Source organism: Halomonas ventosae (assembly GCF_004363555.1).
GTDB lineage: Bacteria > Pseudomonadota > Gammaproteobacteria > Pseudomonadales > Halomonadaceae > Halomonas > Halomonas ventosae.
This window is the reverse complement of sequence record NZ_SNZJ01000018.1, coordinates 1-95,453: the sequence shown is the minus strand read 5'-3', so window position 1 is coordinate 95,453 and position 95,453 is coordinate 1. Positions and strand designations below refer to the sequence as shown.

Here is a 95,453-nt window from a genome sequence, read left to right as displayed (position 1 = left end):
TGCATGTCCTCGCGGGAGACGCTCTCGTCATCGGCGAAGCGCAGCTGGTTCTCCAGCAGGATCTTCAGGGTCTTGGGCAGGCGGTCGATGTTGCCAAGCGCCTCGGCGGCCTTCGCCAGGCTGTGGTAGTGATAGGTCGTGCCGCCGGCGTCCAGCGTCTGCAGGGTATCCGGTAGTGACGAGGTGTTCATGGTGTCTCCTTTCGTTGCGCGGGCCGGCGACGCTAATGGTCGCCGGCCCGCGGTGAACGTGCATGACAGGACTGATTCAGCCAAACAGCCAGGGATCAATCAGGCCGCTCGGGTAGGTCAGGGTCAGGAACTCGGCCATGCCAACCAGAAAGACCGTGACCCCAAGCGCCATAACAGCTGCCACCCAAGGCTTGAGCCGGGCAATGGCCAGCAGGAAAACGAGGCAGAACAGCGTGGCCGCAGTAATGAAGCCCAGTAGCAACATGGCACCGATCAGGGCAAAGAAGCCCATCAGCCAGAGACCTTGCAGACCGATAGCCTGATGCTCCCAACGAGGCCGGCGAATCACACAGCGGATAATCTCCGCTAGACAGGAAAGGGCCAAGATCACGATGGCCAGCCGCGGCATGATGCCACCGATCAAGGTCAGGTCGGCGACATCCACCCAGGCGATGACCGCGGTACCCAGCAGTGCGGCGAAGAGCACCACATCAATGACGCCCAAGGTGGGAGGCTCGGCTTTTTGGGTGGCCGCCGCGCCCACGGAGATCGCTTCCCGGCGCTTGCGCCACGCGGCAGTGATCATGGGAATGAACATGGCGCCGAGGATCAGAGCACCGATGATCAATACGCCGGGGCGCATGAAGGCGTCCGTGCCCTGGAACTGCACCGCCTGATAGAAGTACCCCTCCGCTCCCGGAGCCAGCACGAAACCGATCAGGAAGGCGGGACGCGACCAGTTCGCCTGCTTGAACAAGACCCCCAAGATGCCGACTGCCCCTAGGGCGAGCAGGTCACCCGTGGAACGCGTGGCCTGAAAGGCGGCGAACATGATCAGCACCGTGATCAAGGGGGCCAGCGTGGCGAAGGGGACCCGGGTCAGACTGGCCACGGGGCGAGCCAGCACCAGGCATAGCGCGGCCCCCAAGATGTTGGCCAGGGCCAGCGACCAGATGATGGTATAGGTCAGGTCGAGGTGAGTCTCAATCATGCCGACGCCAGGCTGCAATCCGAGCAACAACAGTCCACCCAGGAAGACCGCGGCCGTACCCGAGCCGGGCACGCCGAACAACAGGGTCGGGACCATGGCACCGCAGGCGCAGGCATTATTGGCGGATTCGGGGGCGATCACCCCGCGGATATCCCCCTTACCAAACTGGGACTTGTCCTTGGCACTTTGCACCGCATGGCCATAGGTGAGCCAATCGACCACCGAGCCGGCCAGGCCCGGGATGGTGCCGATCAGGCTGCCGATAGCAGCACAGCGCGCAACGAGACCACGTTGCTCACGAACATCGCGGATGCCTTGCCGCCAGCCCTCGCCAAGCTTGCAAGGCTCTTCGGCGATGGCACCTCGCTTGACCAGCAGATCGACAATCTCCGGGAGTGCGAAGATACCGAGCCCCACCACCACCAGCGGCAGACCATCGTAGAGATAACCGAGCCCGAAGTTCATTCGGAATTCGCCGGTGGCCGGCGCCATGCCGATGGCACCTACCAACAGGCCCAGGCCACAGGCGGCCAGTCCTTTGAAGAGGTCGCGCCCGGAGAGCACAGCCACCATCGACAGGCCGAGCAGGGTCAGCATGAATAGCTCGGAAGAAGAGAACGACAGCACCAGGGGGCGCGCGATCAGGATGAAGCCGGTCAGCACAATGGCACCGATGAGGCCCCCGATCATCGAGGACAGGAAAGCGCTGGACAGTGCGCGTGCCGCCTGGCCGCGCTTGGCCAGCGAGAAGCCATCGATGACGGTCGCCTGGGAAGCGCTGGAACCGGGAATACCCAACAGCACCGAGGCAAAGGTATCGCCGGTGGGAATCACGGCAACCAGGCCCATCAGCATGCCAAGGGCGACGGTCGGTTCCATGCCATAGAGGAAGGGCAGCAGCAGCGACATCCCTGCGATGCCCCCGAGGCCGGGTATGATGCCGACCACGAGGCCAACCAGCACGCCTAGGACCATGAAGAGCAGATGGGAGAAGGTAAAAAGCTGTCCCAGACTGGAGAGAAAAATATCGAGCATGGCGTCTGGCTCTTATGTTGTGTGATCAGGGGGAGCTGGGGCTGCCGGCCCCCAAAGGGCCGGCACATCCCTCTGCGCGTTAGATCTTGGCGCCGTGCTCCGACTCCAGCCAATCGGCCAGCCAGTCGCGGGTGGCGTCATCGATGGACATGGCATCATCAAGGTGACGCTGTGCAGCATCGCCGATAACCGGCGTGTATGGCCCCAGTTGGGCGGCTGCCGCCTCCTTGAAGGCTTCGGTGCCCACGAAGTCCCGGGCTGTCTGACGATAGGTATCGATCAGGGCTTGCGGAGTGTCCTTGGGGACCATAATCAGCTTTTGAAGGGAATAGCCGGAGGCAAAGAACTTGCGGAACGCCTCGTAGGCGTTACCTGACGGTGCCTCGCCATGCCGAGCCTGATAGACCTCATTGAAGGTAGGCAGCTCAGGGAAAGCAGGGTCACGGACAATCTTTCCTTCGTCGTTCAGCGCGCCAAGCGAGAAGAGCGGCACTGCCTTGCCAGCATCCACCAGCGGCTCAACGTTGCTCAGGTAAGCGGAAGTGGTCTGGAAGTCGATATCGGCTTCGCCACGCTCAAATGCCAGGCGACCCTCACCCCGACTCCGCATGCCGAAGACGGCCTGCACGTCGGCGCCCAGCATGTCCAAGGCGATCAAGACCGGTAACTCAAGGCCAGTGGGGTTCTGCGCTGCCAGTTTGACCGGCTGTTGCAGCAGGGCGTCCAGCGCTTTATCGGCCGTTTCACCGAGGCTGGGTTGGGCATAAACCACTCCCCCCGTTGGTGTGGCTAGAATGGGGGTCCAGTCGCTGTAGTCATATCGAACGCGAGGATCGTTAAGCATGGCCGGATACTGTGTTGAGGCCGAGGTACCTAACCAGTCACTACCATCCGACTTGGCACGCACGGCGAACAGGTTAGCACCGTTGATGGAGCCGCCACCGGGTACGTTATCGATCATAATGGTCGGCTCCCCCGGTAGAGACTCGCTGAGCCAGGGGGAGAAGAAACGTGCCCAGACATCCGTACCACCGCCGACACCAAATGGAATGGTCCATTTGATGTTACCGGGCACCTCGACGTCCTGAGCCTGGACAGAGCTAGTCAGGCCAAGTCCGGTGATCGCGATCCCGAGCAGCGCGGCGTTCTTAAGCCGACCGAGAGAGAGGTATGAAACTGCAGTCTTTTGAATCATTATGACGTTACTCCTGATGTGTTGTCATTGTCATGGTTAGTGATATGGATCCCAGCGGATATGAGGGTTCAGCTGGCCTTTGATGTCAGCATATCCTGACTGGGGGCAGAAGGAAGTGAGTAGAAGATGGTCCCACTCATGATCTTCCTGGCAGTACGGATGAGGGAAACGCGGGCAATGTCGACAGGATTTCCGTTGCGGTGCTCGACATCCAGCTCGATGAGTCCAGAGGGATGCTCCAGCCTTACCTGTGACAGCTGACCATTGGCCGCCAGTTTTCCCACCTCAACCGCGATTCGGTTTGCCACGGTGCCAGGCACACTGACGGCCGTGGCCACTGCGATGGCGCCCGTAACGGCGATGGCCTTATGACAGCGGTGAGGCACGAAGTAACGGGTGCACAGCGTGTTGGTGTCGTTGGACGGTGCCGATACCAACACGGGCTTGGGCAAGACACTCTGGCTAACATCCCCCAGCCCCATTCGACGTCCGGCCTGGCGACGAATCAGCTCCAGCCGCTCGAGCATGGCGGGATGAGCGTCCAACTCCGAGGGAGACTCCCGGCCGCTGAGACCCAGATCGGCCGCATTGACCATCATGACGGGAGTGGCAGCATCGAGGCAGGTGACCTCGATGCCATCGATCGTGTCGGTGGCTTGCCCTGTCGGCAGCAGCGCGCCCGTCTTGGTACCGATGATATCCAGGAAGCTGAGCTGAATGCCGGCAGCACGCCCTGGTACGCCGCTGATGGTCGTATCGCCCTCGTAGGATACCTGGCCCCCTGGCGTCGGCACGCGACATTCGATCAGGCGCTGGGTATTGAGATTGTGAACGCGGACGACGGTAGTCTCTTCCTGAGGCTCCACTAGGCCCGTCTCGATGGCATACGGCCCCACAGCGGACAGCATGTTGCCGCAGTTCGGATTGAAGTCGACGCGCCGGTTGAGCACATCGACCTGCGCAAACAGATAGTCGACATCCGCCTCGGGATGGGAGGAGCGCTCCACGATGGCTACCTTGCTGGTCAGCGGATCCCCCCCTCCAATGCCATCGATCTGGAGAGCGTGGCCCGATCCCATGAGATTAAGCAGGATCTCGGCTTTCGCAGCCTGGCTGTCGGGAAGGTCCCTCATGCGCAGGAAGGGGCCTCGGGAGGTGCCACCGCGCATGATCATGCAGGGAATGCTGTTCATCATCGTCATGCCATATCGCGTCTGAAAGTTGTGATATGAGCATGTCAGGAGGTATTTGATGCTTCAAATGCAAATGAATAGGTATATAAATGTGAATTTCGCATTAATGTGCTAAAGTAATCAATCGCCACTACTCCATGCAAGAGTGAGGATATGCAACATCGGCTAGAATTTCTTGATCTGCAAGCCTTTATTCAGGTTGCAGAACTGGGCTCCTTCCACGAGGCCGCGCAACGTCTTCACCTCTCTCAGCCGGCACTTTCACGACGCATTCAGAAGCTCGAGGAACTCCTGGAGGTAGAGCTGCTGGAACGAACCACCCGGCGGACGCGGCTGACCCCCATCGGCACGGACTTCCTTCCCCGAGCGAGACGCATGATCGAGGAGTACGAATCGTCGATTCTGGGCATCCGCGAGCTGGCCACGCATCAGAAGGGGACGGTTACCATCGCTTGCATCCCCACCGCGGCCTTTTATTTCCTGCCTAGTGTGATCCGTGGCTTCAGCGAGGCATGGCCGGGGATCCGCATCAGGATCCTCGATGTCAGTGCCAAGGAAGGTCTGGAAAAGGTGATCAGCGGCGAGGCCGACTTCGGTATCAACATGTTCAGCGCCCAGAGTCCGGAAGTCTCCTTCACACCACTATTACGAGATCCCTTTGTCCTGGCACTACGTTCCGACCACCCTCTTGCGGATAAAGGTCGCATCGAGTGGTCGGATCTCGAACAGGTCAGGTTGATAACCGTGAGCCGAGACAGTGGCAACCGGATGCTGCTGGACAATACCCTCTCGGCTGAGGGCATCCGGTTGAATAGTTTCTACGAAGTCCAGCACTTGTCCACCTCCCTTGGCCTTGTCGAATCTGGTCTCGGAGTGGCGATCCTACCCAAAATGACAATGCCCGGCCCCGACCATGACACCCTATGTTCACGTGAGCTGCCTGAACCACGTATTCAGCGCACCATCGGCCTGGTAAGAAGTAATTCGCACAGTATTTCTAGCACCGCCCAGCTGTTTATTGATATGCTCCTCGAACATTGGGGGAGTTCCATATGTCCTTGAAAGATTCTGGGTATAAAAGTGATGGTTAATATCCGACATATAGAATATGTCGGCTAAAGAAGTTTGCCATATCTTAACTCACCTATGTTCGCTCATGGCCGAATGAGGAATGTTAGTCCATGCTTATTAAGGGCGCTAGACAGCTGTCGACCCTAAACGGCTCGTCGGGCACAGCCAGCCTATTTATTGGCATTATATTTTTTGAGCAGATTTAGAGATTATGTCTTACCGTGTTATCTTAGCAAAAATTCTTGATGAAAGGTTCGTACAGGACTTCCTTGATGGCAATCTTTTTATGAACACGGATGCGTATTTTTCTCAACTGGATACGACTGATGAGTTAAGGGCTGATGCGCACGAGGGGCTCGATGAAGCGTGGCAGGTTAAAGATATCTCTATCATGGATGATTCAGGGGAGTATGTCCCAATCGGTGGTGTTCAAAATCCAGTAGGCTATCGTTACGGTCAAAAGGCAAATATAAATATTCTTTGCTTGTACATGTTTCGAAACGACAGCTCTTTTGGATTTGATGAGAGAAATATTGGGTTTGGTAATACAGCCATTCTTATTAATGACGCTAAAGAATTCGTAAATCGCCTAAAGGCAGCCTCTAGCTCAGCTGGACGGAGTGTGCTGCAAGGTCCGGTCGAGTATGTTGAGAAAAATACATATCATGGTACCATGGGGCCTTTCCGTAAGTTCTCTGAATATTCTTACCAAAGCGAATTCCGTTTCGTATTGTTTGGTGGGACGGCAGAACCAATAAAATTTCCCATTGGCGACCTGCGAGATATCTGCAATGTCGTTCCATCAAGTGAGCTGCCAAAGCTGGGGATTACTCAATAAAGTCGTGATAAATTGTAAAAATATAACCAGTTGGTGAAGCCGACCGGTACTACGCTGCGCTCCGTTCCAACGGCTTACCCTGTACGTTATATGAGGGCGGTGTGAAGGACTGCTTTTGGCCGATAGCTGCTGTGCGTCATATGATCGTTTTGTTTACGTTCGCCGATCGCCCCTTCACCGCAAGACCAAACTGGGGAGCGACAAAGCCAGGGGGTATCCGTATGGCGTCAGTGAATTAAGGCGGAGAATACGGCCTGGTAACACCGGTTTATCGGGCTTTTAGGGGGGGTAGATTTAGGCCCCACGAGAGGGCAATATGCCTACGTGCAAACCCCAGCCGCCGTTCCTCCCTGTGCGCGGTTGGGTAGTAGCCCGCCTCCAGCCAAGAGGCGCATCCTTGTAAGACCCTGCCTCCCCCCTGGTCTCGAGCTCCGAGACCAGGGGGGATCTCTTTGTGCAGGTAGCAACCATCACGCTTCGATGGCGGGCAGCCGGTCAGGGAGCTTCATGAGCGCATCCCACGGCATCGGCTTGGCAAAGAGATAGCCTTGCAGCAGGTCGCATTGCCTTTGCACCAGATCCTCTTGCTGCGCGCGCTCCTCGATACCCTCCGCTACCACCACCAGGTCCATGTGATGCGCCATGGTGATGATGCCCTGGACGATGGCGGCATTGCTTCGGCTGGTGAGGACGTCACGGATGAAGGCACGATCCAGCTTGATCTTGTGGATCGGCAGGTCGCGCAGGTAGCTGAGGCTGGAGAAGCCGGTGCCGAAGTCGTCGATGGCGACCGTGATGCTCATCCCGCGAAGAGTGTCGATCATCTCGATTGCCTGCTCGGCGCCGCCCAGCAGGATGCTTTCGGTCATCTCCAGCTCGAGGAGCTCGGGGGGGAGCCCTGTCTCGTCCAGGATGGCCTGCACTTCCTCGAGGAAGCCGTCACGACGGAACTGCAGCGACGAGATATTGACGGCGACCGGGAACACTCGCTCTCCCTTGGCCCGTATGTTGGCGAGATGCTGGCAGGCCTGCTGCAGCACCCAGCGGCCGAGGGGAATGATCTGCCCGGTCTGTTCGGCGATGGGGATGAAGACGCCAGGCGACACCATGCCTTGCGTGGGGTGGTGCCAGCGGACGAGCGCCTCGAGGCTGCGGATGTGGCCGCTGACGCCATCGACGATGGGTTGGTAGTAGAGCTCAAACTGGTTGTCACGCAGAGCGGTCTGGAGGTCATGTCGCAGCAGCACGTGTTCACTGGTGTGCTGCTTACCTTGGCCCTGGTACCACTGCCAGGTGTTACGTCCTTGCCGTTTCGCCAGTTCCACGGCCAGGCCGGCATTCTGCAGCAGCTCGAGGGGGTGCTGAACCGCGTCATCGCTGCAGGTGATCCCGATGCTGGTACTGATGTGGAGGGCCTGCCCGTCGACCTCGAACGAATGCTCGAAGGCGGCGAGGACACGCTCGGCCGCGGCGGCCGCCTCGTCACGGTTTGTCAGGTCCGGCATCAGGAAGGCGAACTCGTCACCGGTAAGGCGCGCCAAGGTATCGAAGGGGCCCAGCAGCTGACGTAGGCGCATGACAATGGTGGCCAGCAACTGGTTGCCGACCCGGTACCCCAGGCCATCATTGATGGTCTTGAAGCCGTCCAGGTCGAGGTGCATCACCGTCAGGAGGCGCCGATTCTGTTGGCTCCACCGGTAGTCCTGCTCGAGGCGGTCATCCAGGGCGGTGCGATTGGGCAGGCCGGTGAGCAGGTCATGGGTGGCCTGGTAGGCGATCTTGGCCTCCTGGCGGCGCTCTCGGGTGATGTCCTCCTGAATGCCAATGAAGTGGGTGCAGCGGCCCGTCTCATCCATGACAGGACTGATCGCCAGGCGATTCCAGAAAGGCGTGCCGTCCTTGCGATAGTTGAGCAGCGTGACTTGAGCGCTAGTTTTCGTCTGTATGGCCTGGCGTATCGTTGCAATGGCCGCGGGGTCGGTCTTTTCCCCCTGCAGGAAGCGACAGTTCCGACCGAGCACCTCGTCCAAGTCGTATCCTGTCAGCCGGGAGCACGCCTCGTTGGCATAGACCAGCGGCATGTCGCTCCGGGAGGCATCCGCCATCAGCACGCCATTGGGGCTGGCTTCGATGCCTCGCTGGAGCAGGCGAAGTGCGGACTCCTGGCGTTTGCGCGCGGTGATATCTCGGCAGATGCCATAGACACCGACGATCTCGTCCTCGACGGTGACCGGGAAGTTGGTGATCTCGATATGGTAGCTGTGCCCGTCGGCATGAGTCCCCACGGTTTCGTAATGGCGCGACGCGCCATGCCTGGCGGCATCGAAGGCTGCCTGGGTCAAATCACGATAGTTGGGGTCGATGAACTCATTGAAGTGGCGGCCCAGCAGCTCCTTTTCCGCGTATCCGGTGATCTTTTCCAGAGCAGCGTTGCCCCGTTGGAAGCGACCCTCCAGGTCAAATTCATAGACCCCGTCAGGGTGGTTGACGAACAGAGAGCGGTGCCACTCGGCCAGGGTGCGATGGTGGCGACTATCGCGGTCCCTGATGACCGCCAGGGCGATCAGGGCAGCGGCTTGGTGCAGTCGTCGCCGGCTCATCTCGCTGGGTGCGGTGGGCTCGCGGTAATAGGTGCCGAAGGTCCCCAACAGCTCGCCTTGGCTGGTGAGCACCGGGCTCGACCAGCAGGCGCGCAGCCCCTCGGCACGCGCCGCGCTGCGAAACGCCTCCCAGCGACGGTCCGTCTGGATGTCTTCCGTGATGACCTGCCGGCGCCGATAGGCCGCCTCACCGAAGGAGGCCACGCCTTCCCCAATGGGGACATCCTGGAGCCGTTCGTAATAGGCCCGCGAGAAGCGTTGGCTGGGGGACAGACTGAGGGTGCAGCGTGCTGAATCGAAGCGCATGAAAGCCACGATGGCACCTGGCAGCTGAATGCCAATCCAGTGAGCGATAGCGTCCAGCGTTGTCTCGAGAGGGGCCTGTTGGGCGATCAATTCATGAATGTCCTGCTGCGCCTCCAGCAGGGTGAGGTCGTCGGTCACGCACATGCCTCCATTGGTCTCCTCCTTGTAGTTGTTAGGAGGCTGATAAGTCCAGCGAATACTGAACAATCCAAGCAGGCTAGGCAAGAGAGCTATCGGCAGTCAAGGAAAAGCCCCCAACCTCCTGACGAACAATGAAATCATCAATAAAAGCGCGGCCTTGTTATCACGCCCTAGCGTGGCCGTGCTGCTTGAAGCCCATATAAATAAAATGATCGTATTTTCCAAATCTAACGTCAGTTGGGTATTATCGCCTTTCTCAGCTCCTGGGGCCTCTCCAGGCGCTCTTGCGGCATCATCGCCTGCTGTGCTCATTTCGGCAGGATATGGACTGCACGACGGACGTTCCAGAGGGCGCATATACGATACCCCCGTGGAAATGATTGAGAAGTGCACTCGGCAGGAAGAGGTCGCCGCTACCCGCATGGCACGATAGCCCCTTTCCAGATTCAGCCAAAGCCCCGATGCTTCGCCACCCTGGTCAATCCCTGAATCCACTCTCTGGAGATCGCGCATGCCCAGTACCCATTACAGTGATGCGGAAATCGCCGCTGCACTCGAAGCCTGTGCCCGTGAACCAGTGCATATCCCTGGTGCTATCCAGCCGATGGGCTGTCTAGTAAGGCTGGACTCTGACATGAGCCGGATTCGCCAGGTGAGCGCCAATATCGAGAATATCCTGGGTATCAGCGTGGCGGATGCACTGGCCGGCGAGGCCAGGATGGTACTGGGCGATGAGTTGATGGATCTCCTGGCCTCAGAACGGGTGAAGCAGGATAAATCGGCGACCGTTCTCACCGCCCAGCGCGAGGTGCAGGGCGAACGACGCCGCTATCATGTGGTGGCCTATCCCAGTGGCGACGACGCTTTCGTCGTGGAGCTGGAAGACCAGATGTACCCGGAGGGACATCGCCTGCTGGACAAGGTAAACGACTGGCTGGCCGAAGTGAGGCAAATCGACGACGCCGATACGCTCCTCGATGCCCTGACACAGTGGGCACAGGAGCTCACCGGCCTCGAGCGGGTGATGGTCTATCGTTTCGATGAGCAGTGGAACGGCCAGGTGATCGCCGAAACCCGTCTGGCCGCGGCGGAGAGCTTCCTCGATCACTACTTCCCGGCCAGTGACATTCCCGCCCAGGTACGCCGACTCTATGACATGAACAGGGTGCGCAGCATTCCCGATGCTTCGGCTCCGGCGATTCCTCTGGTGCCGCCCGATGTCCCTGGCGAGGCAGCGCCACTGGATATGTCACAAGGTGTGCTGCGCGCCGTCGCACCGATTCACCAGGAGTACCTCACCAACATGGGAGTCGGCGCTTCGCTGTCGATAGCCATGCACGAGGGGGAGAAGCTCTGGGGCCTGCTGGCCTGTCATGGCCTGGAACCCAGGCCACTGGAGGCCGACCTGCGTGATGCGCTGTGTGTCCTGGTACAGATCGCCATGTCACAGCTGAGGGTATTGCGCACTCAAGCTGACACCCGCCTGCTTCACGATATCCACGACAGCAACGAGATTCTCTCCGATGAGATGGGACGCCCTCTCGGGCCGGAGGGCATGATCCAGCGTCACGGCGCACAATGGCTCGAACTACTAGATGCCGCAGGTATTGCCCTCGTCACCGGGGAAGAGAGCAGTGGCCTGGGAACCCTGCCCGCCGAGAAGAACCTGGTCGCCATGGCCGGCTGGCTGAGCCGCCACCAGCAGCACGATACTCCCTGGCACACCCAGGCATTGGCAACGACCCCCCTGGCGCCCTGGCAGGAAGGCGATCTCTGCGGCTTGCTCGCCGTAGCGCTGCCGACCGAGTCGAACCATTGGCTGATGCTGTTTCGCCGCGAACAGCGACACAGCAGGCGTTGGGCTGGCAAGCCCGAGGATACCCCCATGATGCGGGATGGGAAGCTGGTTCTGACGCCACGCAGGTCCTTTGCCCAGTGGCAGGATGAAGTCAGGGGGGTTAGTCGGGCCTGGCGCGCCATCGAGTGCCGTGCCTTCGGGGACCTCGCCAAGACCCTGGCCGTCTTGACGTCCAGCCACGAGATCGCCCAGCTCAACGAAAAGCTTCATCATGCCAACCGCAAGCTCAAGAGCCTGGCCTACAGTGACGGCCTGACCGGCACCTGGAACCGCTACCGCATGGAGCAGGCGATCGACGCTGAGCTCAATGCCGCCGAACGTCACAACCGTCCCTTCGCCGTGCTGCTGTTCGACATCGATCACTTCAAGTGCTTCAACGATACCCACGGGCATGAGGCCGGCGATGAGGTGTTGGTGGCGCTATGCAGTGTCCTGCAGGGCATCCTGCGCCCCACCGACAACCTGGGCCGCTGGGGCGGCGAGGAGTTCATCGTGCTGGTCAGTGACTGCGACGCGGTCGGCGGCATGCATCTCGCCGAACGGCTCAGGCAGAGCACCGCGGCACTAGACCTGGGCAACCTGGGCAGCGTGACCATCAGCATTGGCGTGGCCGCCTGGCGCCCCGGTGAAAGCCTGAAAACCTTGATCGCCCGAGCCGACCAGGCGATGTACCGAGCCAAGGAAAGTGGCCGTAACCGGGTGATAGCCGAAGCGTCGAGTATCACATCGCCTCCCCCTTGATTCGCATCATGACAACCCCCGTCCAGCATCCATGCATGCAAAAGGCCACTCATCAACGGATCGGTGCCCCTTGGTATGACCACTCGTTCAGTGCATCGGCATGGCCGTCGCTTGGATCATGCAAGAACAGGATAATGGCCCTTCTTTTGCTGTCGTTTTGCAGCCCTTGTGCCATTTCCTCCATGGCTGGAATCTTTATGTAAAGAAACCAAGGGTTGTTTACGAAAGGCGCACTTACCGTGCTGAACTGGTGAATCCAGCTAAATCGCCCGCTCTTGGCCGGCAAAAGCTGCCCTGCCCACCCAATATCTGGTAGGCAGGGTTGCGTACTTTAATCTTCTGTTCTTACCAGCCAGCTCTCTACAGTGTCGGCACCGAATTCTTCTTTCCACGCTTTCAGCGTCTTCTGGTTACCGCCACGAGTCTCGACAACCTCACCCGTGTTCGGGTTCTTGTAGATCTTCAGCTTGCGCTTGGCCCGGCCTGTGCTTTTTGTGCTGCTTGAGGTCTTGTTGGCAGTAGGCGTCGGGTTGAGCAGACTGATGACGTCGGCTGCCGACTTGTCGAACTCCCGCATCAGAGTTTCGAGGTGGTTCTTGAAGTCCAGCTCGGCCTTGAGTCGTTCGTCATCTTTCAGCCTGTCCAGCTCCTCCTGAAGCTGCTTGAGCTGCTGTTCTTTTTCCACGTACGTATTGAGTAGGGACATTGTGGCTCCTGACGTTTCTATGAATGACGCGTGCAATATGGGGCAGTCATCAGAAATATTCAATTGATTATCTCACCTAACAATCCATAAATATAATTAATTTCTTTTTTGAACACATGGCGAGCGTGCCATTCTGTGCTGACAATGGGTGCCATGTGTTCATAGCCTTGGTAATACTGACCCCGTGGCCAGAGTTTGAAATGTAGGGGGAGGAGGCATGACATTACTGCTATTCGTAGCCGGTCTGCTGCTACTGATCCTCGGTGCAGAGGGACTGGTCAGGGGCGCCACGCGGCTGGCCACCCGCGTCGGCATGTCGCCGCTGATCATCGGCCTGACGGTGGTGGCCTTCGGCACCAGCTCGCCGGAGCTGGCGGTGAGCCTCAAGGCGGCCCTTGATGACCAGGCAGGCATCGCCATCGGCAACGTGGTGGGCAGCAACATCTTCAACGTGCTGTTCATCCTGGGCGTGTCGGCGCTGATCGTCCCGTTGGTGGTGGCGCAGCAGCTGATCCGCTTCGACATCCCGTTGATGGTGGGGCTGTCCCTGGCCGTGCTGCTGTTGGCGATGGATGGCGGGGTCAGTCGCCTCGACGGTGGGCTGCTGGTCGCCGGTCTGGGCGGCTACCTGGTGTTCCTGTTCCGCCAGAACGCCAAGGCGCCCTCGGCGGAGTCGGCGCCGGAGGGTGAGTCGGCCCCTGCCTCCCTGGGCATCAACCTGCTCTACGTGGGGGTCGGCCTGGCCATGCTGGTGCTGGGCTCGCGCTGGCTGGTGGAGGGGGCGGTGAGCTTCGCCCAGGCGCTGGGGGTCAGCGAGCAGGTAATCGGCCTGACCATCATCGCCGCCGGCACCTCGCTGCCCGAGGTGGTGACCTCGATCATCGCCGCGCTGCGCGGCGAGCGGGATATTGCCGTGGGCAACGTGGTGGGCAGCAACGTCTTCAATATCCTCGGCGTGCTGGGGCTCACGGGCTTGCTAGCCCCCTCGGGCATCGCCGTCTCCGACGCCATGCTGGGGTTCGATATCCCGGTGATGATCGTCGTTGCCCTGGCCTGCCTGCCGATCTGCTTCACCGGCGGGGTGATCAACCGCTGGGAAGGTGGCGTGCTGCTGGCCTACTATCTGGCCTACACCCTCTACCTGATCCTGGCGGCTACCCAGCACGACGCTCTGCAGGCTTTCAGCGCCAGCCTGATCTATTTCGCCCTGCCCCTGACGGCGCTGACACTGGTCGTGCTGGCGATGCAGGATCATCGTAGAAGAAGGCGGCCATGATCTGTGACCAATGCTGTGACCGTTCAGGGCCAACGGTCAATCAGCAAAGCCGCATATGGATGGGCTCCAGTGAAAGGTGGTCACAGCGTGGTCACAGGATGGTCACAGACACAAAAAAGGACCTACGGCATCACCGTAAGTCCTTGAATTCGTGGCGCGCCCGGCAGGATTCGAACCTGCGACCCTCGGCTTCGGAGGCCGATACTCTATCCAACTGAGCTACGGGCGCACATGCCTGGCGGTGGGTGCCAAGCGGTCGACATCGTACCCGCCAGCCCCGCCGCTGTCCAGCGGCCATCCCGTGCTCCCCCGGCCATGGGTTGAGCCGCGACATTTTCCAGGCGTAGGTGATGCCGGTATACTGGCGAGCACTTATGCGCGCCATGGTGTCCACCGGCTGACGTGATGCCGAGCGTGATTCCGATGACAGGACCGTCGAGAGGTGGTGAGAGTGAAATCCAGCAAGCTGATCATGGGGTGTCTGGCCACCCTGGGCCTGACCGCAGGTATCGCCGTTGCACAGGACGACGCGGAGCGCGAGGCCATCGCCGAACGCCTGAAGCCGGTCGGGGAACTCTGCCTGCAGGGCGAGGACTGCGGTACCGCCATGGCAGCCAGCAGCGGAGGCGGTGATACCTCGAGTGATGGCGGCAGCGTGGACGGCGAGGGCATCTACAACAATGTCTGCATGGCCTGCCACGAGACCGGCGCCGCCGGCGCCCCGGTGCGCGGCGACGAGGCCGGCTGGTCCGAGCGCACCGGCAAGGGCTTCGAGACCCTGCTGAGTCATGCCGTCAACGGATTCAACGCCATGCCGGCCCGCGGCGGCAACCCCAACCTCTCCGATGCCGAGGTCGAGGCGGCAGTGGCCTACCTGGTCGAGCCGGTGATGGACGTGCCGGAGCTGGGTGGTGACACCGGTGCCAGCGGCGACGAGGAAGCGGCAGCCTCCGGTGAAGAGCAAGCCGCCGCCGATGCGGAAGATTCCTCCTCCAGCGAAGCGCAAGCTGCTACCGACGGGGAAGATGCCGCCTCCGGCGAGGAGCAAGCCGCCGCCGACGGTGAAGGCGCCGCCTCCGGTGACGAGCCCGCCCATGCCGGCATCGACGGCGAGGCCATCTACAACAGCGTGTGCATGGCCTGCCACGAGACCGGCGCCGCCGGCGCCCCGGTACGCGGCAACGCCGAGCAGTGGAGCGCGCGCCTGGAGCAGGGCATCGAGACCCTCTATGACCACTCCATCAACGGCTTCAACGCCATGCCGGCCAAGGGCGGCAACCCGAGCCTCTCCGATGACGAGGTGAAGGCCGCCACCGACTATCTGGTCGAGCCGGTGCAGTAAGCTCCCGGTCACGGGAAAGCGTGCGGGGCGCCCTTGAGGCGCCCCGCTTGCGTTGGGTCACTCAATGTATGGATCAGAGCTACCGCGGAGCACTACCTCAGCCCAGCAGTGAGCGAATCCCCGCCAGGGCGTCCTGCCCGCGTGCCTGCTTCTTCTGCGGGTCCTCGCGGTCGGCGCGGCCCTCCCACTCCAGGTCGCCTTCCGGCAACTCGTCGAGGAAGCGGCTGGGCGTGCAGTCCATCAGCTCGCCGTAGGCCTTGCGCTGGCGGGCCAGCGTCAGGGTCAGGGTACGGCGCGCCCGAGTGATGCCCACGTAGGCCAGGCGACGCTCCTCCTCCACGGTGCCCGCCTCGATGGCGTTGCGGTGGGGCAGCAGCTCCTCCTCCAGGCCCATCAGGTAGACATGGGGGAACTCCAGGCCCTTGGAGGCGTGCATGGTCAGCAGCTGGACCCGGTCGGAGTCGTCCTCCTCGGCCTGCTGCTCGAGGATGTCGCGCAGCACCAGCCGCGAGATGGCCGCCTCCACGTCATCGGTCTCGGTCTCCGTGCTCGCCGTGTCCTCGGGGTCACGGTTCATGGACTTCTCGAGCTGGTCGACCAGCACCCAGACGTTGGCCATGCGCCGCTCGGCGATGGTCGGGGCGCTGGCGTTCTGGTAGAGCCAGGCCTCGTAGTCCATCTCGTGCAGCATGCCGCGGATGGCATCGATGGCATCGCCCTGGTCCATGCGCCGCCGGACGCCGTCGATGAAGTGGGTAAACCTCCCCAACCTCTCGACCGCCTTGACCGGCAGCTGCTGCTCCAGGCCCAGCTCGTGGCAGGCGGCGAACAGCGAGATGCTGCGCTCGTTGGCATAGTTGGCCAGCTTCTCCAGGGTGCTGGGGCCGATCTCGCGCCGCGGCACGTTGACGATACGCAGGAAGGCGTTGTCGTCGGCCGGGTTGATCAGCAGCCGCAGGTAGGCCATGGCGTCCTTGATCTCGTTGCGCGAGAAGAAGGAGGTGCCACCGGAGAGCTTGTAGGGGATCTGGTAGTGCTGCAGCTTGAGTTCCAGCAGCCGGGCCTGGAAGTTGCCGCGGTAGAGCACCGCGAAGTCGCGCCACTCGGCGGACTCCTTGATGCGCCGGGTGAGGATCTCGCTGGCCACGCGCTCGGCCTCGGCCTCCTCGTGGCGGTTGACCACCACGCGGATCGCTGCGCCCTCGCCCATCTCCGACCACAGGGTCTTGTCGTAGACGTGGGGGTTGTTGGCAATCAACGTATTGGCGGCGCGCAGGATGGTGCCGGTGGAGCGGTAGTTCTGCTCCAGCTTGATCACCTTGAGACGCGGGAAGTCCTCGCCCAGGGTGACCAGGTTCTCGGGGCGCGCCCCGCGCCAGGCATAGATCGACTGGTCGTCATCGCCCACCACGGTGAAGGTCGAGCGTTCGCCCATCAGCAGCCGCACCAGCAGGTACTGGCTGATGTTGGTGTCCTGGTACTCGTCCACCAGCATGTAGTGGATCTTGCGCCGCCAGCGGGCCAGTGCCTCGGGATCGTCACGCAGCAGCACCACCGGCAGCAGGATCAGGTCGTCGAAGTCCACGGCATTGTAGGCCTTGAGGTGGCGCACATAGGCCTCATAGACCCGCGCAGCGTACTGCTCGTCGTCGTCCGCGGCATGCGAGAGGGCCTGGCCGGGCAGCACCAGGTCATTCTTCCACTGGGAGATCTGGTGCTGCACGGCGTTGATCTGGTCGGCGTCGACCTGGGCATCCTTGTTCATCAGGTCGCGCAGCAGCGCCTTGGCATCCTCCGGGTCGAAGAGCGAGAAGCCGGGCCGGTAGCCCAGCGCCTTGAGCTCGCCGCGGATGATGTTGAGCCCCAGGGTATGGAAGGTGGAGACGGTCAGCCCGTGCCCCTCCTTGCCCTTGAGCATGCTCCCCACGCGCTCCTTCATTTCCCGGGCGGCCTTGTTGGTAAAGGTCACCGCGGCGATGCGCCGGGCGCTCATGCCGCACTCCTGCACCAGGTAGGCGATCTTGGTGGTGATCACGCTGGTCTTGCCGGAGCCCGCCCCGGCCAGCACCAGGCAGGGGCCGTCGATGTAGCGCACGGCCTCCTGCTGGCGGGGATTGAGGCCGGCGAGCCGGCTGGCGATGGTCGGTGACATCAGCGATTCCTTGCAGGCTCGGGGTCGTCGCGCTCCGGCAAGCCGGCCCCCGGAAGGCTGGACCCCACGAATTCCAGCTGGCGCCAGGCCTCGAAGACCACCACGGCACAGGCGTTGGAGAGGTTCAGGCTGCGGCTCTCTGCCAGCATGGGAATGCGCAGGCGCCGGGCCTCGGGCAGGGCATCCAGCAGCGCCTGGGGCAGGCCGCGAGTCTCGGGGCCGAACACCAGGGCATCCCCATCGCGATAGGCCGGTTCATGGTAGCCGGTGCGCCCGCGGGTCGAGACGGCGAAGACCCGATCCGGGGCCACCGCTGCCAGGAAGGTTGCCCAGTCGGCATGGGTCCTGACCCGCGCCCACTCGTGGTAGTCGAGCCCCGCACGGCGCAACCGCTTGTCGTCCAGCACAAAGCCCAGCGGCTCGATCAGGTGCAGCCGAAACCCGGTGTTCGCACAGAGGCGGATCAGGTTGCCGGTGTTGGGGGGAATCTCGGGCTGGTAGAGCACCACGTCGAGCATCAACGACTCCTGATATGAAGGGCGCGCAACGCACTCGGGCCCCGTGCGGGGCCCGAGGGACGATCGCCAAGCGCCTACCGCTCGCCACGCGACGCTCAGTCGCCTCCCACGCCATAGCGAGCGCGATAGGCGCGGATCGCCTCGGCATGGGGCTGCATCGCCTCGCCGGCGTGCGCTTCGAGGTACTCGAGCACCAGGTCCAGGGTAACGATGCTGACCACCGGCATGCCGTAGGCGGCCTCGACCTCCTGGATGGCACTGGTCTCGCCCCGGCCGCGTTCCTGGCGGTCCAGGGCGATCAGCACGCCGGCCGCCCGGGCGCCGGCGCCCTCGATCAGGCCCATCACCTCGCGGATGGCGGTGCCGGCGGTGATCACGTCGTCGATGATCAGCACCCGTCCCTCGAGCGCGGCCCCGACGATGTTGCCGCCCTCGCCGTGATCCTTGGCCTCCTTGCGGTTGAAGGCATAGGGCAGGTCGCGGTCATGGTGGTCGGCCAGCGCCACGGCGGTAGTGGCCGCCAGCGGGATGCCCTTGTAGGCCGGGCCGAACAGCACGTCGATATCGAGGCCGCTGGCCTGGATGGCCCGCGCATAGAAGCGCCCCAGCCGCGCCAGGGCGCCACCGGTCCGGAACAGGCCGGCATTGAAGAAGTAGGGGCTGACCCGACCGGACTTCAGGGTGAACTCGCCGAAGCTCAACACGCCCTGCTCAATGGCGAACTCGATGAACTCCCGCTGGTAGTCTTGCATGCGCTGCGCGCCGGGCTGGTCCGCCACGGGGCCTCCTCTCTCCACGCTCAAGGGCCTATATCACGTCTATCGACCGGGGCCATTTACCCAAACGTCGAAACGTCGGGTATCATACACGCGCGACGCAAAAGGGACCATGTATGAAAATCGCCACCATCAATGTCAACGGCATCCGCGAGGCCGTCGGTCGAGGCTTTCTCGACTGGCTGGCCGGCCAGGACGCCGATGTCGTCTGCGTGCAGAACCTCAAGGCCAAGAGCTTCGAGCTGGACGACAGCATCCTCTATCCGGAAGGCTACGAGGGTTACTTCCTCGATGCCGAACAGGACGGCTTCTCGGGGGTTGGCCTCTACTGCCGCAAGATCCCCAAGGCGATCATGTACGGCCTGGGTTTTCCCCAGTGCGACCATGAGGCGCGCTTCCTGCAGGCCGACTACGACCGCTTCAGCATCGCCAGCTTCCTGATGCCCGACGGCAGCGACGTTGCCGCCAAGCAGGCCTTCATGGCCCAGTATCAGGAGTACCTGTCGAAGATGGCCCGCAAGCGGCGCGAGTACATCATCTGCGGCACCTGGCACATCGCCCACAAGACCATCGACCTGGAGAACTGGGCCGACAACCAGACCACACCCGGCTTCAAGCCCGAGGAGCGCGCCTGGATGGACCAGGTGTTCGGCCCCACCGGCTTCATCGACTGCTTCCGCGAGATCAACCGCGACGCCGGGGAGTACACCTGGTGGCCCAAGCTCGACCAGGAGGTGCCGCGCTCCCGCCAGGAGGGCTGGCGCATCGACTACCAGGTGGTGGGCCCCGAGTTCCGTCGCCACGTGGTGGACGCCTGGATCGATTACGATGCCACCTTCTCGGAGTTCGCCCCGCTGATCGTCGAGTATGACCTGACACTCTGAGTCCGCTCCCTTCGTCGCCGTTCCGGCCTCCGGAACGCATCGCGCCGGCCCTCGGGCCGGCGCGATGCGTTTGCACTGGGCGAGGGCTCGACGGCGCCTCGCCAACAGGGCGGCTCAGCCGCGGATGCCCAGGGCCGCGCGCTGGTGCTCGAACAGCTCGTTGCCGGCCTTCTCGGCCAGGTCGAGCATGGCGTCGAGCTGGGCACGGCTGAAGGTGCCCGCCTCGGCGGTGCCCTGCACCTCGATCAGTCCGCCCCCCTCGGCCATCACCACGTTCATGTCGGTATCGGCACCGGAGTCTTCGGGGTAGTCCAGGTCGACCACCGGCAGCCCCTTGAACAGCCCCACCGACACCGAACTCACCAGCTGGTGGAAGGGGTCGCCCTTGATGAGCTTCTCGCGCTGGAGGTGGCGGATGGCATCGATCAGCGCCACGCAGCCGCCGGTGATGGAGGCGGTGCGGGTGCCGCCATCGGCCTGGATGACGTCGCAGTCCACGGTGATGGTGAACTCGCCGAGCTTCTTGAGGTTCACCGCCGCGCGCAGCGAGCGACCGATCAGCCGCTGGATCTCCAGGGTACGCCCGCCCTGCTTGCCGCGGGTCGCCTCGCGACTGCCGCGGGTATGGGTGGCCCGGGGCAGCATGCCGTACTCGGCGGTCACCCAGCCCTGCTTCTTGCCGCGCAGCCAGCGCGGCACGCCGACCTCGACGCTGGCGTTGCACAGCACCTTGGTGTCGCCGAACTCCACCAGCACCGACCCTTCGGCGTGGCGGGTATAGTCGCGGGTGAGACGGATCTCGCGGGACTGGTCGGGGGCGCGTCCGCTGGGACGCCGGATCTCCGAAGACATGGCACCTCTCTTGAACCTGGATGATGACGGGAAGTCGTTCTGTGGGATGGCGGCCATTCTACACGCTCTGGTCTACACGGTCTGGGCGGAGAATCGGTTACACTGCCCGCCCCAGAGAGATCACGGCGCACCGGGAGGCACCATGGCCCACAGCATGACCGCCTTTTCACGCCAGGATCGCGACACCGCGGCCGGCACCCTGCAGCTCGAGCTGCGCTCGGTGAACCAGCGCTATCTGGAGCCCCACTTCCGCCTGCCGGAGGCGCTGCGCGAACTGGAGCCGATGTTCCGCGAGGCGCTGCGCGCGCGCCTGGCCCGGGGCAAGGTCGAATGCACCCTGCGCTTCGAGCCGGCCGGCGACGAGGCCGCCCCGACCGTCGACCGACGGCGCCTGGCGGCGCTGGCCACGGCCCTGGAGGAGGTGCGCGAAAGCGTTCCCGGGACCGCCATGCCCGATGCGCTGAGCCTGCTCGGCCACCCCGGCGTGCTGGACAGCCGCGGCCCCGACATGGAGGCCGTCAAGCAGGAGGCGCTGGCGCTCTTTCAGGCCGCCCTGAACGACCTGGTCGCCGGCCGCGCCCGGGAGGGCGAGAAGCTCGCCGCGCTGATCCGCGAGCGGATCACCGCGGTGAATGCCCAGGTGGCCGAGGTGCGCCGGCTGATGCCGCAGATCCTCGAACGCCAGCGGGCCCAGCTGCTGGAGCGCCTGGAGGTAATGCGCGCCGAGCTGGACCCCCAGCGCCTGGAAGCCGAGCTGGTGCTGCTCGCCCAGAAGGCCGACGTCGACGAGGAGCTCGACCGCCTGGCCACCCATGTCGCCGAGGTGGAGCGCCAGCTCGGCCAGCCGGGCCCGGTGGGGCGCCGCCTGGACTTCCTGATGCAGGAGCTCAACCGCGAGGCCAACACCCTGTCGTCCAAGTCGGTGGTGGCGGCCACCACCCGCTGTGCCGTGGAGCTCAAGGTACTCATCGAGCAGATGCGCGAGCAGATCCAGAACATCGAGTAGGGCCCGGGTACTGGCCGGTCGCCATTCTGTGCGATACTCCGCCCTTTCCGCAGCCGCTCACCATCCGTTGTAACGTCGGGGACCCCTGCTCATGGCCCAAGGTACGCTCTTCATCGTTTCCGCTCCCTCCGGCGCCGGCAAGACCAGCCTGGTCCGCGAGCTGATCGAAAGCCTCGACGGCATCCAGGTCTCGGTCTCCCACACCACCCGCGAGCGGCGCGAGGGCGAGGTGGACGGCGTCAACTACCACTTCGTGGACGTGCCAGCCTTCGAGGCAATGATCGAGCACGGCGACTTCTTCGAGTACGCCCGGGTCTTCGACAACTACTACGGCACCTCGCGCCGCACCGTGGAGGCGATGCTCGCCGCCGGCCAGGACGTGATCCTGGAGATCGACTGGCAGGGCGCCCGCCAGGTTCGCCAGCAGCTGCCCGATGCCGTCTCGGTGTTCATCCTGCCTCCATCCCGGGAGGAGCTGGAGCGCCGGCTGGCCAGCCGCGGCACCGACGAGCACGCGGTGATCGCCCGACGCATGCGCGATGCGGTGGAGGAGATGACCCATCACGACGAGTACGACTACCTGGTGATCAACGACGACTTCACTACCGCCCTGCGCGAGCTGCAGTCGCTGGTCATCGCCCGTCGCCTGACCCGCGAGAAGGTGAGCGAGCACCACGCCCCGTTGCTCGCCGCGCTATTGTCTTAAATTCAGCAGCAGCGCTTGTCCTGAATTCAGCAGCAGCGCTTGTCGTGACGCCGGCCTCAGCGCCTGTCCCGCCCCCGCCGCGGCGCTTGTCAGGGCAGCCGGGCGTCGAGTAATCTATTCGGTCTACCCATCGGTGGAATTCCCGGGGCGTCTCCACGTCGACCGGGGTTTTGCCCGTCAGCACTATTCAGGAAGGCATCCATGGCACGTGTCACCGTCGAAGATTGTCTGGAAAACGTCGAAAACCGCTTCAAGCTGGTGATGATCTCCACTCACCGTGCCCGCCAGCTGGCCCGCGGCTCGCGCGACGCCCTCTTGCCCTGGGAGAACGACAAGCCCACCGTCATGGCACTGCGCGAGATCGCCGACGGGCTGGTCGACGCCAGCGTGCTCGACGAGCCCGTCGAGGCCGCGCCGGTGCGCGTACGCCCCGAGTTCGAGCCGGGCACCCACGTCGAGGAGTGATCCTGCCCCTCCCGGCGCAGGAGCGCTTTCCCTCAGGGCCATCACGCAGCAGTCAGGGCGCGCCGCATGTTCACCATCGATGACCTGGCCGACCGACTCGGCGGCTACCTCCCCCAGGACGAGATCCGGCAGGTCAGGCGCGCCTTCTACTATGCCGAGCAGGCCCACGACGGCCAGCGGCGGCGCTCCGGCGAACCCTACGTCACGCACCCCCTGGCGGTGGCCAACATCCTGGCCAACATGCACATGGACCATCAGAGCCTGATGGCCGCCATGCTGCACGACGTCATCGAGGATACCGGGGTCTCCAAGAAGGCCCTGGGCGAACAGTTCGGCAAGCCCGTCGCCGAGCTGGTCGACGGCGTGTCCAAGCTGACCCAGATCACCTTCGAGGACAAGGCGGTCGCCCAGGCCGAGAACTTCCAGAAGATGGTGCTGGCGATGTCGCGCGACATCCGGGTGATCATCGTCAAGCTCGCCGACCGCCTGCACAACATGCGCACCCTGGGCGCCCTGCGCCCCGAGAAGAAGCGTCGCATCGCCCGCGAGACCCTGGAGATCTACGCCCGCATCGCCAGCCGCCTGGGCATCAACACCATCCGCGTCGAGCTCGAGGACCTCTCCTTCCAGGCCCTCTACCCGATGCGCGCCGAGCGCATCAAGCGCGCCGTCTCCAGCGCCCGGGGCCATCGCCGCTCGACGATCCGCCAGCTCCAGACCAGCCTGCAGCAGAGCCTCGACGACGAGGGCCTGCCGGGCACGGTGATCGGTCGCCAGAAGCACCTGCTGTCGATCTACCGCAAGATGCGCGACCAGCGGAAGTCCTTCGCCGAGATCATGGACGTCTTCGGCTTTCGCATCATCACCGAGGACGTCGACAGCTGCTATCGCATCCTCGGGGTGGTGCACAACCTCTACAAGCCGGTGCCGGGGCGCTTCAAGGACTACATCGCCATCCCCAAGGCCAACGGCTACCAGAGCCTGCACACCACCCTGTTCGGCCGCGGCGGCATGCCCATCGAGGTGCAGATCCGCACCCGCGAGATGGAGGCCCTGGCCAACAACGGCATCGCCGCCCACTGGCTCTACAAGGCCGGCCAGACCGAGCACCCCATCGCGCAGGGCAGCCATGCCCGGGCCAGGGCCTGGGTCAAGGGCCTGCTCGAGATGCAGCGACACGCCGGGGATTCGCTGGAGTTCATCGAGCACGTCAAGAACGACCTCTTCCCCGATGACATCTACGTGTTCACGCCCAAGGGCGACATCATGGAGCTGCCCCAGGGCGCCACGGTGATCGACTTCGCCTACAGCGTGCATACCGACATCGGCAACGGCTGCATCGCCTGTCGCATCGACCGCCACCTGGCCCCGCTCTCCACCCGCCTGGAGAGCGGCCAGACCCTGGAGATCATCACCGCCCCCGGGGCGCGCCCCAACCTGGCCTGGCTCAACTTCGTGATCACCGCCAAGGCGCGCTCGGCGATCCGCCACGCGTTGAAGCACCAGCAGCACACCGAGGCGGTACAACTCGGCCGACGCCTGCTGAACAAGGCCCTGGCGCCGTTCGAGACCAGCCTGGAGGAGCTGCCCGCGGGCCTGGTCGACAGCCTGCTCAAGGAGCATTCGCTGAAGGGCCAGGATAGCCTGCTGCAATCCATCGGGCTGGGCACCCGGGTCGCCCATGTGGTGGCCCGCCGGCTGGTCGAACTGCAGCAGGGCGAGACGGGCGAGCCCACGGCGCAACTGCCGCATGCCCAGGGCCCGGTCGTGATCAGCGGCGCGGAGGGCATGGTGATCAAGTTCGCCCGCTGCTGCCGTCCGCTGCCCGGCGACCCGGTGATCGGCCACCTCTCCGCGGGCAAGGGCATCGTGGTCCACCGCGCCGAGTGCCGCAACCTGGCCGAGCTCAGGAACGACCCGGACAAGCTGTTCGCCCTGGAGTGGTCCGACGACATCGACGAGGACTTCCCGGCCGCCCTGCGCCTGGAGGTGGAGAGCCGCCGCGGCCTGGTGGCGGAGCTCGCCGCCCTGGTCACCGACGCCGGCGCCAACATCGAGCGCATCGGCATCGAGGAGCGCGACGCACGGCTGTCGATCGTCAACCTCATCCTCTCGGTGCGCAACCGCGTGCACCTGGCGCGCATCATCAAGCGCCTGCGCAACCTCGCCCACGTAGGCCGCATCACCCGCCTCGGCAACTGAACCCATTCCGTCCCGCCGGCCGCATGGGGCGGCGGGCGGGCGGCTTTTCCCGTTTCACGACGCTGGACTGAAAGGAGCACCACCATGAGCAACAAGGCCGTGATCAACACCGACCAGGCCCCCGCCGCCATTGGCCCCTACTCCCAGGCCATCAAGGCCGGCAACACCGTCTACCTTTCCGGGCAGATCCCGCTGGACCCGGCCACCATGGCGCTGGTCTCCGACGACTTCGAGGCCCAGGCGCGCCAGGTCTTCACCAACCTGAAGGCCGTCTGCGAGGAGGCCGCCGGCACCCTGCAGGACGTGGTCAAGCTCAACCTCTACCTGGTCGACCTGGAGCACTTCGCCGTGGTCAACCAGGTGATGGAGGAGTTCTTCGAGAAGCCCTATCCGGCCCGCGCCGCCATCGGCGTCAAGGCGCTGCCCAAGGGCGCGCAGTTCGAGGCAGAGGGGATCATGGTCATCGGCGACTAGAAGAAAAGGTGGATTCGTTACTGCGCTCGAGATCCTAGCCGCCGGCGGTACTCGCTCTCCTCATGTAGCAGGCTACACTCCGGGAGCTGCGCTCCGGCGGCGGCCAGCCTCTCTTCGCTCGTGACGCGACTCCACCCTTTTCTTGCTTTTCAGGACGATCTTCTTGCGACTATTTCTGGCGTTGGAGCCGCCCGACGAGCTGCGCCAGCGGCTCGGTGAGCTGGCCGATACTGCCCGGGCCCGCTGCGGCGGGCGCCGCATGCCCGACGATAGCCTGCACCTGACGCTGGCCTTCCTCGGCGAGGTGGCCGAGGAGAGGGCAGCGGCACTCGCAGCCTGGGTCGGCGAGCGGCCGATCCCGACCGGGGAGTGGCGGCTCGATGCCTGGGGGACCTTCCGTCGCCCCGGCATCGTCTGGGTCGGCGGCCAGACGCCGGACCCTGAGCTGGTGCTCCTCCATGGCTCGCTGTGGGACGAGCTGGCAGCGTTCGGCTTCGACCATAGGCCGGGGCACTTCGTGCCCCACGTCACCCTGCTGCGCCGCGCCCGCCGGCTGGAGACCCAGTGCCTGCCAGCGATCGACCTGGCCTGGCCCTGGCGGCGACTCTCGCTGGTGCGCTCCTTCACCGAGGACGACGGGGCCCGCTACCAGACCCTGGCCCGTTCGCCGGTGGCCTGAGCGGGCCGCCCTTCCCTCACGCCTTCTCGGGCAGGAAGCCGCCCGCCTTCAGCACCTGGGCATAGCCCTCGCGAAAGCTGGGGTAGCGGAAGCGATAGCCGCTCTCGAGCAGCCGGGTATTGTCGCAGCGCTTGCTGGCTCGGCGGCGCAGCGGTGACTGGATGGTCTCGGTGGCCTCGACCTTCAACTGCTTCGCGAGCCAGGCCATCACCTCGTGCAGGGGCGACGGCTCGCAGTCGCTGGCGAGGTAGAGCGCCTCGAGGGGACCGCCCGCCAGGTGCCGGCCGATCAGATGAGCCAGCACCCCGGCGCAGTCGTCGCGGTGGATGCGATTGGAGTACATGACGGGGCTCGCCGGGGAGATGCGCCCCTCGCCGACCTGGCGGATCAGGCGGTCACGGCCCGGGCCGTAGATACCCGAGAAGCGCACCACGGTGCCCGGGAGCTCATGCTCGATCAGTGCCTGCTCGGCCTCGCGCATCAGCAGGCCCGAGAAGCCCGAGGGGTCGGCGGGGCTGGTCTCGTCGACCACCTCGCCATCGCGCTGGGCGTAGACGCTGGTCGAGGAGACGAAGAACACCCGCCCGGGCGCCGTGTCGCGGCTGGCGAACTCGGCCAGCACCGCGGTCAGGCCATCGAGGTAAGCGGCTCGATAGGCCGCCTCCTCGAAGCGGTCGGCGCTGACCACGTAGACCAGCGTCTCGGCGTCCGGCAGCCCGGCCAGGGTGGTCGGGTCGTTCAGGTCGACCGCCACGGCCTCCAGCCCGCTGCCTTCCAGCGCGCGCGGGTTGCGGCGCGCCCCGATCACCCGGTGCCCCGCCTCGCGGAGTTCGCGCCCCAGTGCCATGCCGATGTCGCCGCAGCCCAGAATCAGTGTCGTCGTCTTCACCTTTCCCTCGCCCCCTGATAAAAAGTCCCTATTGGCATTATTGTGTCCCTGTGCATCGGGCGAGATCACTGGGACCGTCACCCGCTTCGGAAGAGGATGCCTGCCGGCACCACAATGACTCTAACAGAACTCCGCTACATCGTGACACTGGCCCAGGAGCGCCATTTCGGACGCGCGGCGGAGCGCTGCTTCGTCTCCCAGCCGACGCTCTCGGTGGCCGTCAAGAAGCTCGAGGAGGAACTGGGCGTGGCGCTGTTTGAACGCTCGAAATCCACCGTGCAGGTCACCCCGCTGGGCGAGAAGATCGTCGAGCAGGCCCAGCGCGTGCTGGAACAGAGCAGCGTCATCAAGGAACTGGCCACGGCCGGCCGCGACCAGCTGGCGAGCCCCCTGCGCATCGGCGCCATCTACACGATCGGCCCCTACCTCTTCCCTCACCTGATCCCGGAGCTCTCCCGGCGTGCGCCGCAGATGCCGCTCTACATCGAGGAGGGCTTCACCGGCAACCTGCGCCGCAAGCTGCGCAGCGGCGAACTGGATGCCATCATCATCGCGCTGCCCTTCACCGAGACCGACGTGGTCACCAAGCCGCTCTACGAGGAGGCCTTCGAGGTGCTGCTGCCCGCCGACCATCGCTGGGCCTCCCGGGAGAGCATCGACAAGGAAGACCTGCTGGAGGAGCGCCTGCTGCTGCTCGGCGAGGGCCACTGCTTCCGGGACCAGATCCTCGAGGCCTGCCCGGCGATCAGCCACCAGCTCGCAAGCCCCTCCAACACCCTCACTGCCGAGGGCGGCTCGCTGGAGACCATCCGCCACATGGTGGCCTCCAGGCTCGGCATCACCGTGCTGCCCCACTCGGCCATCGGCACCGGCCACTACGAGAGCGGCATGCTGATCAGTCGCCCCTTCACCGCCCCGGCACCCTCGCGGACCGTGGCCATCGCCTGGCGCGCCAGCTTCCCGCGGCCCCGGGCCATCGATGCCGTGACCGAGGCCATCGCGCACTGCCGCCAGGCAGAGCTCGAGCCGGCATGAGCGCCGACGCGACGACCCTGGACGCGCCCGTCACGGAGCTCAAGGGCGTCGGCGAGGCGCTCTCCCTCAAGCTGGCTCGGCTGGGGATCGAACGCGTCAGCGACCTGCTGTTCCACCTGCCGCTGCGCTACCAGGACCGCACCCGCATCACCCCCATCGCCACCCTGCGCGCGGGCCACGAGGCCGTGGTGGAGGGCGAGGTGGTGGCCGGCGAGGTGGTGCGCGGCCGGCGGCGCAGCCTGCTGGTGCGCCTGCGCGACGGCTCCGGGATCCTCAGCCTGCGCTTCTTCCACTTCTCCCCGGCACAGCAGCAGCAGTTCCAGCCCGGGGCACGGGTGCGCGCCTTTGGCGAGGCCCGTGCCGGCGCCACCGGCCTGGAGCTCTACCACCCGGAGTACCGCCTGCTGACCGGCGGCGAGGCCCCGGTGGAGGACCACCTGACGCCCATCTACCCCGCCACCGAGGGCCTCCATCAGACCCGCCTGCGGGCACTGATCGACCAGGCCCTGGCGCGCCTGGATGCCGCCCCGGACGCCCTCCCCGACGGCATTCCCGCCCCCCTGCGCGGGCGCTTCGACCTGCCCGAGCTTCACCACTGCCTGGACACTCTGCATCGTCCGCCACCGGAGGCCGACGCGGAGCAGCTGGCGGCCGGCCGCCACCCGGCGCGGCGCCGCCTGGCCCTGGAGGAACTGCTCGCCCACCGGCTCAGCCTGCAGGAGGTGCGCCAGCGCATCCAGGAGGACGGGGCCCCGGCGCTACCCGGCGGACGCAGCCTGCAGGCCCGCTTCCTGACCCAGCTGCCCTTCGCGCTGACCGGCGCCCAGCGCCGGGTGCTCGACGAGATCGCCGCCGACCTGGCGCGCCAGGTGCCCATGCTGCGCCTGGTGCAAGGCGACGTGGGCTCGGGCAAGACGGTGGTCGCCGCCATGGCGGCCCTCTCGGCCATCGCCGCCGACTGCCAGGCGGCGATGATGGCCCCCACCGAGATACTGGCCGAGCAGCACTACCGCACCTTCAGCGCCTGGTTCGAGCCGCTCGGCATCGAGGTCGCCTGGCTCTCCGGCAAGCTCAAGGGCAAGGCGCGCCTCGACACCAAGGCGGCCATCCAGGACGGCCGGGCACGCATGGTGGTGGGGACCCACGCGCTCTTCCAGGGCGACGTGCACTTCCAGCGCCTGGGGCTCGCCATCATCGACGAGCAGCACCGTTTCGGTGTCCACCAGCGCCTGGCGCTGCGCGAGAAGGGCGAGGCCGGCGGCCTCACGCCCCATCAGCTGGTGATGACCGCGACCCCGATCCCGCGCACCCTGGCGATGAGCGCCTATGCCGACCTGGACGTCTCGGTGATCGACGAGCTGCCCCCGGGCAGGACCCCGGTGAAGACGGTGGTGATGCCCGACGAGCGGCGCCCCGAGGTGATGGCGCGCATTCGCCACGCCTGCGCCGAGGGGCGACAGGCCTACTGGGTCTGCACCCTGATCGAGGAGTCCGAGGCGCTGCAGTGCCAGGCCGCCGAGGCGACCCGCGACGAGCTCGTCGAGACCCTGCCGGAACTGGCCATCGGCCTGGTCCACGGGCGCATGAAGGCCAGCGAGAAGGCCGCGGTGATGGAGGCCTTCAAGGCCGGCGAGCTGGACCTGCTGGTGGCCACCACGGTGATCGAGGTGGGGGTCGACGTGCCCAATGCCAGCCTGATGATCATCGAGAACCCGGAGCGCCTGGGGCTCTCCCAGCTCCACCAGCTGCGCGGACGGGTGGGACGCGGGGCCGTCGAGAGCTTCTGCGTGCTGCTCTACCACCCGCCGCTGTCGGCCCACTCCCGCGAGCGCCTGGCGGTGATGCGCGAGACCACCGATGGCTTCCGCATCGCCGAGAAGGACCTCGAGATCCGTGGCCCCGGCGAGGTGCTGGGGACCCGCCAGACGGGACTCGCGCAGATGAAGGTTGCCGACCTGGAACGCGACGCCGACCTGCTGGACCGTGTGGCTCCCCTCGCCGAGGCGCTGCTCGAGGCGCATCCCGAGGCCAGCCGCCCGCTGATCCGGCGCTGGCTGGGAGAGGAAGCGGGTCGCTACGGGCAGGTGTGACGGCCACAAGCGGCCAAGCAGCCAAGCAGCCAAGCAGCCAAGCAGCCAAGCAGCCAAGCAGCCAAGCAGCCAAGCAGCCAAGCAGCCAAGCAGCCAAGCAGCCAAGCAGAGGATCAGGGTATGGAGTAAACGGTCAAGGGTTTCCTTGCCGCTCGGCGCTTTCAGCTCGGTGCTTACAGGTGCTTTAGGAGCCGCTGCAGCTTCTGCAGGTCGCCGGAGTCGCCGACCAGGCGCACGCTGCCGGCCATCATGCCATCGAGGAAGGCCTGCTGGGTCGGCTTCCTGAGGACCCTGATGGCCGTGGCCTCGTCCTCGAAACGCAGTTCCAGGTCGAGGTCCACCGGCAGGCCTCGGCCCGCGCGGATGCCGCGGGGCGACATGCGGTAGTGGCGTGCGATGGAGAGGTCCTCGGTGGCGATGCCCCAGTCGAGGCCACGCATCTCGCCGAGCAGTTCGCGGAACCGCGCCTTGCGGCGCAGGGCTCGCTTGAGCATCAGCCCGAGCAGCCACAGCATCAATCGCAGCTTCATATCGGCTCCGCCACCGGGAATGTCGAATGAGCGACCCGCAAGGGACGGGCCGCAATGCCTTACTTCGCCACGGCGTCCTTGAGGCCCTTGCCCGGCTTGAAGGCGACGGTCTTGCTGGCCGGAATGGTCAGCGGCTGGCCGGTCTGGGGGTTCTTGCCGGTGCGCGCGGCGCGCTCGCGCACGCTGAAGGTACCGAAGCCGATCAGGGTGACGTCCTGACCCTGGGAAACGCTACCGGTGATCTCGTCGAGGATCACGTTGAGCACCTGGCTCGCCTTGTCCTTGGAAAGATCGGCACGCTCGGCAATCGCCGCGGCGAGTTCTGGCTTGCGCATACAGCCCTCCTGGTATTGGCATCATGATGCCGGCGATCACCACCGGCGGTGTTGTTATGGCAGATGACCTTTCAGTGCATCACGCGCATGGCGGCTCACTCGATCCCGGGGCCTCGTGCCGCAGACGGTGAGATCTCGGGAAACGACATGCGGATGATACCGGTCCTCAACGCCGCCGCCTGCCGGCTCGCTGCCCGTGGCAGGCCCCGTCGTTGACGAGACTAGCCTAGCAACGGCGGTGCGGCTCGCGCCAGTTCGACTTTCCGACGGACGCAGCGTCCTGTCAACGCAAATCCGATCAAACGTCCGTCCTCATCCTCGGCCAGGGCCGTCAGGTCACCGCCCTCGCCCTCGAGGCGCCAGCGGGACGGGGAGCGGGCCGGCGGAAGGGCCACCACCGGCAGCAGGGGGGTCTTGACCAGCACCGGCCAGGGGCCATAGGTCACCGCGGTGGGGGTGCCGGTCAGGGTGTGGGCCAGGGCCCTGGCGCTGGCCAGCAGCGGCTGCACGTACATGGCATTGACGCCATCAACGCAGGCCGCATCGCCCAGGGCATGGATGCCGGGCATCGAGGTGGCGAGGTGCCGGTCGGTGTGGATGCCCGCCTCGCTGACCTCGAGCCCGGCCGACTCGGCCAGGGCGGTACGCGGCCGCAGCCCCGTGGCCACCAGCACCAGGTCGGCTGACAGCGAGGCGCCATCGTCCAGTTCCAGGCCGACACAGGCGCCGTCGGCCCCCAGGGCCACCAGCTGGCGACCGCTGTGCAGCACCATGCCGGCCTCCTGGAAGGCCTCGCCCAGGGCGCGTCCCAGGGGCTCCGGCACCAGGCGCGGCAGGGGGGCCGGCTCCGGGGCGACCAGCTCCACGGCGTGGCCGCCGGCGGCGAGGTCGTTGGCGAACTCGCAGCCCACCAGGCCAACGCCGATGATCGCCACGCGTGCCGGCCGGCCCAGCGCCTCCAGGACCGCGTGGAAGGCGCGGTAGTCGTCCAGGTCATTGACGCTGAAGACCCGGCCGGCCACGGCGTCGGGCACCCGGAAGGGGCGGACCGGCGCGGCGCCGGTGGCCAGCACCAGCTCGCTCCAGGGCAGGGTCTCGCTGCCGATGGTCAGGGTGCGCGCCACCGGGTCGATGGCCTCCACCCGGGTGTGGGTGCGCACCACGGCGCCAAGCTCGTCGGCGACCGCCAGGGCCGAGCGGGCCGCCAGGCGCTGCGGCGGCAGGCGCTTGGCGAACCCGGTGGAGAGCAGTGGCTTGGAATAGTCATCGCCGCTGTCGGCGCTGATCAGCGTCATCGGTCGCGCCGGGTCCTGCGCGCGCAGCTGGCGCAGCAGGCCCAAACCCGCCATGCCGGAGCCGATGATGGTAAGGGGAGCGCTCATAGGCCTCATCGATCGGGTAAGGGTGATGGGGCAGCATGGTACACTAGCCGCCCTCGAAATCGACGCGGAGAGAGACGGTGAGCAACGGCCCGGGAAGCGATCCCCGCTGGCGCCCCCTGGCGGCGGCGCGGCCTGCCATGAGCGCAGCCTGGTGGCAGTGGGTGGCTTCCCGCGACTCGCTTACCGCCCGGCTAATCAGCGCCGGCGGCCAGCGGGCCTTCCGGGTCCGGCTGCTGGACCAGCGCCTCGGCCGGCCGCGTCGCGACGAGGCGCTGGCCCTGGGCCTGCCCCCGGCCCGCCATGCCTGGCTGCGCGAGGTGGCGCTGTGCCTCGACGAGCGCCCCTGGGTGGTGGCGCGCTCGGTGGTGCCGCTCTCCGGGCTGCACGGCCAGCGGCTCGACCGCCTGGGCGAGCGCTCGCTCGGCAGCTGGCTGTTCCGCCAGCCGGACCTGGAGCGCGGTCCCCTCGAGGTCAGTGCCGACCCGGCCCCCTTCCACGCCGCCTCGGGTCCCTGGGCGCGCCGCTCGCTGTTCCGCCACCGACGCTTCGCCTTGCTGGTTCAGGAGTTCTTCCTCGAGCGCATGGCGGATGACCTCGGGCTGCCTTCGCGCTAGGCTCTGGGCCAACCGACGACTTCACGAGGTACGAGGTAGAGATGGATCGATCCCTGATGCACCCCAGGGGCCTGGCCCGGGTGCCCGACTTCCTGCACCTGACACGCCTCGACCGCCCCATCGGCACCTGGCTGCTGATGTGGCCCACCCTCTGGGCCCTGTGGATCGCCGCCGAGGGTATCCCCGGCCGCAAGGTGCTGCTGATCTTCGTGGCCGGGGTCTACCTGATGCGTGCCGCCGGCTGCGTGGTCAACGACTATGCCGACCGCCACTTCGACGGCCACGTCAAGCGCACCAGGAACCGCCCCCTGGCCACCGGCCGGATCAGCGAGGGCGAGGCCCAGGCGCTGTTCCTGATGCTGGTGATGGCCGCCTTCGTGCTGGTCTGGTTCACCAACCTCTTCACGGTGATACTCTCGGTGGTGGGGGTGATCCTGGCCTTCATCTACCCCTTCATGAAGCGCTACACCCACCTGCCCCAGGCCTTCCTCGGCGCGGCCTTCTCCTGGGCAATCCCCATGGCCTTCGGTGCCGTGCTGGGCACATTGCCGCCGGTCGCCTGGCTGCTCTTCGCCGCCAACGTGGCCTGGACCGTGGCCTACGACACCGAGTACGCCATGGTCGACCGCGACGACGACCTGAAGATCGGCATCAAGTCCACCGCGGTGCTGTTCGGCCGCGCCGACCGGCTGATGATCGGCCTGCTACAGGGCCTGACCCTGGGGCTGCTGGCCTGGGCCGGCGGGCTGCTGGCGCTGGGGGGCTTCTTCTGGCTGGGGCTGGCCGCCATGGCGGCGACCTTCGTGCACCAGCAGTTCCTGATCCGCGAGCGGGACCGGGACCGTTGCTTCCAGGCCTTTCTCAACAACCACTGGTCGGGCCTGCTGGTCTTCGCCGGCATCGCGCTCTCCCTGTGGCCCACGGTGAACGGCGGCTGAGCGGGCGACAGGCCGGGGCTGTCACGCTATTGTCATCATGACGTGCTGTCATCGTCATCGATCTGTCATTGACCACGAGGCTCCGGGATGACCGCCAAGACCGTACTGATCGTCGATGATGAGGCGCCGATCCGCGAGATGATCGCGGTGGCGCTGGAGATGGCCGACTATCGCGTCCTCGAGGCGGACAATGCCCAGGATGCCCACGCCATGGTGGTCGACCACCAGCCCGACCTGGTGCTGCTCGACTGGATGATGCCCGGGACCAGCGGCATCGAGCTGGCGCGTCGCCTGAAGCGCGAGGAGGCCACCGCCGAGCTGCCGATCATCATGCTCACCGCCAAGGGCGAGGAGGACAACAAGATCCAGGGGCTCGAGGCCGGGGCCGACGACTACATCACCAAGCCCTTCTCGCCGCGGGAGCTGGTGGCGCGCCTCAAGGCGGTGCTGCGCCGTGCCACGCCGCGGGGCATCGAGGACCCGGTGGAGGTCGCCGGGCTGCTGCTCGACCCGGTCAGCCACCGGGTCAGCGTCGATGGCCGCTCGCTGGAGATGGGGCCCACCGAGTACCGCCTGCTGCAGTTCTTCATGACCCACCAGGAGCGCGCCTACACCCGCGGGCAACTGCTCGACCAGGTGTGGGGCGGCAATGTCTATGTCGAGGAGCGTACCGTGGACGTGCATATCCGCCGCCTGCGCAAGGCGCTGGGCGAGCCCCATCACCAGCTGATCCAGACCGTGCGTGGCACCGGCTACCGGTTCTCCGCCAAGGGCTGACGTGGGGCGGCTCTGGCGACGCGAGTTCTGGCGCCTGGCGACCCTGGTCGCCGTCGGGGCCCTGGTCGGCTGGCCCTTCTCCGCCATGGTGGCCGGCATCGCCGTCGGCCTGCTGATCTGCCTGACCTTCCACCTGCGCCAGCTGCACGCCCTCTACCAGTGGCTCACCCTGCGCCCCCAGGAGGAGCCCCCCGCCGCCAGCGGCCTGTGGGGCGAGCTGTTCGACCGCCTCTACCGCTACCAGAAGAGCCAGCGCCTCACCCAGCAGCGGCTGCGGGCCACGCTGCAGCGCATCCAGGAGTCCTCCGAGGCGATGCGCGACAGCGTGGTGATGCTTGACCGCCATGGCGACCTGGAGTGGTGGAACAGCGCCGCCGAACGCATGCTCGGCCTCAAGCCCCAGCTCGACCGCGGCCAGCACATCACCAACCTGCTGCGTGACCCGCGCTTCGTCGACTACTTCCACGGCCGCGACTATCGCGAGCCGCTGACCCTGCCCTCGCCCATCGACGAGAGGCTGATCCTGCAGTTCCAGATCACCCTCTACGGCGACGACGAGCGCCTGTTGATGGCCCGGGACATCACCCGGCTGCACCGCCTCGAGCAGATGCGCCGGGACTTCGTGGCCAACGTCTCCCATGAGCTGCGCACCCCGCTGACCGTGCTGGCCGGCTACCTGGAGACCTACGGCGACATGGCCGGCCAGCTGCCGCCGCGACTGGGCCGCGGCCTGTCGCAGATGAAGGCCCAGACCGACCGCATGCAGAACCTGGTCAACGACCTGCTGCTGCTGTCGCGACTGGAGATCGACCAGGGCGGGCGCGATGACGCCCCGCTGGCGATGGGCGCGCTGCTCGAAGCCGTGCAGAGCGACGCCGCGGCACTCTCCGCCGGTCGCCAGTCGATCAAGGTGGAGGTCGAGGAGTCTCGCGCGCTGCTCGGCAGCGAGCAGGAGATCCGCAGTGCGCTCTCCAACCTGGCCTTCAACGCCGTGCGCTATTCAGGCGACGGCTGCCATATCGTGCTGCGCTGGCGCCCCTGTGGCGAGGGCGCCTGCCTGGAGGTGGAGGATGACGGCGAGGGCATCGATCCGGTGCATATCCCGCGCCTCACCGAGCGCTTCTACCGGGTCGACAAGGGGCGCAGCACCGCCACCGGCGGCACCGGCCTGGGGCTCGCCATCGTCAAGCACGTGCTGCTGCGCCACGATGCCTATCTGGAGATCGACTCCCGCCCCGGCCGCGGCGCCACCTTCCGCTGCCTCTTCCCCGCCGAGCGCCTGCGCGACACGACCGAGACCGCTCAGCGCGCCTGAGGCGGCCCGCCAGGCGCCGCGCCGGCCTCGATGCCGCGGTAGTGGCGATCCCACATCAGCACCGCGGCGGCCACGGCGCCAGGCAGCAGGAAGAGGTTGGCCAGGGGGATCCAGGTGATCAGGGTCACCCAGCCGCCATAGGTGAGGGTGGGCCACCAGCGCGCCTTCAGGCGACGACGCATGTCGGCGAAGCTGACCTTGTTGTTGTCCATGGGGTAGTCGAGGTAGGTGATCGCCATGATCCAGGCCGAGAAGGCCGCCCACAGCAGCGGCGCCACGAGGTTGAGCACCGGGATCCAGCTCAGCACGAAGAGCAGGGCCATGCGCGGCAGGATGTAGCCCAGCTTGACCAGCTCGCGCCCCATGGCATCCACCGCCGTCTTCGCCAGGCCACGGTCGTCCAGGGGCGGCCGCCCGGTCGCCTCCGCCTCCACCCGGGCGGCCAGGAAGCCGTAGAAGGGCGCGGCGATCAGGTGGGTCACCAGGGTGAAGGTGAAGAAGACGATCAGCACCAGGCTGACCACGAAGAGCGGCCAGATCAGCCAGGAGAGCCACTCCAGCCAGCCCGGGACCATGGCCATCCAGCCCTCCAGCCAGCCGCCGAAGTGGCCCAGCACGTACCAGAGCATGGCCGTGTAGACCAGCAGGTTGACGACTATCGGCAGGAACACGAAGCGCCGCAGGCCGCGGGAGTAGACCAGGCGGGTCCCGCGGGTCAGCGCCGTCAGGGCATCGAGCATCCGTCACATCCTCATGTCACACGGCAGGCCGCCGCCCGTCGGGGCGGCGGCCTGCGTCATTGAGGGTCAAGCGACGTTCGCGGTCAACCCTTGCCCTCGAGCATATCCTTGTCGAGGTCCTCGGGGTCGGTGTGGCGGATATCGAGCCCCTTCACCAGGTAGACCACGTATTCGGCGAGGTTGTTGGCGTGGTCACCGATGCGCTCCAGCGCGCGCAGGATCCACATCACGCTGAGGACCGACGAGATCGAGCGGGCATCCTCCATCATGAAGGTCATCAGCGAGCGCATGGCGCTGCGGTACTCGTTGTCCACCTCCTCGTCCTCGTGGACCAGCTTCAGCGCCAGCTCGGTGTCGAGACGGGCGAAGGAGGTCAGGGCGTCGCGCACCATGCGCCGCACGTGCTCGCTGATCATGCGCACCTCGACGAAGCCCCGGTTGCCATTGTCGGCCTCGATCAGGTCGATGGCATTGCGGGCGATCTTGCTCGCCTCGTCGCCGATGCGTTCCAGGTCGGAGGCGGCGCGGATCACCGCCAGGACCAGGCGCAGGTCGGAGGCGGTGGGCTGGCGCCGCGCCAGCACCTGGGTGCACTCCTCGTCGATCTTGATCTGCATGTCGTTGACCGCGCGGTCGTTGGCGACCACGCGCTGGCCCAGTTCGGAGTCGCTCTCGAGCAGGGCCGCCACGGCATCCTGGACCTGCTTCTCGACCAGCCCCCCCATCGCCATCAGGTGGGTCTTGAGCTCCTCGAGCTCCTGGTTGAACTGCCGGGAGATATGCTGGCTGTGGATATCGCTGGTAATGTCCATGAAACCTCTCCTTGGGGCCGGCCGTCAGGCCATGCGCCCGGTGATGTAGTTCTCGGTACGCCGCAGGCGCGGGTTGGTGAACAGGGTATCGGTGGGACCATACTCCACCAGTTCGCCGTCCTGCAGGAAGGCGGTGTAGTCGGAGACCCGGGCCGCCTGCTGCATGTTGTGGGTGACCAGCACCAGGGTCAGGTGCGACTTCAGGTTGCGGATCAGCTCCTCGATCTTCAGCGTGGAGATGGGATCGAGCGCCGAGGCCGGCTCGTCGAGCAGCAGCACCTCGGGCCCCACCGCCAGGGTGCGGGCAATCACCAGGCGCTGCTGCTGGCCCCCGGAGAGCGACCAGGCCGAGGCGCGCAGCCGGTCCTTCACCTCGTCCCACAGCGCCGCCGAACGCAGCGCCCACTCGATGATGTCATCGCGCTTGCGCTTGCTCAGCCCACCCTGCAGGCGCAGGCCGAAGGCCACGTTGTCGTGGATCGACATGGGGAAGGGATTGGGCGCCTGGAAGACCATCCCCACCCGCCGACGCAGTTCCGCCACCGCCACCCCGGGCCCATGGATCTCCTCGCCCTCGAGATACACCTCGCCGGTGCGCTCCACCTCGTCGTTGAGGTCGTGGAGACGGTTGAGCACCCGCAGCAGGGTCGACTTGCCGCAGCCTGAGGGCCCGATAAAGGCGGTGACGCGGTGCCGGGGAATTCTCAGGGTGAGATCCCGCAGCGCCGGCTTGTCCCCATAGGCGAGGGTAAGCCCCCGAATGGCCAGGCTGCTGGCCTCGGGGGAGAAGTCGATGACCGCCGCCGGGTCGGGCGACGGGCGCAGGTCCTGGGCGAATGGCATCGAGGCTCCCGGGTGGCGAGACGGTTCTGGGCTCATCGACGGGTGAGCGCCCCGTGACGCGTACTGAGATGATGACGCAGAAATATTGCAGTCAGGTTAAGCACCAGGATCACCAGCACCAGCAGCAGCGCCGTGGCATAGACCAGCGGCATCGCCGACTGGACATCGCCGCCGTGGAAGGCCGCATCGAAGATGTGGTAGCCGAGGTGCATGAACTTCCTGTCAAGATGCAGGAAGGGGAAGTCGCCGTCCACCGGCACCTGGGGCGCCAGCTTGGCCACACCCACCAGCATCAGCGGCGCCACCTCGCCGGCGGCGCGGGCAACGGCCAGGATCACCCCCGTGAGCATGGCCGGCGTGGCCATGGGCAGCACCACCCGGGTGAGCATCTCCAGCCGGGTGGCCCCCAGCGCCAGGGCGCCCTCGCGCTGCTGGTCGGGGATCCGCGCCAGCCCCTCCTCGGTGGCCACGATCACCACCGGCAGGGTCAGCAGGGCCAGGGTCAGCGAGGCCCACAGCAGGCCGCCGGTACCGAAGGTCGGCGAGGGCAGGGTCGCGTCGAAGAACCACTCGTCCAGGGTGCCGCCGATGCCGTAGACGAACACGCCCAGGCCGAAGACGCCATAGACGATGGAGGGCACACCGGCGAGGTTGCGCACGGCGATCCGCACCAGCCGCGTCAGCCGCCCCTGGTGGGCCACCTCGTTGAGGTAGATGGCTGCCAGGACCCCGAAGGGCGTCACCAGGACCGACATCAGCATCACCATCAGCACGGTGCCGAAGATCGCCGGCCAGACACCACCGGCGGTATTGGCCGCCCGCGGGCCCTCCGAGAGGAAGCGCCAGACGCCCTCGCCCCAGGTGGCCAGCTTGTCGGGCGGCGACATGGCGTTGGGGCGCCGCGCCCGCAGCACCTCTTCCAGCGGCACCGTCAGCTGCCCGCCGTCGGCGGTCGCGAGGATCAGGCGGCCGCCTTCCATGGCCGCCTGCAGCTCGCGCAGCCGGGCATTGGCGATGGCCAGCTCGCGGTCCACGTCGCCCCCCGCCTCGAGGGCACGGACACGCGGCAGGATGACCTCGTCACGCAGGGTATCGCGGGCCCGGCGCAGCGCTGCCAGCTCGACCAGCCGCCCCTCGAGGGCTGCCCAGGCGGCCTCCCCCTCGAGGCGCTCTCCCGTCACACTCTCCAGCGCCGTGAGCCGGCCGATCGCCTCTCCCCAGCGGCGGCGCTCCAGCACCACCAGGTCGCGCGGATGGCTGACCGCGGTGATGGCCGATACCGGCACCCACGCCCAGCGGGCGCCATCCAGGTCACGGTTGCCGGTCCGGTAGAGCCGTTCACGCCCCGTCCCCTCCGGCAACGGGACCTCCCGTACCCGCTCGCCGGCGAGCTGTCGGCCGTCCTCGAGCACCACCAGGGCGACGGGCGCGGGCCAGAAGTGACCCAGGCCGCGTACCGCCAGCAGGGACAGCAGCGCCAGCAGCGCCAGCAGCGAGAGCGCCACGCTGCCCGCCGCCAGCCAGGCGCCGGGCCCCTCGCCCCGGGGCAGGCGCGCCCGCGAGCCGGACACCGGCCTCATGGCCCGCCTCCCAGGCGCCGGTAGCGCAGTCGCAGGCGGGTGCGCACCAGCTCGGCCAGGGTATTGACCAGGAAGGTGAAGGCGAACAGCAGCAGGGCCGCCAGCAGCAGCAGCCGATAGTGCTGCCCCCCGGGCCCCGCCTCCGGCAGCTCGATGGCGATGGTGGCCGCCAGGGAGCGCAGCCCGTCCAGGGGGTTCCAGGTCATCAGGGCCGCATTGCCGCTGGCCATGAGCACGATCATGGTCTCGCCCACGGCCCGCCCGGCACCGATCATCACCGCCGAGAAGATCCCGGGGGATGCCGCCGGCAGCACCACCCGCCACAGGGTCTGCCAGCGGGTCGCCCCCAGCGCCTGGGCGCCCTCCGCGAGGCTGCGCGGCACCCCCGAGAGGGCATCCTCGGCCAGCGCGTAGACGCTGGGCATCACCGCAAAGCCCATGGCCATGCCGACGATCATGGCGTTACGCACGGCGATATCGAGCCCCAGGCGCACCTCCAGCCAGTGACGCAGGTCACCTCCGAACGCCCAGGCCTCGAGCCAGGGCGAGAGCGCGTGGGCGGCAACCAGCAACAGCAGCAGCCAGGGCAGCAGCCACAGGCCCGCCCAGCCGAGCGGCATCGCCTGCTGCAGGCGCGGGGGCAGGCGCGACCAGAGGCCACCCGCCAGCAGCAGGCCGGGCACCAGCAGCACCAGCATGGCCAGCACGTCCGCCAGGTGACGCTCGACCCAGGGGGCGAGCACCAGGCCGGCGACGAAGCCGATGACCACGCCGGGCAACGCTTCCATGAGCTCCAGCGTCGGCTTGAGGCGGCTGCGCAGGCGCGGCGCCATGAAGAGTGCCGAGTGGGCGGCCGCGCCCAGGGCCAGGGGCACGGCGATCAGCAGGGCCCAGGCCGCTGCCTCCAGGGTGCCCCACGCGAGCGGCACCAGGCTGACCCGGGCCGCCTCGTCCGTCCCCAGGGTGGCGGTGGGGTCCCAGCGATAGCGGGCCGGGTCACCCGCGGCCTCCAGGGACAGCCAGAGAGCCTGCGGGCTGATCGTCTCTGTCGCGCCGGTGGGCCAGAACAGCGGCACCACCTCGACCACCAGGAAGACCCCGATGGCCAGCAGCGCGGCGATCACGCCGATGCCCCCCGCGGTGACCAGCACGGTGGCCAGGCGATCGCGTCCCTGACGCAGGCGGCGTCGAATGGAAGGCGGGGAGGAGGAGTCGGGCATGACCGGGCCTGCGCGAAACGGGGGCTAGCGGAATCGTACGACAGTGTGATGACAGGCAGATGACAGCATCAGCGGCCGGCGTCGTCCAGCGCCAGCCCCTGTCGCTGGCGTAGCCGCCTCGTCTCGGGCAGGGCCACGAACCCCAGCTCCTCGACGATCGCCTGCCCGGCCGGCGACAGCACCAGGTCGAGGAAGGCCCGCTCGGCGGCCGGCAGCGACTCGCCGGGGGGCAGGTTGAGGTAGAGGTAGAGGTCGCGGGAGAGCGCATAGTCGCCGCGCCGAACCGCCCTCGGGTCGGGGAAGTGGCGCGTCCCCTCGGCATCGCGGCGGGCCAGGGCCTTCACCCCCGGCGTCAGGTGGTTGAGCCCGGCATAGCCGATGGCCCGCGGGTCCTCCGCCACCGCCGCCACCACCGCGGCGGAGCCCGGGTGCTCGTTGACCTCGGGGCGGAAGTGACCGCCGCACAGCGCGACACGCCGGAACAGCGCCTGGGTGCCGGAGGCCGCATTGCGGCCATGCAGGCGGATGCGCCCCTCGGGCTCGTCGAGTCCCAGCTGTCGCCAGCGGTTGATCCCCTCACGCGCCCCGCAGCGCCGTGAGTCGGAAAAGATGGCATCCAGTTCGCGCTCCCCCAGGCTCTCGAGGGGGTTGTGGCGATGGACCACGACCACCAGGGCGTCCCGCGCCACCGCCACTTCCCGCGGTGGATAGCCATGGCGCTCGATGAAGGCCCGACGCTCGGCCTCGTTCATGGGGCGGGACATGGGGCCCAGCCGGGTGGTGCCGGCCACCAGGGCCGGCGGCGCGCTGGCCGACCCGCTGGTCTGCAGCTGCAGGCGGATGCCGGGATGCTGGCGGGTCAGCGCCTCGCCCCAGCGCAGCATCAGCCCCGCCATGGTATCGGAACCCACGGCGCCCAGGGTCCCGGCGACCTGCTGGGCCAGGGCCTGGGGAGCACCGAGCATGGCCAGCAGCAGCCAGGGGGCAAGGCAACGGCGCAGGATGGCAGACATCTCAGCTTCCTCGATGAAGGGGTGAAGCGGGCCGGCAGCGGGGCATCTTGTCGCAATGGTGGTGAACCGGTGGCCTCGCCGTATACCATGGCGAGCTGATAAACGCCCCACAACAACAACCCGAGTCGCTCAGGCTTCCATGACAGACATCGACGATATTCCCGCCCCCCAGGGCCGACTGACCCTCAAGCAGCTGGCCAGTCGCCAGGATACCAACCTTCACGGCGACATCCCCGGCGGCTGGCTGGTCGCCCGCATGGACCAGGCCGCCGAGGTGGCCGCCGGCCGCGAGGCCCGGGGCCGCACGGCCACCGTGGCCATCGAGGCCATGGACTTCCTCTGCCCGGTGCGGGTGGGCTCGATGGTCAATATCTTCACCCGGGTCAGCGAGATCGGCCACAGCTCGATCAAGATCGACGTGGAAGTGTGGATCCGTGCCCCCCATGAACGCGACCCCGACGAGTTGCACAAGGTCACCGAGGCCCGCTTCGTGATGGTCGCCCTGGACGACAACGGGCGGATCCGGGCCGCCCGCCAGGGCGACTGATGCCGTCGCCCTCCCCATCACCATCCCCGTAGCAAGAATGGGCGCCCGCAGGGGCGCCCATGGCGGGAAGGCAGGCGAGGCCGGGCCTCAGGCGCCGACCTTCTCCCGGGTCTTCAGGTAGGCGAACTCGCCCACGTCGGTGAAGCGCTGCACCTTCTGCTGGAAGGCGGTGTAGGAGTCGTAGACCTTCCGCGACTCCTCGTCGGCTTCCACCTGCTTCTGGAGCACCTCCTGGGAGGAGGCGTAAAGCGCTTCCAGTACCTCCTCCGGGAAGGTGCGCAGCTCCACACCATGCTCGCTGACCAGGGTATCGAGCGCCTCGGCGTTGCGCACCGCGAACTCGCTGATCATCGCCAGGTTGGAGGCCATGGCCGCCTCGCTGACCACCGCCTTGAGGTCGTCGGGCAGGGCGTTCCAGGCCTCCAGGTTGACCGTGCCCTCGAGGATGGCGCTGGGCTCGTTCCAGGCCGAGGTGTAGTAGTACTTGGCCACCTGGTGCAGGCCGAAGGCCAGGTCGTTGTAGGGACCGACCCAGTCGGCGGCATCCAGCACGCCGGTCTGCAGGGAGGTGAAGATCTCGGAGCCCGGGGTGTTGACGGTGGTCACGCCGATGCCGTTCATGGCCTCGCCGGCCAGCCCCGGCAGGCGCAGCTTGAGCCCCTGCATGTCCTCCAGCGAGTTGATCTCCTTCTTGAACCAGCCGGCCATCTGGGTGCCGGTATTGCCCACCGGGAAGGGCTTGAGGTTGTGCTTGGCATACACCTCGTCCCAGAGTTCAAGACCGCCCCCATGGTAGAGCCAGGCGTTGGTCTCGGTGGTGTTCATGCCGAAGGGCACGGCGGTGAAGAACTGGGAGGCCAGGGTCTTGCCGCGCCAGTAGTAGGAGGCGGAGTGACCCATCTGGGCGGTGCCCTCGCCCACCGCGTCGAACACCTCCATGGCCGGCACCAGCTCGCCCGCGCCATGCACGCGGACCTTCATGCGGCCACCGGAGAGGCGCTCGATGCGCGCGGCGAAGTCGTTGGCGCCGGTGCCCAGCGCCGGGAAGTTCTTGGGCCAGGAGGTCACCATGTCCCAGGTGATGGTCTCCTGGGCGCTGGCCGTGGAGATGAAGGGGGCGGCGGCGCCGGCGGCGGCACCGGCGCCAAGGGTCTTGAGGCTGTTCTTGAGGAAGAGGCGACGTTGCATGCGAGCGTGACTCCAGGAGGATTATTGTTCCCGCAGTGCCTGCGGGCTAAAGCGTGTCCGCTCGCGAGTATGCGTCAAGGCCGAATTGCCCGGCAAGTGCCCGCACCTGACGTTAACGTCAACGAAAATCAGAGCGGCGTCAGCTTGGCGAACCCCAGCACCAGCCACTTGTCGCCCTCGCCCTCGAAGCTGACCTGGACCCGGGCACGCTCGCCCTCCCCCTCGGCGTTGAGGATCACCCCCTCGCCGAACACCGGGTGGCTGACTCGCTGGCCCAGCGAGAGCGACGGCAGGTCAGCGCCCCCGTCGACCGAGGTCTGCCGCGAGAGCCCCATGGCCGGGCGGCCGGCGGTCACGGGCCGGGAGATCTGGCCGCGCAGCCGCACCTCCTCGAGATACTCTTCGGGCAGTTCGCGCAGGAAGCGCGAGGCGCGCTGGAAGGTCTCCTTGCCGTGCAGGCGGCGCAGCTCGGCGTGGGTCAGGTAGAGCTTGCGCATGGCACGGGTCAGGCCCACGTAGCAGAGCCTCCGCTCCTCCTCCAGGCGCCCCGGCTCCTCCATGGACATCTTGTGCGGGAACAGGCCCTCCTCGACGCCGGCGATGAACACCACCGGGAACTCCAGGCCCTTGGCCGAGTGCAGGGTCATCAGCTGCACGCAGTCCTCGAACTCGTCGGCCTCGTGGTCGCCGGCGTTCAGCGCGGCCTCGGAGAGGAAGGCCTCCAGGGCTGCGGCCCCCTCGCCGGCCTCGGGGGGCTCGAAGCTCTCGCCCTGGGTGAAGGCCTTGGCGGCGGTGACCAGCTCCTCCAGGTTCTCGACCCGGGCCTGCCCCTTCTCGCCCTTCTCGCTGCGATGGTGCTCGACCAGGCCGCTGCGCTCGATCACGTGATCGATGATCTCGTGGAGCGCCAGGCCGGCGGTGTCGTTGTCGAGGCGCTCGATCAGGTCGGCGAAGGCACGCACCGCCGTGGCGGCCCGCCCCTTGAGCGAGGCATCCAGCAGGCTGTCGTGCAGCGCCTGCCACAGCGAGACCTCGCTCTGCCGGGCGCGGTGGCGCAGCACCTCCACGGTGCGGGTGCCGATGCCCCGGGCCGGGACGTTGATCACCCGCTCCAGGGAGGCGTCGTCATCGCGGTTTAGCAGCAGCCTCAGGTAGGCCAGGGCGTTCTTGATCTCCAGGCGCTCGTAGAAGCGCTGGCCGCCGTAGATGCGGTAGGGCACGCCCTGGCGGATCAGGGTCTCCTCCAGCACCCGGGACTGGGCGTTGGAGCGGTAGAGGATGGCGATCTCGCGCCGGTTGAAGCCCTCCTCGACCTTCTCGCGGATGGTGTCGACGATGAAGCGCGCCTCATCCAGGTCGTTGAAGCCCGAGTAGACGGAGATCGGCTCGCCCCTGGCGCCCTCGGTCCACAGCTCCTTGCCCATGCGCTCGCTGTTATGACGGATCAGGGCATTGGCGGCCTCGAGGATGGCGCTGGTGGAGCGGTAGTTCTGCTCCAGGCGCACGGTCTTGGTGGCGGGGAACTCCTGCTCGAAGCGCCGGATGTTCTCGATGCGCGCCCCGCGCCAGCCGTAGATCGACTGGTCGTCGTCGCCCACCACGGTCATCGGGGTCTTCATGCCGGTGAGCAGCTTGAGCCAGGCGTACTGCAGGGTGTTGGTATCCTGGAACTCGTCCACCAGCACATGGCCGAAGCGCGCCTGGTAGTGGGCCAGCAGCGCCGGGTTGTCGCGCAGCAGTTCCAGGCTGCGCAGCAGGAGCTCGCCGAAGTCCACCAGGCCACCACGCTCGCAGGTCAGCTGGTAGCGCTCGTAGAGCTCGACCATCTGGGCCAGGTAGGCATCGCCATGGGCATCGACCTGGTGGGGGCGCAGCCCCTCCTCCTTGCAGCCAGAGATGAACGACTGCACCTGGCGCGGCGGGAAGCGCTCGTCATCGATGCGGTGGTCCTTGAGCAGCCGCTTGACCAGCCGCAGCTGGTCGTCGCTGTCGATGATCTGGAAGTGCTGGGGCAGCCGGGCATCCTGCCAGTGGGTGCGCAGCAGGCGATGGGCGATGGAGTGGAAGGTGCCCACCCAGACATTGCGCAAGGAGATGCCCAGCAGCGCCTCCAGGCGGGTGCGCATCTCGCGGGCCGCCTTGTTGGTGAAGGTCACGGCGAGCACGGCGTAGGGCGAGAGCCCCTCGGCCTGCATCAGCCAGGCGATGCGATGCACCAGCACCCGGGTCTTGCCGGACCCGGCCCCGGCCAGCACCAGCATGTTGCCCTGGGGCGCACTGACGGCCTCACGCTGGGCCGGGTTCATGTGATCGAGAATCGCCGTGACGTCGTCCATGGGGAAGGCATCGCTGCTCGGAAAATGGGCCGATAGCTTAGCATATCGCGCCCGGCGGAGCCGGACGCGCCGAGCACGGTACCCCTGAAGCACAAGGGTCAGCCAAGGGGTTTCCTTGTCACTTGCTCCTTGATGCTGGTAGCGGGCCGCAGGCCTAGGGCTTGCCCTCCTGCTCAGGAAAGCGCAGCGGGTTGAGGCTCTTCTTCACTTCGCGGAGCTGCTCGGCGAGTTTCGGGCCACGGGTCTTGGCCACGCCCACCGCCAGCACGTCGATGAGCACCAGGTGGGCGATGCGCGAGCTCATCGGGGTATAGATCTCGGTGTCCTCGTGGACATCGATATAGAGCGGCAGCGTGACCTCCTCGGCCAGCGGCGAGCCGCTGGGGCAGAGGCCGATCACCGTGGCGCCAGCCTCGCGGGCCAGACGCACGCTGGCCACCAGCGCCCGGGTGCGGCCGGTCTGGGAGATCGCCACCACCACGTCACCCTCCTTTAGGGTCACCGCCGACATGTTCTGCATGTGCGGGTCGGCGTAGGCCGCCGTGGAGATCTGCAGGCGGAAGAACTTGTGCTGGGCATCGAAAGCCACCGCGCCGGAGGCGCCGAAGCCATAGAACTCCACCCGGTTGGCCATGGCCAGGGCATTGATGGCCTGGCTCAGCGCCTCGTTGTCGAGCCGGTCGCGCACCGAGAGCAGGGTGCCCACGGTGGAATCGAAGATGCTCTGGGAGAATTCCGCCACCGAGTCGCTGTCATTCATCGAGAACTGGGCGAACTGGCTGCCCGAGGCCAGCATCTGCGCCAGCTGGAGCTTGAAGTCCTGGAAGCCGTTGCATCCCAGGGCGCGGCAGAAGCGCACCACGGTGGGCTCGCTGACCTTGGCCTCGGTGGCCAGGTCGACGATGCGCATGTGGATCACTTCCTCTGGCTGGCGCAGCACGAAGCGCGCCACCTTCTGCTCGGAGCGGCGGAAGTGCTCCATGCGACGTCTCATCTCATCGAACAGGGCGCGGCTCACGCGGGACTCCTTGCGGACTTGCCGCCCCGCGACGAGGGCGGAACGGCGGAACGATTGGCGGGTTCATCTTCACAGTATGCCCCAAGCCGGCGACCGATGCGCAGTTCGGCACCTGGGTACGGCGGGAAGCCGCGCAGGCGGCGAGCGTTGGCACAGCGTTGTGCGCTCGCAGCAGGCGCCGTCATCATTCTGTCAAGTGGGGTATAGTAAGACATGCAGTGTCGCGAATCTTTTAGGAGAGTCGATCATGCGCAATGTCGAACGGTTATCCTCCCTCAAGAGTGAGCTTCTCGACATCTTCATGAGCATGGAAGTCGTCGAACACGAGCAGCGTTCACGCACCGCCGCCCAGCGCAACCTGCGCGCCCGGCGCGGCATCGAACTGCACAACGAATTCAAGCGCCTGAGCCGGGACATCGCGCCGCTCCCCGACGAGGAGCTGGCGGAAGACGAGATGCACTGAGACCGCATCACGCAACGAGCCCCGCCGGGGCGGGGCTCGTCGAGGGCTTACTGCGCCGGAGCGTGCGGCGCTCCCGTCTCACAGGCTCGAGACGAAGACCAGAATCACGCCCACCGGTGCCACGAAGCGGGACACCAGGTGCCACAGCGTCGCCTGCCCGCCGGAGAGGTTCAGCTCGGCCGCCACGCTGTCGCGGTCCAGCCGCCAGGCCACGAACAGGATGGCCCCCAGGCCGGTCAGCGGCAGCATGAACTTGCTGGTCAGGGTGTCCAGGAAGTCGAAGATGTTCAGGCCCGCAATCGACAGCTCGCTCCAGACGTTGAACGACATCAGCGCCGCGATACCCAGTGCCCATACCGCCACGCCGCCCACCAGGGTGGCCGCCACGCGGGAGAGCGGGGTGCGTTCCTCCATCAGCTCCACCACCGGCTCCAGCAGCGAGATCGCCGAGGTCAGCGCGGCGAAGGTCAGCAGCAGGAAGAACATCAGGCCGAGGATCATGCCACCGGTCATGTTGCCGAAGGCCAGCGGCAGGGTGACGAAGATCAGGCCGGGTCCCTCGCCCGGGCTCAGGCCGTTGGCGAAGACGATGGGGAAGATGGCCAGGCCCGCCAGCAGGGCGATGGTGGTATCCAGGATGATCACCGTCCGGGCCGTGCCGATCAGGTTGACGTCCTCGCCCAGGTAGGAGCCGTAGGCCATCATGATGCCCATGCCCAGCGACAGGGTGAAGAAGGCCTGTCCCATGGCAGCCAGCACCACCTCGCCGGTGACCGCGCCCCAGTCGGGGCTGAACATGAAGGCCAGCGCCTCGCCGAAATGGCCGGTGGTCATGCCATAGCCCACCAGCACCAGCATCAGCACCACCAGTGCCGGCATCAGGGTGCGCACGGCGCCCTCCAGGCCCTTGGTGACGCCACGCGCCACGATCCAGACCACCAGCGCCATGAAGGCGGTATGCCACAGGGTCAGGGCCACGGGGTTGCCCAGCAGGCCATTGAAGATCTCACCGACGCCGTCGGCGTCCTGGCCGGTAAAGGCGCCGGTCACCGAACCGAGGGTATAGGAGAGCGACCAGCCACCGATCACGCTGTAGAAGGAGAGGATCAGGAAGGCGGCCAGCACCCCGCTGGCTCCGACCAGTGCCCAGGCGGGCAGGCGGCCGTTCTTGCGGGCCAGGTCGACCATGGAGTTGATCGGGTTTTCCTGGCCGCGGCGGCCGATCAGCCATTCCGCCACCAGGATCGGCAGGCCCACCAGGGCCACACAGGCCAGGTAGATGAGCACGAAGGCCGCGCCCCCGCTGTCACCCACCATGTAGGAAAAGCGCCAGATATTGCCCAGCCCCACCGCCGAACCGGTGGCAGCCAGGATGAAGGCCATCTTCGATGACCACTGTGCGTGGGAGAGTTTCGACATGTTTCACCCTGAGTGTACGTGTCGCCAACGGCCGATCCGGCGCGATGACGGCTTGTGCTTGTCATTGCCACGTCCAGGGCGCCATGGGTCACACGACGCCGTCCAGAGCATGACAGGATCCAGGCAGGATCGCTGCCGTGTCGCATCTCGCACGTCCCGGGCCGGTGCGGCAAGGAACGGGAGAATGCCTGGGTGCCCGATACTCGCAAGATCCACGCGGGTTATGCGCAGGATCCAGTCAATATCCATGGGTATTGGCACACCGACCCGTAAAACTATCCGATCAAACGCTCGATGGCCAGTCACGGCGGCAAGATTATTGCCTCCCCCTTTGGGCGTAGAGCGACGGCCTGAGGCGCCCCTAGAAGAGCGTCGTCTGGCGCTCGCCGGCAAAGGCCTCGAGGGAAGGGAGTGAACAGTGTTCGCAAAGCCGCGAATGCAGGCGTCGTGCCAGTTCCGGCGCCCCGCGATTGTCCGGCGTATGCACCATCAGGTAAGGGGTTTTCCCCTGATTTATCCACAGGATGAGACGGTCGATCCAGGGCGTGAAACAGCGCTCGTTGAGGTCGTCGTCGAGGTGGCCGATGAAGCGCACCAGCGGGCAGTCTCCCGTGGAAAGCACGTGTAATGGGACTCTCGGCTTCTCGGCCTGGGCGTGCTGGAGCCCCGGATGGGTGCCGGGGGCGGTGGCGAAGAGCGGGCGCACGTCGAGCATCACACGGTTAGCGCCAAAAGTTATCAACATTCGGTTGAGGACCTTCTCGGCCCTCCCCTTGTGGAAAAATTCCCTGTGGCGCACTTCCACCGCACAGGGAATCCCTGCCGGCCAGCGTGCCAGCAGATGTTCCAGCCGCGGCAGCTCGTCGGGGCCGAAATCCCGGGGCAGCTGGACCATCATCGGGCCGAGCCGGTCATGCAGCGGCGAGAGTGCCTCGAGGAAGGCATCGAGGTCGGCCTCGATGGCGGCGAGACGCCGTTCGTGGGTCAGGCTCGCCGGCAGCTTGAAGCAGAAGCGAAAGCCCGGCGGTGCCTGGCGGGCCCAGGCCGCCACCGTCTCGGCCCGCGGGGCACCACTGTAGAAGGTGGTGTTGCCCTCCACGGTGGGGAACACCCGGGCGTAGTCGGCCAGCCAGCCCTGATTGCCGCCATGGGGCGGATAGAAGCCGCCGCGCCAGTCGGGATTGGCCCACATGGGCAGCCCCAGGTGAAGGCGCGGCGGAGCATCCAGCGGGCTCACTCCACGGTGACGGACTTGGCCAGGTTGCGCGGCTGGTCCACGTCGGTGCCCTTGAGCACCGCCACGTGGTAGCTGAGCAGCTGAAGCGGCAGGGTATAGAGGATCGGCGCCAGCGCCTCGTGCACATGGGGCAGGCGCAGCACGTGCACGTGCTCCTCCTCGTTCAGCCCCACCTGCTCGTCGGCGAAGACGAAGAGCTCGCCACCCCGGGCGCGCACCTCCTGAAGGTTCGACTTGAGCTTGTCGAGGAGCTCGTCGTTGGGCGCCACGGAGATGACCGGCATCTCGCTGTCGACCAGCGCCAGCGGACCGTGCTTGAGCTCGCCCGCCGGGTAGGCCTCGGCATGGATATAGGAGATCTCCTTGAGCTTGAGCGCACCCTCCAGGGCGATGGGAAAGTGGGCGCCGCGGCCCAGGAAGAGGGCATGGTGCTTCTCGGCGAAGGCCATGGAGAGCCGCTCGATGGCCGGGTCCAGTTCCAGCACCCGTGCCACCAGGCCGGGCAGTTCACGCAGCCCCTGGACCAGGCTTGCCTGCTCGGCCTCGGCCAGGCCCCGTACCCGGCCCAGTGCCAGGGTCATCAGCATCAGGGCGGTGAGCTGGGTGGTGAAGGCCTTGGTGGAGGCCACGCCGATCTCGGGCCCGGCCTGGGTCATCAGGGTCAGGTCCGACTCGCGCACCAGCGAGCTGCCCGGCACGTTGCAGATCGCCAGGCTGGCCAGATAGCCGCGCTCCCGCGCGAAGCGCAGCGCCGCCAGGGTATCGGCGGTCTCGCCGGACTGGGAGAGGGTGACGAAGAGGGTTCCCTCCGGCACCACCACCTGGCGATAGCGATACTCCGAGGCCACCTCCACCTGCACCGGCAACCCGGCATAGCGCTCGAGCCAGTAGCGGGCCACCATGCCGGCATGGTAGCTGGTGCCGCAGGCGACGATATGGACCTGCCTGACCTGCCCGAAGAGGGCCTCGGCCTCGGGGCCGAAACTCTCCACCAGCACCGAGCGCTCGCCCAGGCGCCCCTCCAGGGCGGCCGCGATCACCATCGGCTGCTCATGGATCTCCTTGAGCATGAAGTGGCGATAGTCGCCCTTGCTGGCCGCCCCGTCGCCATGCTCGAAGGTGTGCACCTCACGCTCGACCGCCATGCCCCGGGCATCGAACACCTCGATGCGCCCGCCGGCGGAGAGGCGCACCGCGTCTCCTTCCTCGAGGTAGATGAAGCGGTCGGTGACCTGCAGCAGGGCCAGGGGGTCGGAGGCCAGGAAGGCCTCGTCGATACCCACCCCCACCACCAGCGGGCTGCCCTTGCGGGCGCCGATGACGACGTCGGGTTCCTCGGCATGGATCACCCCCAGCGCATAGGCACCGTCCAGCCGGGCCAGTACCCGCCGAACGGCGGTGAGCAGGTCACCGGCCTCACGACTCTCCCGCTCCAGCAGGTGGGCGATCACCTCGGTGTCGGTCTCGGAGGTGAAGGCGTAGCCCTCGGCCTCGAGCTCGCGCCGCAGCGCCTCATGGTTCTCGATGATGCCGTTGTGCACCACCGCCAGCCGCTCGCCGGACTGGTGCGGGTGGGCATTGGCCTCGCTGGGGCGGCCGTGGGTCGCCCAGCGGGTATGGGCGATCCCGCTGTGTCCCGGCAGCGGCTCGTCGACCAGGCGCTCCTCCAGGGCCGCCACCTTGCCCAGGGCACGCCGTCGCTGCAGGCGTCCCTCCGGGGCGAGCACCGCCATGCCGGCGGAGTCATAGCCGCGATACTCCAGGCGCTTGAGCCCCTCCAGCAGGATGCCCTGGACGTTGCGTTGGGCAACGGCACCGACGATTCCACACATATGACCTCTCCTCAGGGTTCCTGGCGCTTGGTCGGCCGCGGCCAGTCGGCCTTGCTCACCTGGCGGCCCCGGGAGACGGCCAGGGCGTTGTCGGCGACATCCTTGCTGATGGTCGAACCGGCGCCCACGGTGGCGCCGCGGCCGACGCTGACCGGCGCCACCAGCGCCGTGTTGGAGCCGATGAAGGCCTCGTCGCCGATCTCGGTACGGTGCTTGTTGACGCCATCGTAGTTGCAGGTGATGGTCCCGGCGCCGACGTTGACATCATGCCCGAGCCGGGCGTCGCCCACATAGCTCAGGTGGTTGATCTTGCTGCCCTCGCCCACCTCGACGTTCTTGGTCTCGACGAAGTTGCCGACCTTGGCCCCCACCGCCAGCCGCGAGCCGGGGCGCAGCCGGGCGAAGGGGCCGATGCGATTGCGCCCGGCCACCACCGCCCCGTCGAGGACGCTGTGGGAGTCGATCACGCTCTCGGCGCCGACATGGCTGTCGCGGATCACGCAGTGGGGCCCGATGCGCACCCCCTCGCCCAGCTCCACCTCGCCCTCGAAGACGCAGCCCACGTCGATCTCCACGTCATGACCGCAGGTCAGCCGGCCACGCACGTCGAGGCGCGACGGGTCGGCCAGCGCCACCCCCTGCTCCATCAGTCGCTCGGCGATGTCGTGCTGGTGGGCGCGCTCCAGGCGGGCCATCTGGGCGCGGTTGTTGACGCCCTCGACCTCCAGCGGTCGCGCCGGCTGGGCGGTGGCGATGCTCACCCCCTCGGCGGCGGCCATGGCGATGATGTCGGTCAGGTAGTACTCGCCCTGGGCGTTGTCGGCGGAGAGACGCGGCAGCCAGCGGCGCAGCTGGGCGGCGGTCATGGCCATGATGCCGGTATTGCACTCGCGCACGGCCCGCTCGGACTCGGAGGCATCCTTGTGCTCGACGATGGCCACCACCTCACCGGCCGCGTTGCGCAGGATACGCCCGTAGCCCGCGGGGTCCTCCAGGGTCACGGTGAGCAGACCCAGGTGCCGCTCGTCGACATGGGCAAGCAGCTCGACCAGGGTCTCGCGCCGGATCAGCGGCACGTCGCCGTAGAGCACCAGCACCTTGCCCTCGCCGAGCGCCTCCAGCGTCTGGGCCACGGCATGGCCGGTACCCTTCTGCTCGACCTGCAGGGCGAAGTGCACCCGGCAGTCGGCCAGTGCCTCGCGGACCTGCTCGGCCCCGTGGCCCACCACCACATGGGTGCGCTCGGCCTCGAGCCCCCGGGCGGTGTCGATCACGTGACGCACCATCGGCTTGCCGGCCAGCCGGTGCAGCACCTTGGGCCGGGTCGAGCGCATGCGGGTTCCCTGCCCCGCTGCCAGTATCACCACGTCGAGCGTCATCATGACTCCTTGTGCTGGTTCGTCTGATCCCGTCTATTCTAGGGGGCGTCCCGCCTCTCCCGCCATGTCTAGGGGCGGCCCGCTTCCGCCGCCGCGCCGGCTGCCGGTCCATCGACCACGGTGACGCCGAGGCCGTCGACGGCCTCGCGGCCGAAATGGTCCACGAAGGCCGGGCTGGCGAGGCTCGCCCAGCCCTCGCCCTGGCGCACCAGCATCAGCACCGCGAGCGAGCGCTCCCGGGCCAGCGCCATGCCCGCCTCCTCGCCGAGCACCAGCAGGGCGGTGGCCCAGGCGTCGGCCCAGGCGTCGGAGGGGTGGACGACGGTCACCGAGGCCAGGCGATGATCGATGGGCCGGCCGGTGCGCGGGTCCAGGGTGTGGGAGTAGCGCTGGCCGTCGTGTTCAAAGTAGTTGCGGTAGTCGCCGGAGGTGGCCACCGCGATGTCCTCCAGCGGCAGCACATGCCGGGCGGCCTGGGGGCCATCCCGGGGGATCTCGACGCCGATGCGCCAGGGCTCGGACTCGGCGTCGCGATGGCCGCGCACCCTGACCTCCCCGCCCAGGTTGACCAGGTAGTGCTCGATCTCCTGCCGGGTCAGGTAGGCCGCGACCCGGTCGGTGGCATGGCCCTTGGCCACGCCGGAGAGGTCGACGAAGACATCGCGCAGGCGCCGGGCCTGGAACGCCTGCTCGTCGACCTCCAGGCTGTCGGGGCCGATCTCGGCCAGTCGGGCGGCCAGGGTGGCCTCGTCCGGTACCTCCCGCGGACGCGCCTCGGGCCCGAAGCTCCACAGGTTGACCAGCCCGCCGATGGTCATGTCGAAGGCCCCGTCGCTGGTCTCGGCCACCGACTGGCCGATGGCCAGCACCTCGATCAGCGCGTCGGAGAGCGGCTGCCACTTGCCCAGCGGTGCCTCGTTGAAGGCCATCAGCTCGGAATCCTCTCGCCAGGTGGACATGGCCGCATCCACCGCCTCAAGCTCGGCCTGGATGCCCTCCTCCAGTTCATTGGCCTCTCCCTGGGTCAGGGGGTCGGCGATGGTCACCTGGTAGAAGGTGCCGAAGGTCTCTCCCTCCAGGGTCACCGGCGAGTCCAGTGGCCGGTCGCGTTCGGAGCAGCCCGCCATCACGAGGATCAGCAGGAGCAGCCACAGGGAACGCCAGACGCTCATGACGGGGAACCTCCGAATAGCCAGATCAGGGCCACACCCAGCACCAGGCGGTAGACCACGAAGGGCTGCATGCCGATACGCTTGATGAAGACCAGGAAGAAGTGGATGCAGAGATAGGCACTGATGCCCGAGAGCAGCGCCCCCATGATCAGGGCGCCCCAGTCCACCGGTCCGGGGGCGCCGGCGAGCCCGACGATCTCCAGGCCACCGGCCAGCACGATCACCGGGATCGACAGCAGGAAGGAGAAGCGTGCCGCGCTCTCCCGGTTCAGGCCCAGCAGCAGTCCTGCGGTCATGGTGATGCCGGAACGGGAGGTGCCGGGGATCAGCGCCAGGGCCTGGGCCAGGCCGATCCAGAGGGCATCCTGCCAGCTCAGGTGATACTCGTTTCGCGAGCCGCGGCGTCGCCAGTCGGCGTAGGCGAGCAGCAGGCCGAAGCCGATCAGGCCCCCGGCGATGACCAGCGGCGAGCGCATGACGACCTCGATGGTGTCCTTAAAGGCCAGCCCCGCGACCCCCACCGGGATGGTGGCGAGGATCACCCACCAGGCCAGACGCGCCTCCTCATCGGTGCCGCGCCCCGTCACGCTTCGACACCAGCTGGCGGTCATGCCGACCAGCTCATGGCGGAAGTAGAGCACCACCGCGCTCAGGCTGCCGATGTGCAGGGCGACGTCGAAGGCCAGGCCCTGGTCGTTCCAGTCGGTGAAGACCGGCACCAGGATCAGGTGAGCGGAGCTGGAGATCGGCAGGAACTCGGTCAATCCCTGAACGATCGAGAGGACAACGATCTGTAGCCAGTCCATGGAACGGTCCGTGTGGGTGGAAGTCGCCGACACCTCGGCGGAAGCAGAGGATACACATCCGCGGCCCGGATGTCCGCCGCCAGGGGGTCAGACGCCCGACAGCATGGCGGTGGCGAAGCCGAAGTAGATCACTACCCCCGAGGCATCGATCACGGTCGTCACCAGCGGCGCCGAGGCAGTGGCCGGGTCCCAGCCCAGGCGGTCGAGCACGAAGGGCAGGCACATGCCCAGCAGGCTGCCGAACAGCACGATACAGATCATGCTCACCGCCACCACCATCGCCACCGCCTCACCGCCGCGGATCACCCCGATGGGCGCCACGGCCAGCGCCATGGTCAGCCCCAGGGAGCCGGCCACCAGCAGCTCGCGGCCCAGCAGCTTGCCCCAGTCCTTGACGCCCACGTCGCCGGTGGCCATGCCGCGCACCATCAGGGTGGCGGCCTGGGCGCCGGCGTTGCCGCCGCTGCCGATCAGCAGCGGCAGGAAGAAGACCAGCGCCACCTGGGCGGCGATGGTCTCCTCGAAGTAGGCGATGCCGGCCCCGGAGAAGAGGTTGCCGAACACCAGCAGCACCAGCCAGGTGACCCGCTTGCGGTAGAGGCTCCACAGCGGCACCCGGCTGACCCCGTCCTCCAGCGCGCCGATGGACATCCCCTTGTGGATATCCTCGGTGGCCTCGGACTCCACCACGTCCATGGCGTCATCATGCGTGACGATGCCCACCAGGCGCCGCTCGGCGTCGACCACCGGCAGGGCCAGCAGGTCGTAGCGAGCAACGGTGCGTGCCACCTCCTCCTGGGCCTCGTCGACGCTGGCGCTGATCACGTCCTTGATCATCAGGTCGTCGATCAGCGCACCGGGGCGCGCCACCATCAGCTGGCGCAGCGACAGGGTGCCGGCCAGGCGCCCCTCGGGATCGACGATATAGAGCTGGTAGACCGTCTCGGCATCCGGGGCCGTCTGCCGCACCCGCATCAGGGCGCGGGAGACGGTCATCCCCGTCGGGATGGCCACGTAGTCCGCGGTCATGATCGCCCCGGCAGTGCCCTCCTCGTAGCTGGCCAGCCGCTTGAGTTCCTCGCGCTCGCGGTGGGCCATGCGCCGCAGCAGGGCCTCGCGCCGATCCTCGTCCAGCACCTTGAACAGGTCGGTCCGCTCGTCGGAGCCCATCTCCTCGAGCAGCAGCAGCAGCGCCTTGTCCTCCATCGCCTCGGCGACCGCCCGCTGCTCCTCGCCTGGCAGGTAGCCCAGCACATTGGCACGCCGCTCGAGGGGCAGGCCGTCGAGCAGCGCCAGGGCCACCGGCAGGCCCTCCTCGTCCTCGCCCAGGGCGTCCTCGACGAGCTCGCCGATGTCCGCCGACCGCAGCTCGCCCAGCAGCACGCCGAGCCGATCGTCGTCCTCCTCCTCCAGGGCGGTCATCAGCGCCGTACGGTGCGGCTGCAGGGTGTCATCGAGGGACATGGCTATCCTCCTGTGAACGCCGTGTCGTCAACCGGTGGCCGCCAGAGACGACAACGCCCCCCGGACACTGGGTACGGGGGGCGCGGTCGACGGCACGAGGCGGGATCAGCCCTTGCCGGCCTTCTTGCGCAGTTGCTGGATCGTGCGCAGCTGGGCGGCAGCCTCGGCCAGTTCGGCCGATGCCCGGGTGTAGTCCAGCTCGGCGGACTTGTCGTTGAGGCTCTTCAGCGCATGCTGACGTGCCTCCTCGGCCGCCGCCTCATCGAGGTCATGGGCGCGGGTGGCCGCGTCGGCCAGGATGGTCACCACATCCGGCTGGACTTCCAGGAAGCCTCCCGAGACATAGTAGTTCTCCTCCTGGCCGCCATCATGGATCACGCGCACCGGGCCCGGCTTGAGCTCGGTCAGCAGCGGGGCGTGGCCGGGGAGGATCCCCAGCTCGCCCATGCGCCCGGTGGCGATGACCCGCTCGATCTGGCCGGAGAAGATCCCCTCCTCGGCGCTGACGATCTCGCACTTGAAGCTTTTCGTCATGACGACGTCTCCCAGGTAGACGGGATTACTTCATCTGGTTGGCTTTCTCGACGGCCTCGTCGATGGTGCCGACCATGTAGAAGGCCTGCTCCGGCAACTCGTCGTACTCGCCGTCGAGGATGCCCTGGAAGCCGCGGATGGTGTCCTTGAGGGACACGTACTTGCCGGGCGACCCGGTGAACACCTCGGCCACGAAGAACGGCTGCGACAGGAAGCGCTGGATCTTGCGCGCCCGGGAGACGGCCAGCTTGTCCTCGTCGGACAGCTCGTCCATGCCCAGGATCGCGATGATGTCCTTGAGCTCCTTGTAGCGCTGCAGCACGTTCTGCACGCCGCGGGCGGTGTTGTAGTGCTCCTCGCCGACGACCAGCGGGTCGAGCTGGCGCGAGGTGGAGTCCAGCGGATCGATAGCCGGATAGATACCCAGCTCGGCGATGGAGCGCGCCAGTACCACGGTGGCGTCCAGGTGCGAGAAGGTGGTCGCCGGCGACGGGTCGGTCAGGTCGTCCGCGGGCACGTAGACGGCCTGCACGGAGGTGATCGAGCCGGTCTTGGTGGAGGTGATGCGCTCCTGGAGCACACCCATCTCCTCGGCCAGGGTCGGCTGGTAACCCACCGCGGAGGGCATCCGGCCCAGCAGGGCGGAGACCTCGGTCCCGGCCAGGGTGTAACGGTAGATGTTGTCGACGAACAGCAGCACGTCGCGGCCTTCATCGCGGAACTTCTCGGCGATGGTCAGGCCGGTCAGCGCCACGCGCAGGCGGTTGCCGGGCGGCTCGTTCATCTGGCCGTAGACCAGCGACACCTTGTCGATGACGTTGGACTCGGTCATCTCGTGGTAGAAGTCGTTACCCTCGCGGGTACGCTCGCCGACCCCCGCGAAGACCGAGTAGCCGCTGTGCTCGGTGGCGATGTTGCGGATCAGCTCCATCATGTTGACGGTCTTGCCCACGCCGGCGCCGCCGAACAGGCCGACCTTGCCGCCCTTGGCGAACGGGCAGACCAGGTCGATGACCTTGATGCCGGTCTCGAGCAGCTCGTTGGAGGCCGCCTGGTCGGCGTAGCCCGGGGCCTTGCGGTGGATCGGCATGCGCTCTTCTTCGCCGATCTCGCCCGCCTCGTCGATGGGCTCGCCGAGCACGTTCATGATGCGGCCCAGCGTCGCCTTGCCCACCGGCACGGAGATGGCCGCGCCGGTGTTGGCGACGTCCATGCCGCGCTTGAGCCCCTCGGTGGAGCCCATGGCGATGGTGCGCACCACGCCGTCACCCAGCTGCTGCTGGGTCTCGAGAATGGTCTCGACATCCGAGACCTTCAGCGCGTCGTAGACCTTGGGCACGTTGTCCCGCGGAAACTCTACGTCAATCACCGCGCCGATGATTTGTACGATACGTCCGCTCATCTTGGTTCCTCTCAAATACCTGAAAATGAAACCTGCATGCCGGGAGGGCCATGGCCTCCCCTGGCGCTATACGGCGGCGGCACCACCGACGATCTCGGAGATTTCCTGGGTAATGGCCGCTTGACGGGCCTTGTTGTACACCAGCTCCAGGTCGTCGATGAGATTGCCGGCGTTGTCGGTGGCACTCTTCATGGCGATCATCCGCGCGGCCTGCTCGCAGGCCCCGTTCTCGACCACCGCCTGGTAGACCTGCGATTCGACGAATCGCACCAGCAGGCTATCCAGCAGCGCCTTGGCATCCGGCTCATACAGGTAGTCCCAGCTACCGGGACGCGTGTCTTCTTCGTCGTGCGAATCCGTGCCCATATCGGGCGACAGGGGCAACAGCTGGCGGACCACCGGCTTCTGGGTCATGGTGTTGACGAACTCGTTGTACACCACGAACAGGCGGTCCAGCTCGCCCTCGTCATAGGCATCCAGCATCACCTTCACGCTGCCGATCAGGTCCTCGACCTCGGGCGACTCGCCCAGGCCGCTCTTCGCCGCGACGAGGTTGCCCCCGTAGCTCTTGAAGAAGGTGCCGGCCTTGGAGCCCAGGGCACAGAAGTCGAGCTCCGCGCCCTGGTCGCGCCACGCCCGGGCATCCTTGACCACGGCCTTGAACAGGTTGACGTTCAGGCCGCCACACAGGCCACGGTCGGTGGAGACCACGATATAGCCCACCCGCTTGGCGTCGCGCTCGACCATCCAGGGGTGACGGTACTCCGGGTTGGCATCGGCGACATGCGAGACCACGTTGCGGATCTGACGCGCATAGGGCTGGCTGGCCTTCATCAGGTCCTGGGCCTTGCGCATCTTCGACGCCGCGACCATTTCCATGGCGCTGGTGATCTTCTGCGTGTTCTTGATGCTCCCGATCTGGGTGCGTATCTCTTTTGCAGCTGCCATAGCGATCTACTCCGTTCGTGGCACTCAGAAAGCTCCAGGGCCCGCCCCGCAAGCGGGACGGGCCAACGGGATTACCAGCTCTGAGTGGCCTTGAACTTGTCGAGACCCTCTTTCAGCCCTTCCTGGATCTCGCTGCTGTAGTCGCCGGTCTGGTTGATCTTGTCGAGCAGCTCGGCGTGTTCGGCCTTCATGAAGTCGCGCAGGGCACGCTCGAAGTCCAGCACCTTGTTGACCTCGACCTCCTCCAGGTAGCCCTCGTTGGCGGCATACAGGGAGAGGGCCATCTCGGCCACGGACATCGGCGAGTACTGGTTCTGCTTCATCAGCTCGGTGACGCGCTGACCATGCTCCAGCTGCTTGCGGGTGGCCTCGTCCAGGTCGGAGGCGAACTGGGCGAAGGCCGCCAGCTCGCGGTACTGGGCCAGGGCCAGGCGCACGCTGCCGCCGAGCTTCTTGATGATCTTGGTCTGGGCCGAACCGCCGACACGGGACACCGAGAGGCCGGCGTTGATCGCCGGACGGATGCCCGAGTTGAACAGGTCGGTCTCGAGGAAGATCTGACCGTCGGTGATGGAGATCACGTTGGTCGGCACGAAGGCCGAGACGTCACCACCCTGGGTCTCGATGATCGGCAGGGCCGTCAGCGAGCCGGTCTTGCCCTTCACCTCGCCGTTGGTGAACTTCTCGACGTAGTCGGCGTTCACGCGAGCGGCACGCTCGAGCAGGCGGGAGTGGAGGTAGAAGACGTCACCCGGGAAGGCCTCGCGGCCCGGCGGACGGCGCAGCAGCAGGGAGACCTGGCGATAGGCCACGGCCTGCTTGGAGAGGTCATCGTAGACGATCAGCGAGTCTTCGCCGCGGTCGCGGAAGTACTCGCCCATGGTGCAGCCGGAGTAGGCCGCGAGGAACTGCATCGGGGCCGGGTCGGCGGCGCCGGCGGCGACCACGATGGTGTGCTCCATCGCGCCGTGCTCCTCGAGCTTGCGCACCACGTTGGCAATGGTCGACTGCTTCTGGCCGATGGCCACGTAGACGCAGGTGATGCCCTTACCTTTCTGGTTGATGATGGCATCGATGGCGATGGCCGACTTGCCGATCTGGCGGTCGCCGATTATCAGCTCACGCTGGCCGCGGCCGATCGGCACCATGGCGTCGATGGACTTGAGGCCGGTCTGCACCGGCTGGTCGACCGACTGGCGGGTGATGACGCCGGGGGCGACCTTCTCCACCGCATCGGTCATCTTGGCGTTGATGTCGCCCTTGCCATCGATGGGGTTGCCGAGGGCATCGACCACGCGGCCGACCAGCTCGGGGCCCACCGGCACCTCGAGGATACGGCCGGTGCACTGGGCGGTCATGCCCTCTTCGAGCTGCAGGTAGTCGCCCAGCACCACGGCGCCCACGGAGTCACGCTCGAGGTTGAGCACCATGCCGAAGATGCTGCCGGGGAACTCGATCATTTCACCGAACATCGCGTCCTCGAGGCCGTGAACTTTCACGATGCCGTCGGAGACGCTGACGATGGTGCCCTGATTGCGGGCTTCGGATGCGACATCCAGCTTCTCGATACGCTGCTTGATGATGTCGCTGATCTCGGAAGGATTCAGTTGCTGCATGCCATGTCCCTCAGACTCAAGCGGTAAGGGCTTCGGAGAGGCGCGTCAGTCGACCGCGTACCGACCCGTCGATGACGGTGTCGCCGGCACGCAGGATGACACCACCGAGAAGCGCGGAGTCCACCTGAGTGGTAATGGAGATTTCGCGATTCAGGCGCTTCTTGAGCGCACCGGCGAGCTTGTTCTGCTGCTTGTCGTCGAGCGGGTAGGCCGAGACCACGGTGACATCGACGCGCTTCTCGAGCTCGGCGCGCAGCCGCTCGAACTGTTCGGCGATGGCCGTCAGGGCCGGCAGGCGGCCCTTCTCGCCCAGAGTGTCGAGGAAGCGACGCGCCGCCTCGTCGATGTCGATGTCCGCCAGCTCCAGCAACAGGGCCACCTTGCGCTCGGCGGCCAGGCCCGGATGGGTCAGAAGCTTCTCGACATCACGCACGGCGACGACTCGACCCAGCGTGACCAGCCAGCCGGACCAGGCATCCAGTACCTGCTGGTCACGGGCATAGTCGAACGCTGCCTTGGCATAGGGTCGTGCGACGGTAGACAGTTCCGCCATGGGTCACCTCCTCACAGTTCGGCGGCAAGCTTGTCGAGCAGCTTGCGATGTGCCTTCTCGTCGACGGAGGCTTCAAGAACCCGCTCGGCCCCGGAGACCGCCAGATGCGATACCTGGGCGCGCAGCTCGTCTTTGGCACGCTGGACTTCCTGGTCGATCTCGGCTCGCGCGGATGCCACGATGCGCTCACCTTCGGCGCGGGCCTGCTCGCGGGCCTCCTCGATCATCTGCGAGGAGCGCTTGTTGGCCTGCTCGAGGATCTGGGAAGCCTGCTCCTTGCTCTCACGCAGGGTGGCGTCCGCCTTCTCCTGGGCGAGCTCGAGGTCGCGGGAAGCCCGACTGGCCGCATCGAGGCCATCGGCGATCTTGCGCTGCCGCTCGTGGAGCGCGTTGCTGATCGGCGGCCACACAAACTTTATGCAGAACCAGACAAAGATCGCGAAGGCGATCGTCTGCCCGATAAGCGTCATGTTGATATTCACAGGGATGTACCTCTGACTGGTTCGTGGCGACCGGAAACAGGCAAACCGAGCGCAGGGCGCCCGGTATGCGGCACGTTAACCGGCGACAACGAAGATCAGGTACATCGCGATACCGACACCGATCATCGGCACGGCGTCCAGCAGGCCGGCCATCAGGAAGGTCTTGGTCTGCAGCTGGTCACCCAGCTCCGGCTGGCGCGCGGTGGATTCCAGCAGCTTGCCGCCGAGGATGGCGAAGCCGATGCCGGTACCGAGGGCGCCCAGACCGATCATGAGGGAGGCAGCAATGTAGACGAGTTCCATGGTGGTGCTCCTAGTTTCTCGAGTTGAGGTTCAAGGTTGGGGGTTGATCAAGTGTTGCGCGTTTCAGTGATGTTCGTGCGCCTGGCTCAGGTAGACGACGGACAGCACGGTGAAGATGAAGGCCTGGAGCGTGATGACCAGGATGTGGAAGATCGCCCAGGGCACGTTCAGCGTCCACATCACCCAGAACGGCAGCAGGGCGATGAGGATGAAGATCACCTCGCCGGCGAACATGTTGCCGAAGAGACGCAGGCCGAGGCTGAGCGGCTTCACCAGCAGGCCGATCACTTCCATGATCAGGTTGAAGGGAATCAGCGACCAGTGGTTGAAGGGCGTGAGCGAGAGCTCCTTGGCGAAGCCCCCCACGCCCTTGACCTTGAGACTGTAGTAGATGATCAGCAGGAAGACGCCGATCGCCATGCCCAGGGTGGCATTGGGATCGGTGGTGGGCACCATCTTCATGTAGTCGATGCCGAGGCGCACGAAGATCTCGGGCACATAGTCCACCGGGATCAGCTTGAGCAGGTTCATCAGGAAGATCCAGACGAACAGCGTCAGCGCCAGCGGCGCGATCACCGGGTTGCGGCCATGGAAGGCCCCGTGGACGGTGTTCTCGACGAACTCGAAGACCATCTCGACGAGGTTCTGCAGGGTGCCCGGCACGCCGGTGGTCGCCACCTTGCCGGCCTTGCGGAACAGCCAGATGAACAGCGCGCCCATGGCGATGGACCAGCCCATGGTATCCAGGTGCAGGGCCCAGAAGCCCATCTCCTGCGCCTCGGCGGCGGAGTGCGCCATCGACCAGCCGTTCTCGGGATGATAGCCGAAGGTCAGATTCTGCAGGTGGTGCTGTATATACTCGGTCGGCGAGGGGTTGTTGCCAGCCATGGATCTGCCTCTCGTTGGGGTCGGTCATTCACGCAGTAGCCAGGGAGCCAGCCAGTGCATGAAGTGGACCGCCACGTATGCGCCAAAGAAAAAAGCCAGGTTTGAGGGGGGTACTGACGCGAATACCAGGGCGAACAGTGCCACCGTCAAACCGAGCTTGCCCGCCTCGGCCCGATAGAAGCTGGACACGAAGCGCCTTGCCTGTCGGCCGCCCCCCAGAACGCCGAGTCGCCAGACGAAATAGAGATTGGGAAGAAGACAGACGAGACCACCGGTCACTGCCGAGAGGGCTGCCTCCTGCCCGCCGGCCACCAGGCCGAGAAGCGCCATGGCGACGACGACGCCTCCCTGAGCCTGCAGCAGTCGGCGATAGTTGGGTCGCCGTCTCGCCGCCGGGTGGCTAGCCATGGGTCACTCGCCATGTCCTATGCAACGGGCCGCGACCCACAGGCAAACAACCGCGGATTATAGGGAACCCCCCCCGGCCCTTCAACCAGAGCGACGCCGATTCCGGCGATATGGGATCCGTCTTCGACCAAAGGGGGACGGATTGTCGACAGTAGCGGCAAGGTCCCACGCCCAACCGGCTCATCGGATATGCTCCAGGATGCCGTCGAGCTCGTCGAGGCTGGCGTAGCGAATGGTCACCCGCCCCTTGCCCCCGCGGCCGTGCTGGATCTTGACGGGCGCCCCGAGCACCTCGGCGAGCCGCGTCTCGAGGCCGGCCACGTCCGCGGACGGCGCCTCGCGCCGCGGCCTGGCGGGTTCCCCGTTGGCCAGGCGCTTGACCAGCGCCTCGGTGTCACGAACCGTCAGGTCCTTGTTGACCACCTCATGGGCGGCCTTGCGCTGCTTGGCGCCGGAGAGCGCCAGCAGGGCACGGGCGTGGCCCATGTCCAGGTCCCCGCGCTCGAGCAGGGTCTGCACCTCGGGGTCCAGCGTCAGCAGCCGCAGCAGGTTGGCCACCTGGGCACGGGAGCGGCCCACGGCATCGGCCACCTGCTGCTGGGTGAGGGCGAACTCCTCGAGCAGCCGCTTGAGGGCCATCGCCTCCTCGACGGGGTTGAGGTCCTCGCGCTGGATGTTCTCGATCAGCGCCAGCGCCAGCGCGACCTCGTCGCTGACCTCGCGGATCACCGCGGGAATCACGTCGAGCTCGGCGAGCTGGGCGGCGCGCCAGCGACGCTCGCCGGCGATGATCTCGTAGCGTGCCTCGCCGACGGGACGGACCACGATGGGCTGCATCACGCCCTGGGCGCGAATCGAATCGGCCAGCTCCTCGAGGGCCTCGGGCTGGATGTCACGACGCGGCTGGTACTTGCCGCGGGAGAGCTGCCCCAGCGGCAGCCGCTCGAGGCGCTCCTCGGCGGGGCTTTCCGGCACTTCCGGGACCGGCGTGGCCTCGCTCGTGTCGACCTCGGGCAGGTCAAGGCTTTCACGGCGGCGGGCGTTGGCACCGATCAGGGCATCCAGGCCGCGTCCCAGGGCGCGTTTACGCGTCATCGACATTCCCTCATCACTACCAGCGGTATTCGGCGGCCGGCCTACAGCGACAGGCGCCGGATCAGTTCCTTGGCCAGCACCCGGTGGGCCTGGCTGCCGCGCGAGAAGCGGGCGTACTTGGTCACCGGCAGCCCATGGCTCGGCGCCTCGGCGACCCGCACGTTGCGCGGGATGGTGGTCTTGAGCAGCGCATCGCCGAAGTAGTCGCGCAGCTGCTTGCTGACATCGCGGGTGAGGCTGTTGCGGGCATCGAACATGGTGCGCAGGATCCCGAAGATCTCGATCTGGGGGTTCACGCTGTCCTTGATCTGCTCCACGGTATCGAGCAGCGCCGACAGCCCCTCCAGGGCGTAGAACTCGCACTGCAGCGGGATCAGCACGCCATCGGCGGCGGTCAGGGCGTTGACGGTGAGCATGTTCAGCGACGGTGGGCAGTCGATCAGCACCACGTCATATTCGCCGGCCACCTCCTCCAGGGCCTTGACCAGGCAGCGCTCGCGCCCCTCGTGACGGTCGAGCAGTTCCACCTCGGCGGCGGTCAGGTCGCCGTTGCCGGGCAGCAGCGCATAACCGGCCTGCGGACAGTCGAGGATCACCTCGGTGGGACGCTTCTCGCCCAGCACCACGTCGAGCACGCTGCCATCCAGATCATGCTTGTCGGCGCCGCTGCCCATGGTGGCATGGCCCTGGGGGTCCAGGTCGACCAGCAGCACGCGGCGGTCCAGGGCCGCCAGGCTGGCGGCTAGGTTCACGGCGGTGGTGGTCTTGCCCACGCCGCCCTTCTGGTTGGTCAAGGCTATGATCTTGGTCACGGGCAACTCCCTTGCTGGGGAAACAGACGCCTCTGGGTCAGGCCTGGGTCACATCCCGGTGCCGAAGGACCACGAGCTGCCGGCTACCGTTCTCGTAGGGCACCGCGAGGTCGTGTCGTGCCGCCACGACGATCTCCTCGGGCAGTCCGGCCAGTTCATCATCCACGGCGGGCCCCTTCATGGCCAGCCATTCGCCATCCGGTGCCACCAGGCGCGACGTCAGCGCGATGAAATCGCCCAGGCTCGAGAAGGCCCGCGAGATCACCTGGGCATAGCCCCCGGCGACGGGCGCGAAGGCCTCGACCCTGGTCTGCTCCGGGGTCACGTTGCCAAGGCCCAGCTCCATCACGGCCTGGCGCTGGAAGCGCACCTTCTTGCCGTTGCTGTCGAGCAGCGTGACCGCGAGGCTCGGGTCGAGGATCGCCAGCACCAGTCCCGGCAGCCCGGGGCCCGAGCCCACGTCGAGCAGCTCCGGGCCCCGCACGAAGGGCAGCACCGCGGCACTGTCGAGGAGGTGGCGGGTCACCATCTCCTCCGGCGTGCGTACCGCGGTGAGGTTATAGGCGCGGTTCCACTTGTGCAACAGTCCCACTAGCGCCAGCAGCCGATGGCGCTGCTCGTCATCCACGGCGATGTCCAGCGCCGCCAGTCCGCCATCGAGGCGCGCCTCGACGATCTGCTCGCTCGAGGTCATGCGCTGGCCGCCCGGCTGTCGTCGAGCAGTCGCCGCTTCTTGAGGTGGATCAGCAGGATCGAGACCGCTGCCGGGGTCACCCCAGAGATGCGTCCGGCCTGGGCCAGGGTCTCGGGGCGGGCCTCCTCGAGCTTCTGGCGGATCTCGTGGGACAGCCCCTCGACCCGCTGGTAGTCGAGGTCGGCCGGCAGCGGCGTGGCCTCGTGGCGCTTGAGCTTGTCGATCTCGTTCTGCTGCCGATCGATATAGCCCTGGTACTTGGCCTGGATCTGGACCTGGTCGGCCACCGCCTCGTCCTCGACCGCTTGCCCTTCGATGCCGGGCAGGTCGGCGAGGTCGCCATAGGCGAGCTCAGGGCGCCGCAGCAGGTCCATGAGGCTGTATTCGCGCGCCAGCGGCGTGCCGGTCCGGGCCTCGACTCGGGCGGCCGCCGGGGAGCCCGGCTGCACCCAACTGGCCTTGAGCCGTGCGCTCTCGCGCTCAACCGCCTCACGCTTGGCCGCAAAGGCCGCCCAGCGGGCATCGTCCACCAGGCCGAGTTCGCGACCGGTCTCGGTGAGTCGCATGTCGGCGTTGTCTTCGCGCAGCAGCAGGCGGTATTCGGCCCGGGAGGTGAACATGCGGTAGGGCTCCCTGGTCCCGAGGGTGATCAGGTCATCGACCAGCACGCCGAGATAGGCCTCGTCGCGACGCGGTGACCAGCTCTCCAGCCCGCGGGCCCGCCGCGCGGCGTTGAGGCCGGCCAGCAGCCCCTGGGCACCCGCTTCCTCGTAGCCGGTGGTGCCGTTGATCTGGCCGGCGAAATAGAGGTTGTGGATAAACTTCGTTTCCAGGGAGTGACGCAGGTCCCGGGGATCGAAGAAGTCATACTCGATGGCATAACCCGGCCGGGTGATATGGGCGTTCTCCAGCCCCTCGATGGAGCGCACCACCTGCAGCTGCACGTCAAAGGGCAGCGAGGTGGAGATCCCGTTGGGGTAGAGCTCGTGGGTGTCGAGGCCTTCCGGCTCGATGAACACCTGGTGGCTCGCCTTGTCGGCAAAGCGATGCACCTTGTCCTCGATGGAGGGGCAGTAGCGTGGCCCGACCCCCTCGATCACCCCGGAGTACATCGGTGAACGGTCGAGGTTGGCGAGGATGATCTCGTGGGTGCGCTCGTTGGTGTGCGCGATATGGCAGCTCACCTGCCGGGGATGCATCCCGCGGTTGCCGAGGTAGGACATCACCGGCGTCGGGCTGTCGCCGGGCTGCTCCTCGAGACACGAGTAATCGACGCTCTTGGCGTCGAGCCGGGGCGGCGTTCCCGTCTTCAGGCGGTCGACCCGGAACGGCAACGCCCGCAGGCGTTCCGCCAGGGCGTTGGAGGGCGGGTCTCCGGCGCGGCCACCACGGCTGGTGTCGAGGCCGATATGGATCACCCCGCCGAGGAAGGTTCCGGTGCACAGCACCACGGTCTCGGCCATGAAGCGAATACCGGTCTCGGTGACCACGCCGCGCACGGTATCACCCTCGACGATCAGGTCGCCCGCCGCCTGCTGGAAGAGCGTCAGGTTGGCCTGGGTCTCCAGCATGGTGCGAATCGCCGCCTTGTAGCGGACCCGATCGGCCTGGGCCCGGGTGGCACGTACTGCCGGTCCCTTGCGGGCATTGAGCACGCGGAACTGGATGCCACCCTGGTCGGTTGCCAGGCCCATGGCACCACCCAGGGCGTCGATCTCCTTGACCAGATGGCTCTTGCCGATCCCGCCGATGGCGGGATTGCAGGACATCTGGCCGAGGGTCTCGATGTTATGGGTCAGCAGCAGGGTCCGGCAGCCCATGCGGGCCGAGGCCAGGGCGGCTTCGGTTCCGGCATGGCCGCCGCCGATGACGATGACGTCAAAGCGGTCGGGATACTCCAAGGGTCACCTCTTGGCGCATGGCGCCGATGTTGCAGTCAGGAGTGGAAATCAGCGGGGCAGTATAAACCTCCTGTGGGTAATCGTCAGGGTTTTCCACATCCGATTGCCCAGGCCGATGGTCCTCTCTTCACTCCTAAACAATAAAACAGAATATAAAAGAGAAGTTCTGTTGTGGTAGTAACTACTGGTGTGGACATTTTCCGTGGATAACCGTATCAGTTTCATTTTTTTCAACAGCTTGCGTTGTTGACTCCTGCCGGGACAGGAGGGTGACTGGCTGCGGATGAGGTGTCGGGAGCCTGTGGACGGAAAGCTCGCTTGTCCACAGCGCGACTCGGACACCGCTTGTCCACCGCTGTCTACCCGGCTTGTCACCGTGATGGTGAACAACCTGCGGTGATCCATCCGATGCCGCGCATGGCAGGGGCTGCAGGCCGTTGGAGCCCGTTTTTTCGGATTTTCTGTCCACAGGCAAAAAAAGGCCCTGTCGATAACGACAGGGCCTTTGCGGGAGGGTGCCTGTGAGCGAGATCAGTGCTTGAGAACCCTCGACAGGAACTGCTGGGTCGGCTTGTTGCGGGGATGGTCCAGGACCTCTTCGGGCGGCCCCTCCTCGGCGATCTCGCCCTGGTGGATGAAGATCACCCGGTCGGCGACCTCCCGGGCGAAGCCCATCTCGTGGGTCACGATCATCATGGTCATGCCCTCTTTCGCCAGCTCACGCATGGCATCGAGGACCTCGCCGATCATCTCCGGGTCGAGCGCCGAGGTCGGCTCATCGAACAGCATCAGGCGCGGCTCCATCGCCAGGGCGCGCGCCAGGGCCACACGCTGCTGCTGACCGCCGGAGAGCTGCCCGGGGTGCTTGGCCGCCTGGTCGCTGATGCCCACCCGCTCGAGCAGCCGTTCGGCCGTCTCGATGGCATCCGCACGGCTCCAGCCGCGCACCTTCATGGGTGCCAAGGTCACGTTGTCGAGCACGCTCAGGTGCGGGAAGAGGTTGAACTGCTGGAAGACCATGCCGACCTCGGTACGGATCTTCTGCAGTGCCTGGCCGGCCTTGCCATGGGGCAGCAGCTCGTTGCCATCGACCTCGATATGGCCCTGCTGGAACTCCTCGAGGCCATTGATGCAGCGGATCAGCGTCGACTTGCCCGAGCCGCTGGCACCGACGATCACCACCACTTCCCCGGGCGAGACCTCCAGATCGATGTCCTTCAGGACGTGCAGGTCGCCGAAGAACTTGTTGACCTTGTCGAGGCGCACGATGGGGTCGGCGCCGGAAGAGGACTTGTCTTGGTTCATGTCGCGCTTTCCTTATTGTCCGGCCAGGCCCTTGCGTTCGATGATGCGCAGCACCAGCGACAGGGAGAGCGTGATCGCCAGATAGAGCATGGCGACCATCAGGTAGACCTCCAGGGCAGTGAAGGTGGTGGCGATATAGACCTGGCCCTGACGGACCAGCTCGCCGACCCCGATCACCGAGAACAGCGAGGTGTCCTTGATGCTGATGATGCCCTGGTTGCCCAGCGCCGGGATCATGCGCCGGAAGGCCTGGGGCCAGATGATGTAGCGGAAGGTCTGGCGTCGAGAGAGCCCCAGCGAGAGCCCGGCCTCCTTCTGGCCTCGATCGATGGACTGCACGCCGCCGCGGACGATCTCGGAGATGTAGGCGCCGGAGTTGACGGCGATGGCGGCAATGCCGGCCACCAGGGCATTGATCGGGCCCCCCAGCAGCTGGGGCAGACCGTAGAAGATGAACAGCACCTGGACGAGGACCGGGGTGCCGCGGAAGATCTCGATATAGGTGATCGCGGGAACCCGCAGCCAGGCGATGGGACTGATGCGCAGCAGGCCGAAGATGATGCCGATGAGAAAGCCGATGGCCAGGCCCGCAAAGGAGATCAGCAGGGTGTAGGGAATCCCCGGTAGCAGGTGGGGAATGGAGGCAAAGGCCGCCTGCCAGTCGAATTGGAAGGTGACGTCCACAAGGTTTCTCCGTCAAGACGCAGGGGTGACGACAGGGGGGAGCGTGCGGTGTTCGCAACGCAACGAGGCCGGGCGCTTGACCCGGCCCCGCGATCAGCAGGCGAAGGGGATCATTCGCCGCTGGCGCTACCGAACCACTTGGCGTGGATCTCGTCGTAGGTGCCGTCTTCCTTCATGGCGGCCAGGGCCTCGTTGACGGGCTCGACCCATTCGCTGCCGTCTGCGAAGGCGATGCCGTACTGCTGGCCCTCGTAGAGGTCGCCGACGACCTTGACGCGACCCTCGCCGCGGGTCTGGGAGAAGTAGCCGACGTTGGGAGCGTCGTAGAAGACGGCATCGACACTGCCGCCGAGCAGGGCCATGTACATGTCACTGCTGCCCGGGTAGGGGGTGATGTCGGCCTCGTCGCCGAGGTTCTTCTCGAGGAAGTCGTAGCTGGTGGAGCCGACCTTGGTGCCGATCTTCTTGCCCTTCAGGTCCTCGAGCTCCGCGACGCTGTCGTCGTTGGCGCCGACCAGGATCCGCAGGCCGCTGTCGTAGTAGGGGTCGGAGAAGTCGACGACCTCCTCGCGCTCCTCGGTGATGGTGATGCCGGCGATGGCGATGTCGACATTGCCGGTCTGCACGGCGGGGATGATGCCGTTGAAGTCCATGGTGCGCAGGTTGTACTCGAAGCCGGCACGCTCGGCCAGCTCGCTGATGATGTCCATGTCGAAGCCGACCATCTCGCCGGTCTCCTGGTCCATCATCTCGAAGGGCACGAAACTCGGGTCGGTGACGACCTCGAGGACATGATTGTCGGCGTTGGCCACACCGGCAAGCCCCAGCCCGAAAGCGACGCTGGCGGCCAGGGAGGCGGTCTTCAGTTGGCGTTTCATACAATTCCCCATGGAAGAACTTGTTGTGGATTACGCCTTAAACCATGGCGAGTTCCCGGGGAAGCGTCAAGTGGAGGGGAAAGCGTGCTGTCGCCGCTGAGCCAACGCTGGCGGTCAGACCATGAAGGAGGCACCGCAGCCGCAGGTGGTGGTGGCGTTGGGGTTCTGCACCAGGAAGCGGGCACCGGCGAGCCCCTCCTCGTAGTCGACGGTGGAACCGACGAGGTACTGGTAGGAGAGCGGGTCGACCACCAGCGCCACCTGGCCGAATTCGACGAGGGTGTCGTCGTCGGCGACGTCCTCGGCGAAGTCGAAGCCGTACTGGAAGCCCGAGCAGCCACCGCCGGTGACGTAGACCCGCAGCTTGAGCCGGGGGTTGCCCTGTTCCTCGATGAGCGCCGCGAGACGGGCACGCGCCCCGTCCGAGAGCAACAAGGGGGTGGGAACGAAGGATTCGGCACCGCTCATGGGTGACCTCCCCTGGATCGATGAATGTCTTGCCAGGGGGGATTATCCACAATCCCCAGCAAAAGGGTCAACTTTTGCTGGGGAGCGAGCCGCGTGTGGTGCGGCTCAGGGCATGATGGCCGGGGCGTCGAGGCCGGCCAGCTCATCGAGGCCGAACATCAGGTTGAGGTTGTGCACGGCCTGGCCTGAGGCGCCCTTGACCAGGTTGTCGATCACCGAGAGCACCACCACGGTGTCGCCGTCACCGGGACGGTGGACCGCCAGGCGGCAGAGGTTGGCCCCCTTCACGCTGCGTGTCTCGGGATGGCTGCCGGCCGGCATCACGTCCACGAAGGGCTCATCGGCGAAGCGCCGCTCGAAGAGCGCCTGGAGGTCACCGGGGTCAGCGGTCAGGCGGCCGTAGATGGTGGCGTGGATGCCGCGGATCATCGGCGTCAGGTGGGGCACGAAGGTCAGCCCCACCGGGCCGCCGGCGGCCTCGGCCAGCCCCTGGCGGATCTCCGGCAGATGGCGGTGGCCCGAGGCGCCATAGGCCTTCATGGACTCGCTGGCCTCGGCCAGCAGCGAGGGCACCTTGGCACCGCGGCCGGCGCCGGTGACGCCGGACTTGCAGTCGGCGATGACCTGGTCGGTATCGATCACGCCCGCTTCCAGCAGCGGCAGCAGGCCGAGCTGAACGGCGGTGGGGTAGCAGCCGGGCACGGCGATCAGTCGTGCCTGGCGGATCTGCTCGCGGTTGACCTCTGGCAGGCCGTAGACCGCCTCGGCCAGCAGCTCGGGGGCCCCGTGGGGCTGGCCGTACCAGCGGGCCCACTCCTCGGTGTCGCGCAGCCGGAAGTCGGCCGAGAGGTCGATGACCCGAGTGCCCCGGTCGAGCAGTTCGCCGGCGAGGGCATGGGCCACGCCGTGGGGGGTGGCAAAGAAGACGGCATCGCAGCGGGCCAGCCGGTCGGCATCGGGCTCGCTGAAGGCCAGGTCGTCGTAGTGGCCGCGCAGGTTGGGATACAGCTCGCTGACGGCCATGCCGGCCTCGGAGCGTGAGGTGATGGCCTCCACCGCCACGTCCGGGTGACGGGCCAGCAGCCTGAGCAGTTCGACGCCGGTGTAACCGGTGCCGCCGACGATTCCGACCTTGATCACGATGGCCTCCTGGGGTTGGTGACGTGACGCTGGGACCTGTGTCCCCGGATATGATACACAAGAGAGACGCGCCCTACCCAGGCCCAGCCTGGCGGGTCCCCCCAGCAAGGTCGAACAGGATCGTCGCCGTGCCGCGTCTCTCGCTACCCGACTTCAGCCTGGAAGGCTTCCGTCGCCAGCTGGCCAACGTCGATGCCCTGCCTCAGCTCTGCGTGCTGGGCGTGGTGTCGGGCCTGGTGACCGGCGGGTTGATGGTGGTGTTCCGCCTGCTGCTGTCGCTGGGCGGCATGCTGCTGTTTCCCGACGGCGACCCCGAGGCCTTCGAGGCCCTGCCGTCGGCCCTGCGGGTGCTGATGCCCCTGGTCGCGGCGGCCCTGATCGGCCTGTGGCTCATTCGCCTGCCGCCGGAGGGACGGCGTATCGGGGTGGTCCATGTCATCGACCGGCTGACCTATCATCAGGGACGCTTCCCGCTGCGCAACTGGCTGGCCCAGTGGTGGGTGGGCGTGGTGTCGGTGATCGGTGGCCTTTCCGCCGGTCGCGAGGGGCCGGCGATTCATCTGGGGGCGGCGGCTTCCACCGGCCTCGGGCAGTACCTGCGCCTGCCCCACAACAGCCTCAGGGTGCTGGTGGCCTGTGGCACGGCGGCGGGCATTTCGGCCTCGTTCAACACGCCCATCGCCGGCGTCATCTTCGCCATGGAAGTGGTGATGATGGAGTACACCATCATCGGCTTCATGCCGGTGATCCTGGCCTCCTCCATGGGTGCCGTGGTGGCCCAGCTGGTCTACGGGCCCGAACCCGCCATCGGCATCCCCGACCTGCACCTGAGATCCCTGCTGGACCTGCCCTGGATCCTGGCCAGTGCCCTGCTGATCGGGCTGCTGGCGGCACTCTTCGTGCGTGTGGCCCGCGGGCACGAGCGGCTTCAGCGCCTGCCCATGGCGCCGCGCTTCGCCCTGGCGGCGCTGGCGGTGGCAGGGGTGGCCTGGTGGTACCCCGAGGTGCAGGGGATGGGCTATGACACGCTGCAGCTGGCGCTGGGCGGGGCCGCAGCGGTGGACGTGCTGGTGGCGGTGGCCATCGGCAAGCTGCTGCTCACGGCCTTCACCGTGGCCTGTGGCATCCCGATCAGCATCATCGGCCCCATCCTGGTGGTCGGCGGTGCGGCCGGTGCCCTGTGTGGCCTGGCCGGCCAGGCCCTGCTGCCGGTGGGGGCCTCGGCACCCGAGGTCTATGCCCTGCTGGGCATGGCCGCCATGATGGGGGCCGTCCTGCAGGCGCCCCTGGCGGCCCTGATGGCGCTGCTCGAGCTCACCCACAATCCCGGCATCATCATGCCGGGGATGCTGGCGGTGGTGGTGGCGGGCCTCACGGCGCGGCAGCTGAGCCGCAGCCAGGGGTTCTTCCTCACCCAGACCCGCCAAGGCCTGCACCCGCTGCAGCAGCCCCTGATGCAGGCGCTGTCGCGGGTCTCGGTCCCGGCGGTGATGGAGCGCAGCCTGGTGCGCACCTCGCGCATGGTGACCCGTGACCAGGCCAGTGCCCTGCTCGAGTCCAACCCTGCCTGGGTGCTGATCGAGCGCTCCACGGACGACAAGCCGACCCTGGCGCTCAAGGCGGCCGACCTGGCCCGCTGGCTGCTGGAGCATGACGAGCCCGAGTCGGAGGACGACAGCGCCCTGCTGGACCTGCTGGAGATTCCTGGCCAGCGCCTGGACATGGCACCGATCCACCTGCAGGCGACGCTCTCCGAGGCCTTCGAACGACTCAACGACAAGGCGCTGGATGCCCTCTACGTGGAGCACGGTCACCGGCCGAAGCAGAAGCGGATTTCCGGTATCATCACCCGCGACGCCATCGAGCGCTACTACCGCTTTTCCGATTCGACCCACGGCTGAGGAGTCGTCATGTATCTGTGGATGAAGGCCCTGCACCTGGTGGCCATGGTGACCTGGTTCGCCGCCCTGTTCTACTTGCCGCGCCTGTACGTCTACCACGCCATGGCCCGGGACAGGGGCGAGCAGCAGGCCATCGATCACTTCCTGGTGATGGAGCGCAAGCTCTACCGCGGGATCATGACCCCGTCGATGATCGCCGTGCTGCTGTTCGGGGGCGCCCTGCTGGTGCTCAATCCCGCCTGGCTCGCCCAGGGCTGGATCCATGCCAAGCTGCTGCTGGTGGCGTTGCTGGTGGGCTATCACCATGTCTGCCTGATCTACCTGAAGCAGTTCGCCGGAGCGCGCTGTCGACGCGGCCATGTGTTCTTTCGCTGGTTCAACGAGTTGCCGGTGATCGCCCTGCTGCTGATCATCTTCCTGGCCGTGCTGAAACCGTTCTGATGGCCGATTCTCCTGAACTCTCCCCTCACCTGCCGACGGTGCTGGTGCTGTCCGGTCACGATCCCACCGGAGGCGCCGGCCTGGTCGCCGACAGCGAGGCGGTGGCGGCCTGCGGCGGCTGGGCGTTGACCGTGCCCACGGCGCTGACGGTGCAGAACTGCCGGGACGTGAGCGCGGTGAGGCCCGTGCCCGCCGATGACCTGTTCGCCATGTCGGCGGCCCTGGACGACTTCGAGATTGCCGCGATCAAGATCGGCCTGATCGCGGATGGTGCCGTGCTGGATGCCGTGGTGGATATCCTGCGGCGTCGGCCGGGGGTACCGGTGGTGATGGATCCGGTCCTCAGGGCCGGCGGTGGCAGTGACTTGTCCACAGCCGAGCTGATCGACGCCATGTGCCATCACCTGCTGCCGCATGTGGATATCCTGACGCCCAACCGCCAGGAGCTGGCCCGACTGGCGGGTGCCGAATTCGTCGATGACACCGAGCGGGCGGTGCGGTTGATGTCCCTCGGCTGCCAGGCCCTGCTGGTCACCGGCACCGACCACCCCGCGGGACGGGTGCCGGCCGACCGGGTGGAACACACCCTGCATGCGCCGGAGACCAGCCGGCAGTGGACCTGGCCGCGGCTCGCGGGGCGCTTCCACGGCTCCGGCTGTACCCTGGCCAGTGCCCTGGCGGCGCGCCTGGCGGCGGGCGAGTCGCTGGTCACGGCCTGCGAGCAGGCGCAGGCCTTTACCTGGCAGGCGCTGGCCAGCGGCTGGCAGCCGGGACATGACCAGCGGTTGCCGCGGCGCCTCTGGCAGTTGCCGGCGAGGCCCGCCTTTCTTGCCATCGACGCCGCGACGCCGCCGGGATGACGGGGCGGACTGGCCATCGCCCCTCGGGGAGACGAGAATGGGGCCAACCCGGCAGAGGCGTGGACGAGCGAGGTTCGACGATATTCACCGACGCTTCACCGTCTGCCACAAGGTTATCCAGTGAGCTATCCACAGCCCGCCAGGTCGGGCACGCATCAACAGGGCAAGAGGTTGACATGACCACATCCGCACAGCTCTTCGAGCAGGCCTGCCGCCACATTCCCGGCGGGGTCAACTCGCCGGTTCGCGCCTTCAAGGGGATGGACCGTCCCCCGGTGTTCATGGAGCGTGCCCGGGGCGCCTACCTCTATGATGTGGAAGGCAAGCGCTATGTCGACTATGTCGGCTCCTGGGGGCCCATGATCACCGGCCACGCCGACCCCGAGGTGCTGGGGGCGGTGCGTGAGCGGCTCGACAGCGGCCTCTCCTTCGGCACCCCCACGGCCATCGAGACCACCATGGCCGACCTGATCTGCGAGATGATCCCCTCCATCGAGATGGTGCGCATGGTCAATTCCGGTACCGAGGCCACCATGTCGGCCATCCGCCTGGCGCGGGGCTATACCGGCCGCGACAAGATCGTCAAGTTCGAGGGCAACTACCACGGCCACTCCGACTCCCTGCTGGTCAAGGCCGGCTCGGGTGCCCTGACCCACGGTGAACCCAGCTCCCCCGGGGTACCGGCCTCCCTGGCCGAGCACACCGTGACCCTCTCCTACAACGATCCCGATGCCGTGGAGCAGTGCTTCGAGGAGATCGGCAGCGAGGTGGCCTGCATCATCGTCGAGCCGGTGGCCGGCAACATGAACTGCATCCCGCCGCAGCCAGGCTTTCTGGAAACTCTGCGACGCGTCTGCGACCAGCACGGTAGCGTGCTGATCTTCGACGAGGTGATGACCGGTTTCCGCGTGGCGATGGGCGGGGCCCAGGCCCACTACGGCATCGAGCCGGACCTCACCTGCCTGGGCAAGATCGTCGGTGGCGGCATGCCGGTGGGTGCCTTCGGCGGTCGTCGCGAGATCATGGAGGTGATCTCCCCGCTCGGTCCCGTCTACCAGGCCGGCACCCTCTCCGGCAATCCGCTGGCCATGGCGGCGGGCATCACGCTGCTTGGCAAGCTGCGCCAGCCGGGCTTCCATGACGCCCTGGCGCAGCGGGTCGAGACCCTCTGCCATGGCCTCCAGGAGAGGGCCGATGCCGCGGGCATCAACATGATCACCCAGCGTGCCGGCGGCATGTTCGGGGTCTTCTTCACCGGCCAGAGCCGGGTCGACAACTTCGCCCAGGCCACCGCCTGCGATGCCGATGCCTTCCGTCGCTTCTTCTCCCTGATGCTCGACCAGGGCGTCTACCTGGCGCCGTCGGCCTTCGAGGCCGGCTTCATGTCCAGTGCCCATGCCCCCGAGGACATCCAGCTCACCCTGGACGGTGCCGAGAAGGCATTCGCGGCGATGCAGCCGGCCTGAGACCCTACCCTCCATAGCGGGAGACCCCAGATGCGCCAGACACAAGCCGAACATGCGGCCTCCTGCGAGGAGGCGCTGCAGCTGGAGGAGCTGGTCGACCGGCTGGTGGCCTTCCATCGCCGCTCGCCCGGAGCGACTGGCCCCGACGATGCGGGGCTGGTCGCCTTCCGTGAACGACTCGACGGGGAGACCGCAGCCATCGAGCCGCTGCTGGCCGGGGAGGAGGATCGCCTGCGTCTGGCCCGCCTCCGGCAGTGGCTCGAGCAGGACCTCGCCCGCCTGGCGCCGGTCATCCTGGCGCGACGGGAGCGGCTGCTGGCAGCGAGCTGGGCTACCACGCAGCCCGACAGTCGGCTCTGCGACCAGGGCCGGGTGCTGCTGGCCAATGCCATCGGTCGGGACCTCCTGGGACCCGGGGGGGCAAGCATCGTCGATCCTGGCAGCGACCTGGCGGCGCTGCTGGTGGGGCTGGAATCCCATGGCGAGACCGGCCTGGCTCGCCAGGCCCTCGATGGCTACCTGCGTCGGTCCGGGGACTACGAGCTGGCTCGCCTGCTCTCGGTCTTCCGTGTCGTCGAGGCCCTGTCCGGTGCGCGACGCGCCCTGCAGCGCCATCAGGCGGCCGGTGAGGATGGCGAACGCCCTGCCCTGCTGGCCGAGACCATGCGGGAATGCCGGGGTTACCTGGAACTGGCGGAGGCCTATGCCGAGTTCCGTTTCCCGCCGCTGATCATCGGCATCGGCGTCTCGGGCAGCGGCAAGAGCCGTTTTACCCGGACCCTGGTCGGTCGCCTGGGGGCCGTTCGCCTCTGTTCGGATGTGGAGCGGCGACGGCTGCACGATATCGATCCACAGGCGGTTTCGTCACGACCACATGTGGACATCTTTGCCCGCAAGGCCACCGAGCGCACCTACCGTCGGCTGGCCGAATGCGCCGGCACCTTGCTCGAAGCGGGTTTCCCGACCTGCGTCGACGGCACCTTCCTCAAGCGCAGGCAGCGTGATCTCCTGCGCCAGCAGGCCGAGGCCAGGGGCCTGCCGGTGCTGCTGGTCAGCTTCGAGGCCGATGAGGCCACCCTGCGCCGGCGCATCGACAAGCGCGCCCGGCGCCACGGTGTCCCGGTCGAGGAGAGCCTGGCCATACTGGCGCGTCAGCAGTCAGACAGCGAGGCCTTCAGTGACGAGGAACGCCTGCACCTGCTGCACCTCGATACCACGGCGGACAATGCCGCCGAGACCCTGGCAGGCCTGATCCAGGATCACGTGCGCTTGACTTGACGTGTGGTCAGTTTGGATGAGGCGAGCCCTGGTGGGATGCGTCGCGCTGGCGGCGTCCCACCAGCGGTGGCGGGGCGCCGAGGTTCTGGCGGGCCCAGTTCACCGCCTGGAGGCGGTTGTGCACCTTGATCTTGCGGAAGATGTTGTAGAGGTGGGACTTGACGGTGTGTTCGCTGACGAACAGCTGGTCGGCGATCTCGATGTTCGAGGCCCCCGTGCCTAGCATGGCGATGATCTCAAGCTCGCGGTGCGTGAGACCGCAGACCGGCCGGTAGGAGTTGAGCTGCTGGCGGCGAAAGAACTGGATCATGCGCGTCATCAACGAGCGCGACATCCACAGGTTGCCTTCCAGCAGGATCGAGAGCCCCTTGCAGATCATCTCCAGTGAATCGCTGCGGTAGAAGACCCCCTGCAGGTTCATGGCCGAGAGGACCTCGACGGCATGTTCCTCGTCCCGCAGGTTGAAGGCGGCCAGCGACATGTCACCGGCCTCTGCCGCCTTGACATGCCACTGCTGCATGGTCGCCTCGTCGATATGATCCGCATCGAGCAGCACCACGGTCGGCGAGGCATCCTTGCCCTTCCACTCCGTCCCCGGCGCGACCACCGAGACCGGGCAGTCGAGCTGGTCGTGGAGATAGTTGATGAAGAGTTGTGACTGAGGGTTGTTGGCGGTGACCAGCAACACCAGGCTCTTCCCCTGTTCCATGGTGCGACCCCTTCGCAAGACGCGGTTAACCTTCATGATGAGGCAATCAGTCATTTGTGGCACAAGCGCCACACTGGCTCTCAGTCTTGGTCAGAATGTAATCTTTCGTTACTAACTTTTGGTTATAATTGGGGATATTTTTGTTACTTATTGTTTTTTCTTCGGGCGGTGAGTCGCTAGATCAAGGACTTGTCGTCGGAAGGGTGTTCGGCCAATGCTTCGGCCGAGACCACCTGTCAAGGAAAATCAGTCCGGCACCGGCGACTTCACGATTCGATTTCTCATGATTAAGCATGAGGAAATCCATGCGTCCGAATACCAACCTCTCAGCTCCTTGCGCGTTCGTTTCCCCTGATGACTTCGACTCGTACAATGGACCATCCCTGATCGTCTGGAGAATCGACCATGACCCCAGCCCTGCTGGTCCTGGCCAGTGGCAATACCGGCAAGCTGCGCGAGTTCCATCAGCTGCTCGCCCCGCTGGGCTTCGACGTGCGGCCCCAGGCCGACTACGGCGTGGCCGATGTCGAGGAGACCGGCCTGACCTTCGTCGAGAACGCCCTGCTCAAGGCCCGGGAAGCCAGTCGTCTTAGTGGGCTGCCGGCCCTGGCCGACGATTCCGGCCTCGAGGTCGATGCCCTGAACGGGGCGCCCGGTATCTACTCCGCGCGCTATGCCGGCGAGCCGAAGAGCGATGCGCGCAACAACGCCCGGCTGCTGGCATCCCTGGCCGAGGTACCGGAAGGGCGTCGTCGGGCCCGCTACTGGTGCGTGCTGGTGCTGCTGCGCCATGCCGAGGACCCGGTGCCGCTTATCGTGCAGCGTAGCTGGGAAGGCGAGATCCTGCCGGCTCCCCGCGGCGAGGGGGGCTTCGGCTATGATCCGCTGTTCTGGCTCCCCGATCAGGGCGCGACTGCCGCCGAACTCACCGCCGAGCAGAAGAATCGGCTCAGCCACCGGGGGCGGGCGCTGCAGGCGCTGGTAGTGGCGATGGGCGTTGGGCAAGGACAATGATGAGCGCCTCTGCCCTGTCAGCGCTCGATGTGCCACCGCTGTCGCTCTATGTCCACGTCCCCTGGTGCGTACGCAAGTGTCCCTACTGTGACTTCAATTCCCACGGAGTGGGGCAGAGCGCCGAGCTCCCCGAGGCGCGCTACCTCGAGGCGCTGATCGCGGATCTCGAGGCCGACCTGCCGCTGGTCGCGGGACGCGAGCTGGTGAGCATCTTCATCGGGGGGGGGACCCCGAGCCTGATGTCGGGCGGCTTCTACGAACGACTGCTGCAGGCCGTGGCGAGCCGGCTTCCGCTGGCCGCCGATATCGAGATCACCCTGGAAGCGAATCCCGGGACCCTGGAGCGGGGACGTTTCGCCCACTACCGGGCGGCGGGCATCAACCGCCTGTCGCTGGGCGTGCAGAGCTTCCAGGACGCCCAGCTGGCGGCCCTGGGGCGTATCCATGGCGGTGACGATGCCGTGGCGGCCGTCGAGGAGGCGCGTCAGGCGGGCTTCGACAACCTCAACCTCGACCTGATGCACGGTCTTCCACAACAGACGCCGGCGCTGGCGCTGGCCGACCTCGACCAGGCGCTCTCCCTCTCCCCGGAGCATCTCTCCTGGTACCAGCTGACCCTGGAACCCAATACCGAATTCCATGCCTTCCCGCCTTCGCTCCCCGAGGAGGAGGTGCTGTGGGACATCCAGGACCTGGGACACGAGCGCCTGGAGGCCGCTGGCCTGGAGCGCTACGAGATTTCCGCCTATGCCCGTGCCGGGCGGAACTCGCGTCACAATCTCAACTACTGGCGCTTCGGCGACTATCTGGGGATCGGCGCTGGTGCCCACGGCAAGCTCAGCGTTCCGGGCGACGCTGGCCTGCAGATCCAGCGGCGCTGGAAATCGCGGCTGCCCGACGCCTACCTGCGTCGCCTTGACGACCCGCGGGGTTTCGTAGCGGGTCGAACCGACATCGAGGAGCGCGAGCTGCCGCTGGAGTTCGCCATGAATGCCCTGCGCCTGGTGGAGGGGGTGCCCCTGTCGACCTGGCAGGCCCATACGGGGCGTGGGCCGCGGGCGCTGCGTGACCGGCTGGTCGCGGCCCGTGAAAAAGGACTTCTTGTGGAAGATGCCGACTGGCTTAGGGCATCACCCCAGGGTCTACTATTCTTGAACGAATTGCTGGCTCTGATCGATGATGAACGGGCCAGTGAAGGATGACACTCGTCAACCCAAGGAGAAGAGGACACCATGAGCAGATCCATCCGACTGATAGCACCGCTGGCCGCCGCCGCGCTGCTGGTAGGCTGTACCACCACCGACCCCTATACCGGGGAGACCCAGCGTAGCCAGACCGGGACAGGTGCGGCCATCGGCGCCGCCGTGGGTGCCGCTGCCGGTGCCCTCAGTGGTGACGGCAGCACCAGCCGCCGCGATCGCGCCCTGATCGGCGCTGCCGTGGGGGCCGCTGCCGGCGGTGGCATCGGCGCCTACATGGATCGTCAGGAGGAGCAGCTGCGTCAGAGCACGCAGGGCACCGGTATCGGTGTCGATCGTCGCGGCGACGATATCGTGCTCAACATGCCGAGCGAGGTGACCTTCGCCTTCGACTCCAGCGACCTGACCCCCAATGCGCGCAATGCCCTCAATGACGTGGCCGCGGTGCTGCAGCAGTACCCCGATACGCAGGTCAACATCGCCGGCCATACCGACAGCACCGGCGACGCCAGCTACAACCAGCGGCTCTCCGAACGTCGTGCCGATTCGGTGGGCACCTACCTCGCCCAGTCCGGCGTATCACGCAACCGCCTGGCCATGCGCGGCTACGGCGAGAACCAGCCGGTGGCCAGCAACGACACCGAGCAGGGCCGGGCCCAGAATCGTCGGGTGGAGATCACCCTCACACCCATCGAGTCCCGCTTCCAGCAGCAGTAACTCGGCTTCCTGAAGCCGTACCATCCGGGCCCGTCGCTGCCATGCAGTGGCGGGCCCTTTCGTCTTGCCGACTCACGGATCTCCTTCCATGCTTTCCTACCAGCATGCCTATCATGCGGGCAATTTCGCCGATGTTCACAAGCATCTGACGCTCTTCGCGGTGGTCGACCATCTATTACGTAAGAAATCACCTGTTACGTACATGGATACCCATGCCGGTCGCGGTCTCTATCCGCTGGCAGCCGAGGAGACCGCGAGGCTGGGGGAGTACCGTGAAGGCATTGCCCGGCTATGGCAGGCGAGGGCGCGACTGGGTGATGACCCGCTGCTCGGCGACTGGCTCGCTGCTGTTGGCCGGGTCCAGGCGCGAGACGGCCGGCTCGACCACTATCCCGGCTCGCCCTGGTGGCTCTCGGATCGCTTGCGTGCCAGTGACCGGCTGATGCTCTTCGAACTGCACCCCGGCGAGCATGGCCACCTGGCTCGCCAGACACTGCCCGACAATGTGCAGCGCATCCATGGCGACGGCCTCGAGGGTCTGATGAAGCGATTGCCGGTGGCCACCCCACGGCTTTGCGTGCTGGTCGACCCCAGCTACGAGCGCAAGGCGGAGTATGGCGAGGTGGTTGATGCGCTGCTCGAGGCCATGCGCCTGGCGCGACATGCCGTCGTGCTGGTGTGGTACCCCCTGCTGCCGGCCGGCCGCCATCGGGAGCTGCTGGAGGGGCTGCGCGAGGGCGGCCTGCGCAAGATCTGGCGCAGCGAGCTGAGGCTGCGCGAGGCGAAGGAGGGCGAGCGCGGCATGGTCGGCAGCGGCATGCTGGTGATCAACCCCCCCTGGGGGCTGGATACGCGGCTGGAAGCCGCCATGCGGCAGGTCACGCCGCTGCTGGGGGAAACCAGCCGCCATACCGGCGACTGGTGGGTAGGGGAGTAGGGGATGGGCCCTGCGGGAAGGGGCTACTTGCCGATACAGAAGCTGCCGAAGATCTCGCCCAGCGGAGGTGGTATCGACCGCGCTGACAGCGCGGTCCTGCGGGACCGCCTACTTGCCGATACAGAAACTGCCGAAGATCTCGCCCAGCAGGTCATCGGCGCTGAATTCCCCGGTGATCTCCCCCAGCGCCTGCTGGGCATCGCGCAGGTCCTCGGCAAGCAGTTCACCGGCCCCGTAGCCGGCGAGCTGCGCCTCGCCATTGGCCAGGGCCTGGCTGGCGCGGTCGAGAGCCTCCAGGTGGCGTCGCCGGGCCGAGAAACGCCCTTCGGTGGTGGCGGCATAGCCCATCACCGCTTTGAGGTGCTCCCTGAGGCCATCTACCCCCGCGCCACTCCGGGCCGACAGCCGGATCACCGGCGTGGTGGCGTCGGTATCGATGCCGGGGGATTCGTGGCTGGCGTCGATCTTGTTGCGCACCAGCGTCAGCCGCGAGGGGTCCTGAAGCCGTGCGACGAATTCGGGCCAGATGGCCATGGGGTCGATGGCATCGGTGGTGGCCGCATCCACCAGCAGCAGTACCCGATCGGCCTTCTCGATCTCCCCCCAGGCCCGGGCCACCCCGATCTTCTCCACCGCGTCGGGGGTATCGCGAAGCCCGGCGGTGTCGATGACGTGCAAGGGCATGCCATCCAGATGGATATGCTCACGCAGCACGTCCCGGGTCGTGCCCTCGATGTCGGTGACGATGGCGGTGTCCTGTTCGGTCAGCGCATTGAGCAGGCTCGACTTTCCGGCATTGGGACGCCCGGCGATCACCACGCTCATGCCTTCCCGCATCAGGGCTCCCTGACCGGCCGCGGCCCGCACCTCGGCCAGCTCCGACTGGAGCGCGGCCAGCCGGCTGGCGACATGTCCGTCGGCGAGGAAGTCGATCTCCTCCTCGGGGAAGTCGATGGCGGCCTCGACGTACATGCGCAGCTCGATCAGCCGCTGGACCAGTGATGCCACGCGACGCGAGAACTCGCCCTGCAGGGAGCGCAGGGCGTTCTCGGCTGCACCCCGGGAGCTGGCCTCGATCAGGTCGACGATGGCCTCGGCCTGGGCCAGGTCCAGCTTGTCGTTGAGGAAGGCGCGCTCCGAGAACTCCCCGGGGCGAGCGAGCCGTGCCCCCAACTGCACGCAGCGCTCGAGCAGCAGGTCCATGATCACCGGACCGCCATGCCCCTGGAGTTCCAGGACATCCTCGCCGGTGAAGGAGTGGGGTCCCGGGAAGAACAGCGCGATGCCCTCGTCGATCACCGCGGATGCGCCGCGGAAGGGGCCGTAGTGGGCGTATCGCGGGGCCGGGCAGTGGCCCACCATGGCCTCGGCGATCGTCCTGCAGGCGGGGCCGGAGACGCGGATGATGCCCACGCCGCCGCGGCCCGGTGGCGTGGCCAGGGCAGTGATGGTGTCCTGATCATGGAGATTGGCGGTCATCGGCGGCTCCTCAGCTGGAAGGGACATTCTCCGGGTCGGGTCCTGCAAACGCCAGACCCCCGCCGAGGCGGGGGTCTGGGTGTCGGGGAGAAGCACCGCGCTACTTGGTCTTCATGCCCTTGCCGATACTCGGGTCGGCCTCGATCTTGCGGGTGATCGCATACTGCTGAACGATGGAGATGCAGTTGTTGACCACCCAGTAGATGACCAGGCCCGCCGGGAACCACAGGAAGAAGAAGGTGAAGACGATCGGCAGCATCTTCATGATCTTCGCCTGCATCGGATCCGGAGGTGTCGGGTTGAGCATCTGCTGGACGAACATCGAGGCGCCCATCAGGATCGGCAGGATGAAGTACGGATCCTTCACCGACAGGTCCTGGATCCAGAACATGAAGGGGGCGTGACGCAGTTCCACGGATTCCAGCAGCATCCAGTAGAGGGCGATGAAGACCGGCATCTGCACCAGGATCGGCAGGCAGCCGCCCAGGGGGTTGATCTTCTCCTTCTGGTAGAACTTCATCATCTCCTGGGACATCTTCTGGCGATCGTCGCCGAACTGCTCCTTGAGGCGCTGCATCTCAGGGCCAAGCTTGCGCATGCGGGCCATGGACTTGTAGGCCTTGGCGGAGAGCGGCCAGAGGGCCAGCTTCACCAGCAGGGTCAGCAGAACGATGGACCAGCCCCAGTTGCCGATCAGGTCATGGATCTGGTCCAGCAGCCAGAACAGCGGGTTGGCGATGAACCACAGCCAGCCAAAGTCCACCGTCAGCTCCAGGTGGGGGGCCACGGCCTCCAGTCGCTCCTGCACCTTGGGTCCCATGTAGAGGGTCGCCCCCAGCGTCGCCTCGCCGTCGGCGGCCACGCTGCTGGTGGGGCCGGCGAAGGCGGCCACGTTGCGACCGCGGGAGTCGGTGGTGGCGTAGTAGAGGTTCTGCTGGTTCTGGGCGGGTGCCCAGGCCGAGGTGAAGTAGTGCTGGATGATGGCGACCCAGCCCCCCTCGACGTCGCGGTTGTTGAAGGCGCCTTCCTGGATCTCCTCGAAGTCGACCTTGAGGTAGCGATCCTCCGGAGTGGAGTAGGCCGCACCCAGGAAGGACTGCATGCCCAGGGCCGGTCCGCTGGAGGGGTCGCTGCTGTTGTCGCGGGCCAGCTGGCCGATGAAGCGGGCCGTGACGGGCTGCTCGGTGTTGTTGGCCAGGTAGTAGTTCACGTCCACCGCGTAGCTGTCACGCTCGAAGGTGAAGCGCTTGATCACCTCCACGCCATTCACTTCGGCGGTAAGGTCGACCTCGAGTCGCTCGTCGTTCTCGCCCAGCCGGTATTCGGTCGCCTCGGGGGCGAAGGTGATGCGGCCCTCGTGGCCCTCGAGCTGAAGGCCGGAGCGTGCCACATAGCTGCGACCCTCGCTGTCGGAGAGCAGCACATAGGGGCGCTCGGAGTCGAGGCTGAAGCGGTGCTGCGGCAGCGCCGCGTAGACGATGTCTCCCCCCTGGGGGTCGATGCGGACATCGAGCACGTCGGTGACGACGGCCACCAGGTCACGGCTGCCCGACGCAGCGGCGGGCTCGCCGGGAATCTCGCCGGTCATGTCGTCCGCCGGGCCGGCAGTCGCCGGGACCGAGAGGTCGTCGCTGCCCGTGGATGCGGGGTCCTGGCGGCTCCCTTCCGGGGCGCTGCTGGTGATGGCGGGAGCTTGCGGCTCAGGGGTCACCTGTCCGTAGTCCTGATTCCACTGCACGATCAGCAGGTACGCGAGTACCGCCAGGGGAATCACGAGGAGAAGTCGTTTTACGTCCATGAGGGGTCTGCCCGATGGGTAGTGAACATTCCGATGGCGCAACGCAGGTCGCCCACCCGAGATACACGAAAGCCTGCCGAAGGCAGGCTGGACAACGCGTGCAGGCTGGCTGCATCCGAGGCGTCAGCGTGGAGGGGCGCAACGAGGCAGGCAGTGGTCATGTCCATGCCGGCTCCGGGGTGCACCGGCACGCTGGGGTGCCGGTCACCGTGTGCGGCCCGCGTTACCGCTCTCCGGGCTGGGCGAGTCCATCCCGGGGGACGACCTGCGCGCCTCTCGCTCCAGGCGACGCCACATCCCGTGGAGCTGGCGATGCACGGTGGCATTGTCCAGTTCATGGACTCCTCGTCTTGCCAGCACCACGATATCCACCGAGGGCAGGCGGTGCTGCTGAAGCCGGATGGATTCACGCACGATGCGCTTGAGGCGGTTTCGGTCGACGGCTCTGCGGACGTTCTTCTTGCTGAAGATCAGGCCGAGTCGCGGATGTCCTCGCTCGTTGGGAGAGGCGAGGGCCATCAGCCCCTTGCCGTGGACCTTGAATGCAGCCGTTTCGAAGACACGTCGATAATCCCCGGCGGTCAGCAGTCGCAGCTGCCGGGGATAGCCCTGACTGGACACGCGAGGGCCGCGGTCAGGCGCTCAGGCGCTTGCGGCCCTTGGCACGGCGACGGGCCAGTACGGCACGACCATTCTTGGTGGCCATGCGTGCACGGAAGCCATGCACGCGCTTGCGCTTGAGGACGCTGGGTTGAAAAGTACGTTTCATAACTCGTTATTCCCACGTGGTTTTCGGAACGAATCGATCATTCGGAGACATCCGGATGCCGCTGGCGGACCCGGGGGTATTCGGTTCAAGACCGGAAATTGTAGTGATTTCAGGCCCGCGGTGCAATTCTTCCGTGCGTCCCGATGCTGCCGGCCGGGCATGGCACCCCGCTGTCCTCTCGTCGCGCCCTCAGGCAATCACCGGCAGGGGGCAAGCCCTGTTATCACTATTGGGGATATGTATTGTGACCAAGCCCGTATAATCTCTTTTAATCAATATGTTAGAGATAAAGGATTGCTGTGGACAAGGTGGGGATGCGGCGGGGATTGCCTGCCCTGGCGCCCGGCAGGTAGCGGCGACCTGCGCGGGTCGCCTCTACCTGTCGAATACGCACTCGGTGCGGGTCGCGCAGGGGTTTTCCACAGACCGCGACTCGGCGCGGGGCATGTGGATAACCCGTCGTCTGAACGATACAATAGGCGGTCGTTTTCAATGCAATGGTGAGGTCGCGTGTCACTGGCTCTCTGGCAACAATGTCTGGATACCCTGCAGGATGAACTGAATTCCCAGCAGTTCAACACCTGGATCCGCCCGCTGCAGGCGGAGGAAGGGGAGTCCAACCAGTTGCGCCTCCTGGCGCCGAACCGCTTCGTGCGTGACTGGGTAAGCGACAAGTATGCCAAGCGGATCAGCGAGCTGATGCGTGAGCTCTCGCCCGCCAAGCCGCCGAAGGTGGTGCTGACCGTCGGCAGTCGCCGCGCGGCGCCGAGCCCTCAACCTCGCGAGCTGGGCAATCCCGTCTCGGCGACTCGAGCGCCAGCCGCACCGGCAGTCCAGGTGCCTCCGCGTGGTGATGTGGGGGATGAGCGCGAGATCGATCAGCTGCGCGAGGAGGGCGCCGGCCAGCGGCGTGGCGGCGAGCGCCAGGTGCAGGTGGAGGGGAGCCTCAAGCACAGCAGTGGCCTGAATCCCAACTTCACCTTCGAGACCTTCGTCGAGGGCAAATCGAACCAGCTGGCCAGGGCCGCTTCCCGCCAGGTGTCCGAGAATCCCGGCGGCGCCTACAACCCGCTGTTCCTCTATGGCGGGGTCGGCCTCGGCAAGACCCACCTGATGCATGCCGTGGGTAACGCCCTGGCAACGCGACGCGAGAATGCCCGCGTCGTTTACCTGCATTCCGAGCGCTTCGTGGCCGACATGGTCAAGGCGCTGCAGCTCAACGCCATCAATGACTTCAAGCGTTTCTATCGCAGCGTCGATGCCCTGCTGATCGACGATATCCAGTTCTTCGCGGGCAAGGAGCGCTCCCAGGAGGAGTTCTTCCATACCTTCAATGCCCTGCTCGAGGGCGGCCAGCAGATGATCCTGACATCTGATCGATACCCCAAGGAAATCAGTGGGGTAGAGGAGCGCCTGAAGTCGCGTTTCGGGTGGGGGCTGACGGTGGCCATCGAGCCGCCGGAGCTGGAGACCCGGGTGGCGATCCTGATGAAGAAGGCCGACCAGGCCAAGGTCGACCTGCCCCACGACGCCGCCTTCTTCATCGCCCAGAAGATCCGCTCCAACGTGCGTGAGCTGGAGGGGGCCCTCAAGAAGGTGATCGCCGACTCCCACTTCATGGGCAAGACGATCACCCAGGATTTCATCCGCGAATCCCTCAAGGACCTGCTGGCGCTCCAGGACAAGCAGGTCGGTGTGGACAACATCCAGCGCACCGTGGCCGAGTACTACAAGATCAAGCTTGCCGACCTGCTCTCCAAGCGTCGTTCTCGCTCGGTGGCCCGGCCCCGCCAGGTCGCCATGGCTCTGGCCAAGGAGTTGACCAACCATAGTCTGCCGGAGATCGGGGATGCCTTCGGTGGTCGAGATCACACCACGGTGCTGCATGCCTGCCGCAAGGTGAAGGCGTTGCAGGAGGAGAGCGCGGACATCCGCGAGGACTACAAGAATCTGCTGCGGCTGTTGACCAGCTGAACGGAACACCAGCGGTCGGGTCGCCGGCCTCAACCCCTCCAGGACAAGTAGTGGAGCCGACATGAAATTTTCCATCTCCCGAGAAGCGCTGCTGCGCCCGCTGACGCTGGTTGCCGGCGTGGTGGAGCGACGCCAGACCCTGCCGGTACTCTCCAACGTGCTGATTCAGGTCGACCAGGACCAGGTCTCCCTTACCGGCACCGACCTCGAGGTCGAGCTGATCGGCCGCACCGCCGCCAGCCTGGTGGAGGAGCCTGGTTCGGCGACGGTGCCTGCGCGCAAGCTCATGGACATCTGCAAGTCGCTGCCGGACCAGTCCGAGATACAGCTTTCCCTCGAGGAGGGGAGGGCGGTGCTGCGCAGCGGTCGCTCGCGCTTCACCCTCTCGACCCTGCCGGTGGCCGAATTTCCCAATATCGAGGATGATCCGGGTAACGTGGAGCTCAGCCTGCCGCGGGGCATCCTGAAGCACCTGATCGATGCGACCTCCTTCGCGATGGCCCAGCAGGACGTCCGCTATTATCTCAACGGGATGCTGCTCGAACTGGGCAACAATCTGGTGCGTACCGTGGCGACCGACGGCCATCGGCTTGCCGTCTGCTCGCGCCCGGCCGAGATTCAGGTGGAGCCCTCCCAGAAGCTGATCGTGCCGCGCAAGGGGGTCCTGGAACTGGTGCGGCTGCTCGATGATGGCGAGGAGCCGGTCAGTCTGACCCTCGGCGCCAGTCATGTGCGTGCCCACACCGGCGACTTCACCTTCACGTCCAAGCTGGTCGACGGCAAGTTCCCCGACTACGAGCGGGTCGTGCCGCGCGGCGGTGACAAGGTCTTCATCGCCGACCGTGCCGAGCTGCGTCAGGTGCTGTCGCGCACGGCCATCCTCTCCAACGAGAAGTACCGTGGCGTGCGCCTGAATCTCGAGGAGGGCAACCTGCGGGTGATGGCCAACAACCCCGAGCAGGAAGAGGCCGAGGAGAACGTCGCCATCGAGTACAGCGGGCCGGCCATGGAGATCGGCTTCAATGTCGGCTATCTCGTCGACGTGCTCAGCGTGCTGGACGAGGATCGGGTACAGATGACCCTGGCCGATCCCAACAGCAGTGCGCTGATGGAAGAACCCGGCGGCGGCGACGCCATGTACGTCGTCATGCCGATGCGCCTCTGAGGCGCCGGCAGGCGGTACCTGTCTCGGGTGCCGCCAACGCCGCGGTCGATCTCGCCTGATGCCTCTCGAACGCCTTGCCTTCCATGGCCTGCGCAACCTGCAGGTCGTGGACCTGACCCCGGGTCCACGCATCAACCTCTTCACCGGCGCCAACGGCAGCGGCAAGACCAGCCTGCTGGAGGGCATCCATGTCCTGGGCATGGGACGTTCCTTTCGCGCCCGCCAGCTGCGTCATGCCATTGCTCACGATGCCGACGCCATGACGCTGCACGGCCGCGTGGCCGGCGAGCCGGCGATGGCCATCGGCATACGCCGGCACCGCGAGGGTGGTGAGCTTGAGATGCGCCTGGCGGGAGAACGTCTGGAGCGCGTCTCGCGCCTGGTCGAGACCCTGCCGCTGCAGCTGATCAATCCTGACGCCTTCCGTCTCCTGGAGGGCCCGCCGGCCGGGCGGCGCGAGTTTCTCGATTGGGGTGTGTTTCACGTGGAACATGGTTTTCTCGATGTCTGGCGACGCTTCCGACGCGCGCTGAAACATCGGAATGCCCTTCTCCGGCATGGTAGAATGACAGATGCTTCCCTGGATGCGTGGGAACAGGAGCTGGTGCACTGGGGCGACCGACTGGATGGCATGCGTCGCGACTGGACCGAGAGTTTCGTGCCGGTATTCGAGGACACGCTGGCCGAGCTGATCGCGCTGCCCGGGCTGACGCTGCGCTACTCGCGTGGCTGGGACCGCAAGCGTGAACTGGCGGACATCCTTCGCGATGCCCGTGCCACGGATTGCCAGATGGGTTTTACCCAGCAGGGTCCACAGCGGGCAGAGCTGGGTATTCGTCTCGGCAAGCGTCCGGCGGTGGAAGTGCTCTCCCGCGGCCAGCAGAAGCTGGTGGTGAGTGCCCTCAAGCTGGCCCAGGGGCGCCTGCTCGAGCAGGTCACCGGCCGCACCTGCATCTACCTGATCGATGACCTGCCTGCCGAGCTGGATCTCGAGCATCGCCGGGTCTTCTGCGGCTGGCTTGAACGCATGCGCTGCCAGGTATTCATCACCAGTGTCGACCCCGATGCCCTGGCAGGGCTCTGGCAGCCGGACACCCAGGTGGCGATGTTCCACGTGAAACATTCCGAATCGGGGCAGGGACAGCTGCTGCCACTGGACAGACAGACTTCATGACGGAGTAGTCAATGAGCGAACAGGCTTACGACTCATCGAGCATCAAGGTCCTCAAGGGCCTGGATGCCGTACGCAAGCGGCCGGGGATGTATATCGGCGACACCGATGACGGCACCGGCCTGCACCATATGGTGTTCGAGCTGGTGGACAACTCCATCGATGAAGCCCTGGCCGGGCACTGCAGCGAGATCCGGGTCATCATCCATCCCGACGAGTCGGTGACCGTGACCGACAACGGTCGCGGCGTCCCGACCGACATCCACGAGGGAGAGGGCGTGTCGGCAGCCGAGGTGATCATGACGGTGCTGCATGCCGGCGGCAAGTTTGACGACAACTCCTACAAGGTGTCCGGTGGCCTGCACGGCGTGGGGGTCTCCGTCGTCAATGCCCTGTCCGAGGAGCTGAGGCTGACCATCTGGCGTGCGGGCCAGGTGCACGAGCAGGTCTATCACCATGGGGTCCCCGACGCCCCGCTGTCGGTGGTAGGCAAGACGGAGAAGAGCGGGACCCGCGTGCATTTCCGTCCCTCTTCCGAGACCTTCCATAACATCGAGTTCCACTACGACATCCTGGCCAAGCGCCTCCGTGAGCTCTCCTTCCTCAACTCCGGCGTGGCCATCCGCCTGATGGACGAGCGCAGTGGCAAGGAGGAGCTATTCCACTACGAGGGTGGCCTCAAGGCCTTCGTCAACCACCTGAATACCAACAAGACCGTGCTCAACCCGGTGTTCCACTTCAATGCCGAGCGCGAGGATGGCGTCGGCGTGGAAGTGGCGATGCAGTGGAACGATACCTTCTCCGAGAACATCTTCTGCTACACGAACAACATTCCCCAGCGGGATGGCGGCACCCACCTGGCCGGCTTCCGTGCGGCCCTCACCCGCTCGCTGAACCACTATATCGAGGCCGAGGGACTGCTCAAGAAGGCCAAGGTCAATACCTCCGGCGACGATGCCCGCGAGGGACTGACCGCGATTATCTCCGTCAAGGTTCCGGACCCGAAATTCTCTGCCCAGACCAAGGACAAGCTGGTTTCCTCCGAGGTCAAGACCGCGGTGGAGCAGGAGATGGGGCGGCTGTTCTCGGAATACCTGATCGAGAAGCCCAACGAGGCGAAGGCCATCGTCAACAAGATGCTGGACGCGGCCCGGGCCCGCGAGGCGGCGCGCAAGGCGCGCGACATGACTCGCCGCAAGGGGGCCCTGGACATCGCGGGCCTGCCCGGGAAGCTGGCCGATTGCCAGGAGAAGGACCCCAGCCTCTCCGAGCTCTTCCTCGTCGAGGGTGACTCGGCCGGCGGCAGCGCCAAGCAGGGGCGGGATCGTCGCACCCAGGCGATCCTGCCGCTCAAGGGCAAGATCCTCAACGTCGAGAAGGCACGCTTCGACAAGATGCTCTCCTCGGCCGAGGTCGGCACCCTGATAACGGCCCTGGGCTGCGGTATCGGCCGCGAGGAGTTCGATCCCGACAAGCTGCGCTATCACTCCATCATCATCATGACCGATGCCGACGTGGACGGCTCGCACATCCGTACCCTGCTGCTGACCTTCTTCTTCCGCCAGATGTCGCAGCTGATCGAGCGCGGCCATGTCTTCATCGCCCAGCCGCCGCTCTACAAGATCAAGCGTGGCAAGCAGGAGCTCTATCTCAAGGATGAGCAGGCGATGATCGATTACCTGACGACAACGGCGCTCGACGGTGCGCGGCTGCATGTCAACGCGGATGCGCCTGGTATCGGCGGTGCCCAGCTGGAAGCCCTTGTCAACCAGTATCGCGATGTGATGAAGCGCATCGATCGCCTTTCGCGCGTCTACCCCAATGTCGTGCTGCGCAAGATCGTCCATGCGGCGCATCTCGACGGTGAGCAGAGCCTGCGCGACCGTGTCACCATGCAGAACTGGATCGAGTACCTGCAGGCCGAGATGGATGCCCTGGTCTCCTACGAGGGGGGGCCGCGATACACCTTCCGCCTCGAGGAGGAAGGTGAGCGTGGCGTCTTCCTGCCCGCGGTGACGCTGACGGCGCATGGTGTCACCACCGACTATGTCTGGGGCATCGAGTTCTTCACCAGTGCCGACTATCGCGCCATGGCAGGCCTCGGAGAGACGCTGGACGGCCTGCTGGAGGAGGGCAGCTATGTGGCTCGTGGTGAGCGACAGAAGCCCGTGGCGACCTTCTATGATGCCCTGGAGTGGCTGATGGCCGAGGCCCAGCGTGGCCTATCCATCCAGCGCTACAAGGGACTGGGCGAGATGAACCCGGACCAGCTCTGGGAGACGACCATGAACCCCGATACCCGTCGCATGCTGCGGGTTTCCATCGAGGATGCGGTCGCCGCCGACATGATGTTCAATACCCTGATGGGGGACGAGGTCGAGCCTCGACGCGACTTCATCGAACGCTATGCCCTGGTGGCCAACCTGGATATCTGATGGCCGAGGCGCGATGTTCCACGTGAAACATCGCGCTGCCTGAGTGAGTGCCAACAGTACGACAAGGCCGGCTTCTCGAAGCCGGCCTTGTCGCGTTCAGCGTACTGTCTTCCCGGGGTTACTGGGCTGCCTGTCCCTTCTCGTCCCGTGCCAGCAGCCAGTCCACGAAGGCCGCGAGATCATCGAAGACCATCGCGCCTTGTAGCCCTTCCCCCTTTTCCTCCGTGCGACGGCCCTTGCCGGTGCGGACAAGGACCGGCCGACAACCCATGGGTTCGCCAGCCTGCAGGTCGCGCAGACTGTCGCCGACCATCCAGCTGCCTTCCAGGTTGTCCAGCGACAAGACCTGCCGAATCTCTTCCAGCAAGCCAGGCAATGGCTTTCGGCAATCACAGTCGTCACCCGGGCCATGGGGGCAGTGGGCGATATGGGCAATTTCTCCGTCGGCCTCGCGAACCAGGTCGCGGAGCCGACCATGCATGGCCTCCAGCACCTCCACGCCATAGTAGCCGCGGGCAATGCCGGACTGATTGGTAGCGACGGCCACTGTCCAGCCGGCACGGTGGAGTCGGGCGATAGCCTCGACAGCGTCAGGGTAGGGGATCCATTCCTCGAGGGACTTCACGTAGTCGTCGGAGTCCCGGTTGATGACCCCATCTCGGTCGAGGATCACGAGCCTGTCGGCTGCGGGCATGGTGTTGATCTCCTAGGGCGGATTGTCCGTTGTGCAGGAGTGTTTCACGTGGAACATCTCCTGCCAAGCCGCCAAGCCGCCAAGCCGCCAAGCCGCCAAGCCGCCAAGCCGCCAAGCCGCCAAGCCGCCAAGCCGCCAAGCCGCCAAGCCGCCAAGCCGCCCG

General features: G+C 66.4%; 87 protein-coding genes and 1 tRNA gene. 33 read left to right on the top strand and 55 right to left on the bottom strand.

All coding sequences use genetic code 11. From position 1 onward, the window contains the following. The 4 genes from DFP85_RS14750 to DFP85_RS14735 all read right to left on the bottom strand — a co-directional run. Positions 1-191, bottom strand: a 191-nt coding sequence (locus DFP85_RS14750; RefSeq protein ID WP_133637199.1) for a hypothetical protein, incomplete at its 3' end; no start/stop codon positions are given. A gap of 76 nt (positions 192-267) precedes the next feature. Next, positions 268-2,217 (bottom strand): tripartite tricarboxylate transporter permease, encoded by a 1,950-nt coding sequence (locus DFP85_RS14745; protein WP_133637198.1) that lies wholly within the window; start codon positions 2,215-2,217, stop codon positions 268-270. Positions 2,218-2,296: 79 nt separating this feature from the next. Beyond that, a complete protein-coding gene (locus DFP85_RS14740; protein ID WP_243737311.1) occupies positions 2,297-3,412 on the bottom strand; it encodes a type 2 periplasmic-binding domain-containing protein in 1,116 nt (371 codons plus the stop codon). 68 nt (positions 3,413-3,480) lie between these two features. After that, positions 3,481-4,614: a 4-oxalomesaconate tautomerase gene (locus DFP85_RS14735; protein WP_208108516.1), complete on the bottom strand. Its 1,134-nt coding sequence runs from the start codon at positions 4,612-4,614 to the stop codon at positions 3,481-3,483. A gap of 144 nt (positions 4,615-4,758) precedes the next feature. Between DFP85_RS14735 and DFP85_RS14730 the strand changes: the two genes are divergently transcribed. After that, positions 4,759-5,667, top strand: coding sequence for a LysR family transcriptional regulator (locus DFP85_RS14730; RefSeq protein WP_133637196.1), 909 nt, complete (start codon positions 4,759-4,761; stop codon positions 5,665-5,667). A gap of 220 nt (positions 5,668-5,887) precedes the next feature. After that, complete coding sequence (locus DFP85_RS14725; RefSeq protein ID WP_133637195.1) at positions 5,888-6,514, top strand: hypothetical protein; 627 nt, start codon at positions 5,888-5,890, stop codon at positions 6,512-6,514. Positions 6,515-6,984: 470 nt separating this feature from the next. Here DFP85_RS14725 and DFP85_RS14720 read toward each other — a convergent pair whose 3' ends face one another. Continuing rightward, positions 6,985-9,645 carry an EAL domain-containing protein gene (locus DFP85_RS14720; RefSeq protein ID WP_243737310.1) on the bottom strand — a complete coding sequence of 887 codons (2,661 nt, stop codon included), beginning with the start codon at positions 9,643-9,645 and terminating at the stop codon, positions 6,985-6,987. Positions 9,646-10,072: 427 nt separating this feature from the next. Here DFP85_RS14720 and DFP85_RS14715 point away from each other — a divergent pair, with 427 nt between their 5' ends. After that, entirely contained in the window at positions 10,073-12,160 is a 2,088-nt protein-coding gene (locus tag DFP85_RS14715) for a sensor domain-containing diguanylate cyclase (RefSeq protein WP_133637193.1), read from the top strand. Between the two features lie 331 nt (positions 12,161-12,491). Here the strand turns inward: DFP85_RS14715 and DFP85_RS14710 are convergent, their stop codons facing one another. Further along, complete coding sequence (locus tag DFP85_RS14710) at positions 12,492-12,866, bottom strand: histone-like nucleoid-structuring protein, MvaT/MvaU family (RefSeq protein WP_133637192.1); 375 nt, start codon at positions 12,864-12,866, stop codon at positions 12,492-12,494. A 217-nt stretch (positions 12,867-13,083) separates the two neighbouring features. On the opposite strand from DFP85_RS14710, the gene DFP85_RS14705 reads away from it, so the two are divergent. After that, positions 13,084-14,142, top strand: coding sequence for a calcium/sodium antiporter (locus DFP85_RS14705; protein WP_133637191.1), 1,059 nt, complete (start codon positions 13,084-13,086; stop codon positions 14,140-14,142). 152 nt (positions 14,143-14,294) lie between these two features. Here the strand turns inward: DFP85_RS14705 and DFP85_RS14700 are convergent. Further along, positions 14,295-14,371, bottom strand: a tRNA-Arg gene (locus DFP85_RS14700). Between the two features lie 222 nt (positions 14,372-14,593). On the opposite strand from DFP85_RS14700, the gene DFP85_RS14695 reads away from it, so the two are divergent. Continuing rightward, a complete protein-coding gene (locus DFP85_RS14695) occupies positions 14,594-15,484 on the top strand; it encodes a c-type cytochrome (protein ID WP_243737309.1) in 891 nt (296 codons plus the stop codon). Positions 15,485-15,581: 97 nt separating this feature from the next. On the opposite strand, the gene rep is transcribed toward DFP85_RS14695, so the two are convergent. The 3 genes from rep to pyrE form a co-directional block, all read right to left on the bottom strand. Further along, entirely contained in the window at positions 15,582-17,636 is a 2,055-nt protein-coding gene (gene rep, locus DFP85_RS14690; protein ID WP_133637190.1) for a DNA helicase Rep, read from the bottom strand. Next, entirely contained in the window at positions 17,636-18,154 is a 519-nt protein-coding gene (gene trmL / locus DFP85_RS14685; protein WP_133637189.1) for a tRNA (uridine(34)/cytosine(34)/5-carboxymethylaminomethyluridine(34)-2'-O)-methyltransferase TrmL, read from the bottom strand. The genes rep and trmL overlap by 1 nt, the downstream gene beginning before the upstream one ends. Positions 18,155-18,249: 95 nt before the next feature. After that, a complete protein-coding gene (gene pyrE, locus DFP85_RS14680; protein WP_133637201.1) occupies positions 18,250-18,906 on the bottom strand; it encodes an orotate phosphoribosyltransferase in 657 nt (218 codons plus the stop codon). A gap of 140 nt (positions 18,907-19,046) precedes the next feature. Between pyrE and DFP85_RS14675 the strand changes: the two genes are divergently transcribed. Continuing rightward, positions 19,047-19,814, top strand: a complete 768-nt coding sequence (locus DFP85_RS14675) for an exodeoxyribonuclease III (protein ID WP_106229603.1) — start codon at positions 19,047-19,049, stop codon at positions 19,812-19,814. A gap of 114 nt (positions 19,815-19,928) precedes the next feature. Here the strand turns inward: DFP85_RS14675 and rph are convergent, their stop codons facing one another. Next, the gene (gene rph, locus DFP85_RS14670; RefSeq protein ID WP_133637188.1) at positions 19,929-20,666 is read right to left on the bottom strand and encodes a ribonuclease PH; all 738 of its coding nucleotides are present in this window, start codon (positions 20,664-20,666) and stop codon (positions 19,929-19,931) included. A 142-nt stretch (positions 20,667-20,808) separates the two neighbouring features. Here rph and DFP85_RS14665 point away from each other — a divergent pair, with 142 nt between their 5' ends. From DFP85_RS14665 to thpR, 6 genes are all read left to right on the top strand, one after another. After that, positions 20,809-21,672: a YicC/YloC family endoribonuclease gene (locus DFP85_RS14665; protein WP_133637187.1), complete on the top strand. Its 864-nt coding sequence runs from the start codon at positions 20,809-20,811 to the stop codon at positions 21,670-21,672. 91 nt (positions 21,673-21,763) lie between these two features. Further along, positions 21,764-22,378, top strand: a complete 615-nt coding sequence (gene gmk / locus DFP85_RS14660) for a guanylate kinase (RefSeq protein WP_133637186.1) — start codon at positions 21,764-21,766, stop codon at positions 22,376-22,378. Positions 22,379-22,579: 201 nt separating this feature from the next. Continuing rightward, positions 22,580-22,843: a DNA-directed RNA polymerase subunit omega gene (gene rpoZ / locus DFP85_RS14655; protein WP_133637185.1), complete on the top strand. Its 264-nt coding sequence runs from the start codon at positions 22,580-22,582 to the stop codon at positions 22,841-22,843. A gap of 66 nt (positions 22,844-22,909) precedes the next feature. Beyond that, complete coding sequence (locus DFP85_RS14650; protein WP_133637184.1) at positions 22,910-25,045, top strand: RelA/SpoT family protein; 2,136 nt, start codon at positions 22,910-22,912, stop codon at positions 25,043-25,045. Between the two features lie 84 nt (positions 25,046-25,129). Further along, complete coding sequence (locus DFP85_RS14645; protein ID WP_133637183.1) at positions 25,130-25,519, top strand: RidA family protein; 390 nt, start codon at positions 25,130-25,132, stop codon at positions 25,517-25,519. A gap of 163 nt (positions 25,520-25,682) precedes the next feature. Then, a complete protein-coding gene (gene thpR / locus DFP85_RS14640) occupies positions 25,683-26,198 on the top strand; it encodes an RNA 2',3'-cyclic phosphodiesterase (RefSeq protein ID WP_133637182.1) in 516 nt (171 codons plus the stop codon). 16 nt (positions 26,199-26,214) lie between these two features. On the opposite strand, the gene DFP85_RS14635 is transcribed toward thpR, so the two are convergent. Then, the gene (locus tag DFP85_RS14635; RefSeq protein ID WP_133637181.1) at positions 26,215-27,087 is read right to left on the bottom strand and encodes an SDR family oxidoreductase; all 873 of its coding nucleotides are present in this window, start codon (positions 27,085-27,087) and stop codon (positions 26,215-26,217) included. 114 nt (positions 27,088-27,201) lie between these two features. Here DFP85_RS14635 and DFP85_RS14630 point away from each other — a divergent pair, with 114 nt between their 5' ends. Together DFP85_RS14630 and recG are read left to right on the top strand one after the other, a co-directional pair. Then, a complete protein-coding gene (locus DFP85_RS14630; RefSeq protein ID WP_106229662.1) occupies positions 27,202-28,122 on the top strand; it encodes a hydrogen peroxide-inducible genes activator in 921 nt (306 codons plus the stop codon). Next, entirely contained in the window at positions 28,119-30,212 is a 2,094-nt protein-coding gene (gene recG, locus DFP85_RS14625) for an ATP-dependent DNA helicase RecG (RefSeq protein WP_133637180.1), read from the top strand. Before DFP85_RS14630 ends, recG begins: the two co-directional genes overlap by 4 nt. 173 nt (positions 30,213-30,385) lie before the next feature. Here recG and DFP85_RS14615 read toward each other — a convergent pair whose 3' ends face one another. The 3 genes from DFP85_RS14615 to DFP85_RS14605 form a co-directional block, all read right to left on the bottom strand. Then, entirely contained in the window at positions 30,386-30,742 is a 357-nt protein-coding gene (locus DFP85_RS14615) for a hypothetical protein (protein ID WP_133637178.1), read from the bottom strand. A 59-nt stretch (positions 30,743-30,801) separates the two neighbouring features. Next, positions 30,802-31,077 (bottom strand): HU family DNA-binding protein, encoded by a 276-nt coding sequence (locus tag DFP85_RS14610; protein WP_040183570.1) that lies wholly within the window; start codon positions 31,075-31,077, stop codon positions 30,802-30,804. A gap of 221 nt (positions 31,078-31,298) precedes the next feature. Beyond that, positions 31,299-32,459 (bottom strand): NAD(P)/FAD-dependent oxidoreductase, encoded by a 1,161-nt coding sequence (locus tag DFP85_RS14605; protein ID WP_133637177.1) that lies wholly within the window; start codon positions 32,457-32,459, stop codon positions 31,299-31,301. A 137-nt stretch (positions 32,460-32,596) separates the two neighbouring features. Between DFP85_RS14605 and DFP85_RS14600 the strand changes: the two genes are divergently transcribed. The 4 genes from DFP85_RS14600 to phoR all read left to right on the top strand — a co-directional run bounded on the left by DFP85_RS14600 (position 32,597) and on the right by phoR (position 36,103). Then, positions 32,597-33,073, top strand: a complete 477-nt coding sequence (locus DFP85_RS14600; RefSeq protein ID WP_133637200.1) for a chorismate--pyruvate lyase family protein — start codon at positions 32,597-32,599, stop codon at positions 33,071-33,073. Between the two features lie 41 nt (positions 33,074-33,114). Continuing rightward, positions 33,115-34,011, top strand: a complete 897-nt coding sequence (gene ubiA, locus DFP85_RS14595; protein ID WP_133637176.1) for a 4-hydroxybenzoate octaprenyltransferase — start codon at positions 33,115-33,117, stop codon at positions 34,009-34,011. Between the two features lie 87 nt (positions 34,012-34,098). Then, entirely contained in the window at positions 34,099-34,788 is a 690-nt protein-coding gene (phoB, locus tag DFP85_RS14590) for a phosphate regulon transcriptional regulator PhoB (protein WP_133637175.1), read from the top strand. A 1-nt stretch (position 34,789) separates the two neighbouring features. After that, positions 34,790-36,103, top strand: a complete 1,314-nt coding sequence (gene phoR / locus DFP85_RS14585; protein WP_133637174.1) for a phosphate regulon sensor histidine kinase PhoR — start codon at positions 34,790-34,792, stop codon at positions 36,101-36,103. Here phoR and cysZ read toward each other — a convergent pair. The 6 genes from cysZ to DFP85_RS14555 form a co-directional block, all read right to left on the bottom strand. After that, entirely contained in the window at positions 36,091-36,843 is a 753-nt protein-coding gene (gene cysZ, locus DFP85_RS14580; RefSeq protein ID WP_133637173.1) for a sulfate transporter CysZ, read from the bottom strand. The two genes, phoR and cysZ, sit on opposite strands and share 13 nt — an antisense overlap. 83 nt (positions 36,844-36,926) lie before the next feature. Beyond that, on the bottom strand, positions 36,927-37,655 hold the full coding sequence (gene phoU / locus DFP85_RS14575; protein WP_133637172.1) for a phosphate signaling complex protein PhoU: 729 nt from the start codon (positions 37,653-37,655) through the stop codon (positions 36,927-36,929). Between the two features lie 24 nt (positions 37,656-37,679). After that, positions 37,680-38,498, bottom strand: coding sequence for a phosphate ABC transporter ATP-binding protein PstB (gene pstB / locus DFP85_RS14570; RefSeq protein WP_133637171.1), 819 nt, complete (start codon positions 38,496-38,498; stop codon positions 37,680-37,682). Positions 38,499-38,530: 32 nt separating this feature from the next. Further along, complete coding sequence (gene pstA / locus DFP85_RS14565; protein WP_133637170.1) at positions 38,531-40,078, bottom strand: phosphate ABC transporter permease PstA; 1,548 nt, start codon at positions 40,076-40,078, stop codon at positions 38,531-38,533. Continuing rightward, on the bottom strand, positions 40,075-41,298 hold the full coding sequence (locus DFP85_RS14560) for an ABC transporter permease subunit (RefSeq protein ID WP_133637169.1): 1,224 nt from the start codon (positions 41,296-41,298) through the stop codon (positions 40,075-40,077). The genes pstA and DFP85_RS14560 overlap by 4 nt, the downstream gene beginning before the upstream one ends. A 68-nt stretch (positions 41,299-41,366) precedes the next feature. Then, the gene (locus tag DFP85_RS14555; protein ID WP_133637168.1) at positions 41,367-42,311 is read right to left on the bottom strand and encodes a phosphate ABC transporter substrate-binding protein; all 945 of its coding nucleotides are present in this window, start codon (positions 42,309-42,311) and stop codon (positions 41,367-41,369) included. Between the two features lie 139 nt (positions 42,312-42,450). Here DFP85_RS14555 and DFP85_RS14550 point away from each other — a divergent pair, with 139 nt between their 5' ends. Next, the gene (locus DFP85_RS14550) at positions 42,451-42,858 is read left to right on the top strand and encodes an acyl-CoA thioesterase (RefSeq protein ID WP_106229642.1); all 408 of its coding nucleotides are present in this window, start codon (positions 42,451-42,453) and stop codon (positions 42,856-42,858) included. A gap of 87 nt (positions 42,859-42,945) precedes the next feature. On the opposite strand, the gene DFP85_RS14545 is transcribed toward DFP85_RS14550, so the two are convergent. From DFP85_RS14545 to hexR, 3 genes are all read right to left on the bottom strand, one after another. After that, positions 42,946-44,046: a TRAP transporter substrate-binding protein gene (locus DFP85_RS14545; RefSeq protein WP_133637167.1), complete on the bottom strand. Its 1,101-nt coding sequence runs from the start codon at positions 44,044-44,046 to the stop codon at positions 42,946-42,948. 128 nt (positions 44,047-44,174) lie between these two features. Next, complete coding sequence (gene uvrD, locus DFP85_RS14540) at positions 44,175-46,382, bottom strand: DNA helicase II (protein WP_133637166.1); 2,208 nt, start codon at positions 46,380-46,382, stop codon at positions 44,175-44,177. Between the two features lie 154 nt (positions 46,383-46,536). Next, positions 46,537-47,400 (bottom strand): transcriptional regulator HexR, encoded by an 864-nt coding sequence (hexR, locus tag DFP85_RS14535; protein ID WP_133637165.1) that lies wholly within the window; start codon positions 47,398-47,400, stop codon positions 46,537-46,539. A 247-nt stretch (positions 47,401-47,647) separates the two neighbouring features. Between hexR and DFP85_RS14530 the strand changes: the two genes are divergently transcribed. Beyond that, complete coding sequence (locus tag DFP85_RS14530; RefSeq protein ID WP_106231186.1) at positions 47,648-47,863, top strand: PA3496 family putative envelope integrity protein; 216 nt, start codon at positions 47,648-47,650, stop codon at positions 47,861-47,863. 78 nt (positions 47,864-47,941) lie between these two features. On the opposite strand, the gene DFP85_RS14525 is transcribed toward DFP85_RS14530, so the two are convergent. The 25 genes from DFP85_RS14525 to argC form a co-directional block, all read right to left on the bottom strand. Further along, the gene (locus DFP85_RS14525; RefSeq protein WP_133637164.1) at positions 47,942-49,282 is read right to left on the bottom strand and encodes a sodium-dependent transporter; all 1,341 of its coding nucleotides are present in this window, start codon (positions 49,280-49,282) and stop codon (positions 47,942-47,944) included. A gap of 361 nt (positions 49,283-49,643) precedes the next feature. Continuing rightward, positions 49,644-50,474 (bottom strand): DUF72 domain-containing protein, encoded by an 831-nt coding sequence (locus tag DFP85_RS14520; protein WP_133637163.1) that lies wholly within the window; start codon positions 50,472-50,474, stop codon positions 49,644-49,646. Positions 50,475-50,515: 41 nt separating this feature from the next. Beyond that, positions 50,516-52,351: a glutamine--fructose-6-phosphate transaminase (isomerizing) gene (gene glmS / locus DFP85_RS14515; RefSeq protein WP_133637162.1), complete on the bottom strand. Its 1,836-nt coding sequence runs from the start codon at positions 52,349-52,351 to the stop codon at positions 50,516-50,518. A gap of 11 nt (positions 52,352-52,362) precedes the next feature. Then, entirely contained in the window at positions 52,363-53,730 is a 1,368-nt protein-coding gene (gene glmU / locus DFP85_RS14510) for a bifunctional UDP-N-acetylglucosamine diphosphorylase/glucosamine-1-phosphate N-acetyltransferase GlmU (protein ID WP_133637161.1), read from the bottom strand. Between the two features lie 68 nt (positions 53,731-53,798). Next, positions 53,799-54,902: an FAD:protein FMN transferase gene (locus DFP85_RS14505; protein ID WP_133637160.1), complete on the bottom strand. Its 1,104-nt coding sequence runs from the start codon at positions 54,900-54,902 to the stop codon at positions 53,799-53,801. Further along, positions 54,899-55,708, bottom strand: a complete 810-nt coding sequence (locus DFP85_RS14500) for an undecaprenyl-diphosphate phosphatase (RefSeq protein WP_133637159.1) — start codon at positions 55,706-55,708, stop codon at positions 54,899-54,901. Before DFP85_RS14500 ends, DFP85_RS14505 begins: the two co-directional genes overlap by 4 nt. An 87-nt stretch (positions 55,709-55,795) precedes the next feature. Further along, positions 55,796-57,130 carry a magnesium transporter gene (gene mgtE / locus DFP85_RS14495; RefSeq protein WP_424955095.1) on the bottom strand — a complete coding sequence of 445 codons (1,335 nt, stop codon included), beginning with the start codon at positions 57,128-57,130 and terminating at the stop codon, positions 55,796-55,798. A 147-nt stretch (positions 57,131-57,277) separates the two neighbouring features. Then, the gene (locus DFP85_RS14490; protein ID WP_133637157.1) at positions 57,278-57,706 is read right to left on the bottom strand and encodes a F0F1 ATP synthase subunit epsilon; all 429 of its coding nucleotides are present in this window, start codon (positions 57,704-57,706) and stop codon (positions 57,278-57,280) included. A gap of 25 nt (positions 57,707-57,731) precedes the next feature. Further along, a complete protein-coding gene (gene atpD, locus DFP85_RS14485; RefSeq protein WP_106231177.1) occupies positions 57,732-59,108 on the bottom strand; it encodes a F0F1 ATP synthase subunit beta in 1,377 nt (458 codons plus the stop codon). A 66-nt stretch (positions 59,109-59,174) separates the two neighbouring features. Then, on the bottom strand, positions 59,175-60,056 hold the full coding sequence (gene atpG, locus DFP85_RS14480) for a F0F1 ATP synthase subunit gamma (protein WP_106231176.1): 882 nt from the start codon (positions 60,054-60,056) through the stop codon (positions 59,175-59,177). A 71-nt stretch (positions 60,057-60,127) separates the two neighbouring features. Next, positions 60,128-61,672, bottom strand: coding sequence for a F0F1 ATP synthase subunit alpha (atpA, locus tag DFP85_RS14475; protein ID WP_133637156.1), 1,545 nt, complete (start codon positions 61,670-61,672; stop codon positions 60,128-60,130). Positions 61,673-61,688: 16 nt separating this feature from the next. Continuing rightward, positions 61,689-62,225, bottom strand: a complete 537-nt coding sequence (locus DFP85_RS14470) for a F0F1 ATP synthase subunit delta (RefSeq protein ID WP_133637155.1) — start codon at positions 62,223-62,225, stop codon at positions 61,689-61,691. Positions 62,226-62,236: 11 nt separating this feature from the next. Continuing rightward, the gene (locus DFP85_RS14465; protein WP_106231173.1) at positions 62,237-62,707 is read right to left on the bottom strand and encodes a F0F1 ATP synthase subunit B; all 471 of its coding nucleotides are present in this window, start codon (positions 62,705-62,707) and stop codon (positions 62,237-62,239) included. A gap of 75 nt (positions 62,708-62,782) precedes the next feature. After that, positions 62,783-63,010 carry a F0F1 ATP synthase subunit C gene (atpE, locus tag DFP85_RS14460; protein WP_023006402.1) on the bottom strand — a complete coding sequence of 76 codons (228 nt, stop codon included), beginning with the start codon at positions 63,008-63,010 and terminating at the stop codon, positions 62,783-62,785. A 63-nt stretch (positions 63,011-63,073) separates the two neighbouring features. Continuing rightward, positions 63,074-63,898: a F0F1 ATP synthase subunit A gene (atpB, locus tag DFP85_RS14455; RefSeq protein ID WP_133637154.1), complete on the bottom strand. Its 825-nt coding sequence runs from the start codon at positions 63,896-63,898 to the stop codon at positions 63,074-63,076. 24 nt (positions 63,899-63,922) lie between these two features. Continuing rightward, positions 63,923-64,306, bottom strand: a complete 384-nt coding sequence (locus DFP85_RS14450) for an ATP synthase subunit I (RefSeq protein WP_133637153.1) — start codon at positions 64,304-64,306, stop codon at positions 63,923-63,925. Between the two features lie 180 nt (positions 64,307-64,486). Next, on the bottom strand, positions 64,487-65,401 hold the full coding sequence (locus tag DFP85_RS14445) for a ParB/RepB/Spo0J family partition protein (RefSeq protein WP_133637152.1): 915 nt from the start codon (positions 65,399-65,401) through the stop codon (positions 64,487-64,489). Positions 65,402-65,442: 41 nt separating this feature from the next. Beyond that, positions 65,443-66,213, bottom strand: a complete 771-nt coding sequence (locus tag DFP85_RS14440; RefSeq protein ID WP_106231169.1) for a ParA family protein — start codon at positions 66,211-66,213, stop codon at positions 65,443-65,445. A 37-nt stretch (positions 66,214-66,250) separates the two neighbouring features. Next, a complete protein-coding gene (rsmG, locus tag DFP85_RS14435) occupies positions 66,251-66,907 on the bottom strand; it encodes a 16S rRNA (guanine(527)-N(7))-methyltransferase RsmG (RefSeq protein WP_133637151.1) in 657 nt (218 codons plus the stop codon). Then, positions 66,904-68,808: a tRNA uridine-5-carboxymethylaminomethyl(34) synthesis enzyme MnmG gene (gene mnmG, locus DFP85_RS14430; protein WP_133637150.1), complete on the bottom strand. Its 1,905-nt coding sequence runs from the start codon at positions 68,806-68,808 to the stop codon at positions 66,904-66,906. The genes rsmG and mnmG overlap by 4 nt, the downstream gene beginning before the upstream one ends. Positions 68,809-69,339: 531 nt before the next feature. Next, complete coding sequence (locus tag DFP85_RS14425) at positions 69,340-70,113, bottom strand: amino acid ABC transporter ATP-binding protein (protein ID WP_133637149.1); 774 nt, start codon at positions 70,111-70,113, stop codon at positions 69,340-69,342. 12 nt (positions 70,114-70,125) lie between these two features. After that, positions 70,126-70,797: an amino acid ABC transporter permease gene (locus DFP85_RS14420; protein ID WP_133637148.1), complete on the bottom strand. Its 672-nt coding sequence runs from the start codon at positions 70,795-70,797 to the stop codon at positions 70,126-70,128. 110 nt (positions 70,798-70,907) lie between these two features. Continuing rightward, complete coding sequence (locus DFP85_RS14415; protein WP_133637147.1) at positions 70,908-71,675, bottom strand: transporter substrate-binding domain-containing protein; 768 nt, start codon at positions 71,673-71,675, stop codon at positions 70,908-70,910. Between the two features lie 114 nt (positions 71,676-71,789). Beyond that, positions 71,790-72,143, bottom strand: coding sequence for an iron-sulfur cluster insertion protein ErpA (gene erpA, locus DFP85_RS14410; protein WP_133637146.1), 354 nt, complete (start codon positions 72,141-72,143; stop codon positions 71,790-71,792). 105 nt (positions 72,144-72,248) lie between these two features. After that, complete coding sequence (gene argC / locus DFP85_RS14405; RefSeq protein WP_133637145.1) at positions 72,249-73,283, bottom strand: N-acetyl-gamma-glutamyl-phosphate reductase; 1,035 nt, start codon at positions 73,281-73,283, stop codon at positions 72,249-72,251. 128 nt (positions 73,284-73,411) lie between these two features. Between argC and DFP85_RS14400 the strand changes: the two genes are divergently transcribed. From DFP85_RS14400 to DFP85_RS14380, 5 genes are all read left to right on the top strand, one after another. After that, entirely contained in the window at positions 73,412-75,184 is a 1,773-nt protein-coding gene (locus tag DFP85_RS14400; RefSeq protein ID WP_133637144.1) for a chloride channel protein, read from the top strand. A gap of 9 nt (positions 75,185-75,193) precedes the next feature. Further along, the gene (gene hemJ / locus DFP85_RS14395; RefSeq protein WP_133637143.1) at positions 75,194-75,625 is read left to right on the top strand and encodes a protoporphyrinogen oxidase HemJ; all 432 of its coding nucleotides are present in this window, start codon (positions 75,194-75,196) and stop codon (positions 75,623-75,625) included. Then, positions 75,625-76,485 (top strand): bifunctional hydroxymethylpyrimidine kinase/phosphomethylpyrimidine kinase, encoded by an 861-nt coding sequence (thiD, locus tag DFP85_RS14390; RefSeq protein WP_133637142.1) that lies wholly within the window; start codon positions 75,625-75,627, stop codon positions 76,483-76,485. Before hemJ ends, thiD begins: the two co-directional genes overlap by 1 nt. Positions 76,486-76,661: 176 nt before the next feature. Continuing rightward, on the top strand, positions 76,662-77,951 hold the full coding sequence (hemL, locus tag DFP85_RS14385) for a glutamate-1-semialdehyde 2,1-aminomutase (protein WP_133637141.1): 1,290 nt from the start codon (positions 76,662-76,664) through the stop codon (positions 77,949-77,951). A gap of 30 nt (positions 77,952-77,981) precedes the next feature. After that, a complete protein-coding gene (locus tag DFP85_RS14380; RefSeq protein WP_133637140.1) occupies positions 77,982-79,229 on the top strand; it encodes a P-loop nucleotide/nucleoside kinase family protein in 1,248 nt (415 codons plus the stop codon). A gap of 7 nt (positions 79,230-79,236) precedes the next feature. Here DFP85_RS14380 and DFP85_RS14375 read toward each other — a convergent pair whose 3' ends face one another. Continuing rightward, a complete protein-coding gene (locus DFP85_RS14375) occupies positions 79,237-79,938 on the bottom strand; it encodes a LuxR C-terminal-related transcriptional regulator (RefSeq protein WP_133637139.1) in 702 nt (233 codons plus the stop codon). A gap of 405 nt (positions 79,939-80,343) precedes the next feature. Between DFP85_RS14375 and rdgB the strand changes: the two genes are divergently transcribed. The 4 genes from rdgB to DFP85_RS14355 all read left to right on the top strand — a co-directional run bounded on the left by rdgB (position 80,344) and on the right by DFP85_RS14355 (position 83,805). Then, positions 80,344-80,952 (top strand): RdgB/HAM1 family non-canonical purine NTP pyrophosphatase, encoded by a 609-nt coding sequence (rdgB, locus tag DFP85_RS14370; protein WP_133637138.1) that lies wholly within the window; start codon positions 80,344-80,346, stop codon positions 80,950-80,952. Then, on the top strand, positions 80,952-82,154 hold the full coding sequence (hemW, locus tag DFP85_RS14365) for a radical SAM family heme chaperone HemW (RefSeq protein WP_208108515.1): 1,203 nt from the start codon (positions 80,952-80,954) through the stop codon (positions 82,152-82,154). The genes rdgB and hemW overlap by 1 nt, the downstream gene beginning before the upstream one ends. Positions 82,155-82,184: 30 nt before the next feature. Further along, positions 82,185-82,868, top strand: a complete 684-nt coding sequence (locus DFP85_RS14360; protein ID WP_133637136.1) for a YiaD family glycine zipper/OmpA-like lipoprotein — start codon at positions 82,185-82,187, stop codon at positions 82,866-82,868. An 88-nt stretch (positions 82,869-82,956) separates the two neighbouring features. Further along, positions 82,957-83,805, top strand: coding sequence for a 23S rRNA (adenine(2030)-N(6))-methyltransferase RlmJ (locus tag DFP85_RS14355; protein WP_133637135.1), 849 nt, complete (start codon positions 82,957-82,959; stop codon positions 83,803-83,805). Between the two features lie 108 nt (positions 83,806-83,913). On the opposite strand, the gene mnmE is transcribed toward DFP85_RS14355, so the two are convergent. The 4 genes from mnmE to rpmH form a co-directional block, all read right to left on the bottom strand. Then, positions 83,914-85,284, bottom strand: coding sequence for a tRNA uridine-5-carboxymethylaminomethyl(34) synthesis GTPase MnmE (gene mnmE / locus DFP85_RS14350; protein WP_133637134.1), 1,371 nt, complete (start codon positions 85,282-85,284; stop codon positions 83,914-83,916). Between the two features lie 100 nt (positions 85,285-85,384). Further along, positions 85,385-87,082 (bottom strand): membrane protein insertase YidC, encoded by a 1,698-nt coding sequence (gene yidC / locus DFP85_RS14345; protein ID WP_133637133.1) that lies wholly within the window; start codon positions 87,080-87,082, stop codon positions 85,385-85,387. 204 nt (positions 87,083-87,286) lie between these two features. Continuing rightward, positions 87,287-87,703 (bottom strand): ribonuclease P protein component, encoded by a 417-nt coding sequence (gene rnpA, locus DFP85_RS14340; protein WP_133637132.1) that lies wholly within the window; start codon positions 87,701-87,703, stop codon positions 87,287-87,289. Positions 87,704-87,716: 13 nt separating this feature from the next. Then, entirely contained in the window at positions 87,717-87,851 is a 135-nt protein-coding gene (gene rpmH, locus DFP85_RS14335; protein ID WP_010626003.1) for a 50S ribosomal protein L34, read from the bottom strand. A gap of 510 nt (positions 87,852-88,361) precedes the next feature. Between rpmH and dnaA the strand changes: the two genes are divergently transcribed. The 4 genes from dnaA (at position 88,362) to gyrB (ending at position 94,596) form a co-directional block, all read left to right on the top strand. Further along, the gene (dnaA, locus tag DFP85_RS14330; RefSeq protein ID WP_106231148.1) at positions 88,362-89,825 is read left to right on the top strand and encodes a chromosomal replication initiator protein DnaA; all 1,464 of its coding nucleotides are present in this window, start codon (positions 88,362-88,364) and stop codon (positions 89,823-89,825) included. A gap of 61 nt (positions 89,826-89,886) precedes the next feature. Continuing rightward, on the top strand, positions 89,887-90,990 hold the full coding sequence (gene dnaN, locus DFP85_RS14325; RefSeq protein ID WP_133637131.1) for a DNA polymerase III subunit beta: 1,104 nt from the start codon (positions 89,887-89,889) through the stop codon (positions 90,988-90,990). Positions 90,991-91,048: 58 nt separating this feature from the next. Next, the gene (gene recF, locus DFP85_RS14320) at positions 91,049-92,164 is read left to right on the top strand and encodes a DNA replication/repair protein RecF (RefSeq protein WP_133637130.1); all 1,116 of its coding nucleotides are present in this window, start codon (positions 91,049-91,051) and stop codon (positions 92,162-92,164) included. Between the two features lie 11 nt (positions 92,165-92,175). After that, the gene (gyrB, locus tag DFP85_RS14315; RefSeq protein WP_133637129.1) at positions 92,176-94,596 is read left to right on the top strand and encodes a DNA topoisomerase (ATP-hydrolyzing) subunit B; all 2,421 of its coding nucleotides are present in this window, start codon (positions 92,176-92,178) and stop codon (positions 94,594-94,596) included. 118 nt (positions 94,597-94,714) lie between these two features. On the opposite strand, the gene gmhB is transcribed toward gyrB, so the two are convergent. Beyond that, positions 94,715-95,290: a D-glycero-beta-D-manno-heptose 1,7-bisphosphate 7-phosphatase gene (gmhB, locus tag DFP85_RS14310; RefSeq protein ID WP_133637128.1), complete on the bottom strand. Its 576-nt coding sequence runs from the start codon at positions 95,288-95,290 to the stop codon at positions 94,715-94,717. Positions 95,291-95,453 lie beyond the last annotated feature (163 nt).

Coding starts and splice junctions, on each gene's coding strand:
- DFP85_RS14745 (WP_133637198.1), bottom strand. CDS start 2,217: ATGCTCGATATTTTTCTCTCCAGTCTGGGACAGCTTTTTACCTTCTCC.
- DFP85_RS14740 (WP_243737311.1), bottom strand. CDS start 3,412: ATGATTCAAAAGACTGCAGTTTCATACCTCTCTCTCGGTCGGCTTAAG.
- DFP85_RS14735 (WP_208108516.1), bottom strand. CDS start 4,614: ATGACGATGATGAACAGCATTCCCTGCATGATCATGCGCGGTGGCACC.
- DFP85_RS14730 (WP_133637196.1), top strand. CDS start 4,759: ATGCAACATCGGCTAGAATTTCTTGATCTGCAAGCCTTTATTCAGGTT.
- DFP85_RS14725 (WP_133637195.1), top strand. CDS start 5,888: ATGTCTTACCGTGTTATCTTAGCAAAAATTCTTGATGAAAGGTTCGTA.
- DFP85_RS14715 (WP_133637193.1), top strand. CDS start 10,073: ATGCCCAGTACCCATTACAGTGATGCGGAAATCGCCGCTGCACTCGAA.
- DFP85_RS14710 (WP_133637192.1), bottom strand. CDS start 12,866: ATGTCCCTACTCAATACGTACGTGGAAAAAGAACAGCAGCTCAAGCAG.
- DFP85_RS14705 (WP_133637191.1), top strand. CDS start 13,084: ATGACATTACTGCTATTCGTAGCCGGTCTGCTGCTACTGATCCTCGGT.
- rep (WP_133637190.1), bottom strand. CDS start 17,636: ATGTCACCGACCATCGCCAGCCGGCTCGCCGGCCTCAATCCCCGCCAG.
- trmL (WP_133637189.1), bottom strand. CDS start 18,154: ATGCTCGACGTGGTGCTCTACCAGCCCGAGATTCCCCCCAACACCGGC.
- pyrE (WP_133637201.1), bottom strand. CDS start 18,906: ATGCAAGACTACCAGCGGGAGTTCATCGAGTTCGCCATTGAGCAGGGC.
- DFP85_RS14675 (WP_106229603.1), top strand. CDS start 19,047: ATGAAAATCGCCACCATCAATGTCAACGGCATCCGCGAGGCCGTCGGT.
- rph (WP_133637188.1), bottom strand. CDS start 20,666: ATGTCTTCGGAGATCCGGCGTCCCAGCGGACGCGCCCCCGACCAGTCC.
- DFP85_RS14665 (WP_133637187.1), top strand. CDS start 20,809: ATGGCCCACAGCATGACCGCCTTTTCACGCCAGGATCGCGACACCGCG.
- gmk (WP_133637186.1), top strand. CDS start 21,764: ATGGCCCAAGGTACGCTCTTCATCGTTTCCGCTCCCTCCGGCGCCGGC.
- rpoZ (WP_133637185.1), top strand. CDS start 22,580: ATGGCACGTGTCACCGTCGAAGATTGTCTGGAAAACGTCGAAAACCGC.
- DFP85_RS14650 (WP_133637184.1), top strand. CDS start 22,910: ATGTTCACCATCGATGACCTGGCCGACCGACTCGGCGGCTACCTCCCC.
- DFP85_RS14645 (WP_133637183.1), top strand. CDS start 25,130: ATGAGCAACAAGGCCGTGATCAACACCGACCAGGCCCCCGCCGCCATT.
- DFP85_RS14630 (WP_106229662.1), top strand. CDS start 27,202: ATGACTCTAACAGAACTCCGCTACATCGTGACACTGGCCCAGGAGCGC.
- recG (WP_133637180.1), top strand. CDS start 28,119: ATGAGCGCCGACGCGACGACCCTGGACGCGCCCGTCACGGAGCTCAAG.
- DFP85_RS14615 (WP_133637178.1), bottom strand. CDS start 30,742: ATGAAGCTGCGATTGATGCTGTGGCTGCTCGGGCTGATGCTCAAGCGA.
- DFP85_RS14610 (WP_040183570.1), bottom strand. CDS start 31,077: ATGCGCAAGCCAGAACTCGCCGCGGCGATTGCCGAGCGTGCCGATCTT.
- DFP85_RS14605 (WP_133637177.1), bottom strand. CDS start 32,459: ATGAGCGCTCCCCTTACCATCATCGGCTCCGGCATGGCGGGTTTGGGC.
- DFP85_RS14600 (WP_133637200.1), top strand. CDS start 32,597: ATGAGCGCAGCCTGGTGGCAGTGGGTGGCTTCCCGCGACTCGCTTACC.
- ubiA (WP_133637176.1), top strand. CDS start 33,115: ATGGATCGATCCCTGATGCACCCCAGGGGCCTGGCCCGGGTGCCCGAC.
- phoB (WP_133637175.1), top strand. CDS start 34,099: ATGACCGCCAAGACCGTACTGATCGTCGATGATGAGGCGCCGATCCGC.
- cysZ (WP_133637173.1), bottom strand. CDS start 36,843: ATGCTCGATGCCCTGACGGCGCTGACCCGCGGGACCCGCCTGGTCTAC.
- phoU (WP_133637172.1), bottom strand. CDS start 37,655: ATGGACATTACCAGCGATATCCACAGCCAGCATATCTCCCGGCAGTTC.
- pstB (WP_133637171.1), bottom strand. CDS start 38,498: ATGCCATTCGCCCAGGACCTGCGCCCGTCGCCCGACCCGGCGGCGGTC.
- pstA (WP_133637170.1), bottom strand. CDS start 40,078: ATGAGGCCGGTGTCCGGCTCGCGGGCGCGCCTGCCCCGGGGCGAGGGG.
- DFP85_RS14560 (WP_133637169.1), bottom strand. CDS start 41,298: ATGCCCGACTCCTCCTCCCCGCCTTCCATTCGACGCCGCCTGCGTCAG.
- DFP85_RS14555 (WP_133637168.1), bottom strand. CDS start 42,311: ATGTCTGCCATCCTGCGCCGTTGCCTTGCCCCCTGGCTGCTGCTGGCC.
- DFP85_RS14550 (WP_106229642.1), top strand. CDS start 42,451: ATGACAGACATCGACGATATTCCCGCCCCCCAGGGCCGACTGACCCTC.
- DFP85_RS14545 (WP_133637167.1), bottom strand. CDS start 44,046: ATGCAACGTCGCCTCTTCCTCAAGAACAGCCTCAAGACCCTTGGCGCC.
- uvrD (WP_133637166.1), bottom strand. CDS start 46,382: ATGGACGACGTCACGGCGATTCTCGATCACATGAACCCGGCCCAGCGT.
- DFP85_RS14530 (WP_106231186.1), top strand. CDS start 47,648: ATGCGCAATGTCGAACGGTTATCCTCCCTCAAGAGTGAGCTTCTCGAC.
- DFP85_RS14525 (WP_133637164.1), bottom strand. CDS start 49,282: ATGTCGAAACTCTCCCACGCACAGTGGTCATCGAAGATGGCCTTCATC.
- DFP85_RS14520 (WP_133637163.1), bottom strand. CDS start 50,474: ATGTGGGCCAATCCCGACTGGCGCGGCGGCTTCTATCCGCCCCATGGC.
- glmS (WP_133637162.1), bottom strand. CDS start 52,351: ATGTGTGGAATCGTCGGTGCCGTTGCCCAACGCAACGTCCAGGGCATC.
- glmU (WP_133637161.1), bottom strand. CDS start 53,730: ATGACGCTCGACGTGGTGATACTGGCAGCGGGGCAGGGAACCCGCATG.
- DFP85_RS14505 (WP_133637160.1), bottom strand. CDS start 54,902: ATGAGCGTCTGGCGTTCCCTGTGGCTGCTCCTGCTGATCCTCGTGATG.
- DFP85_RS14500 (WP_133637159.1), bottom strand. CDS start 55,708: ATGGACTGGCTACAGATCGTTGTCCTCTCGATCGTTCAGGGATTGACC.
- mgtE (WP_424955095.1), bottom strand. CDS start 57,130: ATGACCGCCCTGGAGGAGGAGGACGACGATCGGCTCGGCGTGCTGCTG.
- DFP85_RS14490 (WP_133637157.1), bottom strand. CDS start 57,706: ATGACGAAAAGCTTCAAGTGCGAGATCGTCAGCGCCGAGGAGGGGATC.
- atpD (WP_106231177.1), bottom strand. CDS start 59,108: ATGAGCGGACGTATCGTACAAATCATCGGCGCGGTGATTGACGTAGAG.
- atpG (WP_106231176.1), bottom strand. CDS start 60,056: ATGGCAGCTGCAAAAGAGATACGCACCCAGATCGGGAGCATCAAGAAC.
- atpA (WP_133637156.1), bottom strand. CDS start 61,672: ATGCAGCAACTGAATCCTTCCGAGATCAGCGACATCATCAAGCAGCGT.
- DFP85_RS14470 (WP_133637155.1), bottom strand. CDS start 62,225: ATGGCGGAACTGTCTACCGTCGCACGACCCTATGCCAAGGCAGCGTTC.
- atpE (WP_023006402.1), bottom strand. CDS start 63,010: ATGGAACTCGTCTACATTGCTGCCTCCCTCATGATCGGTCTGGGCGCC.
- atpB (WP_133637154.1), bottom strand. CDS start 63,898: ATGGCTGGCAACAACCCCTCGCCGACCGAGTATATACAGCACCACCTG.
- DFP85_RS14450 (WP_133637153.1), bottom strand. CDS start 64,306: ATGGCTAGCCACCCGGCGGCGAGACGGCGACCCAACTATCGCCGACTG.
- DFP85_RS14445 (WP_133637152.1), bottom strand. CDS start 65,401: ATGACGCGTAAACGCGCCCTGGGACGCGGCCTGGATGCCCTGATCGGT.
- rsmG (WP_133637151.1), bottom strand. CDS start 66,907: ATGACCTCGAGCGAGCAGATCGTCGAGGCGCGCCTCGATGGCGGACTG.
- DFP85_RS14425 (WP_133637149.1), bottom strand. CDS start 70,113: ATGAACCAAGACAAGTCCTCTTCCGGCGCCGACCCCATCGTGCGCCTC.
- DFP85_RS14415 (WP_133637147.1), bottom strand. CDS start 71,675: ATGAAACGCCAACTGAAGACCGCCTCCCTGGCCGCCAGCGTCGCTTTC.
- erpA (WP_133637146.1), bottom strand. CDS start 72,143: ATGAGCGGTGCCGAATCCTTCGTTCCCACCCCCTTGTTGCTCTCGGAC.
- hemJ (WP_133637143.1), top strand. CDS start 75,194: ATGTATCTGTGGATGAAGGCCCTGCACCTGGTGGCCATGGTGACCTGG.
- thiD (WP_133637142.1), top strand. CDS start 75,625: ATGGCCGATTCTCCTGAACTCTCCCCTCACCTGCCGACGGTGCTGGTG.
- hemL (WP_133637141.1), top strand. CDS start 76,662: ATGACCACATCCGCACAGCTCTTCGAGCAGGCCTGCCGCCACATTCCC.
- DFP85_RS14380 (WP_133637140.1), top strand. CDS start 77,982: ATGCGCCAGACACAAGCCGAACATGCGGCCTCCTGCGAGGAGGCGCTG.
- DFP85_RS14375 (WP_133637139.1), bottom strand. CDS start 79,938: ATGGAACAGGGGAAGAGCCTGGTGTTGCTGGTCACCGCCAACAACCCT.
- rdgB (WP_133637138.1), top strand. CDS start 80,344: ATGACCCCAGCCCTGCTGGTCCTGGCCAGTGGCAATACCGGCAAGCTG.
- hemW (WP_208108515.1), top strand. CDS start 80,952: ATGAGCGCCTCTGCCCTGTCAGCGCTCGATGTGCCACCGCTGTCGCTC.
- DFP85_RS14360 (WP_133637136.1), top strand. CDS start 82,185: ATGAGCAGATCCATCCGACTGATAGCACCGCTGGCCGCCGCCGCGCTG.
- DFP85_RS14355 (WP_133637135.1), top strand. CDS start 82,957: ATGCTTTCCTACCAGCATGCCTATCATGCGGGCAATTTCGCCGATGTT.
- mnmE (WP_133637134.1), bottom strand. CDS start 85,284: ATGACCGCCAATCTCCATGATCAGGACACCATCACTGCCCTGGCCACG.
- yidC (WP_133637133.1), bottom strand. CDS start 87,082: ATGGACGTAAAACGACTTCTCCTCGTGATTCCCCTGGCGGTACTCGCG.
- rpmH (WP_010626003.1), bottom strand. CDS start 87,851: ATGAAACGTACTTTTCAACCCAGCGTCCTCAAGCGCAAGCGCGTGCAT.
- dnaN (WP_133637131.1), top strand. CDS start 89,887: ATGAAATTTTCCATCTCCCGAGAAGCGCTGCTGCGCCCGCTGACGCTG.
- recF (WP_133637130.1), top strand. CDS start 91,049: ATGCCTCTCGAACGCCTTGCCTTCCATGGCCTGCGCAACCTGCAGGTC.
- gyrB (WP_133637129.1), top strand. CDS start 92,176: ATGAGCGAACAGGCTTACGACTCATCGAGCATCAAGGTCCTCAAGGGC.
- gmhB (WP_133637128.1), bottom strand. CDS start 95,290: ATGCCCGCAGCCGACAGGCTCGTGATCCTCGACCGAGATGGGGTCATC.